This window comes from Dactylosporangium sp. NPDC000244 (genome assembly GCF_040300725.1).
Taxonomy (GTDB): Bacteria; Actinomycetota; Actinomycetes; order Mycobacteriales; family Micromonosporaceae; genus Dactylosporangium.
Window position 1 is genome coordinate 1 of the sequence record NZ_JBEPEH010000026.1, and the last position, 115343, is coordinate 115343.

Genomic DNA, 115343 nt, shown 5'->3' on the forward strand with positions numbered 1-115343 from the left:
CCACCACCCCCCCCCCCAACACAACACCGGGGGGCCCGGCCCGGCGGGCCGCACCACCGTTTAACACCAGTCACCTAGGCCGTATTTCGGTGGTATAGCGGTCCAGCAAACGTGGAGCGGGCGACGCCGCCCGGTGGCCGAAAGATCCGCGTGGTCAGCGCGGTCGCGAGGGTGGGCGTGAGCATCGTCGCGACGCTCACGAACACGAAGACCCGGTCGGTCGTGCCGACCCCGCCGACCCGCAGCGGCAGCGCGGCGAGCCAGGCGCCGCCGAACGCCAGCAGCAGGAAAACATCCCACCGAGGACCACGGCACCTGGTCCGGCCGCTCGTACATCTGTGTCATGGCCCCGAACGCTAGGCGCCCCGCACGGTCCGGTCCGGCCTGTGGACTGGCCGGAATATGGTGGCGCAGGCACCACAATCCGGCCCGCGACCGTGACGTTTCCGCACCGGCCTGGTATTCCGGCCAGGGTGAACCTGTTCTCCGCCACCGCCCTGCGCCGCGGGGTCACCGCCATCGGCGCGGCCGTCCTGCGCTACGTCGGCCACCACACCGGCTGACCGTTTCGAGCCCCGCTCGCGGCTTGCTCAGGCGGGTGCGTCGAACGAGGCGGAAAGCTCGGCGATCCGGCCCGCCGACCAGCGCACCCGCAGCGTTCCGGCGCCGCCCGCGGACCAGGCGACCCGGGCCACGTCCTCGTCGCCGGCGGAGTCGACCGAGGTCACGTTCAGGGTGTCGTCGGGCGGGGCGGCGGAGTAGGCGGCCGCGATCGCGTCGCGGCCCACGTACGGGCTTCCCGGGTCGCCCTCGATGCGCAGGGTCGCGGTGTCGCCGAAGCGGTCCAGGTAGCCGGCCCAGTCGCCGGTGCGGACGCCCTCGTTGAACAGCCGGCACTGGGTCAGCACGCGCTCTGTCATGCCGAAGATGTACCACTGTTGTCGATCTCTGTCACTAGCGCTCACGCGATCGCGGCGCCTGGCGGGGAATCACCCGTCATTCGCCGGTCAGCCCCGCGTCGCGGGCGAGCACGATCGCTTGAGCCCGATCCGCGACCTGCAGCTTCGTGAAGATGTTCGACACGTGGTTGCGCACGGTCTTCTGGCTCACGCCCAGCCGCTCGGCGATCTGCGGGTTGGTCAGATGCCGGGCGATGTGGGCCAGGATCTGCCGCTCGCGCTGCGTCAGCTCCGGGAACGGGTCGGGCGCAGTACGGTCCAGGCCCGCGAAGAACCCCATGAGCCGGGTCGCGATCGCCGGCCCGAAGATCGCCTCGCCGTCGGCGACCACCCGGATCGAGCGGATGATCTCCGTGCGCCGGGCGCCCTTGAGCACGTAGCCGCGGGCGCCCGCGCGCACGGCGGCGAAGACCGAGTCGTCGTCGTCGGCCATGCTCAGCACCAGTACCCGCACGTGCGGCATGGCGGCCGTGATGCGCTCGGTCGCGGCGATCCCGCCCATGCCGGGCATCACCAGGTCGAGCAGCACCACGTCGGGCTGCAGCCGGGGCAACGCGGTCAGGGCCTCCTCGCCGCTGGCGGCCTCACCGCACACCTCGACCTCGGCGCTGGTGGCCAGCAACGCCCGCAGCCCGGCCCGGAACTGCTCGTGATCGTCGACCACAAGGACGCGTACCGTGCCGGTCATCGGGGCAGCCTCGCCGTGACACTTGTGCCGCCCACGCCCGACTCGACGACCAGCTCGCCGCCGAGCTCCGCGGCCCGCTCCCGCATCGAGTGCATGCCCACCCCGCCCTCTCGCGCCACCGTGGTCCCGTGCCCGTCGTCGCTCACCACCACGCTGAGCCGATCCTCGTCCAGAACAAGCCGCAGTTGTACCGTCTTCGCGCCGGCGTGCCGCCGCGCGTTCGCGAGGGCCTCGACCGCGATCCGGTACGCCGCCACCTCGGTCGCCGCCGGCAGCCCGTCCAGCCCCGCCGGCGCGTCCAGGCGCACTCGCGGGCTGCCCGCCGGCTGCTGCCCAAGGTGCGCCCGCAGCGCCCCGGCCAGCCCGAGCGTGTCCAGCGCGGGCGGTCGCAGCCCGTCCACGAGCCGCCGCACGTCGGCGACCGCGGTCTGCGCGTCGGTCACGATCTCCTCCAGCAGCCTGCGCGCCTGCTCGGGCCCGACCTCCTGGGCCGCCTCCGCGCGCATGGTCAGCCCGGCCAGCGTCGGCCCGAGCCCGTCGTGCAGGTCCCGGCGCAGCCGCCGGCGCTCCTCCTCGCGGGCGATGACGAGCTGCTCGCGGGAGCGCTGCAGCGCCGCGGAGTACCGCACCGCCTGCACCGCGACCCCGATGTGCCGGGCCAGGTCGGCCAGCAGCCGCAGGTCCCGCGGTCCGAGCGCCGCCTCACCCGGCCGCGGCCCGAGCCGCAGCGCCCCGACGGGCTCCCCGCCGGCCACGAGGGGCAGCGTCACCGGGTCGGCCGGGCGGGCCCCGAGCTCGTAGAGCGGGCCGGCGTCGACCTCGATCCCGACGTACGACAGCTGCAGCGCCTCCCGCACCGTCGACGTGCTGGTGGCCAGGATCGCGCCCGGGTCCGGCACCGCGGCCAGCCGCTCGCCGAGGCGCGCGAGGACGGTGTACGGGTCGTCGCGCTCGCCGTACACCAGCAGATTGACCCGGCGCTGCACCCACTGGCGCAGGGCGCCGAAGACCAGCGCCCCGGCCACGGCCGCGAGCACCGACGAGGCCCCGAGCGCCCCGACGACCAGCACATAGGCGCCGGCGACGGCCGCGGACAGCATGACGAACGCCGCGGTACGGCTGATGAGGAAATCGATGTCGAAGAGCCGGTGGCGCAGGATCGCCACGCCGATGCCCGCCGGCACGAGTGCGATCGAGAGCCCCCCGACGACGTCCCAGGCCATGCCCTCGACCGGCCACACCCGATCCGGCCGCGCGTCGCTCAGCCCGGTCACGAGCCGCACCAGGACGACGATGGCCACGATTCCGCAGGTGTACCCCAGCCAGCGCGCCTGCTGCCGCCCCGGGCCTTCGCCGGACTCCCGCATGCGCAAGGCCACGGCCGCCGCCCCGGCAACGAACGCCAGCGCGATGGCCACCGTGAACGCCATCTCGGCGACGGACGCCACGCCGCTCACCCCGCCGACCCCGAGTGGGTTGGCCGGCGCGCGCGGCCGCACCTGGTCGTTGCCCCCCGGCCGCAGCGCGGCGGTCACCGCGGCCAGCCCCGCCAGGCCGGCCACGACGCCGACCGCCCAGCGCGGCGGCCGCCGGTCCGGGAAGTACGCCGGCACGAGCGCGAGCCCGAGATTGGCCGGCACCCACAGCCACGTCTGCGGCCAGGCCAGCGCCGCGCTGCCGGTCGTCACGGCCAGTTGCCCGCAGCACTCCAGCAGCGCGAACGACCCACCGCTGAGCAGCAGCAGCGGCCCGACCGGGTTCCCGGCCCGCCGCGCCACGATCAGGGCCCCGACGACCGCGCAGGCGACGACCGCCGGCAGGTACGTGACCTCGCCGGCCGGCGCACCGTTGCGTACGGCGAGCCATCCTCCCACCACGGCCAGGACGAGGCTCACCCCGCCTAGCGGCCAAGCCGCCGCCCTCACCGCCCGCACACTAGCCGACCGGCGCGTTTGCGCGGCTGGTTGTCATGAATCCGATCCCGGCCACGAGCACCCAGGCCGCGCCGGGGAACAGCGCGCCGTACTGCGCCGGGAACGCCTGAGTGGCGAGCACGAGCACGGCCGCGAGCGCGCTGATCGCCGCGAGCCACCGGGAGGCCGACCCGTGCCGGAACCCGCCGACCGCCACCGCCGCGGCCGCGATGCCCGCACCCGACCACAACCACGGCAGGGTGTTGTAGACCTCGACGAGCGCGGCGATGGTGTCGGGGTCCCAGCGCCCGGGATCGCCGAGGGCCCAGTACAGCTCGGTGCAGATGCCGCCGCCGACGAGCAGCAGCACGGCCACGATCCCGACCCCGGCCGCCGCGACGCCCGGCACGAGGCTCCCGGCCGGCTCCTGCGCCCCGAGATGCCGCCGCAGCCCGGCCGCGAAGACGACCAGCAGCGCCGCGGCGACGAAGCAGACGACCTGCGTGGACCACACGTATGTGCGCTGCCCGGAGATGGCCTCGACGACGAGCGCGTTGTCCCTGATCCCGTCACCGACGTTCGCGGTGAGGTTGCTGCCGGCGAAGAGCCCGGCGAACCCGACGAGCCCGCCCAGGGCCCCGGCCGCGGCCCAGCCGCGATGGTTCGATGTAGTCATGCCGGGGATGCTGCCGCCGGCGCGACCCGCCCCGGACCCCCGCCGAGTCCCGGCCGACCGGGAACATTGTCCCGGCTGCGGCGACGGGCCCGTGCCTCGTCCTGCGGCAGCGCCACACCGTCCAGCCGCGCGGCGAACCCGGCACCGAGCTGCGCGGGCTCCCGCTCGTCCCGAACGACCGGTCGGCCCTGGAATGGGCAGGCCCGGGTGGTGTCACGCGGGTGGTGGCTGGGTCGGGTCGATGCCCTGCAGGAAGTCGCTGGTCGTCTGGGCGATTCGGGCAGCGCCGATGGCCTCGGCCCAGCGGTGTACCTCCGTGGCCAATGCGACCGCGCCGGGCTCGTCGCCTGTGTCGCGGGCCAGTACCGCGAGCAGAACCTGCTGGGACAGGGTGCCCGCGACCAGCCCGGCGCGGGCGCCCAGGGCCGTCGCCTCATGCCAGCGCTCCCGGGCCTCGGCGTGGTTGCCGGCCTCGTGCGCGTGGTCGCCGAGGTGCCGCTGAGCCTCCCGGCGCAACAGGTCGTCGCCCGCGGCGTTGGCCAGGGCGCGCTCGTAGTGCGCGGGCGCGGCCGCGCGGTCCTCGAGGACGTTGTCGTAGATGAGCCCGAGGTAGTGATGCGCCCACCCGAGGCGGAGCCCGTCCGGCGCCGTGGCGATGAACCGCTCGGCCCGGTCGCGCAGGGCCGGATCGGGCTTGCGCATTTTGCCACGGTACTCGTACCGCAACCGCGCAAACCCCAAGTCCCACCGCCCGTTGTCGTCCAGCGCGTTCTCGTCCACCGTGGACAGTCGATCGGCGCCGTCTCCGTTGCCGTTGTACCAGGCCGAGTCCACGGCGATCTCCGCCGCCGCCAACGCCAGCACGGCGCGGGTGGGGGAGTGTGATAGCCCGGCGGCCGCGGCGTCGAGCAGCCCCGTGGCCTGCTCCCACCGCCCGGCGAGCGCGAGTCCCCGGGCGGCCGCGAGCAGCTCGTCGAGGGCGATCGTTGCGGTCGTTGTCATGCCGGCGACGGTAGTAACCGAAAAAACTATCCACAAGAAAACTACTTTGCCGCGCACGACGCCGGACAGCCGCACATGAGCGAACGCGCAATGATCGAACGCGCACCGCGTGAGTGTGCGGCGCCCAGGTTCGGCGCCGCGCGGGTGTGCAGTGGGTGGGTGGGGCGGTGAGCCGTGGGTAGCCCGGTGATAGGTGGTCGAGGCGGCACTACTGCATGGGCTGGCGTACGTGCCGGCGTTCCCGCGGGTCGCCGGGGACCTGGCCGCGACCGCGACCCAGGTTCAGCTGACCCTGACCACGTTCTTCGTCGGCATGGCCCTCGGCCAGCTGACGGGCGGGCCGGTGTCTGACCAACGCGGTCGTCGCCGCCCGCTGATCGTGGCAATCCTGGTGTTCGTCGTCGCGTCGGTTGCCTGCGCGCTCGCGCCGAGTGTGGGTGTCATGATGGTCGCCCGGTTCGTGCAGGGTTTCGCCGGCGGCTGGGCCATGGTCATCGGCCGCGCCGTCATCGTCGATCTCGCCACCGGCGCCGAGCTCGTCCGTGTGCTCAATGTCATCGCCGGTGTCGGCGGTGTCGCGCCGATCGTCGGGCCGCTGCTCGGCGCGGTTATTCTGCAGCTGTCGCATTGGCGGATCTCGTTCTGGACCGTCGCCGGCCTCGGGATCGCCATGCTGCTGGCCGTCCTCGTCGCAGTGCCGGAGACGCTGCCGTCCGAACGCCGTCACGCAGGTGGCCTGCGCGCCATGGCTCGCGCCGGCCGGTACGTCCTGGCCCAGCGCCGCTACGTCGGTTACCGCCGCCGGCATGACCGTCGCCGCCCCGACCGCCGCCCGCCTCGCCGGACGCATCGCCACCCGCGCCGTCATCCTCACCGGCCAGATCGCCGCCCTCACCGCCGGCACCGCGATGCTCATCGGCGCCGTCTGGTTCGACACCCCGCTGCGCCTCGCCATCGCATGCTTTCTGGTGCTGATGACCGCCCAGGGATGCATCGGCGCGAACAGCGGAGCGCTCGCCTCCGCCGAGGTTTCCGCCCACGCCGGAACCGGCTCCGCGCTGCTCGGGTTCGCCCAGTGGGTCATGGCCGGCACCGTCGCCCCGATCGCCGACCTCGGCGGCCAGGACACCGCCGTACCGATGGCCCTCATCATGATCGGCGGCGCCGTCGTGTCCATGATCGGACTCCTCATCGTCGCCCGCCCGCCCCGGCAACCGCAGTGACGGGCTGGGGTTGCTGTCACAGCCGGGAACGGCAACCAACACCGGGTGCGGCGATCCGCGAATGTGCGGTGCGCGGGGATCGGCGCGCTGGCGGCTACGGTGGACGGCGTGGAGGACGCCGCCGATCGGCATGTGGATGCCTGGGCCCGGGAGTTCGAGAACTTCGACCTCGTCGCCGAGGCGATCTTTGCGCGGCTTGCCATCCTCGCGCGGCATCAGACGCAGCTGCGGCGCGATGTGCTTGCCGAGGGTGGGCTGCAGCACTGGCAGTTCAAAGTCCTGCTGATGCTGCGAAGAAACGGGCCGCCCTACACCGCCAGTCCATCGCAGCTCGCCGACCTCCTCGGGCTGACTCGCGGGGCGTTGTCGGCTCGGCTCGCGGCCATCGAGGACGCGGGCTGGATCGTGCGGGAAGCCGACGCGCGGGACCGGCGGCGGGTGCACGTCAGGCTCACCGATGCCGGCAATGACACGCTCATGCGGCACATCGGCGGGGAAGGGCGCGGTGAGCGGATACTGCTGGCGGGAATGACCGAGCGAGAGCGGAAGACCCTCGCGAATCTGTTGCGCAAGATGGTGCTCGCGGCCGAGGGGGAGGCCTGAACGTCGGCGCGGTGAGCGAGTGGCCGGTTGCGCCTGTCCGAACTTGCGCGGATCGCGGCCGGCGGCCGGCGGCCGGCGGCTGGCGGCGAAGAAGAGGTCTGGACGCCCACTGTGGACGGCGTGCCGGGGGAGAGAGCCCCGACCGCCGTCCACAGTGGACGAGATCACTACTTCCAGGTTGCGTTGACCGTCTGCGCCGCCGTGCCCGTGTTCAGGGTGCGGTTCGCGCCGCTCTCCCACGTGATCGCGCCGTCCGTGTTCTTCTTGATGAACTTGTACTCGACCGCGGTGTTCGCCGGCATGGTCACCGTCGCCGACCAGATCGGGTAGTTCGCCGACGACAGGGCGATCGCGCTCGCGGTGTTCCACGAGCCGAGCGCCGGGATCGAGCCGACGACGAACACGTTCTGGCCGAACGTCGTGGTCACGTTGGCGTTGAACGTCACCGCCGGGCTGGTCGTCGAGGAGCCGTTCCAACTGGTGCTGACGGTGCCGGCGCCGGTGGCGGGCACCGTGTAGGTGTGGTTGTTGCCCGGCTCCCAGGTGACCGTGCCCGAGCTGGTCTTGGTGATGAATTTGTACTCGATCGCCGTCCCGGCCGGCAGCGTCACCGTCGTCGTCCAGTTGGCGCCGCTGGCCGTCATCGGGATCGCGTTCGCGGTGTTCCAGGAGCCGAGCTGGGCGATCGAGCCGATGAGGTACACCGGGGTGCCGGTCGGCGCGCCGGAGACCGTGAACGACACGCCGTTGGCCGCGGGGCTGGTCGAGACCGACGGGCTGGGCGAGGCCGTCGAGCCGCCGGTGACCCGCGCGTCGGCGTGGATCGCGACCGCGTCCTTGGCCGCGACGCCGACGGTGGCCTGGCCGCTGCCGTTCACCGTGACCGTCGGGCCCGAGCAGGTCGACGCCGACGTGTTGTAGTCACCGTGGATCACGTCGCAGTAGACGCCGGCCGGCAGCCCGGTGCTGAAGGTGCGCGACCCCACCGCGCCGCTGCCGTTGTTGATGGCGACCCAGCCATTGCTACCGCGGGAGAACGCGATCGCGTTCGACCCGTCCGACCACCAGTTGCCCACCGTCGTGTCGGCCCGCGTCGCGTTGTGGAAGCCCACCATGTTCTTGATCGCGCGCTGCCGGTGCTGGCACTCCCAGCCGCTGCCGCACGTGACCGGCGTGACGTACCCGTTGCCGTCGGCCGGGGGCGAGGCGTCGTTGTTCGAGAACGTGAACGAGCTCATCACGTTCGGGGTGCCGAAGTTCCACGCGAGCATGAACACGTTCGCGAGGGTGTCGGTGGCGCCCGCCTTGTAGTTCAGCGTCGAGCCGTTGCGCTCGGTGTCGTGGTTGGACACGAAGACGGTCGACTTGGCGCTCGGCTCCAGGCCCCAGCTCGGGCCGAAGGTCTGCAGGTTGGCGATGCTGCCGTTGAACTGGTTCTTGAGGCTGGTGGCGTAGGTGAACTCGAGCACGCCGCCGATGCCCTCGTACGCGGACGGCGCCAGGTTGCCGGGTCCGCCGGGCATGACCTCCTGCGACCAGTACACATTCTGGTTCGTCAGCTTGCCCTTGATGGCCGACAGGTCGGCCTGCGCCATGTGCTTGGCCGCGTCCACGCGGAAGCCGTCGACGCCGACCGAGATGAGGTCGTTGAGGTAGCCCGCGATCTTCGTGCGCACGTAGTCGGTGCCGGTCTTGAGGTCCGACAGGCCGACGAGCTGGCAGTTCCAGACCTCGGTCTGGTTGTTGTAGTCGTGGATCTGGTTGTCCGACTGCGGGCAGTCGGCCGGGTAGAAGTGGAAGTCCGACGAGCTGTAGCCGGCGCTGGGGTAGCTGTAGTTGTTCGTGAAGCTCGCGCCGCCGTAGGCCGTCGTGCTGGACTGGTTCGCGCCGGTCATGTGGTTGATGACGGCGTCGACGTATACCTTGACGCCGGCGGTGTGGCAGGCGTTCACCATGCTCTGGAACTGCGCCCGGGTGCCCATGCGGCCGTTGAGGTCGTAGGCGGCGGGCTGGTAGATGTCCCACCACGGGTGGCCGGCGACGCTGATCGAGTCCTCGGGCGGGGCGACCTGCACCGCGCCGTACCCGGCCGGACCGAGCACGTTCGTGCACTCGGTCGCGATCGAGGTCCACGGCCACAGCCACAGGTTCGCGATCACGTCGTTGTTGCCGACGGCGGCCTCGGCCTTGCGGTCGCCGGTGAGCAGCGGCACCGTCAGGGCCGCGCAGAGCATCAGGCCGCCGATCGCGGCCAGGGTTCGTTTGAGGCGGGGTGTGCGCACGGGGGTCCTCCGGATTGGCGGAAAGCGGAGTGCGACCCGGTGGCGGCCGGATCGATTGACGCTGAGCTTCGGTCCCGCTGAAACCTCCTGTCAAGGACCTTGCAGAAATTGCCCGCAAGCAGTTCTCGCAAGGTCCTTGAACTGGAGAAACCTTCAGGAAGATCTGGTACTTCTTGCAAAGATCCACACGGTCGAGTCGGCTGGAATCGCACGTCCGTCGATGGCTCGGCTGGCGAGCGTGACCTCGGAGCCGGCCGGCAGCGCGACCGGCTCCGGCGAGAGGTTCACGATGCACCGGAAGTCGTCGCGGGCGAAGTCCAGCACCCCGTCCGGGCTCTCGTGCCAGCGCAGCGGGCCGGTGAGCCGGCGGCGCAGCGCGAGCGCGGCCCGGTACAGCTCCACAGTGGACGCGCGGTCCCGGGCCAGCCCCGCCCACGCCGGCGGCTGCGGAAGCCAGGACGCGCCGGTGGCCGAGAACCCGTACGCGGGCGCCTGCGACTCCCACGGCAACGGCACGCGGCAGCCGTCGCGGCCGGGATCCGTGCCGCCGGAGCGGAGCCACACCGGGTCCTGGCGGGCGTCCGCGGGCAGGTCGAGCACCTCGGGCAGGCCGAGCTCGTCGCCCTGGTACAGGTACGCCGAACCCGGCAACGCCAGCATGAGCAGCGCGGCGGCGTTGGCCCGCTCGAGGGAGCCGAGCCGGGTCGCGTGCCGGCGCACGTCGTGGTTGGACAGCACCCACGTCGTCGGCGCGCCCACGGACCCGGCGGCGTGCAGGCACGAGTCGATGCTCGCCCGCACTGCCGCCGGATCGCCCCAGTCGGCCTGCAGGAACTCGAAGTTGAACGCCTGGTGCAGCTCGTCGGGGGCCGTGTACCGGGCGAGGCGCTGCGGACTCGACGCCCACGCCTCGGCGACGGCCATGCGCTGCCCCGGGTACGAGTCCAGGATCTTGCGCCAGGCCTTGTGGATCTCGTGCACGCCGTCCTGGTCGAAGTACGGCAGCACCCGCCGCCCGAGCAGCCCGATCTGGCCGGTGAGCCCCGCCGCGGGGTACCCGGCGGCCTTCACCATCCCGTGCGCCACGTCGATGCGGAAGCCGTCGACGCCGCGGTCGAGCCAGAAGCGCAGCACACCCTCGAACTCGACCCGCACGTCGGGGTTGTCCCAGTTCAGGTCCGGCTGGGCCGGGTCGAACAGGTGCAGGTACCACTCGCCGTCGGCCGTCCGCGTCCACGCCGGGCCGCCGAATACGGACTCCCAGTCGTTCGGGGGCTCACCGTCCGTGGTCGCGGGGCGGAAGTGGTATCGCGCACGGGCCGGTCCGCCTGGAAGTTCTTGCAAGGCTTGCGTGAACCAAGCGTGTTCGCTGGAGGTGTGGTTGGGGACGACGTCGATGATCACCCGCAGGTCCAGGTCGTGCGCGGCGGCGAGCATGGCGTCGAAGTCGGCGAGGGTGCCGAAGCTCGGGTCGACGTCGCGGTAGTCGGACACGTCGTAGCCGCCGTCGACCATGGGGGAGCGGAAGAACGGGGTCAGCCAGATCGCGTCGACGCCGAGGTCGCGCAGGTGGGGCAGGCGCTCGCGCAGGCCGATGAGGTCGCCGTCGCCGTCGCCGTTGCCGTCGGCGAAGCTGCGGACGTAGACCTCGTAGATGACGGCGGTGCGCCACCACTCTTGCGGCGGCATATCCGAAATGTCGGACATCTGGTCCCTTCCTGGGGCGTGGTGCGGCCACGCGCGGCCAATGGGGGAGGCCGGCGAGGGCGCGAAGACTCCGCGCGGGACATTCGGCAGGCCACGCGCGGCAAAGCGCACCGCAACGGCCGAAGAGGCCGAGCGGCGAGGTGCGCCGCACGGCCGGAGGGCCGGGCGGCGAGGTGTGCCGCGCGGCTGAAAACCGAGCGGCGAGGTGCGCCGCACGGCCGGAGAGACGCGCGGCGAAGCCCGCCGCACGGTTGGAAAGCCGAGCGGCGAGGTGCGCCGCGCGATCAGAAGACCGCGCGGCGAATCAACAGTGCTCAGGAGCGCGGCGCGGGCCCGCCAGCCTGTGCCGGTACAACTGGAAAGGAACGGGAAAAGGGGAACGGAACGCTCAGCGAGGGGCGATTCCCGTCGAGTTGCGCACGACCAGCTCCGGCGCGAACAGGAACTCCGAGTGCGGCGACGGCTGCCCGTTGATCGCGTCGATCAGCGACTGCGCCGCCGCGTTCGACATCGCGAGCACGGGCTGGCGCAGCGTGGTCAGCGGCGGGTCGGTGAACGCGATCAGCGGCGAGTCGTCGTAGCCGACCACCGACACGTCCCCGGGCACCGACAGCCCCCGCGAGCGCGCCGCCCGCACGGCGCCGAGCGCCATGAGGTCGGAGCCGCACACGAGCGCGGTCACGCCGCGGTCGAGCAGCCTCCCGGCCGCCGCCGCGCCGCCCTCGACGCCGAAGAGCGAGAGCTCGATCTCGTCGGGGAGGCCGTGGCGGCGCATCGCCTCGCGGTACCCGAGGATCTTGCGCTGCACCGGGGTGAAGCGCTCGGGGCCGGAGATGAAGCCGATGCGGGTGTGGCCGAGCGAGGCCAGGTGATCGACCGCCAGCTCGCTGGCGCGGGCGTCGTCGCACGAGATGCACGGCGCATCGAGCCCCGGGACGTGCCCGGTGATCATGACGATGGGCAGCGGGCGGTCGATGAGCTTGCGGTACCGGTCGTGGTCCGCCGTCGTGTCCGCGTGCAGCCCGGAGACGAAGATGATGCCGGCGACCGCGCGGTCGAGCAGCATCTCGATGTACTCGTCCTCGGTCACGCCACCGGGCGTCTGCGTGCACAGGACGGGCGTGAACCCGTGCCGGGACAGCGCCGACTCGATGACCTGCGCGAACAGCGGGAAGATCGGGTTCTCGAGCTCCGGCGTCACGAGGCCGACGAGGCCGGCGCTGCGCTTGCGGAGTCGTTCGGGTCGCTCGTAACCGAGCACGTCGAGCGCGGTGAGCACGGCGTGCCGGGTGTCGGCGCTGACCCCGGGCCGGTCGTTGAGCACCCGCGAGACGGTGGCCTCGCTGACCTCCGCCTGCTTGGCGATGTCGGCGAGACGAGCTCGTGGAGCGTCCATGGCCATGCGACGAGAGTAAGCGGCTCCACGCCGAAATTGAAAGTCGCTTGGAAGGGCTTTCATTCGATGCAAGTCCTTGCTACGGTCTGCGCCACCGGCAATCGATCGACACCCCTGTACCGATGCCGTTCACCATTTCCTGGCTACACGCATGCCTTCAGCCGGCCTGCGTGTGCTCCACCCTGAACAGGAGCATCCATGCGCATCCCCCTGCGCGCCGTCGGCGTGCTCGCCCTCGCGGCGTTGACCCTCACCGCCTGCTCGTCGTCGAAGACCCCCCAGAGCTCCTCCACCGCGCCCACCGCCACGCTCACCATCTGGGCCGACGACCAGCGCGCCGCCGCCCTGAAGCCGTTCGCGGAGCAGTTCGGGCAGGCCAACCACGTGGACGTGCAGGTCCAGGCGGTCTCCAAGGACCTGCAGACCAACTTCGTCACCGCCGCGCAGTCGGGCAAGGGTCCGGACATCGTCGTGGGCGCCCATGACTGGATCGGCAACCTGGTGCAGAACGGCACCATCGACCCGATCCAGCTGTCGGACTCGCAGAAGTCCGGCTTCGCCGACGTGGCGATGAAGGCCGTGACCTTCAACGGGCAGGTCTACGGCGTGCCGTACGCCATCGAGAACCTCGCCCTCATCCGCAACACGGACCTGGTCCCCACCGCGCCGGCCAGCATCGAGGACCTCGTCGCGGCCGGGAAGGCGCTCAAGGACTCGGGCAAGGTCAGCAACATCCTGTCGCTGCAGGTGGGGCAGAACGGCGACGCGTACCACGTCTACCCGCTCTTCACCTCGGCCGGCGGCTACCTCTTCGGCACCAAGTCCAACGGCGACTACGACCCGGCGGACCTCGGCGTCGACAAGCCCGCGTCGGTGGAGGCGTTCAAGAAGATCGCCGCGCTCGGCGAGAAGGGCTCCGGCGCGCTGACCCGCTCGGTCAACAGCGACAACGCGATCCCCACGTTCACCGGCGGCAAGGCCCCGTTCCTGATCTCGGGCCCGTGGGCGGTCGCCGACATCAAGAAGGCCGGCATCAAGTACGACATCACCCCGGTGCCCGGGTTCGCCGGCGGCAAGGCCGCGCAGCCGTTCGTCGGCGTGCAGGCGTTCTATGTGGCCAGCAAGGGTCGTAGCAAGGCGCTGGCCAACGAGTTCATCACGAACTACCTGACCAAGCCGGAGCTGCAGGTCGCGCTGTACCAGGCCAACCCCCGCCCGCCGGCCCTGAACGCCGCGATGGACCAGGTCAAGGGCAGCGACCCCGACATCGAGAAGTGGCTCGCCGCGGGCAAGGGCGGCGCCGTGCTGCCCGCCATCCCGGCCATGGCCGCGGTGTGGGACCCGTTCGGCAAGGCGGAGTCGGCGATCGTCGGTGGCGCGGATGTACCGTCCACACTGGCCGGTGCCGCCAAGACCATCTCCGATGCGATCAGCAAGTAACGTGAAGATTCCAGTCCTCGGGCTCGCGCTGGCGCTGGCGGTGTATGCCGCCTTCCCGCTGGCCGAGGCCCGTGCGTGGGGATGGCTCGCGGTTCTCGTCGTCGTGACCGGCATGATCTTCGCGATCTACCTGTCGCCGCGGGCCATCCCGGCGAAGTACCTCGTTCCTGGCGTGCTGTTCCTGCTGGCGTTCCAGGTCGTCCCGGTGCTCTACACCGTCGCCACCGCGTTCACCAACTACGGCGACGGGCACCGGGGCAGCAAGCAGGAGGCGGTCACCGCGATCCAGAGCGCCTCCGTGCGGCAGGTGCCGGGGTCGGTCGAGTACACGCTGTCGGTCGCGCTCGACGACGGCGGCCTCAAGTTCCTGCTGCTGTCGGCGGACGGAAAGGCGTACGTGGGCGACGCCTCCGGCCTGAGGGCGTTGGAGAACGCGACGATCTCGGCCGGGCGGATCACCGGCGTGGACGGCTACCAGCTGCTCGACCTCGGGCAGGCCACCCAGCGCAACGACGAGATCCTCGCGTTCACCGTGCCCACGGACGGCGGGGCGATCCGGGCCTCCGGGCTCACCCGCGCCTACACGGGCCAGGCCACCCGCTACTACGAGGCCGGCTGCGACTGCATCACCGACCGCGGCACCGGCAAGCGGTGGAAGGCCGACGAGGACACCGGCTCGTTCGTCGCCGACGACGGCGAGCACCTCGCCCAGGGCTGGAAGGTCAACGTCGGGCTGGCCAACTTCGGCCGGGTCATCGCCGACTCGCGGATCGCGGGCCCGTTCCTGAAGACCCTCGTGTGGAACCTGGGGTTCGCGCTCGGGTCCGTGCTGGCGACGTTCGCGCTCGGGCTCGCCTGCGCGCTCGCGCTCAATGCGAAAATGCGGGGGCGCACCTGGTACCGCGTGCTGCTCGTGCTGCCCTACGCGATGCCCTCGTTCGCGATGCTGCTGGTCTGGCGGGACCTGTTCAACCAGGATTTCGGGCTCATCAACCGGCTCACCGGCCTGCACGTGGACTGGTTCGGCACCCCGTGGACCGCGCGGCTGGCCGTGATCCTGGTGCAGCTGTGGCTCGGCTACCCATACATGTTCCTCGTCGCCACCGGCGCGCTGCAGGCGATCCCGCGGGAGATGTCGGAGGCGGCCTCGATCGACGGGGCCACCCCGATGCAGCGCTTCCGCCGGGTCACCCTGCCGCTGCTGCTCGTCGCGCTCACCCCGCTGCTCATCTCGTCGTTCGCGTTCAACTTCAACAACTTCAACGCGATCTACCTGACCACCGAGGGCGCGCCGTTCGAGGCCGGCAACTCCAGCATCGGCGCGACCGACCTGCTCATCACCTACACGTACCGGCTCGCGTTCGGCGGCTCCGGCGCGCAGCTCGGCTTCGCGGCGGCGATCTCGGTGTACATCTTCGCCATCGTGGCCGTCATCTCGGTCGTCGGCTTCCGTCGCAGCCGCAAGCAGGAGGAGGTCTACTCGTGATCGCCTGGGTCCGCACGACCGGCTGGCGGCACGCGGCCGGGCTCCTCGCCGTCGCCTTCTCGCTGTTCCCGATCGTCTTCGTCGTCTCCGCCGCCCTCAACCCGCTGGGCTCGCTGAGCTCGACGCAGCTCATCCCGAGCGCCGCGGGGCTGGGCAACTTCGGGGACCTGTTCTCGAAGACCGCGTTCCCGCACTGGTACCTCAACTCGATCCTCATCGCCGGGATCGCCGCCGCGGTGGGCGTGTTCCTGTCCATCCTGGCCGCATACGCGTTCTCCCGGATGCGGTTCAAGGGGCGCCGGGTCGGGCTCGTCTCCCTGCTGCTGATCCAGATGTTCCCGCAGTTTCTCTCGGTCGTGACCATCTACCTCATCTTCGCCGCGCTCGGCGACTACTACCCGGCGATCGGGCTCGACCGGCCGTGGGGGCTGATGCTGCTGTACCTCGGCGGCGCCCTCGGCGTGAACACCTGGCTCATGAAGGGCTTCCTGGACACCGTGCCCAAGGAGCTCGACGAGTCCGCGGTCGTCGACGGCGCCAGCCACGCCCAGATCTTCTTCCGGGTCACGCTGCCGCTGGTCGCGCCGATCCTCGCGGTCACCGGGCTGCTCGGGTTCATCGGCACCATCAACGAGGTGCTGCTGGCCAACGTGTTCCTGCACTCCGACGACGCCAAGACGCTCGCCGTCGGGCTCTACGGCCTCGTGGCCGAGCAGCGCAACGCCAACTTCGGGATGTTCTGCGCCGGCTCGCTGCTCACCGCGGTGCCCACGGTCGTCGTCTTTCAGGTGCTGCAGCGGTACATCGTGTCGGGCCTCACCACCGGGGCGGTGAAGGGATGAGCGTCCATCACGACGGGTCCGCGTTATACGTGCCGGACCAGAACCCGCGGCTCGGCTCCAACGTGGACGTGCTGCTGCGGACGTCCCTCGGCGTCCGCTCGGTACACGTGCGGTCCATCGAGGACGGTGAGCCGCGGTTCGCCAAGGCCTCCGCCGAACGGCGCGGCGACGAGCTGTGGTGGCGGGCGAACGTCCTGGTGCGCAACCCCGTCACGCGGTACCGGTTCCTCGTCGACGGGGACTGGTACACCGTCCTCGGCCGCTTCGGCCACGACGTGCCCGACGACACCGACTTCCGGCTCGTCGCGCACCCGGGCCCGGCGCCGTGGGCGCGTGAGGCGATCGTGTACCAGATCTTCCCCGACCGCTTCGCCCGCTCGGCCACGGCCCCGGCCACCCCCGGCTGGGCGGAGCGCTGCGAGTGGGACGAGCCGGTTCGCGGGCACTCGAGGGAGTGGTACGGCGGCGACCTCGACGGCATCGCCCGGCGCCTGGACCACATCCAGGACCTCGGCGCCGACACCGTCTATCTCACGCCGTTCTTCCCGGCCCGCTCGAACCACCGCTACGACGCCGTCGCCTTCGACCGCGTCGACCCGCTGCTGGGCGGGGACCGGGCCCTGCGCCGCCTCGCCGACGCCCTGCACACGCGGGGGATGCGGCTCGTCGGCGACCTCACGACGAACCACACCGGGGTCGAGCACCCGTGGTTCGACCAGCCCGATCTGTACTACATGAGCGCCGACGGCGGCTACGAGTCCTGGCTCGGGGTGGCGTCGCTGCCGAAGCTCAACTGGCACTCGGCCCGGCTCCGCGAGCGGTTCGTGACCGATCCGGACTCGATCGTGCGGCGGTGGCTGCGGTACCTCGACGGCTGGCGCGTCGACGTGGCCAACATGACCGGCCGGCGCGCCGCGGACGACCTGACGCTCGAGGTCTCCCGGCTCATCGCGGACGCGGTCCGGGGCGCCCGTCAGGACGCCCTGCTGGTCGCCGAGCACGCCCACGGCGCCGGCGGCGACCTCGACGCCGGCGGCTGGCAGGGCACGATGAACTACGCCGGGTTCACTCGTCCACTGTGGACCTGGCTGCGCGCTTCGTCGCTGGACCTGCCTGACTTCCTCGGCGTTCCCGGTCCCGTGCCCACCCGCGACGGCCGGGCGTTCGTCGCGACGATGCGGGCCATGATGGCGACGATGTCCTGGCGTTCGTGGACCCACTCGTGGAACATGCTCGGCAGCCACGACACGGCCCGCATCCGCACGGTCGTGGACTCCGCCGACCTGCACGAGGTCGCGACCGGCCTGCTCGCCACCCTGCCCGGCGTGCCGATGATCTTCGCGGGCGACGAGTTCGGCCTGACCGGCACCAACGGCGAGCGGTCGCGCACCCCGATGCCGTGGCGCTCCGGCGCTTCGGTGCTGCCCTGGTACGGCCGGCTGCTCGCCCTGCGCCGCAAGCACCCGGCCCTGCGAGGGGGCGGCCTGCGCTTCGCCCACGTGGACGCGGACGCGATCGCCTTCTGGCGCGAGACCCACGACGAGCGCCTGCTGGTCCTCGCCCGCCGCGCCTCGGGGCCTCCGGTCGCCCTGGATGTCGCCGAGGCGGTGAACCTCTACGGCGGGGCGGCGTGGAACGGCACCCTGCCCGGCGACGGGCCGACCCTGCAGATCTGGTCGGTCCCCGCGTAGCCGGTTTTTGTGTCGTATCCCCGCTGCCGTGGCCCCCGTCAGCACGGCCGGCGGCCCCCTGCGAGTGGTGCAGGAGACCGCCGCGCTGGACTCGCGGCTGATGCCTACCCGGCCACCGGGGTGAGCTCGGGCTCTTCGGCCTCGAAGTGGTCGCGCTGCTCGCTCGCCGGCGGCTCGTGGCGCTGGCGGGGGATGAGCAGGGCCACGGCGACGGAGAGGGCCGCGGCCACGGCGAGGGCGACGAACGCCGCGGTGTAGGCGGACTCGGTCGGCAGGCCGTCGGCGCGCAGGTCGGCGGTGACGATGGAGCTCACCAACGCGGTGCCGATCGAGGCGCCGATGGTGCGGATGTTGGCGTTCATGCCGCTGGCCGCGCCCGTCTGGGCGATCGGGACGCTGTGCACGATGAGGGAGGTCATGGAGGCGTAGGCGAGACCGACGCCGATGCCGAAGACCGCGCCGGCGGTGGCCACCTCCCACGGGTGGGCGTGGGCGAAGGCGAACGCGGCGCTGGCCGCGGCGGCCAGCAGCGAGCCGGCGATGACCTGCGCCCGGCTGCCGAACCAGGCGGCCATGGGGCCGCTGAGCATGCCCGCGACCGCCATCGTGGCCAGCATCGGCACCATGAGCAGGCCCGCCTGGCCGACCGTGGAGCCGAAGCCGTAGCCGGTCGAGGACGGGATCTGCATGAACTGGGGCAGGAACGCGTAGACGCCGAACATGCCGGCGCCGAACAGCAGCGCCACGATGTTCGTGGTCCACACGGCGGGCAGGCGCATCATGCGCATGTCGATGAGCGGGTTGCCCGAGCGCATCTCGACCGCGACCCACCCGGCGGCCAGCAGCGCGGCCGCCGCGAGCAGGCCGATGGTCAGCGGCGACGCCCAGCCCCACGCGTTGCCCTTGCTCAGCGGCAGCAGCAGCGCCACCAGCCAGCCCGACAGCAGCACCGCGGCGAGCCAGTTCACGCGCCCGCTGGAGCGCGACGGCGACGGCGGCACGAACCGCCAGGCCAGCAGGCCGGTGACCACGACGACGCCGAGCGGGATCCAGAACAGCCAGCGCCAGTTCAGCGCGGCCACGACCGGCCCGGCGAGCACGATGCCGAGGCCGCCGCCGAGCGCGATCACCGCCGACATCGCGCCGACCGCGGACACGACCCGGGCCGGCGGGAACTCGTCGCGGATGATGCCGAACGACAAGGGGAAGAGCGCCCCGCCGAGCCCCTGGATCACCCGCGCCTCGATGAGGATGCCGATGCTGGGCGCGAGGGCGGCGAGCAGGCACCCGAGCGCGATGGCGGCGAGCGCGACCAGCAGGGTGCGCTCCTTGCCGATCATGTCGCCGATGCGGCCCATGAGCGGCGTGGCCACGGACGCGGCGAGCAGCCAGGCGGTCAGCACCCACGTCACGGTGCCCGCCGACGTGTGCAGGTCGCGCTGCATGACCGGCAGCACGGGGCTGACCAGCGACTGCAACATCGAGAAGGCTGCCGTGGACGCGGCGAGGACGCCGAACGTCAGCCGGTACGAGGACCGGGAAACTTGAGGCATGCCTCCACAATACCGGAGGCCAGCCTCCGGACAACGGCTTTTCCCCGTGACGGGGATCGCATGACCTACTCCGCAGGGAAACTGTGTAGGCTTCCTACGTAGTTTTCCGATGGAGTCTTCGTGAGGGGGAGTTCCGTGGCGGAGCGATCGACCGGGGCGGCCATGGCCGCCCGCGATCTGGTCGAGCTGTTCCGGCGGCTGCGGGCCCGGCTGCGCCAGGTGCCGTCTGGCGGCCTGACCCCGTCGCAGGCGGCGGTGGTGCTGCGCCTGCACCGCGACGGCGCCTCCTCGACCACCGTCCTGGCCCTGGCCGAGGGCGTCCGCTCGCAGTCGATGACCGCGACCCTCAACGCCCTCGACGACCTCGGCCTCATCGGGCGCTCGCCCGACCCCGAGGACGGCCGGCGGCACGTCATCACGCTCAGCGAGGCGGGCCGGGCCCGGGCCCTGGCCGACAAGCAGGACCGCAACGCGTGGCTGGCGCGCGAGATGGACCGCCGCTTCACCGAGCCCGAGCTGGCCACCATCAACGAGGCCCTGACCCTGCTGGCCCGCCTCGGCGAGCCCACCGGCTGACCGCTGTTTCGCAAGACCGTTTGCAGAGAGGCAACCCGCATGTCCGAGACCCGTCCAGTCCTGCTCGCCATGGACTTCCAGCAGGGCATCATCGACCGCGCCGGCGGCGGCGCCGCCCTCGAGGCCGTGGGCCGCGCGATCGAGGCCGCCCGCGGCGCCGGCATCCCCGTCATGTACGTCCGCGTCGCCTTCCGCCCCGGCTACCCGGAGGCGGCGGCGGCGAACCGGACCTTCGGCGCCATCAGCCAGGCCGGCGACATGATGACCCAGGACCACCCCGCGACCCAGCTGCACGCCGACCTGCCGGTCCGGCCGGACGAGCCGGTGATCGTCAAGCGCCGGGTGAGCGCCTTCAGCGGCAGCGACCTGGACGTCCTGCTGCGCGGGGCCGGGGCGAACGCCCTGGTGCTGGCCGGCATCTCGACCAGCGGCGTGGTCCTGTCGACCCTGCGCCAGGCCGCGGACCTGGACTGCGGCCTGACCGTCCTGTCCGACGCCTGCGTCGACCCCGACGAAGAGCTCCACCGCGTGCTGACCGAGAAGATCTTCCCCCGCCAGGCCACGGTCACCACGACCGGCGAGTGGATCAAGTCCCTCTGACCCGGACGGGCGTCGGCCTGGCATGCCGTTGTGGATGACCGCGGTCCGGCTGTGGTGGCCGCGGGAGCCGTGACGGTGGCGGCGGCGTCGGAGTGCGCGTGACGAGACGCATGCGTGCGGTGGTGGCGGTCGCGTGGCCCGGCTGTGGTGGCCGCGTCGCAATGCGAGTGACGAGACGCATGCGTGCGGTGATGACGGTCGCGTGGCCCGGCCGTGGTGACCACGGGAACCGTGATGGTGGTGGCCGCGTCGGAGCGTGCGTGACGAGACGCATGCGCGCGGTCGTGGTGGCCGCGCTGCTCCTGACCCTGACCGGATGCGCACGCTCCGCAGCCGATCCCGCGGCCCAGCCGCCCGACGCAGCCACCCCCGCGGCTCAGCCACCGTCCGCGGCCGGCGACTGGCCCGCGGGTGTCAAGGAGGCCGAGGTCTACACGGCCGTCCTGCACCGATACCTCGCCACGCGCTCCGAGAACTCCATCTCGGAGAACGGCTTCGCGACGACCTACGTCCTCGACCACGACGCCGACGGCGCCGCGATCGCGGACAACACCCAGCACCAGGTCACGGAGGCCCTGTCCGACGTGACGACCGTGCACTTCATCGCCGACCGCGAGTCGGTGCTGACCCACAGCAACGGCTGCGCCGAGGTCAAGGACGGCGGCATCCTCATCACGCTCGGTCGACCGGACGGCGACGACAACGAGGTCAGGGTCCTGGTCCACGGCTTCGTGGCCTGCCTGGGCGCGACGAGGCTGACGTACGTCGTGGAGAACTCCCCGGGCCCGGGCTGGACCGTGACCCGCACGACCGGCTCGTTCGAGGTGGCCTGAGCCGGCCGCCGGACGCGGTGTGCGAACCGCCCGAGTTTGGTTGCGGTGCGTGGGCTGTCCGAGCGTGGTCGCGCGTGCGGAGCGTTCGAGCGTGGTCGCGGTGTGCGAACCGCCCGGGCCGCGGTCGCGGAGTCGGCGGTGCCGGCGGCGTGGTACGTGTCGCCGAGGCGCCGCGCGACATCAACCCGGCGGAGCGGCCCCGCGGCACCCTCGGCGACGACAGGCACCCGCCGCACCCGGACGGTCGGCTGCGGATGTAGCCGGCGGGGGCCGCCTTCGTGGTGGTGGTGGGGACGTCCCGGCGTGGGTTTGTCGCACCCGGCGGCGCCGGCGACCACAACCGCCAAGCGGGAGCTGCGCCTGGTGGTCGCGGGCCAACGGTCGATGCCGACGCGGCCGAGCGGGTGTGCGGGCGGGCCGGCGCCTCCAGGGTCGCCGGCCCGCCCGTGCTCACGAGAACAGGTTGAGCTCCGCGATCGACCACCAGCTCGTCGACGTGCCCGTCTGTACGATCCGCACGTACCGTGCGTTCTGCGCCGCGAACGTGGCCGTCACCAGCGCGCCCGTCCCGGTGCCGGTCGCGATCGGTGCGCCCCAGGTGACCCCGTCCGCGGAGACCTGGATCTGGTAGCCGCGGGCATAGTCCGCCGCGCTCCCGCCCGAGTCCATGCGCAGCTCCTTGAACGTCCGCGCCGCGCCCAGGTCCAGTTGCAGCCACTGGCCGTTCGCCATCGGCGTGCCCGTCGACCAGCGCGTCCCGGTGTCGCCGTCCAGGACCCGGGCCGGCACGTCGGTGCCGCCCGTCGCCGAGGCCGTGGCCGTCCAGCCGGTCCGGGGCAGGACTCCGGTCGCCGGGGGAACGGTGCCGGACGTGTCCAGGTTCAGCTCCGCGATCGACCACCAGCTCGTCGACGTGCCCGTCTGCACGATCCGCACGTAGCGGGCCGTCACCGCGTTGAAGCCGACGGTCACCTGGGCCGCGGTGCCGGTGCCGGTGGCGATCGGGGCGCTCCACGTGACCCCGTCCGCGGAGGTCTGGATCTGGTAGCCGCGGGCGTAGTCGTTCGTGCTGCCGGCCGAGTCCATGCGCAGGCGGTCGAAGGTCTGCGCGGAGCCGAGGTCGGCCTGGAGCCACTGGCCGTTCGCCATCGGGGTGCCGGTCGACCAGCGCGTCCCGGTGTCGCCGTCCACAACCCGGGCCGGCACGTCAGCGCCTGCGGTGGAGGACGCGGTCACCGTCCACGCGGTCCTCGGAAGCGGGTTGTACACACCACTGGTGCCGCCGATGGACACCTGGCCGGTGAGGCGGATGTCCCGGGACGAGGCGCCCACGTAGACCTGGTGCGTGCCGGCGGCCGTGGTCCACGCGGTGCCCCAGGTCTGGAAGCTGCGCGCGTCCAGGGTCACCGTCACACGCTGGGTCTGGCCCGCGGCCAGCGAGACCTTCGCGAAGCCGCGCAGGTTCTTCGGGGGCTCGCCGGTGCTCGCGGGCTGCCCGACGTACACCTGCGGCACCTCGGACCCGGCGCGCGTGCCGCTGTTGGTGACGTCGAACGCGACCGCCACGCGGCCGGTCGCGTCCGGGGCGGCGACGGTCAGGTTGCTGTAGGTGAAGGTGGTGTACGACAGGCCGTGACCGAACGGGAAGAGCGGGGTCACGTTCTGGGCGTCGTACCAGCGGTAGCCGACCTTGAGCCCTTCGGAGTACTGCACCTGCCCGCCCTGCCCCGGCCACTGCGCCGCGGTGTTCGCGGGCACGTCGGCCAGCCGCGCCGGGAACGTGACCGGCAGACGGCCGGTGAAGTTCGCGTCGCCGTAGAGCAGGGCCGCGAGCGCGTTGCCGTCCTCCTGGCCCGGGTACCACGCCTCGACGACGGCCTTCACGCTGTTCACCCAGGGCATGGCGACCGCCGAGCCGCTGTTGACGACGACCACGGTGTTCGGGTTGACCGCGGCCACGTCGGCGACGAGCTGGTTCTGGGCCGCGGAGAGGTCGATGCCGGCCAGGTCGGAGCCCTCGGACTCGAAGTTGTCGACGAAGACGAGGGCGGTGCCGGCGCCGCGGGCGGCCGCGATCGCCTGGTCGTGCACGGACTGGCCCGGTGCCGACCAGCCCAGGGTCAGGTTGCTCGCGCCGCCGCCCTGGAAGTAGTCGACCTCGACGCTCACGTTCTGCCCGGCGCTCAGCGTGACCGAGCCGGTGCGGGTGGTGCTGCCCTGGTTGAACCAGTTGTTGATGACCTGCTGGCCGTTCACGATGAGCCGGCTGCCGTCGTCGCTGGTCAGGGAGAACTGGTACGTGCCGCTCACGGTCGGGTGGAGGGTGGCGGTGTACCGCGCCGACCAGTTCGTCGCGTTGACCCCCGGCGCCGGGGAGGCGCCGCCCCACACCTTGTCGATCGCGCTCTCGGCCCGGGTGAGCACGGCGGTGCCGGAGAGGTCGGTGCTGTTGTAGTACGCCGCCGTGAGCCCGGTGAACGCGCCGGCCGGCACCGGGGGCAGCGCGCCGTCGGCGGCCGGGATGCCGGGCGCGTAGACGGCGGAGGCGCTGCGGGCGTGGATGGCGTCGTAGGGCGTGACCACGTAGGGCGCGTTGACCGCGGCGCTGCCGCCGCCCTGGACCATCGCGCGGGTGCCGCCGCCCGGGCCGATCACCGCGACCGTCGCGCCGCCGGCCAGGGGCAGCGCGTTGCCGGCGTTCTTCAGCAGGACCGCACCGTCGCGCGCGACCTGACGCGCGACGTCGGCGTGGGCGGAGGTGGTCACGACCGCGGCCGTGTCGACCGTCTGCGTCTTGTCGAACAGGCCGCGGCGGAACATCGACAGCAGGATGCGCCGCACGTGGTCGTCGATGGTCGCCTGGGACACCTGGCCGTTCTGCACCGCCGTGGTGAGCGCGGCGCCGAAGTACTGGCTGCCGGGCATCTCCATGTCGAGCCCGTTGTTCGCCGAGGCGACGGTCGAGTGGGTGGCGCCCCAGTCCGAGGTGATGAAGCCGGTGAAGCCGAGGTCCCGCTTGAGCACGTCGTTCTGCAGCGGCCCGTTCTCGCAGGCGAAGGCCCCGTTGACGGCGGAGTAGGAGCACATCGCCGAGTCGGCCTGGCCCTGCTGGACGGCGGTCTCGAAGGCGGGCAGGTAGATCTCGCGCTGGGTGCGCGCGGCCACGATCGCGTTGTCGGACAGCGTGTTGCGGTTGGTCTCCTGGTTGTACGCCGCGTAGTGCTTGACCTGGGCCATCGGGCCCTGGCTCTGGATGCCCTGGATGTCGGCGGCGCCGATCTGCCCGGCCAGGTACGGGTCCTCGCCGAACGACTCGAACGCCCGGCCCCAGCGCGGGTCGCGCACGATGTTGATGGTCGGGGCGAGCACCACGTTCGTGCCCTTGCCCCACTGCTCGGCGCCGAGGACCTCGCCGTAGCGGCGGGCCAGGGCGGTGTCCCAGGTCGCGGCGGAGGCGACCGGGGCCGGCAGCTGGGTGACGCCGGTGAACCCGTCGCCGGCGCCGACCGGGCCGTCCTGGAGCCGGATCTGCGGGATGCCGAGCCGCGTGTTGGCATCGACGCACCCGGCGAAGCCGCAGCCGGCCCCGCCGTGCAGCATGGTGAGCTTCTCGGCCTGGGTCATGGCGGCGAGCAGTTCGTCGGCGCGCTGCGCGGGGGTCTGGGTGGCGTCGCGCCAGGGCTGGTCGGCGGCCTCGGCGGCGCGGACCCCGGCGACGAGCCCGCCGGTCAGCGCGGCGGCGAGGGCCGCGGCGAGCAGGGCACGGCGAAGTGACGGCATGATGCTCCGATCGTGGTCATGGCGGTGACCGCAAGGCGCCTTGGGAGAGCGCTCTCCGAGCCTTGCGCGCGGTGCCGGGACTGTCAAGGGTCTCGATTTCCGAACCGCCTGTGACCAGCGTCGATCCGTCGTACTTGCACGTGCGTCATCGCAGTATGATCACATCGGGCAACCTAGCGTCACCGGGGCATCGGCTGGCAGGTCAGATGGCGATTGGCCGAGCGTCTGAAACCTGTGACGAAACGTGCACCGGGTGATCGTCTTGTGTCAGGCTCGGGCGCGTTCTACTTGCTTGAACAGTCGGAGGCAGGCTTGACCAGCAACCTTGACGTCGCGCTCAAGGGCGCGATGAACATCGACGGCGCCATCGCCGTCGCGCTCGTGGACTACACCAGTGGCATGACCCTCGGCACGCTCGGCGGGGGCCCCGACTTCGACATCACCGTGGCTGCGGCCGGCAACACGGACGTCGTGCGGGCCAAGCTGCGCACCATCGACATGCTCGGGCTGCCGGACAAGGTCGAGGACATCCTCATCACGCTCGACACCCAGTACCACATCATCCGTCCCCTGGGCTCGCTCGGCGGCCGCGGGCTCTTCCTCTACCTGGCGCTGGTCAAGACCCGCGCCAACCTCGCGCTGGCCCGTCACCAGCTGCGCCAGATCGAAGAGGGCCTCGAGCTGTGACCTATTTCGGGACTGCGACGCCACCCGACGCGGACGGGTTGCCGCGCCGCGCCCCGGTGGAGCAGACCTGGGGTGGCACGGCGGGAACGTTCGGCACCAGGATCGACCCGATGGCCGCCGCGCTCGCGGCGGTCCGCTCGGAACTGGCGGACCTGCGCCTGCGCGTGCCGGGCGTGCGGGGCTCGGCCGTCGGCGGGGTCGACGGCCTGCTCATCACGCACGACCTGCCGCCGGGTCTCGAGCCGGCCGACCTGGCGGCGCTGGCCGCGACCACCTTCGGGCTGGGGCGGCAGACCGCGCTGGTGCTCGGGCAGAACCCGTTCCGCGACGCCACGCTGCGCAGCGAGGGCGGGTACTTCACCGTCTACGCCATCAACCCGACCAGCCTGCTGGCGGTCCTCGGCGACGACGGCATCAACGTGGCGCGCCTGCACCTCGAGGCCCGCCCCGCGGTCGCCCGGGTCGCCGCACTGCTGCCGCAATAAGCAACCAGCACCAACAGCAGAACCAGAAGCAGAACCAGAACCACCCGCGCCGAATTGGCTCCGGCGGATGACACCCGCGCCGGGCCATGATGACGCGGTGCCCGACTTCACGGATCTCACCACCCCGCTCGTCGCCGACGCCTGTGTGCGCGCCGGCATCGCCCCGCGGATCGCGCCCGCCGGCATCAGGCCCGTCATTCCCGGGACGCGCCTGGCCGGACGGGTGCTCCCCGCCCGCCACCACGGCAGCGTCGACGTCTTTCTCGAGGCGTTCGGCGCGGCCGAGCCGGGCGACGTGCTCGTCGTGGACAACGGCGGACGCACCGACGAGGCCTGCGTCGGCGACCTGACCGTGCTCGAGGCCGCCGCGGCCGGAGTCGCCGGCCTGGTCGTCTGGGGCCTGCACCGCGACACCACCGAACTGCTCGAGATCGGCCGGCCGGTGTTCAGCTACGGCGCTCTCCCGCTGGGCCCGCTGGGCGTCCGCGAGTCCGAGAGCCTCCCGTCCGCCCGCTTCGGGCCCCACGTCGTCACCGCGGCCGACCTGGTGCTGGCCGACGACGACGGGGTCGTCTTCCTCGCGGCCGACCGGGCCGACGACATCCTGGGCAAGGCCCGGGACATCCGCGACACCGAGCGTGAGCAGGCCGCGCGGATCCGGGCGGGGGAGACGCTGCGGCGCCAGACCGCGTTCGACGACTACCTCGCGCGCCGGGCGGCCGATCCCGGGTACACCTTCCGCCGGCACCTGCGCCGAGTCGGTGGGGCCATCGAGGAGTAGAGGCAGGGCCAGGCATAGGGTCCACCGTCGTTGACGGGGAAGTTCGTCAATGTGAGGGTGCGAATCACATTGACGGGCGGCTACGCGTAGCCCACGAACGCCGCGCGTACCCCGACGAAGGGATCCCCCATGCGCAAGAGACGGACACTCGCAGTCGGCGCGGCCATCCTCGCCGTCGCCGCGAGCGTCGTCGCCGGCCCGGCGCCTGCTCAGGCGCTCGCGGTCACCGGCCTGGGCTCGACGATCGCGCTGAACAACTGCTCGGGCTCGCTGGTGCGGTGGCCGCAGTCGGTCGACTCCGACCGGGCCATGCTGCTCACCAACGGGCACTGCTACGAGAACGGGTTCATCCCTGCGGGCCAGGTCTACACGAACCGCGCCAGCACGCGCTCCGGGACGCTGCTGAGCGACAGCGGCGCGGCGCTGGGAACGGTGAAGGCCGACAAGCTCATCTACGGCACCATGACCGGCACGGACGTGTCGCTGTACCAGCTCACCGACACGTTCGCGCAGATCAAGTCGAAGTACAGCAACACCACCGCGCTCACCGTGGCCGCCACCCGTCCGGCCGACGGCACCGCGATGACCATCCCGTCGAGCTACTGGAAGCAGGTCTGGACCTGCAACATCAACGGGTTCGTGCCCACCCTGCGTGAGGACACGTGGACGTGGCACGACTCGATCCGGTACAACACCGGCTGCCAGACCACCCACGGCACCTCGGGCTCGCCGATCGTGCGCACGTCGGACCGGGCCATCATCGGCATCAACAACACCGGCAACGACGACGGGCAGAGCTGCACGCTCAACAACCCGTGCGAGGTCGACGCGAACGGCAACGTGACCGTCCACCAGGGACAGTCCTACGGCGAGCAGACGTACTGGTTCACCACCTGCCTGAACGCCTCGCGCGCCATCGACCTCACGGTCTCGGGCTGCCTGCTCACCGGGGCGAGCACGCCGGGCAACACGGTCACCGTGTCCAACCCGGGCGCGCAGACCGCGACGGTCGGCACCGCGAAGTCGCTGCAGATCACCGCGACGGACTCGGCGTCGGGCCAGACGCTGACCTACTCGGCGACCGGGCTGCCCGCGGGCCTGAGCATCAACGCGAGCACCGGGCTCATCTCCGGCACCCCGACGACCGCCCAGACCACCACGAGCACCGTGACCGCCCGCGACACCACCGGCGCCACGGGTAGCGCGAGCTTCACGTGGACGGTCAGCGGCGGGGGCGGCGGGTCCTGCAGCGGCCAGAAGCTCACGAACCCGGGCTTCGAGTCGGGCGCGACGGGCTGGACGGGCACGACGGGCGCGATCGGGCAGTGGGCCTCGCAGGGCCAGGCCGCGCACGGCGGGACCTACAGCGCGTGGCTGCTCGGGTACGGCTCCACGCACACCGAGAGCATCTCGCAGTCGATCACCGTCCCGGCCGGCTGCTCGGCGACGCTGACGTTCTGGGTGCACATCGACTCCGCGGAGACCACGACCACGACGGCCTACGACAAGCTGACCGTCTCCGCGGGCTCCACGACCCTGGCCACGCTGTCGAACCTGAACAAGGCGACGGGGTACGTGCAGAAGTCGTACAGCCTCAGCGCGTTCGCAGGCCAGACCGTCACGCTCAAGTGGAGCGGCAGCGAGGACTCCTCGCTGCAGACGTCCTTCGTCATCGACGACGCGGCCGTCACCGTCGGCTGATGAGACCGGGTGGGACCGGCCCCGGACCGGTCCCACCCACCGCCGTCAGTCCTGCGCCTTGCCCGTGGTGAGCCGGGCGAGCACCAGCGCGACGAGGATGATCAGGCCGTACACCGCCTGAATCCACTGCGCCGAGACCCCGGCCAGGGTCAGGATGTTGCTGATGAGGCCGAGCATGAGCACGCCGCACAGCGCGCCGAGCAGGGTGCCCTTGCCGCCGTTCATGCTCACCCCGCCGATGACCGCCGCGGCGAACACCTGGAAGATCATGCCGGAGCCCTGGGCGGCCGCGACGGAGCCGAGGCGGCCGGTCATGAGCAGCCCGGCGAGCGCGGCGAGCACCCCGGCGACCATGAACACGATCCACATCACGCGGTCGGCGCGGATGCCGGCCGCCCGGGCCGCGTCGGCGTTGCCGCCGATCGCGTAGACCGCCCGGCCGTGGCGGAACCAGCCGAGCACGGCGATGCCGGCCGCGAAGATCGCCGCGCACAGCCAGATCGACAGGGGCAGCCCGAGCCAGGTGGCGTTGCCGAGGTACAGCACCGACGGGGGCAGCTCGAACAGGTTCTGCCCGCCGGTGACGCCGATCTGCAGCCCGCGCAGCTGGATGAGCATGCCGAGCGTGACGATGAACGCCGACAGCCCGAAGCGCAGGATCAGCAGCCCGTTGAGCGCCCCGACGGCCAGCCCGACCAGCAGGCAGATCGGCACGGCGAGGGCGTCGGACCACTCGGTGCCGATGCCGTTGCTGGCCGCCGGGATGACCAGGGCCACGCCGAGCGCCGGGGCGAGGCCGACGGTCGACTCCAGCGACAGGTCGAACCGGCCGCCGATGAGGATGAGCGTCTCGGCCAGCACCAGCAGGGCCAGCTCGGTCTGCTGCTGCAGGACGTTGACGAGGTTGGCCCGGGACAGGAAGACCGGGTCGATCAGCGCGCCGACGACCAGCAGCACGACGATGGCGGGCAGCAGCGCGAGGTCGCGCATCCGCGCGGCGGACAACGTGCTCACGTGGCGACTCCTTCGACGGCGGCGACCACGTCGGTGTCGCCCCACCCGGCCGGCAGCTCGGCGGTGACCCGCCCGTGGAACATGACGAGGACCCGGTCGCAGTGGCGCAGGTCGTCGAGCTCGTCGGAGACCATGAGCACGCCCGTGCCCGCGTCGGCGGCGGCACGGACCGCCCCGAGCAGCGACTCCTTCGAGCGCACGTCGACGCCTGCGGTCGGGTTGATGAGCACGAGCACCCGCGGGCCGCTCGACAGCGCCCGGGCCAGGACGACCTTCTGCGCGTTGCCGCCGGACAGGCTCGCGACCGGGGCGGCGGCGCTCTCGGTGCGGATGTCGTACCGGGCGATGAGCTCCTCCGCCACGGCCCGCCGCCGCGCGGGCACGACGACCCCGGCCGGGCCGAGGCGCCCGGCGATCGGCAGGGTGGCGTTCTCGGCCACGGACAGCAGTGGCACGAGACCCTCGCGGTGCCGGTCCTGGGGCACCAGGCCGATCCCGGCGGCGAGGGCGGCGGGAACGCCGGGGCGCACCGCGGTACCGCCGACGAACACCGAACCCGAGGACGCCTTGCGCAGCCCGCCCACCGTCTCGGCCAGGGCTACCTTGCCGCTGCTCCCCGAACCCGTCAGGCCCACGATCTCGCCGGCCCGCACGTCCAGCGTCGCCGGTTCGAACGCGTCGTGCAGCGCAAGGCCCTCGAGGCGCAGCACCGTCGACGTCCCGGCGCGGGACCGGGGAGCGACCGCGGTCAGGCCGGTGGCCTCGCCCGTCATCGCCGCCACGAGCGCGTCGTGGGAGACGGCGGCGACGGGCTCGGTGAGCACCCAGCGGGCGTCGCGCAGGACGGTGACGGTGTGGCAGACGTCGTACACCTCCCGCAGATGATGCGAGATGAACAGCATCGTGACGCCGGACTCGCTCAGGGACCGCAGGCGCGCGAACAGGCGGTCGATGGCGGGCGCGTCGAGGCGGGCGGTCGGCTCGTCGAGGATGATGAACCGGGCGCCCTGGGACAGGGCCCGCGCGATCTCGACGAGCTGGCGCTGCTCGACGCCGAGGTCCCCGGCCGGGACGCCGGGGTCGACGTCGACGGCGTACTCGGCCAGCAGCTGCGCCGCCCGCCGGCGCAGCGCGGGCCAGCGGATGAGGGTGCCCTGGCGGTTGAGGAACAGGTTCTCGGCCACGGTCAGGGCCGGGATGATGGTGGAGCGCTGGTAGACGCAGGCGACCCGGGCCCGCCAGGCGCCGCGGTCGGCGATCGGCGGGGCGGGCCCGTCGCCGAAGCGGATCTCGCCGCCGTCCGGGGCGCTGAGCCCGGTCAGCAGCGAGACCAGCGTCGACTTGCCGGCGCCGTTGCGCCCGACGAGCGCGTGGGTCTCGCCGGGCGCGATGCGCATCGAGACCTCGCACAGCGCCGTGGTGGCCCCGAAGCGCCGGGTGACGCTCACGGCCTCCACGGCAGGGGTGTCGGCGGACATCATGACCCGATCTGGTTGCCCCACAGGGCCTTGTCCTCGACGTTGTCCTTGGTGACCAGCGGGGCGGGCAGCTGGTCCTCGAGCACGCCGTCGCGGACCTGGACGATGGTGCTGCCGTGGTCGGTCGGGCCGGGCTGGAACGTCTTGCCCTCGACCGCGGCCTTGGCGTAGAAGAGCGCGTACTTCGCGTAGAGGTCGGCCGGCTGGGAGACGGTCGCGTCGATCTCGCCCTTGCGGATCGCGTCGAACTCCTGCGGGATGCCGTCGTTGGAGATGATGGCGATGTGCCTGGGGTCGGCCGGCGGCACCAGCAGGTTCTTGGAGCGCAGCAGTTGCAGCGTGGGGGCCAGGAACACGCCGCCGGCCTGCATGTAGATGCCGTTGATGTCGGGGTGCTGGGCGAGGCGGGTCTGCAGCGCGGCCGAGGCCTTGGCGCCCTCCCAGTCGGTGGGCTCGGCGAAGACGGTGATGCCGGGGAACTTGCCGCGCATGCACTCGGCGAACGCGTCGGACCGGTCGCGCCCGTTGACCGAGCTCAGCGCCCCCTGGAACTCGACGACCTTGCCCTTGCCCCCGAGCTTCTGTCCCAGGAACTCACAGGCTTTCTGGCCGTACGCCCGGTTGTCGGCCCGCACCACCATGAACACCTTGCCCTTGTCGGGCCGCGTGTCGACGGTGACCACGGGGATCTTCTTCTGCTCCAGCGTGGTGAGCGTGGTGGCGATGGCGCCGGTGTCCTGCGGTGCCATCACGATGGCCTTGGCGCCCTGGCTCGTCAGGGCCTGGGTGTTGGCGACGAGCTTGGCGATGTCGTTCTGCGAGTTGGTCGGCGTCATCAGGTTGATGCCGCTCTCCTTGGCGTACTGCGGGATGTACTTGGCGTAGGAGTTCCAGAAGTCGGAGTCGGCGCGGGGCAGGTCCACGGCGATTTGGGCACTGCCGGGGTTCGCTGGAGCCTCACCCCCGGCGTCACCGCAGGCGGCGAGGGAGACGAGCAGGGCGGCGGCGACGAGCGGCGGGAGCGTTCTCATGACGGGGCCTCGTTCCAGATCGGACCGTCGGGAAAGGCGTAGCGGGCGCGGCTCTCGGGCCGCATGGTGGAGCTGAACCCGGGCGCGGTCGGCGCCAGATAGCGGCCGGCGCGGAGGCGGACCGGGTCCGTGAAGTGCTCGTGGAGATGGTCGACGTACTCGATGACGCGGTTGTGCGTGCTGCGCGAGACGGCCACGAAGTCGAACATCGACAGGTGCTGCACCAGCTCGCACAGCCCCACCCCGCCCGCGTGCGGGCAGACCGGGACGCCGAACTTGGCCGCCAGCAGCAGGATCGCCACGTTCTCGTTCACCCCGGCGACGCGGGCGGCGTCGAGCTGGACGAACGAGAGCGCCCGCAGCTGCAGCAGCTGCTTGAACACGACCCGGTTCGGCACGTGCTCGCCGGTCGCGACCGGGATCGGCGCGATGCGGCGGGCGATCTCGGCGTGCCCGACGACGTCGTCGGGCGAGGTGGGCTCCTCGACCCACCACGGGTGGAACGGCGCGAGGGCCCGGACCCACTCGACGGCGGTGTCCACGTCCCAGCGCTGGTTGGCGTCGACGGCGATGCGCACGCGCGGGCCGCAGACCTCCCGGGCGATGCGCAGCCGGCGGATGTCGTCGCCGAGATCGGCGCCGACCTTGAGCTTGATCTGGGTGAAGCCGGCCGCGACGGCCTCGCGGCACAGGCGGGTGAGCTTGGCGTCGTCGTAGCCGAGCCAGCCGGGCGAGGTCGCGTAGGCCGGGTAGCCGTCGGCGAGCAGCGCCGCGACGCGCTCCTCGCGCCCCTCCGCGCCGGGCTTGAGGATCTCGAGGGCCTCGGCGGGGGTGAGGGCGTCGGTGAGGTACCGGAAGTCGACCAGCTCCACGAGCTCCTCCGGCGGCATCGAGGAGAGCAGCCGCCACAGCGGCAGCCCGGCCCGCTTGGCCTTGAGGTCCCACAGGGCGTTGACCACGGCGGAGATCGCCATGTGCATGACGCCCTTCTCGGGGCCGAGCCAGCGCAGCTGGGAGTCGTGCACCAGCTCGCGCCACAGGCCGCCCAGGTCGCCGAGCACGTCGGCGGCCAGGCGTCCGACGAGGTACGGCCGCAGCGCCCGGATCGCGGCGGTCTGCACCTCGTTGCCGCGGCCGATCGTGAAGGCGAACCCGTGCCCCTCGTGGCCGTCGGCGGCGTCGGTGCGCAGGACCACGTAGGCCGCCGAGTAGTCGGGGTCCGGGTTCATCGCGTCGGAGCCGTCGAGCCTGCGGGAGGTCGGGAACCGCACGTCGGAGGTGTCCAGCGAAACGAACCGGTCGCTCATACATCGGATGTTTAGCAGGCCTCCGGTGACGAAGGCAAGGCTTTCGATGCGTAGAGCAGAAGTTTGTCGATGGGTTGACGCCGGGATACCTCGGATGTTCACTGTCGAGTCGAGGGTTGCCCATGGTTCGGTACGCGGAGCCACCGCTACGACACCGGGCGACGCCCGTGGTGCCGCGACGCCGACGCGACACGACGGGGCAGATGCCGGCCGCGGGGCGCCCCGCGGCCGGCATCCTCGTCACGCGGCGATCAGGTCGAACTTCTCCCACGGCCCGATCGCGTCGCGGTTGGCGATGAGCGGGGCCGCGCCCGCGCTCTCCGCCGTCACGTACCGCCCGTTGACCGTCGCCTGGAGGCTCACGGAATTGTCGGCGTTGCGGATGAGCCGGAACGTCTCCCACGACCCGGCCTGCGCCCGGTTGGCGACGAGCGGGTTGGCCCCGGCGTTCTCGGCGCACACGAACTGGCCGTTGACCCGGGCCTTCAGCGCGATCAGGCCGCCGCCCAGGTCGACGACGTCGAACTGCTCGGCCGTCCCGACGGCGGTCTTCGTGGCGATGAGGGGACTCGTGCCGCCCGCGTCGGCGGTGACGTAGCGCGTGTTCACCCGCGCCCGCAGCGCCGACCCGGCCGGCGGCGGGGTCGTGCCCGTGGTGACCCGCAGCGCGTCGACCATCCCGACCGACGTGGACGTGTTGACGATCCGGATCGTGTGCGCCCCGTTGGCCAGGCCGGACTTCGTGTAGACGGCCTGCTGGACCTGCCGGGCGCCCGGCGCGTTGAGGTTCACGGTGGCCTGCAGGACGTTGTCGACGTACACGTCCACGGTGCCCATGTCGCCGAAGCGCTCGGACAGCAGCTGCACGCCGGTGCCCGTGAACGTGTAGCTCGCGGTCGCGCCCACGGTGGTGCTGTGGTGCGTGTCGTCGTTGTAGTCCCCGTAGCCGCGGTTCGTGGTCTGGTACCAGTTCGCGTCGTAGGTCAGCGCCGTGTCGTTGACGAGCCCAGGCTGCCCGGCGCCGGCCGTGCCGAGCGTGGAGGCGGTGCCGGCGAGCGTCTTGACGCCGGTGTTGGCGGTGCCGGTCAGCCGCGTCTGGGTGTAGGACGTCAGCGGCCGGGCGGTCCGCTCTACGATGTAGACCGTGTTCGCGGCGGTGGCGAAGGTGACCTCGCCGGCCGTGCTCGTGGTCAGCACCGCGTTGTCGGAGGCGCGGCGGACCCGGATCTCCTGGGTGCCCCACGGGTTCACCACCCGGGCCGGCTTGCCGTACAGGCTCTTCAGCCCGACGTACTTCGTCTCGTTGCCCTCGCGCTCCGAGCTCACGAGGAACCCGTCCTTGGCCAGCAGCGTGAACTTCCCGCTGAAGCCCGCGTCGCCGGGGGCGGCCGGGAACACGCGGATCCGGTCGTCGTAGGACTGCAGGAGCGACTCGTTCGTCGCGGCCAGGTGCACGCCGAGGTACTCGAAGACGCCGTTGGTGTTGTTCGTCATGCCGTTGGGGTAGTTCTGGTACCGCTGCAGCATCAGCTTCATCCCCGCCAGCGCCTGATCGCCCAGGCCCAGCCGCGCGGCCTGCACGGCGTCGTTCGCCCACACGTTGCTGTAGGGGTTCGGCCGGGCGTTCCAGCTGGCGAGCGCCGTGGCGTAGTCGCTCGCCCCGATGCCGGTGAGGTCGTACGGCCAGATGAGCTCCGCGGTCACGTTCTCGCCGTTGCGCTGCTGCACCGACGGCGGGTCGTGCGGCAGCCAGGCGCCGTTGCTCACCTTGTACGGCTCGAGGTTGTTCAGCACGTCCTGCCAGCCGGCGCGCAGGCCGGCGTCGAGCCCGAGCTGGGTGCTCACCGCGATGGCGATCGGGAAGATGCGCCGGACGGCGGCCAGGTCGGTGATCGCGTTCCTGACGTCCCAGTAGGTCTCGTGCGCGTTCGAGGACGCCATGCCGTAGCGGCCGGTCGCGGGGTCCCGCGACAGCTTCGCCTGGTAGAACTTCACGACCTCGCGGATGAACGGGTACGCGGTGTCGCGCAGGTAACTCGTGTCGTCGGTGTAGCGGTACTGCAGGTACATGTTGTACGCGGCCTCGGTGCCCGTCGAGTAGATGTCGTTGACGTAGTCCGAGCCGACGGTGCCGCGCGCGTTGCCGTCCCAGCCCATCGTCTCCGGCGTCCACAGCCCGTCGATCGCGTAGCGGGTCTGGGTGTAGGCCTTCAGCGCCGAAGCGTTGCGGCTGTAGAGCCGGTTCTCGGTGGCGAAGAGGTCGACGTGGTTGGAGGCGAGCAGCGAGTTGTAGACGTCGCGCTGGTTCCAGTACCAGTAACCGTTGCTCCACTTCGTGGTGTCCTGCGTCGCCCGGAAGACGCCGTTGATGAAGTGGAACGGGTAGGTGCCGTGGCCGCCCGCGGCGATCATGTAGGTCGCCAGGTAGTAGACGTTCTCGAGGTAGTCCCCGGTGCCGGCCGCGCCGCCGTACTGCACGAACGACTTCGCCCAGAACGCGTGCCAGAAGCTGCGGTAGTTGTTCAGCGTGGTCAGGTAGCCGGCGCTGCGGGCCGCGGCGAGCTGGCTGCGGGCCTGCGCGACCGAGTCCCGGTTCGGGGCGTTGACCCGGCTCGCGGCCGTGAACCAGATCGTGTAGCTCGCGGTCGGCGTGATGGTCAGGCGCACCTGGCGGCCGCCGGTCACCTGGGTGGTGTAGGCCGCGCCCTCCACCGTGGCCGCGAGGGTGTAGCCGAAGCCGCCGGGGTCGCTCTGGCCCCGGCTGAACCCGGCGGCGCTCGCGTCGGCGAAGGTGCTGATCTGCTTCCAGGTGTCCAGGTTGGGTACGTCCGCGCTGTTGGTCACCGTCGCCGGGTCCCACATGCTCAGGTCGAGCGTCGTGGTGCCCAGGCCGGTGCGCGAGTCCTCGACGTGGATGCCCATCGCCTCGGACCCGGGCACGCCGAGCACGGTGACCGTGCGGTTGCTGTCGTACTTGGTGGTGAGCGTGCCGTCGTAGAGCGACAGCCGCTGCTGGAACGTCGTGTAGCCGGTGTCGAGGCCCGGGTTCGTGTTGAGGTTCACGAGGCCGGCCGCGTAGGCGGACTGCTCGGAGGCGTCCACGTTGGACACCTGCATGGTGAGGCCGTTGCCGTTCCACACCATCGCGCCCGTCCGGCCGTTGCCGACGGTCAGGCCGTAGAGGGGGTTGGTCTGCGGGCTGTTGTAGACGACGTCGTGCTTGGACAGGTAGCCGGCGTAGTCCACGTCGAGCATGCCGGTGCCGGGGTTGAACGCCTGGTCGGTGGTCGAGGCGGCGGCGGGGGCGCCGTGCGGGACGGCGGCGAGGGGGCCCATGAGCGCGGTGACGGCCGCGAACAGGGCGAGTCGGCGGGTCTTGCCCACGTTGCTGCTCCTTCGGCAGAGATCGTGCGAGGTCCGGCCGCGACTCGCGCCCGCCGATGGGGAGCCGCGTCCGTGCTAGCAGTCAACATGGGAGGTCTGACGGTCGTCAATGGCCGAGCTGGGCCATTTGCCGGTCTTCAGTGTCGCAGAGATTGGATGACTGCGGGCGCGCCTCAAGAACATCCGCGGGCTGCCGATGAGCCCGGTGTCGTTGTAGTGCTGCAACCGTCGGGGGTGACGCATGCGCCGCTGGCGGATCACCACGCGCATTCTGCTGCTCGCCGTCATCGGCGTGCTCGTCTCGGGCGTCCTGCTCGGCACCGCCGCCCTCGGCTTCGGCCAGCAGCGCTCGGCCAGCGCCGAGGCCAGCGTGCTCATGCGGGTGTCCCGGCTGGCCATGGAGGCGAAGTTCCGCGCCGCCGACATCTCCGGCTGGCAGACCGGCTACGCGTTCGACTTCCTGCGCGGCGTGCCCGGCGCGCTGGACGACACCAACGGGCAGCGCAAGGAGTTCCTCGACGCCGCCGCCGCCCTGCGCGACGACTTCGGCTCGCTGCGGGACGCCGCGCTCACCGCCGGCGAGCGCACCCTGCTGGGGCGCGCGGCGGCCGCCTTCGACACCTTCATGGCCATCGACGTCCGCATGATCGGGTTGTACCGCCAGGGCTCCGCCGAGTCCAGGGCGACCGCCGACGACCTGGCCTCCGGCGACTCCGTCGATGCCTTCGACGTCATGGCCGAGGCGACCAACCAGCTGGCCGCCGACGTCACCGGCCGGGGTCTCGCGGTCGCCGCCGGGGCCCAGCGCACCGCCGAGAACGGCCGCCGCACCGTGTGGATCGTCGGCGTCGCCGGGCTGCTCGTCGCGACCGCCGTCGCGCTGGTGGTCGTCGCGAGCATCGCCCGGCCGCTGCGGGCCCTGGACGCGCGGCTCACCGACATCGCCGACGGCGACGGCGACCTGACCGCCCGGCTCGAGGAGCGCGGCCGCGACGAGCTCGCCACCGTCGCCGCGTCGTTCAACCGCTTCGTGGCCGGGCTCGCGGCCGCGATGCGCTCCGTCGACGACGGAGCCCAGGTGGTCGCCACCCACTCCGGCGAGCTGTCGGGCGTCTCGGCCCAGCTCGCGGTCAGCGCCGAGTCCTCGGCGCAGCGCGCCGCCGCGGCCACCGCCGCGACCGGGGACATCTCCCGCAGTGTGCAGACCTTCGCGGCCGGCACGCAGCAGATGGGGCAGTCGATCTCGGCCATCTCGGCCAGCGCCCAGGAGGCGGCCGCGGTCGCCGTCACCGCCCATGGCCTCGCCGCGACGGTCACGCGGACGATGGACCAGCTCGGGGCGTCCAGCCGGCAGATCGGGCAGATGGCCGCCGTGATCGGCGGCATCGCCCGCCAGACGAACCTCCTCGCGCTCAACGCGAGCATCGAGGCGGCCCGGGCGGGCGAGGCCGGCCGCGGGTTCGCCGTCGTCGCCGGGGAGGTCAAGGACCTGGCGGCGGAGACGGCCCGGGCCACCGAGGACATCTCCGCCCGCATCACGGCGATTCAGGACGACACCGCCGGCGCGACCGCGTCGATCGAGCGGATCGCCGAGGTCATCGGGCGGATCAACGACCTGCAGGTGACCATCGCCTCGGCCATCGAGGAGCAGAGCACGACCACGTCCGACCTGACCCGCACCATCGGCGGGGTCGCGGCCAGCACCGCCGACGCCTCGCGCTCGGTCGCCGCGGTCGCCGACGCCACCCGGGCCACGACGGTCACCGTGGCCGGCGTCGGCTCCGCGGCCGGAAGCCTGGCCCGGGTGTCGCAGGACCTCCAGGGCCTGGTGGGCCGGTTCCGCTACTGATCGGCGAGGGCCTTGCCGGTCTCGAGCAGCGACTTGAGGTCGCTGAGCACCCAGGCCCAGCCGCCGCCGGCGCCCATCTCCTCGAACTCGCCGGCCATGAGGCGGCCCATGTTCGGCGCGTCGCCGAGCTCGTGGGTCACGGTCAGCGCGGTGACGCCGTCCTTGCTCTCCTTGAGCTCGTACGTCAGCCGCGTGAACCCCTCCGCCGCGATGCCCGGGTCCATGAGCATGCGGAAGGTCTGCACCAGCCGGTTCGGCGGGTCGACCTCGACGACCTCGCCGTCGACGCCGATCTCGGGCGCGCCCATGGCGAGCATGCCCGGGTTGGACCGGCCGACGACCGCGCCGCCGGGGCGCAGGTCCATCTCGATGGGGCCGCGGTAGCCGTAGCGCGCGTTCCACTCGGGGGAGGTGATCGCCTCCCACACCCTGTTCGCCTCGGCCTTGATGTAGACCTTGTAAACCTGGGTGCCGCTCATGGCTCGTCGTCCTCCAGATGCCGTTTCAGGTCGAGCAGGGCCCGGGCGTGATCGCTGGTGTACTTGTCGATCCAGCGGTCGTGGATCTGCCGGATGGGCACCGCGTTGAGGAAGTGCAGCTTCTCCCGGCCATGTCGCCGGGTCACCACGAGGTTCGCCTCTTCCAGGACCTTCAGGTGTTTCATCACCCCGAAGCGGGTCATCTCCAGCTCGGACTCGAGCTCCGTGAGCGTGCGGCCGTCACGCGCGAAGAGCAGGTCGAGCAGGAAGCGCCGGGTAGGATCGGCGAGGGCCTTGAAGACGCGATCGTCGTCGTCCACGCCTCGAAGTTATGTGACCGATTGGTCACGTGTCAAGCGATCTCACCTGGCGCGCCGCGATCGCGGCCTGCATCCGGCTCTGCAGCCCCAGCTTGGCCAGGATGCGCGAGACGTGCGTCTTCGTGGTGGCCTCGGCGATCCCGAGCCGCGCGGCGATGGTCGCGTTGGACAGGCCCGCGCCGAGGCACTCGAGCACCTCGCGCTCGCGGCCGGTGAGCAGGCCCAGCGGCACGGGGGCGGGGACCGTCCCGGCGCGGGCGCCCGGGCCCGCGAACGCGGCGAGCACGCGCCGGGTGACCGCCGGGGCCACGACGCCCTCGCCGCGCGCGACGGTCCGCACGGCCTCGACCAGCTCGTCCGCGGAGGCGTCCTTGAGCAGGAACCCGGCCGCGCCCGCGCGCAGGGCGCCGAAGAGGTACTCGTCCAGGTCGAACGTGGTGAGCGCGAGGATGCCCCGGACCCCGCCGGCGACCAGCTCCCGGGTGGCGGCGACCCCGTCGAGGCGGGGCATGCGCAGGTCCATGAGCACCACGTCGGGGCGCAGCCGCAGCCCGATCTCGACCGCCGCGGCGCCGTCGGGGGCCTCGGCGACGACCTCGATGCCGGGCCGCGACCGGAGGATCAGCACGAGCCCGGCGCGTACGGCCGGCTGATCGTCGGCGACGAGCACCCGCACGGCGGTCACGCCGCCTCCCAGGGCAGGCGGGCGCTGACCACCCAGCGGTCGCCGTCCGGCCCCGCGGTGAGCGTGCCCCCGAGCAGCGCGGCGCGCTCGCGCATCCCGATGAGCCCGGCGCCCTCGCCGGTCGTCCGGTCCTCGGGCAGGCCGGAGGTGACCCGGATGCCGACCGCGCGCGGTTCCCGGGTCACGTGCGCCGTGACCGGGCTGTCGTCGCCGTGCTTGAGCGCGTTGGTCAGGGACTCCTGGACGATGCGGTACGCGGCCAGGTCGACGCTCACCGGCACGTCCTCGGTTGCGCCGCGCACCTCGAGGCGGACCGGCAGCCCGGCGCGCGCGACGAGGTCGTCCAGGGTGGCGAGCCCGCCGGGCGCGTTGTCCGGCAGGGCCTGCGCGTCGCGCAGGAAGCCGACCATCCGGCGCATCTCGGCCAGGCCCTGCACGCTGTTCTCCCGGATGACGGTGAGCGCCTCGCGGGTGCCGGCCGGCCCGAGGTCCGTGGAGAGCGCGGCGGTGGCGTGGATGGCCACGGCGCTGAGATGGTTGGCGATCACGTCGTGCAGCTCGCGGGCCATCCCGGCCCGCTCGGCCGCGACCGCGTTGGCCCGGTCGGCCTCGGCCAGCCGCGCGACCTGCTCGGCCGACCGGCGCGCGACGGCGGCCTGGTCGCGGTGGCGGCGCACGTGGATGCCGGTGAGGATGGGCACGACGGTGACAAGCGCGAGGAGCACGGCCAGCCCGACCGAGCGGACGTCGCGGACGACGACGAGGCACGCGACAGCGGTCACCACCGAGCCGACGACGCTGGTGGCCAGCAGCAGCCGGGCCAGGCGGGCGCTGCCGTGCAGGCAGGCGTCGTACAACACCTGCGTGTAGACCAGCGGCGTCGCGAGCGACGGGCCGATCGCGATGTCGGCGGCCACGGCCGCGGTGCCGACGGCCACGGACGCGACCGGCGCGGTGCGGCGCAGCAGCAGGGCGCCGCAGCACACGGCGAGCGGGGCGAAGAGCCAGCGGGCGTCGACGTGGGCCTGGTACTGGCCGGTGACATACATGAGCGACCCGGCCGCGAATCCGCTGCCGGCCAGGATCCAGTCGACCGTGCGCCCCTTCATCCTACCGATTGCACCATCACCGGGCCCCGGCGGAAATGCGACAAAGGATGTACGGGCTACGCCGCCGCGAACTCGTAGAAGTCGCGGTGCTCCGGCTTGCGCAGCACGAGCACCAGCCGCAGCGCGATGACGCCGAGGGCGACGACCGCGACGGCGTGCCCGCCGGTGAACCAGAGCGGAAACAGCCGGTCGAACGCGGCCGCGGCCTCGGCGTGCTTGGCCGCCGACTCGCCGTTGCTGTTCTGCCCGACGTTGCCGGGGCTGTAGACGACGGTGAACAGGTCGAGGACGAAGCAGGCGGGCAGCGAGTAGACGACCGCGAGCCGCGCCCCAGGCCGAGCCCGGTTCACCAGGAACACCGCGCCGACGCCGACGACCGCGGCCAGCACGGCGACCGCGACGCAGAACACGAACCGCTGCCTGATCCCGTCGAACGGCGGGTCGTCGACGACGGCCCACCCGTACTGCGCCGCGTTGGCGAGGAACGTCTGCCGCCCGAGGACCGTGATGACGGCGTCGGCCACGGCCACGAGCGCCGCGAGCCCGGCGAGCCGGTTGACTTGCTTGCCGGCCATGTCTGCTACCCCCGTGTGATCGCCGAAGCTGGACGGCGAGAAGCGTAGGACCACATCAGCGTCCGTGCATTCCTCCGTTCGTACACGGCACCGGGTAAGCGGAGTGCGACCAAGGATGTAGGCGAACCCTCAGCGGTGCCGACGCGGCCGGCGAATTCGGGCGGAAGGCTCGAAGGCATGCTGATCGCTTGGATCGTCGGGTGTGAGATCGCGTTCTGGGTGTTGCTCGCGGCCGGGCTCGCGTGCCGCTATCTGGTGCGGCTGCCGCGGACCGGGGCCGGGTTGCTCGCCGCGACCGCCGTGGCCGACCTCGTGCTCCTCGTCGTGGCGGCCGTCGATCTGCGCGGCGGGGGTACGGCCGGGCGGGCGCACGCGATCGCCGCGGTGTTCCTCGGGTTCTCCGTGGCGTTCGGGCCGTCGATGGTGCGCTGGGCCGACGTGCGGTTCGCGCACCGGTTCGCCGGTGGCCCCGCGCCGCACGTGGTGCCCAAGCGCGGGCCCGAACGGGTCAGGTACGAGTGGCGCGAGTTCGGCAAGGCGCTCGTCGCCGGGGTCGTCGCCGTGGTGCTGCTGCAGGTGGCGCGCTGGTGGATCGGGGACCCGCGGCGGACGGAGGCGCTGCAGGGCATGACGCAGTTCGTGGCGTTCGCGCTGGTGGTGTGGCTGCTGGGCTGGCCGGTGTGGGTTTCTGTGGTTCAACTCTTGACTGCCCACATAAACGGGCGTAAACAAAACACAAGCAAATCGAAACGGCGGTGAAACCACATCATGTACGCCGAGGAGCGGCAGCAGGCCATCGTGCGCATCGCCCGCGAGCAGGGGCGGGTCGAGGTGGCCGGGCTGGCCGACGAGCTCAACGTCACGTCGGAGACCATCCGCCGCGATCTCACCACGCTCGAACGGGCCGGGGTCCTGCGCCGGGTGCACGGCGGGGCCATCCCCGTCGAGCGCATCGGCTTCGAGCCGGCCCTCGCCACCCGGGACGCCGTGCTCGTGGAGGAGAAGGAGCGCATCGCGAAGCTCGCGCTCGCCGAGGTCCCCGAGGAGGGGGCCATCATCCTCGACGCCGGCACCACGACCGTCAAGCTCGCCAACCTGCTGCCCACCGACCGGGAGCTGACCGTCGTGGTCAACTCGCCGGTCATCGCCACGGCGCTGGGCACCCGCACCAACCTCAACGTGCTGCTGCTCGGCGGCCGGCTGCGCGGCAAGACCCTCGCCACCGTCGACGACTGGTCGCTGCGGCCCCTCGCGGACCTCTACGTCGACGTGGCGTTCCTCGGCACCAACGGCGTGTCGGTCGAGCGCGGGCTGACCACGCCCGACCCGGCCGAGGCCGCGGTCAAGCGGGCGATGATCCGGGCCGCCCGCCGCACCGTGCTGCTGGCCGACCACACCAAGCTCGGCAACGACTACCTCGCGCGGTTCGGCGAGCTCGCGGACGTCGACCTGTTCATCACCGACAGCCGCGCCGACGCCGACCTCGTGGGCGACATCGAGGCCACGGGCGTGCGGGTGGTACGGGCATGATCGTCACGGTCACGCTCAACCCCAGCCTCGACCGGGCCATGGACGTGGGCCGGCTCGCTCGGGGCGAGGTCATCCGGGCCACCGCGGCCCACCTCGACCCGGGCGGCAAGGGCGTCAACGTGTCGCGGGCGCTGCTGGCCAACGGGGTGCCGTCGGTCGCGGTGCTCCCGTGCGGCGGCGACGAGGGCGGCCAGCTCGTCCGGCTGCTCAAGGCCGAGGGCGTGGAGGTCCTCGCGGTGCCGATCGCGGGACGCACGCGCTCCAACATCACGCTCGCCGAGCCCGACGGCACCGTCACGAAGGTCAACGAGCCCGGCCCGGAGCTCGTCCGGGCCGAGTTCGACGAGATCACCGACCGCGTGCTGGCCCGGGCCGGCACCGCGGACTGGGCCGTGCTGTGCGGCAGCGTGCCGCCCGGGCTGCCCGCCGACGCCTACGCCCAGCTGTGCCGGCGCCTGCACGGGGCCGGCATCCGGGTCGCCGTGGACACCAGCGGCCCGGCCCTGCGCGAGGCGGCTGCGGCCGGGGCCACGCTGCTCAAGCCGAACCGGGACGAGCTCGCCGAGGTCGTGGGCGCCCCCCTGACCGACCTCGGGGACGTCGTCGCCGCGGCCCAGCAGCTGCGCGACTGGGGCGCGCAGACCGTGCTGGCCAGCCTCGGCGCCGACGGGGCCGTCCTCGTCGACGCCGACGGGGTCATCTGCGGCACCTGCCCGGTCGCCCGGCCGCGCAGCACCGTCGGCGCCGGCGACGCCCTGCTGGCCGGGTTCCTCGCCGGCGGCGCCCGCGGGGCCGCCGCCCTCGCCGAGGGCCTCGCCTGGGGCGCGGCCGCGGTCAGCCTGCCCGGCAGCAGGATGCCCGGCCCCGCCGATCTGATCCGCCACAACGTCACCATCCACCCCCGGCCGGACGAGCTCCGCCCATTGCTCTCCGGTCCGTCCTCCTGAAGGAGTCACCCCGTGTCGAGCTACACACCTGAGGTCACCGGCTCGGGATTCCGAGCCTCCGTGCAACGCGTCGGCGGCTACCTCGCCGCGATGGTCATGCCGAACATCGGCGCCTTCATCGCCTGGGGTCTCATCACCGCGCTGTTCATCCCCACCGGCTGGATCCCCAACGCGCACATCGCGCAGCTGGTCGGCCCGATGATCACGATCCTGCTGCCGCTGCTCATCGGCTACACCGGCGGCCGGCTGGTGCACGGCCAGCGCGGTGCCGTCGTGGGTGCCGTCGCCACCATGGGCATCGTGATCGGCGCCGACGTGCCGATGTTCCTCGGCGCGATGATGATCGGCCCGCTCGCCGCCTACGTGCTGAAGCTCTGGGACGGGCTGGTCGAGAACCGCATCCGGCCCGGCTTCGAGATGCTCGTCGACAACTTCAGCGCCGGCATCATCGGCGGCGCGATGGCCATCGGCGGCCTCTACGGCATCGGCCCGGTCGTCGAGTGGCTGACCAAGCAGGCCGGCAAGGGCGCCGACTGGCTCGTCGGGCACGACCTGCTGCCGCTGACGTCGGTCGTGGTCGAGCCGGCCAAGGTGCTCTTCCTCAACAACGCCATCAACCACGGCGTGTTCGGTCCGCTGGGCGTCGCCGAGGCGGCCGACAAGGGCAAGTCGATCCTGTTCATGATCGAGTCGAACCCCGGCCCGGGCCTTGGCCTGCTGCTCGCGTTCTTCCTGTTCGGCCCGCGCAACCTGCGCCCCAGCGTGCCGGCCGCGATCATCGTGCAGTTCCTCGGCGGCATCCACGAGATCTACTTCCCGTACGTGCTCATGAAGCCGAAGCTGATCCTCGCCATGATCTGCGGTGGCGCCGCGGGCGTCGGCACCTTCATGCTCACGGGCGCCGGGCTGGTCGCGACCCCGTCGCCGGGCAGCATCTTCGCCTACATGGCGGTGACCCCCAAGGGCGGCTACTTCGTCGTGCTCCTCGGCATCCTCATCGCCGCCGCCGTCACCTTCGCGGTCGCGTCGCTGCTGCTGGGCTTCGGCCGCAACGAACCGGCGCAGGACGCGGCCATCGGGCCGGACGAGGAGACCGTCGTCAACCCGGACGAGGCCGAGCACGCCGCGGCCAAGCTGTCCCGCCAGGAGGCCTGAGGCATGCCGAGCATCAACGGAAGCGACATCAAGAAGGTCGTCGTCGCGTGCGACGCGGGCATGGGCAGCAGCGTGATGCTCGCCAGCACGCTCAAGCGCCAGCTCGCCAAGAACCAGGTGACCGTCGAGCACACCCCGGTCAACTCGATCCCGGCCGACGCCGACGTCGTGCTGTGCCACAAGGGCCTCGCGGCCCGGGCCCGGGTGAGCGCCCCCGACAAGGTCATCATCGCGTTCCAGGTGTTCATCGGCGACCCCGCCGTCACGAAGGTCGTGCAGGTGGTGCAGCGCGGCGGTGAACTCAGTGGGTGACCTGCTCGCCCGTGACGCGATCCGGCTCGGCGAACGGGCCGGATCGCGGGACGAGGCCATCCGCCGCTGCGGCGCCGTGCTGATCGAGATCGGGGCGGTCGGCCCGGCGTACGTCGAGGCGATGCTCGAGCGCGAGCAGAGCGTCTCCACGTACATCGGCGAGGGCGTCGCGATCCCGCACGGCACCCTCAACAGCAAGGAGACCGTCGTGCGCGACGCCCTCGCGGTGCTCGCGTTCCCCGACGGCGTCGACTGGGGCGGCGAGGACGTGCGTGTGTGCGTCGCGATCGCCGCCGCCGGCGACGGTCACGTGGACATCCTCGCCGCGCTCGCCGAGATCCTGATGGACCCCGACCAGGCGGCCCGGCTGCGCGCCGCGACCAGTGCCGACGAAGTGCTCGACCTGCTTGTTTTGGAGCGATCGTGAGAGTTGTACGGTTCCATGCCCCCGGCGACGTCCGCATCGAGGACGCACCCGAGCCGTCGCCCGGCCCCGGCGACGTGAAGATCCGGGTGCGGGCGTGCTCGACGTGCGGTACCGACGTCAAGATCTTGAACTTCGGCCATCACCACATCGTGCCGCCGCGGGTCATGGGCCACGAGATCGCCGGCGAGGTCGTCGAGGCCGGCGCGGACGTGCAGGGATGGGCGCCCGGCGACCGGGTGCAGGTCATCGCCGCGATCCCGTGCGGGCAGTGCGCCGAGTGCCGCCGGGGCCGGATGACGGTCTGCCCCAACCAGGTGTCGATGGGCTACCACTTCGACGGCGGGTTCGCGGAGTACATGATCGTGCCGCCGAACGTGCTCGCCGTCGACGGACTCAACCGCATCCCCGACGGGCTGAGCTTCGCCGAGGCCTCCGTCGCCGAGCCCCTCGCCTGCGTGCTCAACGGGCAGAACCTGGCCGGCGTCGGCGAGGGCGACGACGTGGTCGTCATGGGCTCCGGCCCGATCGGCTGCCTGCACGTGCGGCTGGCCCGGGCCCGCGGCGCCGCCCGCGTGTTCCTCGTCGACCTCAACCGCGAGCGGCTCGACCTCGCCGCGAACCTCGTGCACCCCGACGCCGCCATCTGCGGCTCGGAGACGGATGTCGTGGACGCGGTGCTGAAGCTGACCGAGGGCCGGGGGGCCGACGTCGTCATCACCGCCGCCGCGGCGGGCGCGGCCCAGGAGCAGGCGGTGCAGATGGCCGCGCGGCAGGGCCGGATCAGCTTCTTCGGCGGGCTGCCCAAGGACAAGCCGGTCATCGCGCTCGACTCCAACCTCGTGCACTACCGCGAGCTGACCATCGTCGGCGCGAACGGCTCCAGCCCCCAGCACAACAAGGAGGCGCTGCGGCTCATCGCCGAGGGCGCCGTCCCCGTCGCCGACCTCATCACCCACCGGCTGCCGCTGCAGGACGCGCTCGACGCCTTCGGGATCGTCGCCCGCGGCGAGGCGATCAAGGTGACCGTCGAACCTTAGGAGGCAAGTCGTGCCCACCAGGACCGTCGTCGTCGGCTCGGCCAGCGGCCTGCACGCCCGCCCCGCCGCCCTGTTCGTCGCCGCCGCGGCGAAGCAGGCCGTGCCGGTGACCATCAGCACCAACGGGGCCAAGAAGCCGGTCCCGGCCCGTAGCATGCTGGGGGTGCTGTCCCTCGGCGCCAAGCAGGGCACGGAAGTGACCCTCGAGGCCAACGGCGACGGGGCCGAGGCCGCCCTGGACGCGCTGGCCGAGCTGCTCGCCCGCGACCTGGACGCCCCCGATGCCTGACCTGTCCGGGATCGGGGTGAGCCCGGGCCACGCGGCCGGCCCGGTGCTGCACCTGGCGCCCCCGCCCGCGCTGCCCGCGCCCTCGCCCGTCGCCGACGCCGGGGCGGAGAAGGCGCGGGTGCGCGCCGCGGTCGAGGCGGTCGCGGCGGAGCTGAACCGCCGCGCCGACGCCGCGGCCGAGGACACCGTCGCCGAGGTGCTACGGGCCCAGGTGCTCATGGCCACCGACGAGATGCTGACCGACGCGGCCGACGCGGCGATCGACGCCGGCTCGGCCGCCCCGCACGCCCTCGCCGCGGCCCTGGCCGAGCACCGGGCGGCGTTCGAGGCGGCCGGCGGATACCTCGCCGAGCGCATCAGCGACCTCGACGACCTGCGCGACCGGCTCGTCGCCGCCTGCCTCGGGCTGCCGATGCCGGGCATCCCGTCGCCGGGGCACCCGTTCATCCTCGTCGCGCGGGACCTGGCCCCGGCCGACACCGCGGGCCTGGACCCGGCGGTGGTGCTCGGCCTGGTCACCGCCGAGGGCGGCCCGACCAGCCACACCGCGATCCTGGCCCGCACCCTGGGCATCCCGGCCGCGGTGCGCTGCACGGGCATCGCCGGCGTGGCCGACCTGACGCTCGTCGCGCTCGACGGCACGTCCGGCACCGTGTCGGTGGGCGTGACGGAGGCGGAGGCGGCGGCCGTCAACGCCGCGGCCGCCGAGCTGCGCAGCCGCCGCGCCGCCTCGCAGGGCCCGGGCCGCACCGCCGACGGGCACGCGGTCGCGCTGCTGGGCAACGTCGGCTCGGCCCGCGACCTGACGAGCGACGCCGAGGGCGTCGGGCTGTTCCGCACGGAGCTGCTGTACCTCGACCGCACCGACGCCCCCTCGGAGCAGGAGCAGGTGGCGGCGTACTCCGCGGTGTTCGCGGCCCTGCCCGGCAAGAAGGTCGTGGTGCGCACCCTGGACGCCGGCGCCGACAAGCCCCTGCCGTTCCTGCGCATGGCCGACGAGCCGAACCCGGCCCTGGGCGTGCGCGGCCTGCGGGTCGCCCGCCGCTCGCCGGAGGTGCTCGCCACCCAGCTCGCCGCGATCGCCACCGCCGCGGCCGCGAACAGCGCCGAGGTGTGGGTGATGGCGCCGATGGTCGCGACCGCCGCCGAGGCCGCCGCGTTCGCCGACGCGTGCCGCGCGCACGGCCTGCCCACGGCCGGCGTGATGATCGAGGTGCCGGCGGCCGCGCTGCGGGCCCCGTCGATCCTGCGCGACGTGGACTTCCTGAGCCTCGGGACGAACGATCTGAGTCAGTACACCTTCGCCGCCGACCGGATGGCCGGTGACCTCGCGGAGCTGCTCGACCCGTGGCAGCCGGCGCTGATCGCGCTCATCGCCGCCTGCGCCGCGGCGGGCCTCGAGGCCGGCAAGCCGGTCGGCGTGTGCGGGGAGTCCGCGGCCGACCCGGACTTCGCGCTGGTCCTCACCGGGCTGGGCATCTCCAGCTTGTCGATGGCCCCGCGCAGCATCCCGGCCGTGCGCGAGTCCCTGGCCGCGCACACGCTCGAGGAGTGCCGGCAGATCGCCAAGGCCGCGCTGGCCGCCGACACGCCCGAGGCGGCCCGCGCCGCCGTCCGCCGCGCCTCCAGCTGAACCCGGGGCACCAGGGGCGCCCGGCCCCACCTTCTCAGGGCTGGGCGCCCAGCAGGACGAACTGCAGCCCGCGGGCCTGGAGCGCCGGGATCACGGTGCGCAGCGCGGCGCACGTCTGGGAGCGGTCGCCGCCGCCGTCGTGGCACAGCAGGATGTCGCCCGCGGTCGCCGCGAGCAGCTTGTTCGTGATCGCGGACGTGCCCGGCTTGGTCCAGTCGCGGGGGTCACGGTCCCAGTTGACCGGGATCATCCCGCCCTTCGCGGCGGCGCCGAAGACGGCCGGGGAGCAGGTGCCGCCGGGCGCGCGGAAGATAGTGGGCGTGTGTCCCGTGGAGTCGTGGATCTTCTCCTGGGCGCGGTCGAGCTCCTGCTGGACGCGGTCGGGCGCCATGGTGGACAGCTGGCCCGGGTGGCTCCACGTGTGGTTGGCGACGTGGTGGCCGGCCGCGACGACGCTGCGGGCGACCGCCTCGTGGCCGAGGATCTGGTTGCCGATCAGGCAGAACGTGGCCTGCACGTGGTAGCGCTCGAGCAGCCGCAGCACCTCGGGGGTCCAGGCCGGGTGGGGCCCGTCGTCGATGGTGAGGGCCACGGCGTTGGGCGGGAAGTCCGGGCCGGGGACGACCTGGCGGAACTCCTTGAGCGTGTACACCGGACGGCTCAGCGGCGCCAGGGTCGGCGACGGGCTGGGGGAGGGCGACGGCTTCGCCGGTGGCGGGCGCAGGGCCGGCGGCGGCGACATCGCCATGTTCGCGGGCGTCCGCTGCAGGGCGATGGCATCGCTCGCGAGGAGGCCGGTCGCCACCGTGGCCAGGCCGGCGCCGATCAGGCGGCGGCGGGACATGCTCGTCAAGGCTCCTCCGTCGGGGTTGGTGCACCGTGCACTGAACCAGACGTTTCGTGACGATTATCCGTTGCTCCGCAGCCCCGCGAGGCGCCGAGTCAGAAATGCGCGCTCGACATCATTCAGGGTGAGTGCGATCGCCTCCTCGTAGGCCAGGGCCGCGTCGGCGGTGCGGCCGAGCCGGCGCAGGAAGTCCGCGCGGGCGGCGGCGAGGTAGCCGTACCCGGCGAGGGCGGGCTCGGCGAGCAGCGGCTCCAGCGCGGCGAGCCCGGCCGCGGGCCCGTCGCGGAAGCCGAGCGCGACGGCCCGGTTGAGCCGCACGACGGGCGAGGGCCACAGCGAGAGCAGCACGTCGTACAGCCCGCAGATCTCGGACCAGTCGGTCGCCTCCCAGCTCGGGGACTCCGCGTGGACCGCGGCGATCGCGGCCTGCACGGCCCACCGGGTCGGCGGCCGGCGCAGGGCCTCGCCGAGCAGCGCGGTGCCCTCGGCGATGCGGCCGGCGTCCCACCGCGTGCGGTCCTGCTCGGCCAGCAGCAGCATGCGCCCGTCGGCGGCGGTGCGGGCGTCCCGGCGGGCGTCGAGGAGCAGCAGGAGCGCGAGCAGGCCGGCCACCTCGGCGTCGCGGGGCAGCAGCAGGCGCAGCATCCGCGCGATCGCCAGCGCCCCGTCGGCCAGGTCGGTGCGCTGCAGCCCGGGGCCGCCGGGGGCGGTGTGTCCGGTCGTGTAGACGAGGTGGACGACCTCGCACGCGGCCGCGACCCGGTCCGGCAGCTCCCCGGGCCCGGGGACGCGCATCGGGATCCGGGCCGCGGCGATCTTGCGCTTGGCGCGCGTGATCCGGGCGGCCATGGCCGGCTCCGGTACCAGGTACGCCCGCGCGACCTCGGCCGTGGACAACCCGCCGACCAGCCGCAGCGTGAGCGCGACCTGGGCGTCGCGGGACAGGGCCGGGTGGCAGCACATGAGCACGAGGCCGAGCCGGTCGTCGGCGGGCGGGGCGACCTCGTCGGTGACGAGCAGCGGCAGCATCCGGCGCAGGTGCGACTCGCGGCGCAGCCGGTCCAGCGCCCGGTTGCGGGCGACCGTGGTCAGCCAGGCGCCGGGCCGCTCGGGCACGCCGGCCTCGGGCCAGGTGTCCAGCGCCCGGGCGTACGCGTCCTGGACGCACTCCTCGGCGAGGTCGAGGTCGCGGGTGAACCGGGCGGTCGCGGCCAGGACGCGGGCCCACTCCTCACGGTGGGCCCGCTCCACGGCCTCGGCGACCGTCACCCGTGATCCACGATCGGGCGGATCTCCACCCCGCCGTGCCCGGACGTCAGCTCCGGCAGCCGTGACGCGAGGCTCAGCGCCGCGTCGAGGTCGGGGGCCTCGATGACGTAGAAGCCGCCGATGGCCTCCTTCGTCTCCAGGAACGGCCCGTCCGTCGGCGTGGGCCGCTCGCCGGTGGACGAGCGCAGCGTCGTCGCGGTCGCGGTCGTCTCGAGCTCGTGGCCGCTGACCAGGCCCGGGCCGGCCGCGGCGGCGAACGCGCGGTGCCCGGCGTCCTTCGCCGCGCGCTCCGCGGCGGTCTCGGCGTCCCAGCGCTGCTCGTCGCCGTAGATCAGCAGGAGGTACTTCGCCATGTTCTGCATCCCATCCTCGAACGGTTGCGGTCACGGAGACGACGAACGGGGCGGCGCGGATTCGACGCGCGGGCGGCCGTACGATCGCCCGATGAACCGCCGCACCTTCCTGCGGGCCGCGACCGCCGGGGCCGGAGCGCTCGCGGTCGGGGGTGCCGTGGCGTGGTACGGCTTCCGCGACGACCACGGCCCGGCCGTGCCCGGGGCCGTGTCGACCGGGCGGCGCTGGCGGGTGCCGCTGCCCGACGAGCCCGACGCGCTGCTGCTCACCGGCGACACGCTGCTCGCCCTGGGCCGGACGCTGACCGCCTACGGGACCGGCGACGGCAAGGTGCGGTGGCAGCAGGACCTTGGCCGCAACACGGTGCAGACCAGCCGGGCCGGGGACGCGCCGGTCCGGATCGCCGGGGACGGGTTCGTGCTGCGCACCCAGGAGGGCGGCGCCGGCCAGGTCCGCGTGGCGGCCCTCGGCGACGGCACGGAACGCTGGCGGCGGGCGTTCGCGGGGTACGTCGGCGATCTGGTCCTCACCGAGCAGGGCACGGTCGTGACGGTCGCCGACGGTCCTGGTGGCACTGACGGCTCGGGCGGCCGCGGCCTGCTCGGCTTCTCCGGCCCGGCGGACGCGTGGCGGCAGCCGGTCCAGGCCGGCGACGGCCCGTTCGACCTGCTCGCCGCGGGCGGCACGATCTTCGCCGCCGCGCGCGAGCTCGCCGCCCACGACGCGGCGACCGGGGCGCGCAAGTGGGGCGTGGCGGCGCCGGAGGGGCACGTGTTCGGGCGCCCGGTGGTGCTCGGGCCGCTCGTGGTGGCGCTCGGGATGCGCTACGTCGACGACGACTACCTGTACCGCAACGAGTCCGTGCACGCCTTCGACGCCGCGTCGGGGCAGGCGCGCTGGCAGTACGACGCCCCGGGCGGCTTCCTGGCCGACGGCGCGCCGCTGCTGACCGGGCGCGGGATCGTCGCGGTGCACGAGGACGGCACGCTGACCGGCCTCGACCCGGCCGACGGATCCGAGCGGTGGAACTTCGACTGGGACTTCGCCGACATCATCGCCGCCGGCGACCGGGTGTTCGTGGCGACGACGGACGGGGTGGCGGTCGTCGACCCGGTCACCGGGCAGCGCGACACGCAGCTCGACGAGCCGAACGCGTTCAGGCTCGCCGGGTCGGGCTCGCGGCTGTGCGTGGCCGCCGGGAACACGCTCACCGCCTACGACCTCTGAGCCCCCGGCGCTCACGGCGCTCACAGAGCGGGGCGGTCCTTCTTCGGCAGCTTCGACACGACCCAGCGGTAGGACTCGTCGACGACCTCGAAGATCTCCTCGTCGGGAATGGCACCGCCGAGGCGCAGCGTGTTCCAGCCGGAGCGGCCGATGTACGCCATGACGGAGGCGTCGTCGGGGTACCGGTGCAGCCACTCGTCGGCCGCCTCACGGCTCGGCGCGCACTTGACCCCGACGGACTCCGAGCCGACGAACGCGAAGATCTTGGGCCCGACCTTCGCCACCACGTCGCCCTCCCACGGCTGGTCCTCCCAGGCGCCGGGCTTGGCCAGGCAGTGCGCGAGCAGCTCGTCACGGGTCACGCCGGTCAGCCTAGCGCCGCGCACGGGTGGGCGCCCCGCCTCGCGACGGGGCGCCCCTTGCGTCAGCTGCCGATCAGCAGGCCGTAGTCGGCCATCGCCATGGCGATGTCGGACTGGGCCCAGAACCGGTGGAACGTGAACGTCGGGGCCGAGCCGCCGTTGAGGTACGACTGCACGGCCGGCCAGTTCGGGTCGTTCTTGTAGAAGGAGCGGATGTCCAGGAAGGACTTGCCGGGGGCGATCACGTCACCGTTGGGCATGACGCCGCTGTAGCCCGACGGGATGTACAGGCCCTGCTGGTTGGACGAGGACCACACGTCGTCGAAGCGGTTGTAGTCGGTCCGGGTCTCCGGGATGCCGACACCCTGCGAGTCGGTGTGCAGCCAGATGCCGTCCAGCAGCTTCTTGGCCGTCGTCTTCGCCGAGGTGTTGTTCGCCTTGGCGCCGTAGTAGGTCAGCAGCCGCGCGTACGCGGCGGCCACGCCGACGTCGGTGCCCTTGCTCACGACCGAGACGTGCAGGTTGGTGTTCGCGGCCGGGCTGGACGGGTTCCAGGTGGCCGGGGCGCCGGTCCAGGACAGGGTGTCCGGGATCTGGAAGTCGCCGTTCGAGGAGAACGTCGTGTTCGCGATCGCCCAGCTGACCCACTTGTCGAGCATCGTCTTGGCCTTGGCGTCGCCGGTGGCGTAGTAGTACTCCGCCACGCGCTCGATCGACCAGGCCTGGAAGCCGAACCACTGGTTCGACGGCGGGTCGTGGTACACCGGCTGCACGTCGTAGGCCATGCCGTAGAACGTCGGCGTGCCGGCCGGCGGGGCCGAGTAGTTGCCGCCCCAGCTGTTCGTCGCGCCGCCGGCGAAGGCGCCCTCGGACGACTGCAGCCACTGGTAGAACTCGAGCTGGCGGCCGAGGCTGGTCTGCCAGTCGGCCTTCGCGGTCGGGGACTTCGGGGTCAGCGCCGAGACGTTGGACAGCGCCCACGCCGCGAGCGGGTTCTGGTAGCCCTGGTGGTTGTGGCTGGAACCGATGCGCCACGCCCACTGGCCGCCCGCGTCGCCGCCCCAGGCGTAGTACCACGACATCAGGTAGGCCGCGGAGTCCTTGCCGGTGCCGGCCGCGCAGCTGACCGAGGTGCAGCCCGGCTTCTTGAAGTACTTGTCGTACATCGCGTAGCGCAGGTAGTCACCCATCTTCGCCGCCTTGGCGACGGTCGCCGCCACGTCGGCCTGCTTGTTCTGGGCCGTGGCCCACTGCAGCGCCCAGTAGGCCGCCTCGACCGCGCGGGCGTCGGCGTCGGGGGCGTTGGTGTAGCGCCACTGCTTCGCCGGGGTGCCGTCGATGAACAGCGGCAGGTAGCCGCCGTTCTGCTTGGCGCCGTAGGCGAACGTCTCGCAGGACGGGTGGGCGACGGTCTCCCACACCGACTCCTGCGGGCCGCGCTGGTAGGTGTTGATGAACGACACCTTCGAGCCGGCCACCGGCGTGCAGGAGCTGTAGCCGTAGACGTTGTCGACGTCCTCGATCCAGTGCATGCCGTACACGTCGGAGTTGCCGTACGTCGAGACGAGCTCGTTGTACAGCGGGTCGACGCCGACCTTGATGGACGAGTCGAGGTGGCCGCCCTGCTGCGGGTACAGGCTGGGCTGGTCGGCCTCCGGCGCGTAGTCGGCCGGGTCGTTCGGGTTGTAGCCGCCGGTCGTCTGGTTGGCGTGGGTCGGGATGATGTACTTCTCCATCGTGTCCCAGGCCTTGTTGAACGGGGCCCAGTCACCCTTCACGCGGCCGTACTGCGCCTCCATCCAGATCCAGAAGCTGAACGCCTCCGAGGTCGTCTCGTGGCCCCAGTCGGGCGCCTCGACGACGAGCGTCTCGATCGCGTGGTAGGGCACGCCCTCCGAGGAGAAGTACCCGTTGCCGTGGATCTTGTTGTACTGCTCCAGGAAGCGCTGCACGTAGACGCCGCCGGCCACGTCGTCGTCGCTCTCGATCGCGCTGACGGTGGCCGAGGTCCAGCCGCTGGCGCTGAGGGTGAGCGTCGCCGTGCCGTTGGTCGAGTCCGCGTCCTGCGCCGCCGAGACCGTCACCGTCTGCGCGGTGTTCCAGTTCGCGGTGGTGAAGGTCAGCGACGCGGGCGCGACGGTGATGTCGGTGTCCCCGGTGCGGGCGACCGCCACCGTCACGTTCGACGTGGGCGCCTGGTTGAGCTTGACCGACAGCGGGGTGGAACCGCCCTCGGGCACCGTCAGCGTGGTGGGCGTCGCGACGATCGACGGCCCGGTGACCGGGTCGACGAAGACCGGCACCGCGGTGGAGGTGCCCACCGCGCCCTTGCTGTCGTAGGCCTTCGCCTGCAGGCTGTACGCCGCCGTCTGGGCCGGCACGCCGGTCCAGTTGTAGGTGAACGGCGCGGTGGTGTCGGTGCCCAGCAGCAGGCCGTCGTGGTAGAACTCGACCTTCGCGATCGAGTCGCCCGTGTCCGGGTCGGTGGCCGACGCCGTCATCGCGATCGAGGCCGGCGCCGAGTAGCGCGTGTTGGCCGCCGGGGCGGTCAGCGACACCGTCGGGGCCGTGTTCGGGCCGGTGCACGGGGTGCCGTTGAGCGAGAAGCTCGTCGGGTTCGTGTTCGTGCCGCTGTAGTTGGCGTTGAATCCGGGGTTGACCGTCCCGCCCGAGGGCAGGCTTCCGTTCCAGGCGGCGTTTTTGATCGTCACGTTCTTGCCGGACTGGGTGAAGTCGCCGTTCCAGCTCTGCGTGACGGTCTGGTTACCCGCGTAGGTCCAGGTGACGTTCCAGCTCGTCAGGGCGTCACCCAGGTTGGTGACGACCAGGTCGCCGGTGAAGCCGGTCGGCCACTGGCTGCGCACGGTGTACACCACCGAGCAGCCGGTCGCGGCATGGGCGGTGCCGGCCGGCAGGGCAATAAAGCTGCCGGCGATCAGCGCGCCGACGGCCAAAGCGCGGAGCCGGCGTTTCGGCCCGCGTTGGGGTGTGGACATCTCGCTCCTCGTGAAAGTTACGAACCGGGGGGCGGGCACTACGAAGCGCAATGGCGTTGGGTGGCAACGGCATTGCTGGCAGTGCCCCGGCGGCTCCCATCCGCGAGGTGACGAGGATTCTGGCATGGGAGCGCTCCCGGGACAAGCGGCGCTAGGGTCACCGCACCCATCGACCCCCATGGAGGTGATGCCGAACCCCCACTCGCGGCTCCCACGCGAAACCAGCCGGACGCGGCGGAGCAGGGCGTCTGCAGCGCCGCCCCGCCGCGTCCGGTCCGCTGATAGTTCGGCCGCCCCGCGGTGTTAGTTCCACAGGTTTCGGGTTAGTCCTCCCTCATCCGACCGGAAGGGGGTCGTCATGGTCCGACCCATCGCAGACCTCGAGGGGCATCCGGACATCGCCGAGTTGCGCGCCCACTACGACCAGGTGTCGGAGACACCCGCCGCGCGCGTGACCGACGGTGCCCTGGTGCTCGCGGGGCTCTACCTCACGGTGTCCCCGTGGGTGGTGGGGTTCTCGCCCTTCGAGGCGAACCTGTCCGTCAACAACTTCATCTGCGGCATCGCGATCGCTGTCCTCGCGTTCAGTTTCGCCGTCGCCTATGGCCGTTCGCACGGCCTGGCGTGGGTGCCGGTGGTGCTCGGCGTGTGGACGATCGTCGCACCGTGGGTCATCCAGCGCGGTTACGCCACGGGCGGCACGATCGCGAGCAACGTCGTGATCGGCGTGATCACGGTCTGCCTCGGGCTGGCCGCGATGCGGCCGGGGATGGTGACCCGCCGGAAAGGATGACGGACGACGGTCAGGCTGGGCCCGCCCGCCGCGGGCCCAGTCGGCCTCGGGCACGGCCCTGCTCGGGCCGGGCCCTGCCCGAGCAGGGCCGTGCCCGGGTCTCGCACGGCTCTGCCCGGGCGGTGCCCGGCCCGAGCAGCCCTGCCCACGCCCGGACGCGCCCGGCCCTCCCCGGGCAGTGGCCGGTCTCGCGCAGTCCTGCCCACGCCCGGCCCTCCCCGGGCGGTGCCCGGTCTCGTTCAGCCGGTCTCGCCGTCGATGCGCTGGCGCAGCAGATCCGCGTGGCCGTTGTGGCGCGCGTACTCCTGGATGAGGTGCAGGTACACCGCCCGCAGTGACATCGGCCCGCGCAGGTCGTCCTCGAACGCGTCGTCCAGCCGGCTGCCGGCCACCGAGGCCCGCGAGGAGCGCCACTCGTCGATCAGCCTGGTGTAGTCCCGCTCGGCGTGGGCCGGATCGGCCCCGTCGAACGCGGCGTCCTTCGAGTCGGGGCGGCGATAGGTGTACTGGACCGGGCGCCCGTGGAAGCGGCCGTGGAACCATTCCCGCTCGACGTCGGTGAGGTGGCGCACGAGGCCGAGCAGGGACATCGTCGAGGGCGGCACGGACGGCTCGGCGAGCTCGGCGCCGGTCAGGCCCGTGCACTTGCCGACGAGCACGGCGCGCTGCCAGTCGAGCCAGCCCTCGAGGAGCGTGCGCTCGTCGGCGACGAGCGAGCCGCCGAACGGCGGTGGTGGCGGTGCGACCCAGGTCATGAGCTGATCCTATGACCGCGGTCGTCCCGCCTCGCTGCTTTGTGGGCGGTGGCGCGGGCGTCCGTTGTGTGCGCCGGGCCTTTGTGGGCGGTGGCGCGAGGGCGTCCGTTGTGCGCGCCGGGCCTTTGTGGGCGGTGGCGGGGACGTCCGTTGTGTGCCCCGGGTCTTTGTGGGCGTCGGCGGGGGCGTCCGTTGTGTGCGCCGGGGCGCCACGTGGCAACGTATTGCCCATGTCCGTCCATCCCCGCGCAGGGCAGCCGGCGCAGCGCTCCGACCTCGTCGACGTGCCGCGGCTCATCACCAGCTACTACGCCGTCCACCCCGACCCGGCCGACCCCGCCCAGCAGGTCGCGTTCGGCACCTCCGGTCACCGCGGTTCGAGCCTGCGCGGCTCGTTCAACGAGGACCACATCGTCGCCACCAGCCAGGCGATCTGCGACTATCGGGCTTCCCAGGGGTACAGTGGCCCGCTCTTCCTGGGTCGCGACACCCACGCGCTGTCGGAGCCCGCGACCGTGAGTGCGCTCGAGGTGTTCGCGGCCAACGGGGTGACGGTGCTGATCGACAGCCGGGACGGGTTCACGCCCACGCCGGCGGTGTCGCACGCGATCCTCACGAACCGGCACCGGGGCGCCGACGGCGTCGTGGTCACCCCGTCGCACAACCCGCCCGAGGACGGCGGCTTCAAGTACAACCCGCCCAACGGAGGGCCGGCCGACACCGACGTCACCAAGTGGATCCAGGACCGCGCGAACGAGCTGCTGCGCGGCGGCCTGGCCGGGGTCGAGCGGGTCACCTATGCGCGGGCGCTGGAGGCGGAGACGACGCAGCGGTACGACTTCCTGGCGTCCTACGCCGATGACCTCGGCTCCGTCATCGACCTCGACGCGATCGCCGCGTCGGGGGTGCGCATCGGCGCCGATCCGCTCGGCGGGGCGAGCGTCGCCTACTGGGCGTACATCGGGGAGCGCTACAAGCTCGACCTGACCGTCGTCAACCCCGTGGTCGACCCGGCGTTCGGGTTCATGACGCTCGACTGGGACGGCAAGATCCGGATGGACTGCTCGTCACCGAACGCGATGGCCTCGCTCATCGGGCGGCGCTCCGAGTATCAGGTCGCCACCGGCAACGACGCGGACGCGGACCGTCACGGGATCGTCACGCCCGACGCGGGGCTCATGAATCCCAACCACTTCCTCGCGGTCGCGATCGATTATCTGTACCGCAACCGCTCGGGCTGGCCGTCGAGCGCGGCGATCGGCAAGACCCTGGTGTCGTCCTCGATGATCGACCGGGTGGCCGCGGATCTCGGGCGGACCCTGATCGAGGTGCCCGTCGGCTTCAAGTGGTTCGTGCCCGGGCTGCTGGACGGGTCGGTCGCGTTCGGCGGCGAGGAGAGCGCGGGGGCGTCGTTCCTGCGGCGCGACGGGTCGGTGTGGACCACCGACAAGGACGGCATCCTGCTGTGCCTGCTCGCGTCGGAGATCCTGGCGCGCACGTCGCGGACGCCGTCGGAGCACTACCGGGACCTGGTGGGGCGGCACGGGGAGCCGGCGTACGCGCGGCTCGACGTCGCGTCCTCGCGGGAGGAGAAGGCGGTGCTCGGGAAGCTGTCGCCCTCGCAGGTCTCGGCCACGTCGCTCGCCGGCGAGCCGATCACCGCGAAACTGACGGCGGCCCCGGGGAACGGGGCCGCCATCGGTGGGCTGAAGGTCGTCACGGAGTCCGGATGGTTCGCTGCCCGCCCGTCCGGCACCGAGGACGTCTACAAGGTGTACGCGGAGTCCTTCAAGGGCCCCGAGCATCTCGCCGAGATCCAGTCCGAGGCGCAGGGCGTGGTGTCCGCGGCCCTGGCCTCGTAGGACGCCTGCGGTCAGGCCACCGCTTTGTCGGCGGTGGCCTGGTTCTTGTGCGCGGTGCCGCTGGTGTGCGTGTTCGGGCGCTTCAGGGCGCGCTGGAGCTGCACGACGATCGACCAGGTCACCTCGGACACCGGACGCGCGCCGTTGACCTGGATGAGCAGTTCGCGGGAGGAGTAGTACTCCAGCAGCGGGCGGGTCTTCTCCTCGTAGACCTTGATCCGGTGCCGGATCACGTCCTCGGTGTCGTCGGCGCCGCGGGCCCGCTCCAGCATGCGGCGGATGAGCTCCTCCTCGGGCACGTCGAGGTGCACGGCGATCTGGACGCCGACGCCGAGGGAGCCGGCGGTACGGTACGCGGCCTCGGCCTGCTCGACCGTGCGCGGGAACCCGTCGAGCACGTAGCCGCCGGTCTCGCTCGCGGCCATCACCGGCTTGCGCAGCATGTCCATGATGACGGCGTCCGGGACCAGCTCGCCCTTGTTGACGATGTCCTCGACGGTCTTGCCGATGGTCGTGCCGTCCGCGATGTGTTTGCGCAGCAGATCACCGCTCGCGATGTGCGTGATCCCGAACTGCTTCGCGATCGCGTTGGCCTGGGTGCCTTTTCCGGCGCCCGGTGCTCCCACCATGAGGATCCGCTTCGACCGCGGTGCCGCCGACTGCATCGTCATCTGCACACCCCTTCGTATGCCCCGCTCATCGGCCCGCCGCCGATGGTCCAGCATCGCATCTCGATCTGCGGTGTGTGCTGTGGGACGGCTGTGAATTTCCGCATGCCCGGCTGTGGGAATTTTGTCCCGCCAGCCGGGAATGCGGTCGCTGGTGCTCGCGTTGGCCGCCTGGCGTTCTCGCGGTTCGCGTGTTGTGGGCCGATCGACGGGATTTCGTCCGTGGTTGTCGTTCGGCCGGTGTTGTGCGGTTTCGGCGGGCTTTTCGCGCTGCCTCCGGCGGTTGTTGCCCTTCCGGTGGCTTTGCGTTCGCCTTGATTCGGCGCCTTCGGCTCGCTTGCCTGGCTGCTTCGCCTTTTTGCTTCGCTCGGTTCGGTCGCCCGGCTCATTCGCCTGGTTTGTTGGCTTTGGCGCCTTTGCCTTTGTGCGGTGACCTCGCTTGGGCTCGTCGGCCTGGCGGCTTCGGCCTAGCTCACCTGGTGCCGAGCAGGTCCACGACGAACACCAGCGTCTCGCCGGGCTTGATCACGCCGGCCGCGCCGCGGTCGCCGTAGCCCAGGTGCGGCGGGATGACGAGCTTGCGACGCCCGCCGACGCGCATGCCGGCCACGCCACGGTCCCAGCCGGTGATGACCTGACCGCGACCGAGGCCGAACTCGAAGGCACCCCCGCGGTTCCAGGAGGCGTCGAACTCCTTGCCGGTCGACAGCGACACGCCGACATAGTGGACACTCACCTGCTGACCGGCTACGGCCTCCGGCCCATCACCCACAGTGATGTCCTCGATGACCAGATCGGCGGGCGGCGGACCGTCGGGCAGCGTCACTTCAGGCTTGCTCAGGGTCATGCGCTTGACTCCTTCGTTACGAAACGTCGACTCCATCCTGCCCTATCCCGTCGTACCGTCGGCGTGTGCATCCCGTGCGGGTGGCTTTCCGACTGGTGACGGCGTGCGCCGCGCTGGAGCTCGGCCAGGCCGCCGCGGCGGGGTTCCTGCTGGTGAGATACGGCGGCCTGGTCGAGGCGCTAGGCCCGTGGACGCGCATCGAGGCCATGGTCATCGAGGCCGTCTACGTGCACCTGACCGGCGCGACGATCCTGGCCACCGGGTTGGGAACGCTGCTGTCGGGCACGCGATGGCGGTACCGAGGCGGACTCCGTACACCCCCATGATCGTGCGCTGGACATTGCTGCTCGTGACCGTCTCTTTGCTGCTCGGAGTCGTCTACAGCCCCGACGCGGTGCTGCTGCCGGACAATCAGCAACAGTTGGATCATCTCCAGTCGTTGCTCCCCTTGTGGTACTCGGCGCAGCAGGGCATCACGGTGACGGCGGTGATCGCGTGTGCTGTTGGGGCGGTGGTCCGCTTGGGGAGCGAGGCCGCGGGCGAGTACTACCGGCGCCATGACCCAACCGCCACCTGGCACGGCTTCACGTCGTGGCTGGACGTGCGCTTCCAGGATTGACAATGATGGTGGACGGGGCGTTTCCCGCCTGGGGGCGCTCTCTGTTCCCGGCTCGTAGGCCGCTTTGGTTACGCAGAGCGACGACCCTCGAATTAGCGGATTACCAATAACCGGTAATTCAATAATCGATAATCCGGTCGGCGGCGATGGCGACGGCGATGGCGATGGCGACGGCGGCGGCGGCGGCGATGGCGACGGCGATGGCGGCGGCGGCGATGGCGACGGCGATGGCGATGGCGACGGTCGTGATCTGCGGGCGCTTCGACGGCAGGGCGGCGGTGCTCCGGCATGGTGATGCTTTAAGCCGGCGCGGCGGTGCTTCGGCGGAGCATGATGGTGGCGCGACCGCGGCATGGTGGGCCGCAGTGCCACTCCGACAGCAGCGTGCATTGCTCCGCCGGCAGGGTGCATTGCTTCCGCAGGGCGACGTCTTGGCGGTGGCGCGACGGCGGCATGGCGTGCCACGGTGGCGCAACGGCGACGTGGTGGGTCACGGTGGCACTCCGACGGCAGGCTTGTGCTGAGCGGTGCGGTGGCGGCAACTCTTCGCGTCACGGTGGGTCACGGTGGCACTCCGACGGCAGGCTTGTGCTGAGCGGCGCGGTGGCGACAACTCTTCGCGTCACGGTGGGTCACGGTGGCACTCCGACCGCAGACTGGTGCTAAGCGGCGCGGTGGCGACAACTCTTCGCGGCACGGTGGCGGTGCTTCGGCCGCTCAAGCCCCGCGCAGACCGGTGACAGCGGCAGCGGATATCGGGAATTTCGGCGGCCGTGTCGAATCCCGCGATGCGCCTCCGACCGATTGGCATGATGAAGCGCTCGCCCTGGCTGGGCCTCGCCGTGCTGGCCCTGCCCGCCCTCCTGGTCTCGATCGACGTGTTCGTGCTGCTCCTCGCGATGCCCCGCATCGGCGCCGACCTGCACGCGAGTAGTACCGAGCAGCTGTGGATCCTCGACGTCTACGGATTCCTCCTGTCCGGCTTCATGATCACCATGGGGACGCTCGGCGATCGGATCGGGCGGCGGCGGTTGCTGTTGCTCGGCGCGGCGGCGTTCGGGGCGGCGTCGATCGTGGCCGCGTACAGCACAGGGCCGCTCATGCTCATCGCCGCCCGAGCCGGCCTCGGCATCGCCGGTGCGACCCTTGCGCCATCGGCGTTGGCGCTGATCAGCGGGCTCTTTCCGGACCCTCGGCGCCGCGGGCTGGCCATCGGGGTGTGGATGGTCTGCTTCATGAGCGGCGCGATCATCGGGCCGGTCGTCGGTGGATTGCTGTTGCAACACTTCTGGTGGGGGTCGGCGTTCCTGCTCGGGGTACCGCCGATGCTTCTGCTGCTGATCCTCGGGCCGCTGCTGCTGCCCGAGCAGCGTCACCCGGGTGCGGGCCGGTTCGATCTGCCGAGCGTCGGGCTGTCGCTGGCGGCGATTCTGCCGTTCGTCTACGGCGTCAAGGAGCTCGCGCGCGGCGGCTTGCGGCCGCTGCCGGTCGTGGCCCTGATCGCCGGGATCGCCCTGGCCGTGGTGTTCGTCCGCCGGCAGATCGCCCTCGGGGCCAGCAGCGACCGGTCCCACGCCGCCGCCTCGAGCGCCGTCGCCGGCCGGGGCCCGGCTCGCGATGGCGTCGCTGGCCCGGCTCGCGATGGCGTCGCCGGCCGGGGCCCGGCTCGCGATGGCGTCGCCGGCCGGGGCCCGGCTCGCGATGGCGTCGCCGGCCGGGGCCCGGCTCGCGATGGCGTCGCCGGCCGGGGCCTGACTCGCGATGGCGTCGCCGGGGTCCGAGGCCGAGTCGCCGGGGGCCGAGGCCGAGCGGTTCGCAGCGCGCGGCGGGAGCCGTTGCTCGATCTGCGGCTGTTCCGGGACCGGGCATTCGCCACCGCGCTCGGCGGCATGTTCATCGGCACGATGCTCACCGGCGCCATGATGGTCTTCATCACCCAGCACCTACAGGTCGTCGACGGGCTGTCACCGCGGAACGCCGGCCTGTGGATCCTCCCCGCCGCGATCGCCACCGCGGCGAGTTTCCAGGTCTCGCCGCTGCTCGCACGGCGGGTGCGGCAGGGGCGGCTCATCGCGGGCGGGCTGCTGCTGTCGGCGGTGGGCGTGGCGCTCGTCGTGTTCATTCCCGCCGATGCCGGGCCGTTGCCGATCATCTGCGCGTTCATTGTCACCAATCTCGGGATGGGGCCGATGGTCACGCTCGCCACCGGGATCGTGCTCGGGTCGGCTCCGCCGGAGCGGGCGGGCTCGGCGGGGGCGTTGAACGAGGTGAGCGGTGAGTTCGGGTACGCGCTCGGGATTGCGCTGCTCGGGAGCCTCGGCACCGCGGTCTACCGGGCGCTCGTCCAGGTGCCCGCGGGGGTGCCGGGGGGTGTTGCGGCCGGAGTCCGGGACAACGTGACGGCGGCGTCGGCCGCGGCCGGGAGTCTGCCCGGTGCGCTGGGGGAGCGGGTGCTGGTCGCGGCTCGAGACGCGTCCACCTCGGGGCTGCACGTGGTGGCCGGGGTCTGTGCGGTGGTGCTGGTCGTGCTGGCCGTGGTGTCGTTGCGGATGCTGCGGCACCTGCCGCCGTTGACGTCGGCGCCGTCCGCGGATCCGGATGCCGAGCCGGCGAGCCGGGACGTCACGATGAGGACTTGATCGCCGGCGCGGGGGAGGCGCTCGCGCCAGTGGAATAAACCAGGCCGTGAATCAGGATGCGAACCACGGCGCCGCGTCGCGAGGCAGAACGCAACGACCGCGCTCGTGGCGGCGGCCGGCCCGAACCGGGACAGCCTCGCGCGGCGCGGCTGGTGGCGGCGGCCGGCCCGAACCGGGACAGCCTCGCGCGGCGCGGCTGGTGGCGGCGGCCGGCCCGAACCGGCCGCGGGTAACCGGCGGCGCCCGGCCGGAGGGGGCACCAGCCCGGGGTAACCGGCCGGGCCGCGCCGCTGGGGCAAGGGCGGGCACGCGCCAGATGGCGGGACGCCGCACAAACGCGGTACGGCGCGCTAGGGTTCGGTGATGTGACAGTGACGCCAGACCAGCCCCTGGACCTTCCCCGCACGGCAGGCGAGCTCCGGGCGAGCGGCCACCGCTTCCGCACCGTGAAGGAGGAGCTCCGCGAGAACCTCCTCGAGCGGCTGCGCTCCGGCGAGCCGCGCTTCCCCGGCATCGTCGGCTACGACGACACCGTCCTGCCCGAGCTCGAGCGCGCCATCCTGGCCGGCCACGACCTCGTGCTTCTCGGCGAGCGCGGCCAGGGCAAGACCCGGGTCATCCGCGGCCTGATCTCCCTGCTCGACGAGTGGACGCCGGTCATCGCCGGCTCGGAGCTCAACGAGCACCCCTTCGAGCCCATCACGCCCGCCTCGCGCCGGCTTGCCGCGGAGGCCGGTGACGAGCTGCCGGTCGACTGGATTCACCGTTCGGTGCGGTACGGCGAGAAGCTCGCCACCCCCGACACGAGCGTCGGCGACCTGATCGGCGACGTCGACCCGATCCGGGTCGCGCAGGGCCGGACCCTCGGCGACCCCGAGACCATCCACTTCGGACTCGTGCCGCGCACGAACCGGGGCATCTTCGCCGTCAACGAGCTGCCGGACCTGGCCGAGCGCATCCAGGTGTCGCTGCTCAACGTGCTCGAGGAGCGCGACATCCAGGTGCGCGGCTACCAGCTGCGGCTGCCGCTGGACATCATGCTCGTGGCGAGCGCGAACCCCGAGGACTACACCAACCGCGGGCGCATCATCACGCCGCTCAAGGACCGGTTCGGGGCCGAGATCCGCACGCACTACCCGCTGGACCTCGAGCTGGAGATGGATCTCGTACGCCAGGAGGCCCAGCTCGTCGCCCAGGTCCCCGACCACATCATCGAGGTCCTGGCGCGCTTCACCCGGGCCGTGCGCGAGTCCCCGTCGGTCGACGCCCGCTCCGGCGTCTCCGCCCGCTTCGCCATCGCCGCCGCCGAGACCGTCTCCGCGTCGGCGCTGCGCCGGGCCGGGCTGCTGCGCGAGGACGTGCCGGTCGCGCGCATCGGCGACACCGAGTCGGTGACGTCGACCCTGCGCGGCAAGGTCGAGTTCGACAGCGGCGAGGAGGGCCGGGAGATCGAGATCCTCGCGCACCTGCTGCGCACGGCGACCGCGGAGACCTTCCGCGGCCGGCTCGCGGGCCTCGACCTGTCCGCCTTCACCGACCTCGTCGCCGAGGGCGCGGTCATCGAGACCGGCGACCTCGCCGGCGCCGACGACATCCTGCGGCAGGTCGGCACCGTGCCGGGGCTGGCCAAGGTGCTCGACCGGCTCGGGCTCGGCGACGCGCCCAGCCGCGGTGAGGCCGCCGCCGGCGTCGAGTTCACGCTGGAGGGGCTGCACCTGACCCGGCGGCTGTCGAAGGACCTCACCGACGACGGCCGCACCGTCTACGGAGGCTGATCTTGCGCCACAACAGGTTCCGCTACGGGGCGTGGCGCGGCGGGCCGGACCCGCTCGCCCCGCCCTACGACGTGCGGGCCGCCGTCGACCAGGTCGGCCAGGAGGTGCTGGAGGGCGGGAGCCTGCGCGACGCCCTGCGCAACCTCCTGCGCCGCGGTCCCCAGGGCGGGCGGGGCCTCGACGACCTGCTCGCCCGGGCCCGGCGGATGCGCCGCGAGGCCATGCGCCGGGGCCAGCTCGACGGGGCCGTGACCCGGGCCCAGCAGCTGCTCGACCAGGCCCTCGCGGAGGAGCGCGACGCCCTCGCGCGGCTCGACACCGACGACGCCAGATTCGCGGAGGCGCAGCTCGACGCGCTGCCGCGCTCCACGGCCAGAGCGGTGTCCGAGCTGAGCGAGTACACCTGGACGTCCCCAGAGGCCCGGCAGCTCTACGACCAGATCCTCGACCAGCTCCGCCAGGAGGTCGTCGAGCAGCGCTTCCAGGGCATGCAGCAGGCGCTGCGCGACCCGGAGGCGCAGGCCGCGATGCGCGAGATGCTCCAGGACCTCAACGCGCTGCTGGCCAAGCACGCCCGCGGCGAGAACACCGACGACGCGTTCGCCGAGTTCATGAACCGCCACGGCGACTTCTTCCCGGAGAAGCCGGCCAACGTCGACGAGCTGATCGACGCCCTGGCCCGGCGGGCGGCGGCGGGGGAGCGGCTGATGCGCTCGCTGAGCCCGCAGCAGCGCGCCGAGCTGCAGGACCTCATGTCCCAGTCGCTCGGCGACATGGCCGGGGCGTTCGCCGAGCTCACCGACAACCTGCGGGCGCTGCGGCCCAACCTCAACTGGGGCCGCGGCGAGCGCGTCCGCGGCGAGAACGACCTCGGCTACGGCGACGCCGCCGGGGCCCTGGAGGAGATCGGCGACCTCGACGACCTGCTCGACCAGCTCGGTCAGGAGCACCCCGGCGCGACGCTGGACGACGTGGACGTCGAGGCGGTCGAGCGTCAGCTCGGCCGGGCCGCCGCCGACGACGTGCGGCGGCTGCGGGAGCTGGAGCAGCAGCTGCGCCGGCAGGGCTGGGTGACCCGGGGCGCCGACGGGCTGACCCTGAGCCCGAAGGCGCTGCGGCGGCTGGGCGGCACCGCGCTGCGGACCGTCTTCGGACAGCTGCACGCCGGGCGCCAGGGCCAGCACGACCTGCGCGACGCCGGCGCCGCCGGAGAGCTCACCGGGGCCTCCCGGCGGTGGCAGTACGGCGACGAGCAGGCCCTGGACGTCGTGCGCACGATCGGCAACGCCGTGCGCCGGCAGGCCTCGGGCGGCGCCGCGACCCTGCCGATCGGCCTGGACGTCGAGGACTTCGAGATCGCCGAGACCGAGCGGCGGGTGTCGGCCGCCGTGGCGCTCTGCGTCGACCTGTCGTTCTCGATGATGGCCGACGGCCGGTGGGGCCCGATGAAGCAGGCCGCCCTGGCCCTGTCGCACCTGGTGGCGACCCGGTTCCCGCAGGACGCGCTGCAGATCATCGGCTTCGGGCGGTACGCCTCGACGCTCTCCCAGGAGCAGCTGGCCGCCGTCGAGCCCGACATGGTGCAGGGCACCAACCTGCAGCACGCGCTCAAGCTGGCCGCCCGGCACCTGCGCCGCCATCCGGCCTCGGACCCGGTCGTCCTCGTCGTGACCGACGGCGAGCCGACCGCGCACCTGCTCGAGGACGGCAGCTCGTACTTCATGTGGCCCTCGACCCGCGACACGGTCCGCGCGACCGTGCACGAGGTCGACCTGCTCACGAGGTACGGGGCGGTGCTGAACTTCTTCATGCTCGGCGAGGACCCGGGCCTGCGCCGCTTCGTCGACGCCGTGGCCCGGCGCAACGGCGGGCGGGTCTTCACGCCCGACGCCGACGACCTCGGGCGGTATGTCGTATCCGACTACATTCGCGCCCGCCGAGGGCGCCGCGGGTGATTCGTGTTTGGCGACCGGGGTGGTGGGGGTACTCAAATCAACGTAGATCGGTACCCCCACTCCTCCCGGGAGCTGACAAAATGATCGTCCTAGGTCTCATCCTGTTCCTCGTCGGCCTGTTCCTGCACGTCGGCATCATCGAGACGATCGGGATCGTGCTGCTCATCGTCGGCGCGGTGCTGTGGATTCTCGGCGCGGTGGGTCGTCCGATCGCCGGCCGCCGACACTATTGGTAATGCGTGTTCGTGACGAGAAGAGGGCCGGCGCTGAGCCGGCCCTCTTCGTCGTTCATCGGCGGCCGAACCAGCGCCGTTTCTTCGCCGGCGGTGGCGGCGGCGCGACCGGTGTGTCGTCGCTGAGCAGGTCGCGGGCCAGGGCCGACAGCTCCGGCACCATGTCAGGCGTGGCCAGCACGAGCGCGGCGAGGGACTCGCGGATCGTCACGACCCTCGTCCGGGACTGCTGCATCGCGGCGAGAAAGCGGCGGCCGACCGTGTCGCGGACCTCCGGGCGGCAGGCCGGATCCAGCCACGCGGCCACGACGAGCGCGAAGAGCGCCGACTCGGTGGTCCAGTCCTCGAGGCCGTAGGCGATCGCGGTCAGCAGCTCCCGCGGCCGGGCGGTGTCGCCGGGCTCGGCGCCGGCCCGCAGCTCCTCGCAGTGCAGCAGGCCGAGGCAGCAGTACGCCTGCGCCGCCCGCTCCCACACCCCGTCCGGCAGCTGCTGGTCGGTCGCGGCCGGCGGGTGCACGAGCATGGCGACGAGCTCGCCGGCGGGCAGCTGGCCCAGCGGCAGCGCGTGGTCGTAGGCGGCCACCGGGTTGGGCCAGAACGGCCAGACGACACCCTGCAGCAGCTCGAGCGAGCGGGGTTGCGGCGGCGGTACGGCGGGCGACGCGACCAGCCCCGCGTAGTCCCACAGCACCCGCCCTCCGGGCCGCTGCGGCGCCACCATGTCCGGCGGCGCCTGGCCCTCGATCGTGAGCCGCAGCCCGGGCAGCTCCCGGTGCACGACCCGCAGCGCGCTGGGCACCTCCAGGGCCGAGAGGGTCGCGGTGCCCGCCATCGCCCGGTCGTCCCGCGGGATCTGGTGCAGCAGGTTGATGACGGACTCGGCGGGACCGTCGACCATCCCCAGCCAGGACCGGCCGTGGCAGGCGCCGTCGAGGTCGCTGTGCTCGTGGCTGGTGACGGGGTGCTCGCGCATGAAGTCGACCAGGCCCACGAGGTGGCGCACGTCGGCGTCGCGCTGGAAGCGCAGCCGGGCCGCGGTGTGCACCGCGCAGTCGTAGTCCGGGGCGTGGCGGATCGCGGCGTCGAGCAGCGCCAGGGCCTCGTCGAGGCGCCCGGCCTCGGCGAGCCAGTTCGCCATGTCCGCGCACAGGTCGACCTCGTCCGGCTGCGCCTGCCACGCCTGCCGCATCACCTGCAGGGCCGCCTCGAGGCGCCCGTCGGCCTTGAGGGCGTAGGCGTACCACACCGCGGTGAGCTTGTCGGGCCGGAGCCGGTGCCCGTGGGCTCCCCACCGCACCGCCTCGGCCAGCGCGCCCGGCACCAGCGCGGTGAACCGGCGGGCCAGCCCGGCCCCGGCGCCGTGCAGCAGCGCGCTGACCGGGTGCGCGGCGCAGGCGCGGCGGGCCAGGTCGAGATACACCTCGTTGGCCCGGGCCACCTCCGCCGCGGCCGGGTCGCCGAGGCCGGGCATCACCGCGACGAAGAGCCGGGCGAGGTCCTCGGGGTCGAGCCGGCGCGGCTCCAGGGCCCGCACCCAGGTCACGTCCGCCCACGGCTGCGCGGGCTCGAACCGGGTGGCCTGGGCGAGCATCCGCAGCCCGCCCATCGGGTCGTGCCGGCCCTGCAGATGCGCGCGGGCGACGACGGCGCCGATGAACGCGGGCTGCTCGACCGGGAACAGCGCGATCGCGCCCTCGTCGCCGGCCCGGGCGGCGATGGCGGCGAGCAGCTCGTGGACCTCGGGCAGCCCGGGGGCCCAGGCGATCGCCCCGGCGACGTGACCGGCCGCGTGCTCGAGGTCGCCGTCGGCGAGCGCGATGCGGGCCAGGGACAGCTCGCCGTGGGCCTGCGCGGTGGGGTCGTCGCGCTGCTCGTCGGTCACGCCTGGAGCGTATTGGGTTCCGCCCGGTTTCGGTTACCCGCCCTGTCCGCCCGATTTCGCTCGTCCACGTTCGCCGTCAGGGGCCGCGAGCAGGGCCGGCAGCCCCGCGGCGGCATCGCGGGGCAGCCCGGCGACGGTCTCGTCGGCGAGGGTGCACCAAAGGGCCTTCACGCGACCGGTCAAGGCCCGGCCGCTGTCGGTGAGGGCCACGACGGTCGCCGCCGGTCTCGGGGCGGCCCACGCCGTGAGCAGCGCGCTGCTGCCCCGGCGCGCCGCGTGAGCAATCAGCGACCGGCCCCGATGCGCGGTATCTTCCCCGGCATGAGCGATGTCACCGCGCCGCCCCCGGTCCGGCCGTTACGGGAACTGCTGCCGCACCTCATCTGGGAGGCCGTCCTGCTGCTGGTCGCGATCGGCGTGGCCGTCACGCTGTACAGCGGCAAGGGCGAGCGCCTCTTCACCAGCGGCGGCATCTGGCTGCCGATCGCCTCCCTCGGCTTCGCCACCACCGGCCTGGCGCTGTCGCTGCGCACCGGCACCCCCAACCTCGCCGTGGGCCCGCTGGCGTCGCTGGCCGCGTTCCTCTACGCCGACCAGGGCATGGGCGTCGCGATCCTCGCCGTCGCCGGCCTCGGCCTCCTGCTCGCGCTGCTCGTCGGGCTCACCGGCATGCCCGCCTGGGCCGTCACGCTGATCGGCGGCCTGGCCGTGTCCGCGACCGTGATCGGCGCCACCGACGGCAAGGTCACACCGCTGCGCGACGTCCCCGACGGCCCCCGCTGGATCTGGGGCATCGCCTTCATCGTCCTGTCCATCGTCGGCGGCGTCGTCTTCGCGATCCCCGCCGTGCGCCGGTACCTCGCCGCGAACCGCCCCGCCGGCGGCGAGACCGGCGCGTTCAGCCTGGCCAAGCTCGTGGGCGCGCTGGTCGGCGTGTTCGGCTCCAGCGTCCTCGCGGCCGTCGCCGGCGTGGTGCTGACCATCCAGCAGGTCTCGGCCGGCGTGATCGACCCCGGCTTCACGCTCGCCGGCCTCGTCTGCGCCCTGCTCGCCGGCGTGAGCCCCTTCGGCCGCCGCGCCGGCATCCTGGGCGTGGTCCTCGCCGTCGTCATCTACGTGTGCACGCGCTACCTGCTGACCCTCGAGAACCTCGATATCTGGATCACGATGCTGATCGAGGCGCTCATCGGCCTGTTCGGCGTGCTCGTGGTGTGGCTGCTGGAGCTCATCGGCCGCCGCGCGTCCCCGTACGTCGCCGCCGCATCCCGCCCGGCCCCGGTGATCGCGCCGGGCTTCCCGCCGCCGCCCTACGCCCCCGCGCCCGTCGGCGCCTACGGCGCTGCGCCCTTCGCGCCGCCCGGCCCGGTGAACCCCGCGCCGCCGCTGGCCCCGCCGCCTTCTTCGGCCCCGCCGGCCGCCGGTCCGCCGCCCGGGCCGAGCTGGCCGCCGGCGGTCGCCCCGCCCATGTCCGCGCCGCCAGCCCCGCCGTCCTCGGCCCCGCCGTCCTCGGCCCCGCCGGCGTCGGGGCCTCCGGCCGCCGGTCCGCCGCCCGGGCCGAGCTGGCCGCCGGCTCAGTAGGGGGCTTCACACGGCGTTGCGGGGTGCGATCGCGGGATGCGACGAGCCCGGGGCGAGGAACCAGGCCCCGGGCTCGTCCCGCAGCGTCTGCTCGATCCGCAGCCGCGCGAACGCCTCCATCGGCGGCAGTGCGTCCGGCCGGAACCACCGCATGTCCAGCGACTCGTCGTCGTTGACCCGAGCCTCCCCGGACACATGCCGGCAGCGGAACCACACGTTGAGGTAGTCGCACTGGTCCCCGTTGGGATACGTCACCCAGTGCATCGCCACGCCCACGACGCGCTCGACCGCGACCTCGATCCCGGCCTCCTCGCGCACCTCGCGCACGATCGCGTCGGCCGGCTGCTCGCCGGGGTCGACCATCCCGGCCAGCAGCGACCACGTCCCGGTGTCGCTGCGCCGCCCGAGCAGCAGCTCCCCGGCATCGTTGAACACGACCGCCGACACGCCGGGCAGGAGCACGAGATCGTGCCCGACGAGCTTGCGCAGACCGCGCAGATATTCAGACATCCCCATGAGCGGGGACCCTAGCGGAGCCGGTCCGGACGGTAGGTGCCCAGGACCCGCGTGACGGTGACCATGATCACGACGCGCTCCGGGTTCTCGCGCGGCTGCTTGTACCGGCGCGCGTACCGCTGCTCGGCGTCGAGCACGTCCTGCGGGCTGCGGCTGATCACCGCCTCGCCCTCGAGCGTGCTCCAGCGGCGACCGTCGACCTGGCAGATCGAGATCTGGGCGCTGTGTCCGACGTTTCGTACCTTCTGCGACGTGCCGGACGTGATGATGCGCGCGATGCCCGTCTCCGGGTCGTAGGTCGCCCCGACCGGCACGGTGTGCAGCGTGCCGTCGCGGCGGACCGTCGTGACGGTGCACAGATGGCGTTCGGTCCAGAACGTGGCCAGCTCGCTCACGAGGCCGTCACCTTGCCGTCCTCGACGCGGATGTGCCGGTTCGTGTGTACCGCCTCCAGCATCTGCCGGTCGTGCGTGACCAGCAGCAGCGTGCCCGGGTAGTTGTCCAGCGCCGACTCCAGCTGCTCGATCGCGGGCAGGTCCAGATGGTTGGACGGCTCGTCGAGGACCAGCAGGTTCACGCCCCGCCCCTGCAACAGCGCGAGCGCGGCCCGGGTCCGCTCGCCGGGGGAGAGGCTGGCGGCCGGGCGCAGCACGTGGTCGGCCCGCAGGCCGAACTTGGCCAGCAGGGTCCGCACATCCGCGGGATTCTGCTCCGGTACGGCCTGACGAAACGCATCCAGCAGCGAGTCCTCGCCCTCGAACATCCGCCGCGCCTGATCCACCTCGCCGACGACGACCCCGGGGCCGAGGTGCGCCCGGCCCTCCTCCAGCGGGATCCGGCCCAGCAGCGCGCCGAGCAGCGTGGTCTTCCCGGAGCCGTTGGCCCCGGTGATCGCGACCCGGTCCGCCCAGTCGATCTGCAGGTCAACGGGGCCGAGGGTGAAGGCTCCCCGCCGTACGACGGCATGGGAAAGCGTCGCGACCACCGCTCCGGCCCGCGGCGCCGCGGCGATCTCCATCCGCAGCTGCCACTCCTTGCGCGGCTCCTCGACGACCTCCAGGCGCTCGATGAGCTTCTCGGTCTGCCGCGCCTTGGCCGCCTGCTTCTCCGTCGACTCGATCCGCTTCGACTTGCCGATCTTGTCGTTGTCGGGCTGCTTGCGCCGGGCGTTCTTGACGCCCTTCTCCATCCAGGCGCGCTGCATGCGGGCGCGCGCCTCGAGGTCGGACTTCTGGTCGGCGTAGTCCTCGTACTTCTCCCGCGCGTGCCGCCGCGCGATCTCGCGCTCCTCGAGGTAGGCCCCGTACCCGCCGCCGTAGAAGCGCACCTGCTGCTGGTGCAGGTCGAGCTCGAGGATCGCGGTGGCGGTGCGGGTCAGGAACTCCCGGTCGTGGCTGACGACCATGACGCTCTTGTTCTTCTGCGACCCCATGAACGTCTCGAGGCGCTGGAGCCCGTCCAGGTCCAGGTCGTTCGTCGGCTCGTCGCACAGCAGGACGTCATAGCGGGACAGCAGCAGGCTGGCGAGGTTCGCCCGGGCCGCCTGGCCGCCGGACAGCGCCGTCATCTCCAGGTCGAGGTCCACGTCGAGCCCCAGGTCGGCCGCGATCGCCCCGGCCCGCTCGTCCAGGTCCGCGCCGCCCAGCGCCAGCCATCGCTCCAGGGCGATGCTGTACTCCTCGGCCGCCCGCTCGTCGCCGCCGAGCGCCTCGGCCGCGGCGTCCATGCGGGCCTGCGCCTCGGCGACGCCGGTGCGGCGGGCCAGGAACGCCCGCAGCGACTCACCCGGGTGACGATCGGGCTCCTGCGGGAGGTACCCGATGGTGGCCGTCGGCGGGCTGAGCTGGACGCTGCCGTGCTCGAGCGGGAGCAGGCCGGCCACCGTGCGCAGCAGCGTCGACTTGCCGGCCCCGTTGACGCCGACCAGGCCGATCACGTCGCCGGGGGCGACGACCAGGTCCAGGCCGCTGAACAGCGCTTTGTCGCCGTGCCCGGCCGCGAGTTCCTTGACCACCAGCGTTGCTGCCACGCTCGCTCGTCCTCCTGTGTCGTACTTGCCGGCGTACCAGTCTTGCCGGCGTATCAGTGTCCCTTGCGCATTCGGGGAGGTCGCCGCGCCCCTGCAGCAATCGAGGAGTAGCGTGAATTCTGAAACGCGCACGGATCGAAACGGCTTGCTCTAACAGGAGAGACGCCTTGAGCACAACAGCACCAGCGGCCGCGGGGGAAGACACCGCCCTGACCCATCGCCAGATCGTCACGATTCTGGTCGGTCTCATGATGGCGATGTTCCTGGCCGCGCTGGACCAGACCATCGTGTCGACCGCCATGCGGACGATCGCCGACGACCTGGGCGGCTTCTCGCTGCAGGCCTGGGCCACGACGGCGTTCCTCATCACCTCGACGATCTCCACGCCGCTGTACGGGAAGCTGTCCGACATCTACGGCCGCAAGCCGTTCATTCTCTTCGCCATCGGCATCTTCATCGTCGGCTCGGTGCTGTGCGGCATCGCGACGTCGATTTACGAACTCGCCGCATTCCGGGCCGTGCAGGGTATCGGCGCCGGCGGTCTGTTCTCGCTCGCCTTCGCCATCATCGGCGACGTGGTGCCGCCCCGCGAGCGGGCGAAGTACCAGGGCTATTTTCTCGCCGTCTTCGGCACCTCCAGCGTCCTCGGCCCGGTGCTCGGCGGCTTCTTCGCCGGCGCCGACAGCATCATCGGCATCACGGGCTGGCGCTGGATCTTCTACATCAACGTGCCGATCGCCCTGGCCGCGTTCATCGTCGTCATGCGGGTGCTGCACATCCCGCACCGCCGCCAGGACCACCGCATCGACTGGCCCGGCGCCGTCGCCCTGATCATCGGCCTGGTGCCGCTGCTGACCGTCGCCGAGCAGGGCCGCGAGTGGGGCTGGGACTCTGGCCGCTCGCTGCTGTGCTACGGCGTGGGCTTCGTCGGCCTGGTGCTGTTCATCGTCGCCGAGACCTTCTACAAGGAGGAGGCGCTGCTGCCGCTGCGCCTGTTCCGGGGCCGCACGTTCTCGGTCGCCTCGACCGCGAGCTTCATCCTCGGCATGGCGATGTTCGGCGGTCTGCTCACGCTGCCGCTGTACCTGCAGATCGTGAAGGGCGCCACCCCGACCGAGGCCGGCCTGATGCTGCTGCCGCTCGTGCTCGGCATCATGACCGGCTCGATCGTCTCCGGCCAGACCATCGCCCGCACCGGCCGCTACCGCATCTTCCCGATCGTCGGCTCGGTCCTCATGCTCGCCGCGCTGGCGCTGTTCTCGCGCATCGGCGCGGACACGCCGCTGTGGCGCACGATGCTCATCATGGCCCTGATGGGCCTAGGCCTGGGCGGCAACATGCAGCCGGTCATCACCGCCGTGCAGAACGCGGCCAACCCGCGCGAGATCGGCGTCGCCACGTCGACGGTGACGTTCTTCCGCTCGATGGGCGGCACCCTGGGCGCCGCGGTCTTCCTGTCGGTGCTCTTCAGCCTCCTGCCGGACAAGATCAAGGGCGCCTTCACCGACGCCCAGTCGACCGAGGCCTTCCAGCAGGCGGTCCGCGCCCATCCGCAGCAGATGCAGGAGATCCAGAAGACCGCGACGTCGGGCTCGGCGAGCAGCTTCAACGACACGTCGTTCCTGGACAAGCTCGACGCCGCCCTCTCGCACCCGTTCAAGGTCGGCTTCTCGGACTCGATGAGCGTCGTGTTCGTGGTCGCCGCGGGCATCATGGTCGCGGGCCTGATCGTCATCCTGTTCCTGCCGGAGATCCCGCTGCGCAACATGTCGGCCGCCCAGCAGCGCGCCGCCGAGGACGCCGCCGCCTCCGGCAATGGCTCCCCCTCCTCTTCCGCCCCCACCGCGGCCTTCAGAACTTCAGGCGCCGCCCCGTCTGCGTCGCCCAACGGCGGCATGGCCTCGGCGGTACTGGGCGCGGAGTCCCCGAACGGCGGCGGCGCCCATGGGTCCCCGAACGGCGGGGGTGCGCACGAGTCCGGGTCCATCGCGGCTTCGGGGGAGCACACCCCGGCGCACGCCGCGGAGGGCGGCGCCCACGAGGCGGAGGGCGAGGCGTCCCCGTCGGACGGCCCACCGCGTCACGCACGCTGACCAACACCTTCAACTGCGCGGCGGCCTCCCACCAGGGAAGCCGCCGCGCAGTTGTATTCCCTTCGTCTCCGCCCCCTTGGTCACGACCTAGTATCCTAGGATGTCTTGGAAGGTGTGGCCTCGCCCATCCGTCGCGCCTGGTCCACTTCGCCGACGACGCCGGAGCCTCGCTGCCGTCTTCGGCGGCGGTGTTGGCCGGTCAGCGCGCCCGTCCGGCCGCCAGCCAGTCGAGATAGTCGGGCACCGCCCGGTCGAGGGGCCACGAGGGCGCCCAGCCCTCGGCGGCGAGCCGAGCGGTGTCGAGCCAGGGGGCCGGCCCGGGACCGGAGGCACCGTCGGCGAGCGGCAGCGCGACTTCCGGGTGCACGGCCGTGATCGCCGCGACCACCTCAGCGTTGGTAGTGGCCCGCCCGCTCCCGACGTTGTAGAGGCGGTGCCGCAGCCCGTCCGCGGTCGCCAGCAACGCGAGCGCGGCGCCGCAGTCCCGCGCGTACAGGATGTCGGCCCCGTCCTCGGCGTACACGTCACCGCCGCTCGTCGCCGTACTCCCGGCGGAGCTGGCTGGCTCGCCCGCGGCCTTGTTGATTGTGCCTGCGCGGATCTGGGCCGCCGCACGGTGGATCAGCGCCGGCGCGGCAATGAACGGGCTGGCCGGACGTCCTTGCGGACCCCAGATTCCACCAATGCGGGCAACGACGACGTCGAGCCCGCTGGCCATGGCAACGATCTCCGCGACCTTCTTCGACGCCGGAATCGGATGCGGCGAGGCGAGGGGGAGTGGCGCGTCCTCCCGCCACGGCACCTCGCCGACTCCTGCGTAGATTCCGATCGTGCTCGCCACCACCACGCGATGGACATTCCACTCGGCCGCCGCGCGCATGATCGCGAACACGGAGGCGGTGTTCTGCTCCAGATCGTCAAGTGCCGTGCCCCCGCTGAGTGCCGTGCCCCCGCTGAGTGCCGCCGGCGTGCCCCCGCCGAGTGCCGTGCGCCCGCCGAGTGCCGTGCGCCCGCCGAGTGCCGTGCGCCCGCCGAGCGGCGTGCGCCCGCCGAGCGGCGCGGCCGCGAGGTGCACGATCGCCGTGATGCGGTGTCGCCGCCCGAGCGCGGAGAGTGACTGCGGATCGGTGCAGTCAACGGCCGCGACCTCGATCGCGGCCGGTATGACATCGGATGACCGTGGGTGACGAGACGCGGGCAGCGCCGGCGCACCAAGGTCGTGCAGCGCGCGGGCGGTGTGGCTGCCGATGAAGCCAAGCCCGCCGGTGACCAGGATCAAGACGCACGTCTCCCCAGGTAGCAGCGATCGATAGCGTGCTAGCGAAATGTAGCCCGCAAACTCGTTAGCATGCAACCGTGTCTGACGTGATCCGCCTGCTGACCCGCGCCCAGAAGCTGCTGCGAGCGGCGGCCGACGAGGCGATGAGCGAGCACGGCGTACGGATTGGCCAGAACCTCGTCCTCGAGGTGCTGTGGGCCGCCGACGGACTGTCACCGGGCGAACTGGCCACCCGCTTGGGCGTGACCACCCCGACAATCGTGAACACCGCGACACGCATGGTGAACGACGGCCTGATCGAGCGCCGCCCCGACCCGACCGACCGTCGCCTGGTCCGCCTGTACCTGACGGACAAGGCCCGCGCCGCCCAAACCCCCATCGCCGAGGCGCGCCGACGCCTGGCCGACCACGCCTTGGCCACGCTGACCGAGGAGGAGCGCAGGGTCATGGAGGTCGCCCTACAGAAGATCATCGACCGGATGCAGTCCCCGCCGCTGCCCTGACCCGGCGGGCACCTCGGGCGAGGACGGCCCTTCGGGCTCGCCGCCGGCAGTCACCGGCTCATGTTGTGCGGGCGCGGCGCTGCTCTTCGGAGCCCGCGGCCCTTCAGCCGCGGACCCCATGACCCCGTCGCGGCTGAGGACAGTGCCGGTCTGCGAGTCCCGGCTTTTCCGGCCTCCACGGGCCCTCGGCGGGTGGGTGACCGCCTTCGAGGGACTTCGCCCGCTTCAGCTGCGCGCCTGTGCGACGCGCAGCCTCATGGATGCGGGGTCAGTTCGCGGCGCGCCAGTTCTGCCGGGTGATGAGCACGCGGGCCTCGTCGGCGACCTCGGCCTCGACCGTCACCGCGTACTGCCCGGCCTGCAGGGAACTACGCGACGTGAAGTCCCGCCGCCCGCCGGTGAGCGCATGGGCGATGGCGCCGAACACGCCACCCCACAGCGCCCCGACCAGGATCGTCGTGAGGAGAACGCCAACCCAGCTCGAGTTGCTGAACAGCGTGAACAGGATGCCGACGAAGAGCCCGAACCAGGCCCCGCTGGCGACGCCGGCCAGCGCGGCACGACCGACGGTGAGCCGGCCGAGCACGTTCTCGACGAGACGCAGGTCGGTCCCGATGATCGTGGTCCGCTCGACCGGGAACCCGTTGTCGGACAGGTAGTCGACGGCCTGCTGCGCACCGGCATAGTCCGCGTACCGGGCGACGGTCACGGTGCTGCGCTCAAGCTCGATGAGCTCGCCGATGTTCGGATCGGGCTCGGGGGAGGGAGCGGGGGGCTCTTCCAACGGAGGGGTCGTCATGCGGGTCAGGGTAGAGATGTCCGGGACGTCCCGCCCGGTACGCAACAACGAATTGCGTACCTCGTCATCCGCCCGGCATCGATCATGTCCCTCCGTCAACACGTGATCACCGAGCGCGTCCGTTCGGGTCAGTCCCGCCGCTCGCTGATGCCGACCCGCATCCGACCGTGGCATCGTCGGGGTGACGACTCAGGGGTACCTCCGGGCGTCACCCGAGGTCGTCGGGGCCCTTCGCCGGGCAACCTTGCAGACATGACCGACATCAAGCGGCTTCGCCGATCGCGATCCGACCGGACCGTCGCCGGGGTGCTGGGCGGCATCGCCGAGTACCTGGGCACCGACCCGACCATGGTTCGCGCCGTGTTCCTCTTGTCCATCCTGCTGACCGGCGGCGTGGCCGTCCTGGCGTACCCAATCCTGTGGCTCATCATGCCCGAGGCCCCGCCGTCGCCCGTGAGCCCAGCACCGAACGATCACCTGCCGTTCGGTGCGTGACCTACCCGTGTGCTCAGCACTTACCCGTGTGCTCAGCGTCGAACGATCACCGGCCCCGCGGCGCATGACGTGCCCGTGAGCTCGGCGCCGTGCGTCCGCCCGCCTTGCGGTGCGTACGTTGCCCCTGAGCCGTGCGCCAAATGATCACTTACCCTGCGGTGCGGTGCGGCGCGTTGCGGTGCCCTGCGTTGCGGTGCGTGAGTTGCCCGTGAGCCCTGCGCCGAGCGATCACCTGTCCTATGGTGCGTGAGTGGCCCGTGACTCGCGCGTGACGATCCAGTCGCGGATCGTGGCGCCATCGGCGCGTCCGGTGAGCGGCATGGTGCTGCTGGCGCACGACGGCCCGGAGTTCGAGCGAGTCGCCGCTCTCACCACCCGGTTCCCCCGCGAACACGTCGCGCTGCTGTCACCGGGCAGTCGCAACGAGTGGTACTCGGCGAATCCCGCCTACGCCGCCGCCCTCGCCCACGATGTGTTGCCGAATCTGCCGCCCGGCCCCGTCGTCGCTCTCGGCGCAAGCCTGGGCGCGCTGGCCCTGCTGCACACCGAGACGCGCTATCCGGGCAGCTTCGCCGGGCTGTTCCTGCAGTCCGGGAGCTACTTCACCGCCGAACTCGACCCGCAGGAGTCGGCTTTTCCCTGGTACCGCCGCATCCTCGCCTTCGTCCAGCGCGCCCGCCCCGTCGGGTCCCGCGTCGTCTTGACCTGCGGTCGGGACGAGGAGAACCTGCTCAACAACCGGGCGATGGCCACCCGCCTCGGTGTGCCACTACTCGAAGTGCCAGGCGGCCACTCGATGACCACCTGGCGTGACGCGCTCGATCCCCACCTGCACCGCCTCTTGCAGGAGGTCAACGATGACCACTCCGGAACCCACCATGACCATCTCGGCATTGCCACGCCTGGCGGAAGCGGCACAGCCACCGGCAGCGGCTGACCCACCGGCGTCGCCAATGTCGTCGGTTGACCCGCTCGCGCCATCGTTGCGAGCGGCGCCGACCGGCCCGGTAGAGGCTGACCCGCTGGTGGCCCTGTTGCCAGCGGCACCAGCCAGCCCGGCACCGGCGAACCCACCAGCGGCATCGTTGCGATCGGAGGCGGCCGACCCGGCACCATCGGCGGCTGACCCGCTGCCGGCACCATCGGCGGCGGCCGAGCTGGCATCGTCACCAGCGATCGATGACGTGACCAACCCTTCGTCATGGCGCCAGCCGACGGCGGTGGAGTCATCCGTGTCGCTGCAGCTCGACGCCACACTGTCTCCGTCGGTGACTTCCGCGCTCGATGGCATGCCGGCCGGGGCTGAGGCGGCGGCGAGTGCGGACGTAGTTACCCCGGCCGAGGGTGAGGCGCGGGCCGGCGTGCGGTTGGGTGGCGGCGTTCCACGACAGCGCGGGGTCGAGGCGGTGGCGGCGGGGGAGAGCGGCGGGGCGGGAGTGCGGGAGCACCTCGTCGGGCTGCTGCTCGGGACGGAGCAGGACTGGCCGCGGGCGTACGAGACGCTCGCCGGGCGACTCGGGACGATCACGGCGGGTGATGGGAGTCGGCATCGGCTGCGGACCGAGCGGGTGACCATCGAACCGTTCAATCTTCGTGACCGTCCGGCGCATCAGCTGGTCATCGACCGGCTCGCGTACTGGTACTACCACCCGCGCGAGTGGCTCAAGAAGATCGCGCTCATGGACGACGTGTACCTGCTCAACAGCCCGTTCACGTTCCAGTCCATGGAGAAGCACGCCGCCTACTGCGCCATGATGCGGCTTGGGCTGCATGTGCCCGAGACGGTGCTCGTGCCCTACAAGAACCCGGTCGACCATGCGAAGTGGGCGTACACCGCGGAGCGCTACAACCGCCCGTTCGACCTCGACGCCGTGGCCGAGCGGCTGGGGTACCCGCTGTTCATGAAGCCGTACGACGGCGGCGCCTGGGTCGGGGTGTCCCGCGTCGCCGACAGCGAACAGTTGCATGCCGCCTACGACCAGTCGGGCGAGCGGCTCATGCACCTGCAGCAGTCGGTCGAGGACTACGACGTGTTCACGCGATCGCTGTCCGTCGGCCCCGAGACGATGGTCATGAAGTTCCGGCCTTCGCTGCCGATGCACGAGCGGTACGAGGTCGCGCACGGGTTCCTCACCGACGAGGTGGGAGACGAGGTCGTGACGATCTCGCGGCTCGTGAACGCGTTCTTCCGCTGGGAGTTCAACTCCTGTGAGTGCCTGGTCCGCGACGGTGTGGTGTATCCGATCGACTACGCCAACGCCTGCCCGGACGTCGCGTTGACGAGCCTGCACTACTACTTTCCGTGGGCGATGACGGCGCTGCTGCGCTGGTCCGCGTTCTGCGTGGTGACCGGCCGGCGCCCGCGCCTGGACATGGACTCGGCGCGCTACTTCGAGATCGGCGACAACACGCCAGACTACCGCGAGAAGCTGCGCGGCTACCGGGCGCTCGCCGACGAGTACTTCGACGTCGACCGTTACCGCGAGTTCTGCGACACCACCCTGCGGCACGTCCCCGAACTCGTCGCGGAATGGGTCGCCTCCGCGGAGTTCGACGATCTCCTGGTGAGCACCGTCCGCGCGACCTATCCGGGGCACGAGCACGAGCGCTTCATCGCTCACTTCCGTGGCCTCGTCGGACAGTGGCGTCACGAGAACGGGCGGAATTGACGGCTCGTCGAGACGGGCTGGCCGGCGCAGAAAGGCGCAGAAACACGGGCGGCTTCGCCGCTGCGCTGGTGGCTTCGTTGGGCTGTGACGCCAAGAAAGCCGGCGACGGTAGCGGCTGCCGCGTGAAGCCGAAAGGTGCGTGACACGGTTCACGAGGATCCTTCGCCCGAACCGGTGACACTGCGGTCGTGCGCGTCACAATCCGTAGTTCGCGCTGGTGGGCGTGCATAGCGTCGGTGGTGTCAATCGTTCCCGATCGCGGTGGAGGAAGTCCTGCATGGGTCCGTACGAGCACCCGGCCTGGTGCGCCAGGGGTCACCGCTGCAACCTCGGCGAGCACCGGGCCCATCCGGTCGTGATGCAGGTTGACGGCGTCGGCAAGGTGCTGATCACCCGGGTGCTGGGGAGCAACGGGCGGGAGCGGATGGAGGTGACGGGGTCCGCGTACCTCACCACCACCGGGCAGGCTGCGACCCGTCAGGTCGATCGGACGCTGCGTGGTTTCGCGCACGTGATGGCTACGGCCGCTGCGCCTTGACCGCTCCGTGGAGTGATCGACACGATTCACCGTTGCGGAGCGGAATTGCCGGTCTACGGGGCTGGCCGCGTAGCCAAGTGGGTCAGGATCGCGAGGCGGTGCGGCAGTGCCGGTGGCGGTGCGCGGGTGAGGTGGGTGCAGTGGCGGCGGCCAGGGGGCCTGTCGCGAAGCTAGGTGGCGGAGAGTGGCGAGCCGCGTGCGGCACCGCCGGTCAGCGGGGCCAGTCGCGTAGCCGATGGCGCAGGGCGGCGATGCGCTGCTCGTCCAGGCCGTAGAAGGCGAACCGCCCGTCGTCGAGGCGGTCCAGGTAGCGGCCCGCGGCCACCACGTCGTCGAACTCCAGGGCCGGGTCCTGGCGGCGGGCCATTTCGAGCAGCGTGCCGACCGAGTATCGCTCCATCGCCGCCGCGACGTCGATGTAGTCGCGTACCTCGCGGCGGTTGATCAGCGCCGCGACCTTCGTGGCGATGAGGTCGTCCAGGTGCATCACGGGGCCGACGTCCATCATCACGGGGCTGTGCTGGCGGTCGAGGCGGGAGAGCGTCAGCCGTACCGTCTGCGTTCCGTCACCCACCGTGAACTCCCGCTGGTCGAAGCCGGCGAACAGTTCGAGCAGGTCGTCGGCTTCCTCTTCGTGGACGGTGTAGCCGGCCTCGCGCAGAGCCGCGCAGACCGCGTCGGCGGCCGCCCCTGCCGCGCCGTCGGTGTCGGTGAAGAGGTCGACGTCCTCGGTCGGGCGTTCGACCAGGCCGTTCATGAGCCAGGCGAAGCCGCCGCCTAGGACGAAGCCGTGCCGCTCGGCTACGGCCAGGGCGACCCGGGCCACGTCGGTGTAGAAGGGGATCACGTGGCGTCACCCGATGCGAACAGTGTCGGTCGATCCTCCGCGCGTGGCGGGGCGGTCGTCGGGCGCGCGTTCGCGGCTAGGTCACCAGCTGTGCGCTGCGGTGCGGTCACCGGGTGCGCAGCGCCGGGTGGCGGGCCTCCCACGCGCGGCGCACGCCCTGGGGCAGGTTCAGCTCCGGCCAGACGCGCACCAGGATCTTCTTGTTGAGGAAGCGGCGCAGCTCGTCGTGGCGGATCGCCTCGCGCAGGACGTTCTCGTACATCCACAGCAGCAGGTCGTGGTTGTCGAGGTCGAACGCGCGCTGCGGGTTCCACATCAGCCGCTGCGGCAGCTCGACGATGCCGCGCACGGGTCCGCGCAGCTCGTCGAGGGTGCGGGCGACGAGTGCAGGGCGGTGCGGGCGGGCCAGATAGGCCAGGGGTCCGCGGGCCGGCTCGTCGTGCATGGCCGAAGTGTACCTGTATTCCGATTTCTCAGAACATCAGCGCTGGTTCTGCCGCGGAATGACGACCTCGCGGAAGATGAGCTGAATCGCGGCGACCACGGGAATGGCGATGAGCGCGCCGACCACGCCCATGAGGGCCACGCCGACGAGGACCGAAATGATGGCGGCGAGGTCGGAGACCTTCACGGCGCGGCGCATCACCGTGGGATAGATGAGGTAATTCTCGACCTGCTGGTAGACGACGAAGAAGATGACGCACGCGATGCCGGCCTGCAGCGAGGTCGCGAACCCGACAATGGAGACCACGACCGCGCCGAGCGTCGCGCCGATCTGCGGGATGAGGTCGGTGATGGCGACGAGGACGGCGAGGGCGTACGGATAGGCGATCCCGAGAATGAGCAGGAAAACGAACGACGAGATGCCCGCGACCACCGCGATCGCCAGCGCGCCGCCCAGGTAGGCGCCCACCTTGGCCAGGATCTCGTCGCCGAGCAGCCGCACGCGATCGCGGCGGGTCGCGGGGACGAGCTTGTAGCCGCCCTCCTTCAGGCGATCGAAGGCGGCCATGAAGTACAGCGTGAGAATGATGACCGTCAAGATGTTGAAGACGGCCGAGAACGCGACCTGGACCCCGCCCCAGACCCCGCCCAGCGCCTTCGTGACGTTGCCGGCGGTGGCGACGCTCTTGAGCTGATCGAGCAGCTGGTAGTCGTTGTTGAGCTTGTTCAGCTGGTCGTTGCGCTGCAGATTGTCGATGTAGTGCGGCAGGTTCTCGACGAGGTCGTTGCTCTGCTGCACCAGCGGCGGAATGAGCGCCACGATGCCGCCGCACAGCACCAGCATCGCGCCGATGCCGACCGCGGCGACCGCGAGCCCGCGGGGGACGCCCCACTTCACCAGCCGTACGACTGCGGGGTTCAAACCGATGGCCAGGAACATCGCGATGAAGATGAGGATGAGGATCGAGCGGACGTTCTGCACCGCGAGATAGGCGCTGTAGGCCAGCAGCAGGCCCAGCCCCGCGGTGAACCCGATGATCAGTGGCGAGCGGCGCATCGGCGGCCCTGGCTTGCCGAAGCGCGACGACTCTTCGACGACCACGACCTGCACCTCGACGTCGGGCGCGTCTTTCTTCGCGCGGTCGTCGGTTCGCTCTGCGGGCGCGGCGGGCTCCAGCACCTCGTCCTGCACTGTGAACTCCCTGGGAAGTCAGATGGTCTTGAGGCAGGGTACCGGGTGTGCGCACAGAATGACCGCTAGCGTTAGTGCATGGCTGATGTGGTGTACCCCCCGGTGATCGGGTTCGCCCGGACGATGTTCCGCGCGCTCAACATGAAGATCACGATCGAGGGCGAGGAGCACGTGCCCGCGACCGGGGGCGCCGTGATCGCCTGCAACCACATCTCGTACCTCGACTTCATCTTCTGCGGCCTGGGCGCCCGCAAGACCAAGCGCCTGGTGCGGTTCATGGCCAAGGACTCGATCTTCCGGCACCCCATCGGCGGCCCGCTCATGCGCGGCATGCACCACATCCCGGTCGACCGCGACGCCGGCATGGCCTCCTACAAGGCGGCCCTCACCGCGCTCAAGTCCGGCGAGGTCGTCGGCGTGTTCCCCGAGGCGACGATCAGCCAGTCGTTCATGATCAAGGACCTGAAGAGCGGCGCCGCCCGGCTCGCCGCGTCCACCGGCACCCCGCTCGTGCCGATGGTGCTCTGGGGCACCCAGCGCTTCTGGACCAAGGGGCAGCCCCGTAACCTCACGAAGCGTGGCGTCGCGATCAGCATCATCATGGGTGAGCCCCTTCGCCCCGAACGGCGCGACAATCAAGACTCCGTGACCGCTGAACTACGGTCGCGGATGACGTCGATGCTGGATAAGGCGCAGCGGTCGTACCCGCAGCAGCCCGACGGCCCCGATGACACCTGGTGGCTTCCCGCGCATCTGGGCGGGACCGCACCCCTTCCTGCAGTTTACGAATCGGAGGCCCAGTGAGCCCGGCCGAACCCACCGACCTGCTCGTGCTGCTGCGCGAGCTCGAACCCGTCGTCGAGGCGAACCTCAACCGCCACCTGGCCACGGCCAAGGAGTGGTTCCCGCACGAATACGTGCCGTGGAGCGAGGGCAGCAACTTCGACGGTGTACTCGGCGGAGAGGCATGGGAGCCGGGCCAGTCGAAGCTGTCCGAGGTCGCCCGGATCTCCCTCGTCGTCAACCTGCTGACCGAGGACAACCTGCCCAGCTACCACCACGAGATCGCCACGGTGTTCGGCCGTGACGGAGCGTGGGGGACCTGGGTGCACCGGTGGACCGCCGAGGAGGGCCGGCATGGCATCGCGATTCGTGACTACCTGCTTGCTACGCGTGCGGTCGACCCGATCGCGCTGGAGCGGGCGCGGATGACGCATATGGAGGGCGGCTTCCACAACTCGTACGACGGGCTGATCGAGTCCGTCGCCTACGTGTCGTTCCAGGAGCTCGCGACCCGCGTGTCGCACCGCAACACCGGCACCGCCTCCGGCGACCCGGTGTGCGAGCAGCTCCTCGCGCGCGTCGCCGCCGACGAGAACCTGCACATGATCTTCTACCGCAACCTGCTCCAGGCGGCGTTCGACCTCGCGCCGAACACCACGATGCGGGCGCTGACCAAGGTGGCGACCTCGTTCCAGATGCCCGGCCACACGATCGAGAACTTCGGGCGCAAGTCCGTGCAGATCGCCAAGGCCGGCATCTACGATCTCCGGCTGCACCACGACGACGTGCTCACGCCGGTGCTGCGGCAGGTGCGCACGTTCGACCGGGACCTGTCCGGGGACGGTGCCGCGGCTCGGGACGAGCTCGCGAAGTTCATGAGTGACCTGGACACGCAGGCTGCGCGGTTCGTCGAGCGGCGCGAGGCCCAGCGGGCGCGGGCCGCCGCCGCCGTCTGATCGATCGGTCGTCGCCGGGCTCGCCCTCCGCGCTTGGGTGCGGAGGGCGAGCCCTTTTGCGTGCGGCCGTCCTTCGGCTCGGTCGATGCTGCACGCAGTGGTCTCCTCTTGCCGCGTTGTGTGCTCTCCCGCGCGCTTCTCTCGTGCGCGGCTTCTCTCGTGCGCGACTTCTCGCGCGCGGGGCTTGGCCGCTGTCGCCCGTCGCCGATTTGCCGGCGCGATGGGATCTTTTGTCGCGTCCGCCGCGGCATGGAGCCGGGGCGCCGGGGAGTGCGGCCTGTCGAACCGCTTGCGTGTAGCCCGGCTGGTGTTCTTTGTCGGCGGCATTGCTCTGCCGGCTGTCACGCTGCGTGGGTCGCCGTGACCGCTCACCCGTAGCGGTGTCGTCACCCTCGGTTGCCGTTTCTGGATGGCCCCGTCGATGTGGGGACCGTCACGTTGCGTCGAACGGATTGGTGCTCGCCGTGGTCGCGCGGCTCGTCAGGTGGGGTGCGGGCATCGAGGGCGCCGGTTGCCTTCCGTGAGCGTTGCAGTAGGCTGCGACGACCGTTCCGTGCCTCTCACTGCCCGTCTGACCGATTTCACCGGCTCTGACGGTGCGGTGCGGGCTGCGGAATTTCACTCCCCGTATTCTTCTCGGAGGGCAGCAACGCCATGGCCAGACGCGTGATACATGAGCTGATCGACGACCTCGACGGCGGCCTCGCCGACGAGAGCCTCAGCTTCGGCCTCGACGGCGTGCAGTACACCATCGATCTGTCGGCGAAGAACGCCGCCGATCTGCGCGACGTCCTCGCGCCCTTTGTCACGGCCGCGACGAAGCTCGGCCGTGCGCCGGCGGCTCCCGTGCCGGTGCGCGGGCGCAGCGGCCGGCCGGTTCTGTCGGCCCGCGCGGAGCGGGAGCAGAACCGGGCGATCCGCGAGTGGGCGCAGAGCAAAGGGCTCGAGGTCTCCGATCGCGGCCGGATCCGCGCCGACATCGTCGAGCGGTTCCACGCCGAAGCGGGAAGCTGAACAGGGGGCGCCCAACACGGGCGCCCCCTTTGTCCGCTCACGTCGCCGTCGCACCTCGCATGCCCGCCCGCCCGCTCGCGTCGCCGTCGTGCCCGCACGTTCACTCCGCCGCCGTCGTGCCCGCACGTTCGTGTTCACTCCGCCGTCGCCGTCGCCGTCGCCGTCGCCGTCGCCGTCGCCGTCGCCGTCGTGCCGGCTCGTTCTCGCCGCCGTCGTGCGGCATGTGCCCGCCCGTTCACGCCCAGTCCTCGTCGGCGTGCCCTCCCGCGCCCCGGAGAATGGCCACCGAGCGCCACCGCCCCGCCACGCAGGGCACGCCTACCGCGCACCGGCCCCCGGTCGCCCAGTTCTGCACAAGAGCGCTGTGGCCGCGTGGAGCTGTTTGCGGCCGCAGCGCCCAGAACGACGTGCGCGGTGTGGTCCCGTCCGGCTTACGCGGTCCTGCTCGTCCCGCCCCCGTGCGGCTTGCGCGGTTCTACTCGTCCCGCCCTGTTCGCACGTTTTTCCCGTCTCGTTGGGGCTTATGCGGTCCTGTCCGTGCCGCCCGCCGGGGCGTCGACCGCGAACCGCAGCCGCGACAGGGTCACGAACGCGAGGCCGGCCAGCAGCAGGCACATGCCGAACATCGCGATGCTGGCGATCGGACCGCCCGTCACGGCGAGGCTTCCGGTGGTGTCGCTCGCGCTTGCGTAACCGTCCGTCGTCCCGCCGTGACCGGCCGGCTCGGTGGGGTGGGCCGGCACGCCGCCCGCGTGCTCGGTGATGTCGACACCCAGCGTGAGGTACCGCGGGGTGCCCGTGCTGTCCACGCCCGAGGCGACCAGCGTGTGTGAACCCGTGTACCCGGCTGGGACCGTCACCGAGACGCTGAACGCGCCGCTGCCGTCGGTCGTCGTCGTGGCCAGCGTCTGCGGCGCCGAGTAGATGGCCACCGTGATCGTCGTGTGCGGCGCGTACCCGGTGCCGCTCAGCGTGATCGCCTCGCCCGGGGCCACGTCGGTGCCGCTGGAGCTGTCCACGTGCCCGGCGCTCGGCGGCACGTCGGCCGGCAGCGTCAGGGCCGCCGGGGTCGCGGCCGTCGCCGGCGCCCACTGGGAGTCGCGGCCGTACTGGCCGAGGGCCTGGACGGTGACGCTGTACTCGGTGCCGGCCGTCAGCCCGGTGATGAGGCAGCCGGTCGCGGTCGCCGCGGCCTCGCAGGTCTTCGTGTCACCGTGCGCGGTGGCCGTCGCCCGGAACTTCGCGACGCCCGAACCCGGGTCGCCCGCAGTCCAGCCCACCCAGATCGACTCCGCCTTCGCCGTCGCGGTCACATGGCCCGGGACGTCCGGGGCCTTGCTGGGGGTCGCCACCGCGGCCGACGCCCAGTCCGAGTTGCCGGTGTTGCCGCTGCCTACCGCCGCGACCTGCGCCGTGTACGGCGTGCCGTTGGCCAGGCCCGTGATCGTGCACTGATGCTGGGTGGCGTCGACCGGCCCGCATGTGAGCGTGTGGTCCTCGGCCGTCGACACCGTGTAACCGTCGATGCCCGGGCCCTGGTTCAGCGGCGCCGTCCACTGCACCAGCAGCGAGGCGTCACCCGGCGTCACCGTCACGCCCGTCGGCGCGTCCGGGGGCCCGGCCACCACGGTCGCCGGGGAGGCCGTCGACCAGGCGGAGTCGCCGCTGGAGCTGATGCCCTTGGCCTGGACGCGGAAGGTGTACCCGTTGCCGCCCGGCGTCAGGTTGCCGATGTCGCAGTAGGTGCTGCCGCCGTCGTGGGTGTCGCAGGTCACGCCCGCGTCCTCGACCGCCACCGCCACGTACTTCGAGATGCCGGCCCGCGTCTGCGCCGGCGCTGTCCAGCTGACCCGCAGCGTGTTCGCCCCGTTCTGGACGGCCATCACGTTCGTCGGCGCGTCGGGAGCGCCCGGCGTGACCGGGTCCGAGGACGCGCTCGGGTCCGAGTCGCCGCTCTGGTCCGACCCGACCGCCGTCACCTTGAAGCTGTAGGCCGTGTCGGCGCTGAGCGTGTCGACCAGGCAGTGCAGCGTGCTCGAGTTGGTGGTGCTGCAGCCCCTCGAAGCGTCCTGGTCCGACACCACTACGTAGTGGTCGATCGCGCTGCTCGCCGAGGACGACGCCGTCCACGACACGACCAGTGACGTCGGCGATGCGCCCATGGCGTGGACCCCGGTCGGCGCCGCGGGCGGCCCGACGGTGACCGTGCTGCCCGAGGTGACCTCGCTGGACGGCTCGCTCGCGTCCGCCGAGCCGTACGCGAGGACACCCGCCGTGTACGAGCCGCCCGACTGGATGCCGTTGACGATGTCACAGGTCGTCACGCCCGGATCGTTGCTGGTGCAGTTGCCGACGGCGTTGCCGTTCGAGTCGTATGCGGTCGCCAGGTAGTGATTGACGTTCTCGCCCGAGTGCGTCCACGTGACCCGGATGCCGGAGCCGAGCGGCTCCACGTGCACGCCGGACGGTGCCGCGGGGATGGCCTCGATCCGGGCTCCGAACCCGGGCGCGGAGACGCCGGGTACGTACACGCCGGTGCCCGGCGCGGCCGGCGCGCCGCCGCCGTCGGTGGTCCCAGCCTCGTCACTGGTCGCGAGCCGGTCGCTGTCGCGGCCGGCACCGCCGCCGCGCCCGAGCGCGTCGAGGGTCTCGCTCGCGGCGCCGTCACCGCCGGTTGCCGCGAGCAGACCTGCGATGACACTGGGTATCGCCCGGAGCGCGTCGCCGTCCCGCCCGGCGCCGCGCTTGTCGGTGCCGAGAGCGTCACTGTTCGTGTCGGCGTACGGCCGTCCGTTCGCGGCGGCCTGCGCCCGCGCCTGTGCCCACGCGCGCGCCTGGGCCTGAGCGCGGGCCTGAGCTTGGGCCTGCGCCGCGGCGGCCGCCTGGTCGCCCCGGCCGCCGGCCGACCCGGCAGTCCCAGCAGCGCCGTTGACACCTCCAGCGACGCCGGTCCCGAGAACTCCATCGACGCCGGCGGCCGCACCGGTCCCATTCGCACCGAGTGCGCCATTCGCCGCGCCGGAGCCGTTGATGCCGACCGCCGCGCCGGTCCCATTGGCGCCGCGAGCGCCGTTCGTCCCGGTGGTGCCAGTAGTGCCGTTGGCACCCGAAGCACCCGTGGACCCGTTGGGCACGTAGTCCATGTACGCACCGTTACCCGCGCCGGAAGTGCCCGCGCTGCCGGCGGGCTGGTTGCCGTTCGGTGCTGACGTGCCGGTGGTGCCGCGGCCAGAGGTGCCGTTCGCGTTCGATCCCGCACCGGCCGCATTCGCGCCGTTACCCGCTGCGTGGGCGCCATTGCCCGCCGTTGTGCCCGCGGCGGACGAACCACCAGCGTTCGCCCCGTTACCGGCCGTGGTCGCACCCGCGCCGCCGTTTCTCGCGGCGCCGCTTCCCGAGCCGGCGTTGCCGGACGCGGTGTCGGCGGCCCCGGCGTTGCGTGAGGTGGTGCCGGCGGCCCCACCATCGCCGGACGCGGTGCCAGCCGCCCCCGGATTGCCCGCCCCCGCATTGCCCGAGGCGGCATTGCCAGAAGCGGCATTGCCAGAAGCGGCATTGCCAGAAGCGGCATTGCCAGAAGCGGTAGTGCCAGAAGCGGCGTTGCCCGAAGTGGCGTTGCCGGTGCGTGCGTTGCTCGAGGTCGATTCGCCCTGCCGGCCCCAGCCGCCGTTCGTGTCCTTGTCGCCCTGCTGTCCCCAGCCGCCCGACTTGCTGTCCGTGGTGGCGTTCGCGCACTCGGTACTCGTCCGGGCCGTCCGGCCTGCGGCGTTCTGCTCCTTGCGCTGCGTGTCATCGACCTTGCAGCGGGTGGCGTCGCTCGAGGCGGTGCGTGCGGAGGAGGTGCGCTTACCGGCGGTGGAGCCGCCCTCGCTCGAGGCGATGGAGCGGGCGTCGTCGGCGACGTAGTCGGGCCGCTCGACCGGGGCGCCGTTGGAGCCGGCTGCGCCGCTCGAGCCGGACGGGCCGCTCGAGCCGGACGGGCCTGAGGAACGGGTCGTGCCCGAGGGGCCTGCCGCGCCCGAAGAGGACGTGCCGGTTGCCCGGCGCGTTCCGGCTGACTTGCCGGTCGAGGACTTGGCGGTGGTCGAGGGCTTACCCGCTGTCGATGTACCGCGGTGGGCGGCGGAGCCGGGGGAGTTGGCGCCGGGGGTCGCCGAAGCGTCACTCACTGTGCCGGAGCCGGTCGCGTTGAGGCCGTTTCCGTTGGCCATCGCCGCGAACGCAGGACCCGCCGTGCTGCCGAACACGACGACGCCGGCCGTCAATGCGGCTAGGCCCGCCTTCATCGACCGGCGTGTGACCCGCGGCCGGCGTTTGGGCCTCGGCTTCAACCTGGACTGCGCAGCCATCCCGTACTCCGTTTCAGAGCGACCGCGCCCAAAACCGAACGCGACCAACGAACGCGAACACGTCTCGCAATCTAGCCATCACGCAAAGTGAAGATCCTCGGAATGCTGATTCCGCGCCCGGAGAACCAGTTGGGCGGGGATGTGCCGTGATGGGCCGACGGTGGCTGAAAGCCCCGAACCGGGTCAGGAGGTCGGCAATGGGGCGGCAGGACAGGGGCGGTTGACGCGCAGGCCGGATGGGAACTGCGGCGGGAGGCGCCGGGGGCGTCGGGGGAGTGCGGGCGCGGCGTCTGGTTGCAGGGGCGGCCACCGGAGGGTCGAAGAGGGACCGCTGACGCTAGGCCGGGCTGCGGAACTCTGACACGAGGCGGCCAGGGCGAGGCCGGAGGAAAGGGCCGGCGTCCACCGAAAAGAGCGAGAGAAGGAGAAGCGCGGGAGAAGCGAGAAGAGCGCGAGAAGGGAGAAGTGCGGGAGAAGTGAGAAGCGCGCGAGAAGGGAGAAGCGAGAAGAGCGCGAGAAGGGAGACACGCGAGAGGAGGGAGAAGAGCGAGAGGGAGGCACAAGGGGCAGGCCGACAACGGGCGGTGCGCGTCCTAAGGGGGGAGGGGACGGGTGCGGGACGGTTGCCTGCCGGGTACGCCGCTCAGTTCCCCCAGCTCGGACCCGATCAGTGCGGCACGCGACGCGACGCAGGTGCACAGGATCGGGGGGCGCACGATGGCGAGCTGGCCGAACAGCCTGCTCCGGGCCGCCGCGCCCACGCGCGGGTACGCCTTGCTGTGCGGTACCGCGGCCGCAGTCACCGCCGTGTTGTTCGTCGTCTTCGTCACGGGGGCCGGCGGGAGCCTCGTGGGGCAGAACGTCTCCAACATCGCGCTCTTCCTCGCCGCCCTGGCCGCGGGGGCCGCCTGCCTCGTGCGCGCCTGGCGGGAGGCCCGCGGGCACGGGAGCCGTCGCGTGCGGTGGGCCTGGGCGCTCACCGGGGCCGGGTCGGTGTCGTGGGGGGTCGGGCAGGCGTTCTGCATCTGGTACGAGACCGTCCTCGGCACGGACGTCCCGTTCCCGTCGCTCGCCGATGCCGGGTACTTCTGGATGATGCCGTTCACCGCGGCCGGCCTCCTGCTGCTCCCGGTGAGCCGCCAGAGCCTCGCCCAGCAGGTGCGCAGCATTCTCGACGGGCTCATGATCGCCGTGTCGCTGCTGCTCATCACCTGGGTTCTCATTCTGGGACCGCTGGTGCGGCAGGGGGCGGACAGCCGGCTCGGGCTGCTGGTCACGCTGTGGTACCCGGGCGGCGACGTCGTCGTGCTCACCATCGTGCTGTTCATGGTCGCGCGGCTGCGGCGGGGCGGGCGGCGGCCGTTGTCGCTGCCGCTGGTCGGGGCCGGGCTGGCCGCGTTCACCGTCTCGGACTCGGGGTACGCGTACCTGACGCTGCTGGACTCGTACGGCAGCGGCAACGTCCTCGACCTGGGCTGGTTCAGCGGCTTCGCCCTGATCTTCCTCGCGGCTCGGCGGCCCGAACCCGCGTACACCGAGCAGGACGAGCATGCGCTGACCCAGCCGCTCGGCGTGATGCTGCCGTACCTGGCCGTGGTCGGCGCCCTGCTCACGAGCACGTTCGAGGTGCTGCGCCACGGCGCGCACGACATGTTCGTGTCGTGGAGCCGTTCGGCGATCATCCTGCTCATCGTGGGCCGGCAGCTGCTCACGCTGCTCGAGAACCGCTCCCTGACCCGCGGGCTCGAGGCGCGCGTCGAGGCGCGCACCGCCGAGCTGCGCGCGAGCGAGCAGCGGTTCGAGGCGCTGGTGCAGCACAGCTCCGACGTCGTGACCGTCATCGACGCCGAGGGCGTGGTGACGTACCAGAGCGAGTCCATCAGCCGCGTGTTCGGCTACGACCCGTCGTACTTCTCCGGGATCACGCTGAGCGAGCGCATGCTCTCGGAGGCGGCGCCGGTGCTGGTAGCGGCGATCGAGGCCATCTCCGGCACCGCGTACGCCACGCGGGTCGTCGAGGTGCCGATGCTGCACGCCGACGGCCACCGCTGCCTCGCCGAGGTGACCCTGACGAACCTGCTCGAGGACCCGAGCGTGCGCGGCATCGTGCTGAACTCGCGTGACATCAGCGAGCGCAAGGAGCTCGAGGACCAGCTCGTGCACGAGGCCTTCCACGACGGCCTGACGAAGCTCGCGAACCGGGCCCTGTTCAAGGACCGCCTCGAGGTCGCCCTGCGCCGCCGCGAGGACGTCGCCATCCTCTTCCTGGACCTCGACGGCTTCAAGGAGGTCAACGACAGCCTCGGCCACGCCGCCGGCGACGTGCTGCTCATGCAGGTCGCGATGCGCCTCGGCGAGGCGGTGCGCGACGGCGACACCGTGGCCCGCTTCGGCGGCGACGAGTTCGCCGTGCTCATCGACGCCGTGGCCGTGCCCGAGGACGCCGACGAGCTCGCGACCCGGATCATCGCCGCGCTCGACGAGCCGTTCGGCATCGAGAACCAGGAGATCCACGTCCAGGGCAGCATCGGCATCGCGCTGACCGGCCCGGACGCCCGCGACGCCGACCAGCTCATGCGCAACGCCGACCTCGCGATGTACCGTGCGAAATCCGCGGGCTCGGGCCAGTTCGCGCGCTACGACCCGCAGATGCACACCGGCCTGGTCGAGCGCCTGCAGCTCGCCGCCGACCTGCGGCGCGCCCTGGAGAACGGCGACGAGCTCGAGCTGCACTACCAGCCCACGATCGAGCTGCGCACCGGCACCATCGTCGGCTTCGAGGCCCTCGTGCGCTGGCGGCACCCGCTGCGCGGCATGATCAGCCCGATCGACTTCATCCCGCTCGCCGAGTCCACCGGCCTCATCCGCCCGCTCGGGCAGTGGGTCCTGGCCGAGGCGAGCCGCCAGGCGGTCGCGTGGGGCGCGGCCGACCCGGCGCGCGAGCTGACGATGGCCGTGAACGTCTCCGGCGTCCAGTTCGACCAGCCCGACCTGCCCGAGATCGTCGCGCAGGTCCTGGCCACGACGGGCCTGCCGGCCGAACGCCTGTGCCTGGAGATGACCGAGAGCGTGCTGATGACCGACACCGAGGAGAACCTCGCGGTCCTGCTGAGCCTCAAGGACATCGGCGTACGCCTGGCCATCGACGACTTCGGCACCGGCTACTCCTCGCTGGCCTACCTGCGCCGCTTCCCCGTCGACACGCTCAAGATCGACCGCTCGTTCGTCGAGCGCCTCAGCGGCACCACTCCCGACGCGGCCCTGGCCCGCACGATCGTCCAGCTCGGCCAGAGCCTGGGCATGTCGACGGTGGCCGAGGGGATCGAGGAGTACGCGCAGTTCCTCGCGCTGCGCCGGATGGGCTGCGACCTGGCCCAGGGCTACTACTTCTCGCGCCCCCTGCCCGCCACCGAGGCCGGCCTGCTCCTGAAGGACAAAGCAGCACTGGCTGCCTGAAAAGCCACAAGCCCATGGCTCGGGCCGCGTCACCGGCGGACCGTCGCTCCCGCCAGGCACCGTTCGGCCGTGGCCGGCCTCTCTGTCAGGTCCGCGGTGCCAAGAACAGCCGCTCGACTCCAGCCAGCACCGAACAGCGCGACCGGATATGTCGGGCGCTCCGCGCCACGACATATCCGACATTTCGTATATGCGCGGATCGAGGAGCGGTGGGCTGAAGCAGCGGGCCGGAGCGGCGAGTCGAGGCGCCGGATCGATGGCGAGGCGAAGGGCCGGGTCGAGGGCGGAGCCGGGGCGGCGGATCGGTGGCGAGCCGGAGCGGCCGGTCGAGAGCGGGCCGAAGCGACGGGCCGGCAGCGAGGCGAAGCGGCGGGGCTGAGGTCGGAGCCGAAGCGGCGGATCGAGGACGTCGCCCCCGCCCGCCCCGCCGACGGCGAGCCGTAGCGACCGTCCGGCAACCGGCGGCGAACCCCGAGCGCTCCGCCCGGCCCCGACCCTGGTTGCTGCACCCGACGACCGACCGCGTAAGGAGCCCGCTTCGATGACGGCCGCCCTCGCCGACCAGGCCCGCCTCGACCTGCCCGCGCACTGGCCCGCCGCGCTCGGCCCGCAGGCCCTCGCCGCGATCGACGCGCCGACCCCGCTGCTGGCGGTGGACCTGTCGACGGTCGCCGCCCGCTACACCGCGTTCACCGCGGCCATCCCGGGCGTGAGCACCTTCTACGCGATGAAGTGCAACTCCGCCGAGGACGTGCTGGGCACCCTGGCCGCGCTCGGCTCCAGCTTCGAGGTCGCCTCCGTCGGCGAGCTGCGCATGCTCCAGGAGATCGGCATCGACCCCGCCGAGGTGCTCTACAGCAACCCGATCAAGCCCCCGCACGCGATCGCCGAGGCCCGCCGCGCCGGGCTGTGGCGGTTCAGTTTCGACTCCGAGGGCGAGCTGCACAAGCTCGCCCAGCACGCGCCCGGCGCCGCCGTGTACATCCGGCTGCGCGTCGACGACTCGACCAGCCTCTTCCCGCTCTCGCGTAAGTTCGGCGCCGAGGCCCACGAGGCCCGCGCGCTCATGCTGCTGGCCCGGGAGCTGGGTCTGCGGCCGTACGGCATCACCTTCCACGTCGGCTCCCAGTGCGGCACCACGAGCGCGTGGCGCCAGGCGATCGCCGCCGCCGGGCGCCTCATGGCCGCGCTGGAGCAGGACGGCGTCCACCTGGAGATGCTCGATCTCGGCGGCGGCTTCCCGTCCCGCTACGTCGAGCGCGTCCCGCCCCTGGACCAGATCGCCGGCACGATCAACGCGGCGCTCGGGGAGCTGCTGCCCTACCGCCCGGCCCTGCTCGCCGCCGAGCCCGGCCGGCACCTGGTCGCCGAGAGCGCCGTCATGGTCACCACGGTCCTGGGCCACGAGGTGCGGGCGGGGGAGAACTGGCTGTACGTCGACGTCGGCGCCTACAACGGCATGATGGAGACCCAGCAGACCGTGCAGCAGTGGCGCTTCCCGCTGTGGACGTCGCGCGCCGACCACGCGCTGGTGCCGCACCTGCCCTTCACGGTGACCGGCCCGTCGTGCGACAGCTCCGACACCATGTTCCACGGCGTGAACCTCCCCTCGACGATCGAGGTCGGCGACCGCCTGTACATCGGCTCCGCGGGCGCCTACACGCTGAGCTACGCGAGCCACTTCAACGGCTTCGCCCCGCCGGAGCCCGTCTTCGTCGGCGGCCCGGCCGCGACGAACGAGCCGGTCCAGCGCACCCCGCACCCGGCCCAGCCCGCGCACCCGGCCCAGCCCGCGCACCCGGCCCAGCCCGCGCACCCGGCCCAGCCCGCGCACCCGGCCCAGCCCGCGCACCCGGGCCTCGCGCAGATCGGCCGCGCCCGCACCACCGCCGCCACCGAGGCCCCGGCGGGCCCGAACTGATGGCCGCGACCGATGCGGCCGCCCCGCACCGGTCGCGCCATCGCGCCGAGCTGACGGGCGGCCGGCGCCGCGCCGGGCGGCTGCGCGAGCTGCTCGTCTCCGGCGTGGTCGACTCGTTCGGCCTGTCGCTGGGCTGGACCCTGTTCAACCTCATCGCGACCGAGCGCGGCGGCCTCGCCATGGCCGCCCTGTTCAACTCGGCGATGCTGCTCGGCGTCGTGCTGTCGGCCCCGATCACCGGCTGGCTGGCCCGGCACCTGCACGGCCGCACGCTGCTGCTGCTCGCCGGCTGCACCGAGGCCGTCCTGCGCATCGGCCTGCTCGCCGCGCTGCTCAAGGGCGCGAACCCGGCGCTCGTCGCGGTGGGCGTGACGGTGATGCACGTAGCCGCGTTCGCGGGCTTCGCCGCGATGCGCGCCGAGGTCGCGGCCGTCGACGCGCGGCCCCGGGCGATGACCCGCTACGCCCTGTCGATCGCCGCGGTCGAGGCGGCCGGGGCGGGTGTCGCCGCGCTGCTGCCGATGCACCGGTGGTCGCTGGCCGCGGTCTTCGTGGTGTACGGCCTCAGCCTCCTGCCGACGATGCTCACCGCCCGCCGCGCGCGCACCGCCCGGCTGGTCCGCCCGCCGGCCCCGGCCGCCTACGCGACCCGGGTCGAGCGGCGCCGCGCCGAGACCGAGGCCCGCGGCGTGCGCATCCCGCTGCCGGTCCTCGCGGCCGGCGGCGGCGTCATGCTGCTGTCCGCGGGCCCGACCCTGCTGTCGGTGGCCCTGGCGACCGAGCTGCACGGCCAGCACGCGGTCGCCGGCGCCGCGGCCGCGTTCAGCGCCGGCTGCCTGCTGTCGTCGTGGGCCGTGGACCGCGTCGGCCGCCTGCGCCTGCCCGCGGCCGTGGTCTGGCCCTTGTGGGGCGTCGGGATGCTGATCGGCTGGCTGCTCGCCCCGGCCCACCTGACCGGCCTGTTCCTGGCCCAGTTCCTGTCCGGCCTGAGCATGACCGCGTTCGAGGGCGGCATGGACGCGCGCCTGGCCCAGGCCGCCCGCCCCGGCACGGTGACGACGGTCCTGGCCTGGAGCGCCTCGACACGGGCCCTGGGCAGCGCGATCGCGGTGCGGACCCTGCCGGCCCTGATCGCGGCCCCGGCCGTGGGGACGGTCGCCGGCGCGGCGGCAGCGGTGCTGTCCCTGGTCTCCCTCGGCGCGCTGGCCCGCTCACGCGCCCGGGCGCGGGTCGCGGCGGCCCGGGGGTAGGCGGAGTCGAGCTCGGGAGCGGCTCGCGGCGGCAGGGGGCTAGGCGGAGTCGAGGGGGTCGGCGAAGAGGGGCTCGAAGGCCAGCTCGGCCGCGCCGATCAGGGCCGCGTCCTGGCCCAGCTGCGGCGTGCGCAGGCGGACGTGCTCCCGGCACGCCGGCAGGCCGTTGCGGTTCAGGCGCGAGCGCACCTGCGCGGCCGAGGCCAGGTACACCTCGCGCAGGGTGCCGCCGAAGATGACCATCTCCGGGTTGAAGATGTTCACCAGGTTCGCCACGCCGAAGCCCAGCCAGTCGCCGACCTGGCGCATGGCCGCCTGCGCGGTGTTGTCGCCGCGTGAGGCCGCGTCGACCACTGCCAGGATTCCCTCGCGCCCCGCCGTCGCGCTGCGCCCGGCCGCCGAGAGCAGGGCGTGCTCGCCGATCTCGGTCTCCCAGCAGCCGCGGGAGCCGCAGCTGCACGCCTTGCCGTTGGGGTTCACGACCATGTGGCCGACCTCGCCGCCGTAGCCGCCGTGGCCGGTCACCGGGCGCCCGGCCGCGATGATGCCGCCGCCGATGCCCGCGTCGCCGTAGAGGTACACGAGGTTGTCGCAGCCCGCCGCCGCGCCGCGGGTGTGCTCGGCCAGGGCGGCCAGGTCGGCGTTGTTGCGCACGGCGACCGCGCGGCCGTCGCCGACCAGGTCGCGCAGGGCCTCGCCGAGGGGCTGGTCGGCCCAGCCGAGCTGCGGGCCGAGCCGGACGAAACCGTCGTCGCGGCGCACCATGGCCGAGACCGCCGCGCCGCTGCCGATGAGCCGGGCGCCGGCCGGGGCGGTGAGCCGCATCTTGCGCACGAAGTCGGCGATGGGGGCGACGGCCGTGGCGGCGTCGTGCTCGCCGCGCGGGCGGGCGGCCTCGAAGCGGTCCAGGACGGAGCCGCCGAGGCCGACGCGGGCGGCGACGATGCGGTCGACCTCGACGGCGAAGGCGAAGACGTACACCTTCTCGGACTCCGGCCGCACCACGAGCGACGGGCGGCCGGCCCGGCCGCGCTGCTCCCGCGGTACCCCTTCACTGACGAGACCCGCGGCCGCGAGGTCCGCGGTCAGTGCGCCGATCGTGCTGCGGTTGAGGCCCAGGCTCGCCGTGAGGTCGGCGCGGGACATCGCGCCGTGGAGGTGCACGGAGCGCAGGAGCGCTCCGAGGTTGCTCCGCCGGATCTCCTCCTGGCTGGGGCCAACGCGCATGCTCGGCTTTCTTCGGTCGGGGTCGCGATATGCAGACTAGTGGCCGATTGACGGCGCCCGGTCAGCGCAGTCCCGCCGCGGCCGCACGCCGGCGGGTGACCGCGTCGATGCCGGCGGCGAGCAGCAGCACGACACCGGTGACGACGTACTTCGTGCCGGGGCTGAACTCCATGAGGCCCATCCCGTTCTCGATGACCGCCACGACCGCCCCGCCGAGCACCGCGTTGAGCACCCGCCCCTTGCCGCCGAAGAGGCTCGTGCCGCCGATGACCGCGGCGCCGACGGCGTAGAGCAGCACGTTGCTGCCGCCGGTGTTCGGGTTGACCGAGGCGTCGCGGGACGCGGCCACGATCCCGCCGACGGCGGCCATCGTCGAGCAGATCACGAACACGGCGATGCGGATCGCGTCGACGTGGATGCCGGCCCGCCGCGACGCCTCCCGGTTGCCGCCGACGGCGTACACGTGCCGGCCGAACGCGGTGCGGTTCAGCACGAACGTGCACAGCCACAGCAGCAGCCCCAGGATCGCCACCACCATCGGCACGCCCCGCTGGGAGATGGCGTCGTTCTTCGAGCGCTCCAGGTTCAGCGTCCACACCGCGGCGCCGAGCAGGACGGCCACGGTCATGACCCGCAGCGCGATCACCGAGCGGGGGTCGGCGGCGAGCCCGTGACGGACGCGGCTGTACCGCCGCCAGAGGTGCAGCGCGAGCGTCCCCGCGATGGTGACGCCGTAGAGCACCCAGCCCTGCAGCGGCGTGAACCGCCCGTCGAAGTTGATCTTCTTGATCGTCGGGTCGTCGACGGCGACGATCGTGCCGCCCTTCATGAGCAGCAGCACGGCGCCCTGGAAGGCCAGGAACGCGGCCAGGGTCACCACGAACGACGGGATGCCCAGCTTGGCCACGAGCAGCCCGATCACCAGCCCGATCGCCGCGCCGGTCGCGATCGCGCCGAGCACCGCGACGTACCACGGCAGCCCGAAGTTCGTGAGCAGCACCGCGAGCACCGAGGCGCACACCCCGGAGGCGAACCCGGCGGACAGGTCGATCTCGCCCAGCAGGAGCACGAAGACGAGCCCCATCGCGATGACGGTGACCGCGGCGCCCTGGTGCAGCAGGTTCGCGAGGTTCCCGGCGGTCACGAACTCGGGCCGGGCCACGGAGAAGGCCACGACGAGCGTCAGCAGCCCGAGCACCGCCGGCAGCGCACCCATGTTCCCGCCCCGCACCCGCGCGAGGTAGTCGCGGGTGTAGGCGCCGAGCCCGGACGACGGGTGCTCGCCGGAGCGCTCCTGGGCGTCGAGCATCGACACGCTCATACCGTCGCTCCTTGCCCGCGCAGGCCCAGCTCGCCGCTGCGGCCGGTGGTGATGAGCTCGACGACCTGGGAGTGGGTGACGTCGGTGGCCCGGACCTGGGCCGCCATCTGCCCCAGGTAGAGCGCCGCGATCCGGTCGGCGACCGCGAACACGTCGTTCATGTTGTGCGAGATGAGCACGACCGCGAGGCCGTTGTCGGCCAGCCGGCGCACGAGCTCGAGGACCTGGGCGGTCTGCGCCACGCCGAGGGCCGCGTTGGGCTCGTCGAGGATGACGATCCGGTTGTTCCACAGCACGGCCTTGGCGATGGCGACCGTCTGGCGCTGCCCGCCGGAGAGGCTGGACACCGGCTGGCGGACCGACGCCACCGTGCGCACCGACAGGCTCGCGAGCGTCTCGGCGGCCCGCTGCTCCATGGTGATGTCGTCCAGCACGAGGCCGCGGCGGATCTCCCGGCCGAGGAACATGTTCTGCACGATGTCGAGGTTGTCGCACAGGGCCAGGTCCTGGTACACGATCTCGACCCCGAGCGCGGCGGCGTCACGGGGGCCGTGCACCGAGACCGGGCGGCCCTCGTACAGGTACTCCCCGGCGTCGATCGAGTAGATCCCGCCGACGCACTTGACCAGCGTCGACTTGCCGGCGCCGTTGTCACCGACGAGGGCGGTGACCTGCCCGGCGTACACCTGGAAATCCACGTCACGCAGCACCTGGACGGGTCCGAAGCTCTTGCTGAGCCCCCGGATCTCCAGCAGGGGTGTTTCGGCCACAGTGCTCCCTAAAACGGTGCTCCCCAGGTGAGACCGGTACCTTACTTGATACCCGCTGCCGCGCATTTCGCGGCGAAGTCCGGCGTACACACGTCCGCCGCCGGCACGTAGCCGTCGTCGATCACGTCCCGGACGTTGTCCCTGGTGATCGCCTTGGGCTCGAGCAGGATCGCGTCGACGTCACGCTTGCCGACCCGGTCGTACACCTTCGTCGTGGTGACACCCGTCTCACCCTTGGCCAGCGCGATCGCCAGCTTCGCGGCCGCCGCCGCCTCCCGGCGCACGTCCTTGTAGACCGTCATGCACTGGTCGCCGTTGAGGATGTTCTGCAGCCCCTGCGCGGTGGCGTCCTGCCCGGTGACCGGGATGTGGCCGTTGAGGCCCTGCTTCTTGAGCACGTTGATGGCGGCGTTGGCCACGCCGTCGTTGGCCGCGATGACCCCGCCGATGTTCGGCTGGGCGGTCATCATCTGCTCGAACGTGGTCCCGGCGCGGGTGTTGTCCCACTCCTCGATCCACTGGTCGGGGCCCTTGAGGTATTCGCCCGAGGCAAACTTCGGCGCGAGGACGGCGTCGTAGCCGTCCTTGAACAGCGTCGAGTTGTTGTCGGTCTGGGAGCCGTTGAGCTCGGCGATGACCGGGCGGGTGGCCTTGGCCTCCTCGAGGCAGCGGACGAGCCCCTGGCCCTGCAGGGTGCCGACGGCGGTGTTGTCGAACGACACGTAGTACCGCGCCGACCCGCCCAGCGTCATCCGGTCGTAGTCGATCGTGGCCACGCCAGCGTTGCGAGCCTTGTCCAGCACGGCCTTGCCGGTGCCGGAGTCCAGGTTCACGATCATGAGCACGTCGACGCCCTGGGTCATCATCTGCTCGGCCAGGGTGGTGAAGGCGCTCTTGTCGTTCTGCGCGTTCTGGATCTCGTAGTCGACGCCGGCGGCCTTGAACGCGGCGGCCAGGTACTTGCGGTCGGCGGTCTCCCACCGAGCCGAGGACTTGCTGTCGGGCAGGATGACCCCGATGCGCGGCCTGTCGGCCTTCCCGCCGCTGCCGGACACGTTGGCGGTGCAGGCGGCCGTCCCGCTCACGGCCAGGGCGCCGGCGGCCAGCAGGGACAGGATCCCTCTGCGCATTGCTCGGGTCCTTTCGGCTGATTGGTGTGTCGGGCAACGTATGGCGTGCCGTTCACCGTGACCAGTCGCGGCCCGTAACAATTGCGCAATACATTGTGCGCTACCCGGCCGCCAGGGCGTGCACCGCTCCCGCCCGGGTGCCGAAATACAGTGAACCCTTCCAGACCGCGGGCGTCGACTCGATACACCCGCCGATCTTGGACTCCCACAGGGGCTTGGGCTCCGCGTGCGTGCCGGACACGTCGTAGGCGTGCATGACGCCGGTGCAGTCGCCGATGAACAGCGTATCGTCCACGACCACGGGCGACTGCCAGGTCTCCCCGCCGGGCAGGTGGATCCGCCACCGCACCGCGCCGGTGGCCCGGTCCAGGCCGAGCACGTCGCCGCCGGCCGTGTCGTAGATCGCGATGTCGCGGTAGAGCGCGGGCGTGCCCCAGATGCCGCCGGGGCGCTTCTCGGTGTCCTTGACCGCCCAGACGACCGGGTCGGCGGGCTTGCCCGGGTCGAGCTTGAGCATCTGCCCGATCTCCTTGCTGCGGGCATTGCCCTTCTCGTACTCCGAGCCGACGTAGAGGAACCCGTCGGCGTCCACGACGATCGACGCGTCGGTGTCGTCGCCGGTCCAGAAGCGGAAGGTGCGGGTCGGCTCCCGGCCCGTCTTCAGCCCGGACAGGTCCCAGCCCTGCACGAGGCCGCCGGAGTTGGCGAAGTACACCGTGTCGCGGTAGACGGCCACGGAGTTCTCGATGGACACGTTGTTGTCGCCGGCGTCCTTGAGCTCCTGCTCGTCCCAGCCGGGCGTGTGCCACACGAGCTGCGGCGCGACGGTCACCTTGCCGTCGGGGCCGTACCCGCGGTTGAGCTTCACGACGTGGAACTGGCTGTTCTCCCCGCCCTCGAGCAGGTAGTCGTCGATGATGAGCCCGGCGCCGTCCCAGTCGTCGTTCCACAGCGTCGGCTTCACCGCGTCGGCGGCGAGCTTCCACAGCTCGGTCGGCGTGCCGCGGTCGGTGGCGATGACCCGGTAGAAGCCGTCGCGGGAGCCGGAGTAGACCAGCGGGTAGCCGTCGGGGTCGACGGTGACGCTGCCCTTGATGATGTCGCCGGTCTTGAAGTCGGGCAGGATGCGCTCGCCGGTGGCCGCGTCGAGGAAGTGGATGCTGCGGTCGTAGGCGCCGAACACCACCCAGGTCCGGCCGTCGCGCTCGAACACGGCGGGCTGGCCGGTCCAGCCGGTGCCGCACCACTCGCGGGTCTCGCCCTTGTCCGACGACATCGCGCACAGGCCGCCGCTCTTGGGGAACTGCCAGCGCTGGGCCGGGGTCGTGCGGGGCACCGGCCCCTGGCCGTAGTAGGTGCGGGTCGGGTTGCCGCGGAAGGTCAGCAGGCCCGGGACCTTGGTGCCCTGCGGCAGGCCGACCAGTGCCGGGTCGGACCAGCCGGTGAACGGCGGCGGGGCGGGCGAGGCGGACGGCGACGGCGGGGCGGACGCGCCCGCGGTGGTCTCGGTGCCGGGCTCGGGGCGCGTCTCGGCCCGGCGCAGCGCCCACGCGGTGGTCGCGACGCCGCCGACGATCAGCACCAGCATGCCGGCGATCAACAGCCGGAACACGCCCATCCGCTGTTCCATGCCGACAGTATGGTGCGGGTGATCAGCGCGCGCCGCAATGTGACGTGAAACGGATTTGCGGCGCGGCTCAGGCCTTCTCGAAGTGCTGGTAGTCGGTGCCGGAGCGCCAGGCGCCGCCCCAGGCGAACCCCTCGGCCCGGAACGCCTGCACGGTCGCGTCCCCGGCCACGATCATGCCCGGCCGCACGTTGCCCCGGTCCAGGAACGCCTTCCCGGCGGGCGGCATGATCTTGCCCTTCGGCAGGTACGGGTTCTCGACGGTGTTGACGTCGATCGCGCGGCCGTAGGCGTGGTTGGACCAGTGGCTGGTGCCGGGCACGTTGCGGCAGTTGAAGCCCGAGGTGTTGTCGGCCGCCATGGACTCGTCGTCGGATCCGCCGTACCGGTCGATGAGGTTCATGCTGCGGATCGGGAACCCGTTGGCCCGCAGCCGCTGGAACACGCGCAGGGCCGCGTCGGCGACGGCCTTGTGCACGACGATCTGCCCGGCCTGCGGATGCCCGTCGAAGTCCACATAGGACACATGTACGAGCCGCAGGTCGTCGAGGCCGACGGGGCACCCGGGCCGCCAGGAGACCCCGGTCATCGCCTGGCGCAGCGCGGCCGGAAGCGGTTCGACGAAGTCCTCCGGTGCCGCGGATTTCGCGGGTGTACCGCCCGTGCTGGGCGACACCGCGACCGTCGCGCTCGGCGCCGCGGCGGAGGCCGGGGCGGCGTCGGGCGGGGCGGAGCATCCGGCGGCGACGGCCACGAGGCAGGCCGCAGCCAGCCATCGCCCGCCGCGGCGTGTCGCCGGATTTGTCCGGAACCTTGCGCCCATGCGGTAGATACTATGGTCGTGCCGGTTCGCCAGCTCCGACGCCGCGCGCGGGTCATCCTCGCGATGTGCCTGCCGCTGCTGCTGACGGCGGGCTGTGGCACCGCCGCGGGCGAGGTCGCCGCGCCCGCGTCCGGCCTGGCCACCCCGCAGCCCGGCCGCCCCGCGTCCGCCGGTGCGGCCCCCGCCGTCGCGGAGTCGGCGGCCCCGCCGACCGCCGTGCCGCCGCCCGCCGGTGCCCCGGGCACGACGGGCGCCCCGGCACCCACCACGGCCGCGGCGCACCCGACCACCGCCGGCCCCGCCCGCACCCGCGGCCGCGAGGACGACCCGGCCAACGACGCCGCGCGGCTGCGGACGCTGCCCGCGAACACCACCCAGGTCGTCATCGTGCAGTCGCAGAGCCCGTCGGCCACGACGGCGACCCTGCAGGCGTACACGAAGTCCGGCGGCGCCTGGCGCTCCACGTTCGGCCCGGTCCCGGCCCGCCTCGGCGGCAAGGGGTTCAGCGACGGCAAGCGCGAGGGCGACCGCACGACCCCGGCGGGCGTCTTCGCCGTCGACGCGACCATGTACGGCATCGCCGCGAACCCCGGCGTGCGGTACGCCTACCACCAGCTCGTCGCCGACGACTGGTGGAACGAGAACAGCGACTCGCCCGGCTACAACACGTTCAGCCACGGCCCGAACCCGGGCGGGCCGAGCGAGGCGCTGTGGCAGACGAGCCCGCAGTACACGTACTTCGCGGTGATCCGGTACAACATGCCGGCGACCCCGGGGCGCGGCAGCGGCATCTTCCTGCACCAGTCCAACGGCAACAGCACGCTCGGCTGCGTGAGCCTGCCCCAGGGCGACCTGCTGGCGGTGCTGCGCTGGCTCGACCCCGCGGCGAACCCGCGCATCGTGATGGCCCCGACCGCCTGGCTCGGCCGCTACTGACCCGGCACCGCCTCATCCTAGCGTCCTAGGATGCCATGGCGAGCGTGGCTGAAGCCACGCCATTTCTTGGCCGCTACGCGGCAGGGTCCACCGCTGCCGCCAGGTCTCTGGTCAGCTGCGGCCGCCCGAGGACGTCGGTGCAGTCGACGTACTGGTCGATCGCGCCGATCCGCGGGCCGGCGAGGGCCTCGGCGAACCGGTCGGCGGCGATGACGGGGTACGGGCGGTCGTAGTAGAGGCGGCGGGTCGCCTCGACCTCGGGCGCCAGGGCGAGGCGGTTCTGCCAGGCGCCGGCGAGCTCGTAGGCGTCGCAGAGGGCGTCCTGCCGCGGCCCGGCCTCCCGCGCGTCGACGGCCCGGGCCAGGGCGGCGGCGATGGGGGCGATGCCGTCGAGGGCGTGGAAGGCGGTGCCGAGCCATTTGCTGTACGGCGGGTAGCGGCGGGCCAGCAGCAGACACAGGCGCATGACGTCACGAGCCAGGCGGGCGGCGACGATCCGGCTGCCGAGGTCGTCGCCCTGCTCGGCGGTGCGCCCGACGAAGGCCTCCTCCTGGGCGATGCGGGTCCACTGGGCGGCCAGGAGGCGCCTCCACAGGTGCTCGGGGTACCAGGCGAGGTTGGCGCGCAGGGCGGTGAGCTGGCCGGTGTCGTCGTGGTAGACGGCGCCGGCGGTCGCCTCGGCGAGCAGTTGGGTGGGGGTGGCGAGCCAGCCGGCGTCGGTGAGGGGGTGGCGGGCGTCGGCGCCGAGGTGCTGGCGGGACCAGGTGGCGACGTCGGTGATGTCGACGCGGTGGTGGACGGGTCCGGTGGTGGGGGTCATGACGCGGACCCGTTCGCCGGGCGGTTCGAAGCTGGTGGGCCAGCCGTGGATGTCCTTGGGGAGCCGGGCGCTGAGGGTGGTGGCGAGGTCGGCGGCGTCGACGCGTCCGAGGTCGACGAAGAGCTGGAGTCGCGGGCCCCAGTCGTGGTCGGTGGAGCGCTCGGTGTCGAGGCCGAGGACCTCGGAGCCGGGGCCGATGCGGGCGGCGGCGTGCGGGATGCCGCCGAGGAGTGGGCGGACGCCGTGCTCGTAGAAGGCGCGGCACAGCTGGAGGCCGGGGATGAAGGCGGGCGGCACGAGGGGCCACGGTATGGGGATTCGGCTGCCCGTTCAACGCAAAAACGCAGGGCCGCCCCGGTGCCGGGACGGCCCTGCGTTCGCGTCGGTCAGCGTTTGAGGCCGTGCTCGATGGCCTCGATGATGCGGGGGCGCAGCTCCGCGGCGCTGATGATGGCGTCGACCGAGCCGACCTCGACGGCCCGCTGGATGCTGTGGACGCGGTCGAACTCGGCGGCGACGGCGCCGAGGTGTTCGGCGCGGACGGTGGCCTGGACCTCGGCGAGGCGGGCGTTGAGCGCGGCGCGTTCGGCGCCGGTGGCCGCGGCGACCTGGGCCTGCAGGCCGGTGACGCGGGGGTCGTTGCTGGTGCGGTTGGAGACGTCGCCGGCGAAGACGACGGCGGCGGCGGGGGCGCCGCCGAGGACGGAGGCGAAGGAGCCCTCGAGGGCGAGGACGGTCATGTTGGGGTTGAGGGCCTTGGAGAAGACGACGAAGGCGCCGCCGTGGTAGCGGGAGATGACGCAGAAGACGATCGGGCCGTCGAAGTTGACGATGGCGCGGCCGATTTCGGCGCCGTACTCGAGCTGGAGCTTCCGCATCGACTCGGGTGACCCGTCGAAGCCGGACAGGTTCGCGAGGACGACCAGGGGCCGGTTGCCGGAGGCGGCGTTGATCGCGCGGGCGACCTTCTTCGACGAGCGGGGGAAGAGGGTGCCGGCGGTGTAGGTGTCGGGGCCGTCGGTGGGCGGGAAGCCGGTGCGGGGCACGGAGCGGGACTCGATGCCGACGAGGCAGACGGGCCAGCCGCCGAGGCGGGCGTCCTGGACGACGGCGGTGTCGGCGTCGGCCATGCCGGCCCAGCGCTCCAGGGCCGGGTGGTCCTGGTCGGTGACGGCCCGCATGACGGTGCGGATGTCGAAGGCCTTCTTGCGGTCGGGGTTGTGGGCGGCGGAGAAGATCTGCCCGACGGTGGTGAAGTCGCTGCCGGCGACGGCGTGCGGGAACGGGGAGACGTCCCGGTCGGCGGGGTCGGAGGTGGGGGCGCGGCGCGGGCCGGGCTCGCCGGGGACGATGTAGGTGTGGTCGTAGTGGGCCATGAGGACGTCGCGGGCGCCGGCGAGGGTCGGGGCCCAGTACTGGGCCTGGCCGTTGGGGCCCATGATGCGGTCGTAGCCGCCGATGCCGTAGTTGTCCTCGGCGGAGACGCCGCCGGAGAAGTCCAGGGCCTGCTTGCCGGTGAGGACCATGGCCGAGTCGGGGGTCATGACGAGGATGCCCTTGGTGTGCATGAGCATGGTCGCCTCGGCGTTCCAGTAGGGCTGGGCGCCGACGTTGATGCCGGTGACGACGATGTTGATCTCGCCGCCGGCCTGGGTGAAGGTGACGATCCGCTTGAGCGCGGCGGCGACCCAGTCCATGTTCTCGGTGCCGGAGGACATGGAGATGCGGGCGCCGGCGGACAGGGCGAACCACTCGAGCGGGGCCTGGAGGCGTTCGGCGAGGTCGAGGGCGGCGATGACGCGGCTGCACTCGGGTTCGGAGAGGGCGCCGAGGGCCTTGGTGGGGTCGCCGAGCAGGACGACGCGGGTGACGCCTTCGGGGTGGCGGGGGGTCGGGGTGGTGACGACGCCGGCGATGATGGCGGCGCTGTTGCGGCCCTTGGGGCGCTGGACGGGGACGAGGACGCCGGCGGTGTCGAGGTCGTGCTCGGTGAACGTGCCGCCGGGGCCGGCGAGGAGGCCGGTGAGCTCGTAGGGGTACACGTTGCCGCGGCGGGCGGCGCGGAGGACCTTCTGCCGGTAGTCGTCGAGGGGCTGGAGCGGTTCCGTGGACGGTTTGTCGACGGAGAGGCTGGCGCCGTGGCCGGGGTCGAGGGTGATGCGGACGGCGACCTCGGACAGTTCGCCGGCGGCGTTGCGCTGGCGGGCGAGGAACTGGACCTCTTCGAGTCCGGCTCCGGCGGTGGTGGGCAGGAGCCGCTGGACGAGGGTTTCGATCTCGTCCTGGGTGAGCTCGGTGGCGGGCCAGACGTACATCATGATCCGGTTGGTGTCGAACCGCTTGTTCTGGGGCCGCTGGGCCTGGATGTTGCGGATCGCGTCGAGGCAGCCGGTGGTGATGTCCTCCAGCGCGGGGAGGGCGACGAGGCGGCCGTCGGCTTCGCGCAGCGGGGTGAGGTCGCGGACCTGGCCCATGGCGATGAGGCGCTCGTCGGCGGGGTTGGTCTTGGCGACGGCTTTGAACAGGTAGATCTCCTCGTCGGCGGAGGGCAGCCGGGTGAGGTCGAACTCGCGGAGCCGGTAGAGCTGGAGGCGGTTGGCGATCTGGGGGTGCAGGCCGCGGATGAGGCGGTCCTCGGCGAAGGTGCCGCCGTCGGGGCGGAACGTGAAGTGGTGGTGCATGACGGCGCCGGTGGTGCCGGCGACGGTGATGGTGATGCGCCGTACGCCGTGTGGCTGGGGGTGCTGGGTGAGCAGTCCGGCGAGGTTGTCGCCGATGGTGGTGGCGTCGGGCTGGTCCTCCCAGGCGACGTAGAGGTCGGCGACGAGGCCGGGGGCGTCGCCGGCGAGGGCGGCGACGGTGTCGAGGGCGGCGGGGAGGGTGCCGATGTCGACGGCGGTGGTGACGACGCGGGTGTGGGTGCCGGTGCGGCCGGTGTGCTCGGCGGTGACGAACCGGCCGCCGGTGGTGTCGAGGCTGGTGACGTTCGACAGGCCGCGGTTGCCGTAGTAGCGGCGGGTGAGGACCTCGAGGAGGGGGGCGTGGTCGCGGCCGGGGCGGCCGATGCGCTGGCCGATGAGCCGGACGAGGGGTTCGGCGGAGGCGACCATGCTCTGGATGCGCTCGGCGCGGTCGGGGGCGTCGGGGTTGCGGTCGAGGTAGCGCAGGTCGGAGCGGACGTTGACGTAGACCTCGGCGCGGTTGCGGCGCAGGAGGGGCTGGGCGAACCAGCGGAAGACGATGCCGCGGGCGAGGTCGGAGACGGCCGGGAAGCGGACCTGGGTGGCCTCGATGAGGTGTTCGAGGGTGAGGCCGGCGCGCTCGGCGAGGGCTTCGGCGGGCTGGGGGCCGGCGAGCCACTGGCGGAGCAGTTCGGAGACGACGGCGACGTCGGTGGCGGTGCGCTGCTGGGCGAGGAAGATGCGGAAGACGGCGGCCTCGAGCTCGGCAGTGCGGTCGAGGGTGTCGACGCCGTAGTGGGCGAGGACCTTGGTGAGGCGGGCCTGGAACGCGGCGGGGACGCCGGCGCGGTCGACGTCGAGGCTGCCGAGGTAGCGGTGGAAGTACTCGCGGGGGGAGTGCACGGCGCTGTTGGGTTCGCCGCCGAGTTCGCCGCCGGGGGTGTTGCGGGTGAGTTCGGCGAGGTCGGCGAAGACGGTGATGAGCTCGACCTCGCCGGGCAGGGGCCGGTCGCCGGCTTCGGCGCGGGCGGTGAGGTAGTGGGTGAGGGTGCGGCCGCGGTCGTGGGGGTCGGTGTCGAAGCCGAGCAGGAGGGCGCGGAGGTCCTGCAGGCCGCGTTCGACGCGTTCGGCGGCGGTGGTGGCGGTGTCCTCGGGGGGCAGGTCGATGTCGACGGCTTCGGCGGCGGGGCTGTCGGTGGCCGTGTCGTCGGCGTCGTCGGCGAGGGGTTCGAGGCGCATGAGGGGGGCGCCGGTCTCGACCTGGCTGCCGACGGTGACGGGCAGTTCGCGGACGCGGGCGCGGAAGGGGGCGCGCAGGGCGGTCTCCATCTTCATGCTCTCGAGCACGAGGATGGGGGCGCCGGCTTCGACCTCGTCGCCGACGGCGAGGGGGGTGGCGACGACGAGGGCGGGTGCGGGTGAGCGCACGACGCCGCCTTCGTCGCGGCTGATGCGGTGGGTGACGCCGTCGACCTCGACGAGGTGGATGGGGCCGTGGGTGGCGGAGACGAGGCGGAAGCGGCGGCCGTTGACGGTGATCTGGCCGCGGTGGGTGTCGAAGCGTTCGATTTCGACGTCGGCGGGGTGGGGGTCGCCGCCGGCGGCGATGCCGACGCGGTAGCGGGTGGGGCCGACGCGGGCGACGGCGACGCGGTAGCCGACGCCGCGGAGTTTGAGGTCGAGGGGGCGGCCGGATTCGTGCTGGACCTGGGGGCGGCCGCCGTGGGCGGTGGTGAGGAGCCGGCCGCGGGAGATCCGCTCCTCGTCCTGGTAGGCCTCGATGGCGGCGGCGGCCAGGGCGATGGCGGAGTGGCGGTGGTTGACGAGGCGGCCTTCGGCGCGGACGCGGTCGATCCAGCCGGTGTCGGCGGTGGCGTCGATGACTTCGGGCTGGTTGAGCAGGTCGATGACGAAGCTCTTGTTGGTGGCGCCGCCGTCGATGATGACGGTGGTCTCGGCCATGGCGCGGCGGAGGCGGCCGAGGGCTTCGTCGCGGTCCCGGCCGTAGGCGATGATCTTGGCGATCATGGAGTCGAAGTCCGACGGGATGCTGTCGCCCTCGCCGACGCCGCTGTCGACGCGGATGCCGGGGCCGGCGGGCAGGACGAGGCGGGAGATGCGGCCGGGGGCGGGGGCGAAGTCGCGGTCGGGGTCCTCGGCGTTGAGGCGGGCCTCGACGGCGTGGCCGAGCTCGGCGGGGCGCTCGCCGTCGAGCTTGCCGCCGGAGGCGACGTGGATCTGCAGTTTGACGAGGTCGGTGCCGGTGGTGATCTCGGTGATCGGGTGTTCGACCTGCAGGCGGGTGTTGACCTCGAGGAACGCGAAGATCTTGTCGACGGGGTGGTAGAGGAACTCGACGGTGCCGGCGCCGCGGTAGCCGACGGCGAGGGCGAGGCGTTCGGCGGCGCCCTTGAGCTCGGCGGTCTGTTCGGGGCCGAGGACCGGCGACGCGGACTCCTCGATGATCTTCTGGTTGCGGCGCTGGACGGAGCAGTCGCGCACGCCGAGGGCCCAGGCGGTGCCCTGGCCGTCGGCGATGACCTGGACTTCGACGTGGCGGGCGCCGGTGACGAGGCGTTCGAGGAAGACGACGCCGGAGCCGAACGCGCGCAGGGCCTCGGCGCTGGTGCGCTCGTAGGCGTCGGCGAGCTCGTCGCCGCTTTCGACCTTGCGGATGCCGCGGCCGCCGCCGCCGGCGGTGGCCTTGAGCATGAGGGGGTAGCCGATCTGCTCGCCGGCGCGCAGGGCGTCGTCGAGGGTGGCGACCTCGCCGCGGCTCCAGGGGGCGACGGGGACGCCGACCTCTTCGGCGATGAGCTTGGCGCCGATCTTGTCGCCGAGTTTGCGCATGGCGTCGGCGCTGGGGCCGATGAAGGTGACGCCGATGCGGTCGCAGAGCTCGGCGAAGGCGGGGTCTTCGGCGACGAAGCCCCAGCCGACCCAGGCGGCGTCGGCTTCGGTGTCGCGCAGGGCGCGTTCGAGCAGGGCGTGGTTGAGGTAGGGGCGGGCGGCGGCGGGGCCGAGGGGGTAGGCGAGGTCGGCCTCGCGGACGAAGGTCGCGGTGCGGTCGACGTCGGTGTAGAGGGCGACCGTCTCGATCCGTGTGCCCGTTTCCGCGGACAGGTCACGCACGGCGTGGATGAGCCGCATGGCGGCCTCTCCGCGGTTGACGATGGCGATACGACTGAACACCGGTTGAGCCTCCTGATTTCCCCGCTATGTCCCGCGACGATCTACACCCTGCTTGATTACTGCCGAGTACACCAATGCGGCTGTCTCGCATCCTAGGCCTCTGTCGTTGTGGGGTTCCTACAACGTTTATTGCCGGGTAGGCCTGGATTATTCCTAGCATCCTAGGACGCCTTAGCCAGCGTGCCTGACGGCACGCAAGAACCTGAAAGGATCGGCGCTACGCGCCGACCTGCTTGCAGAAGATCAGGCGGTCTCGCGCAGGGGGAGCACGACGGTGAAGTGGGTGTCGCCCGCCTCGGAGGTGACCCGGATGTCGCCGTGGTGCTTCTTGACCACGATGCGGTAGGAGATGTCGAGGCCGAGGCCGGTGCCCTCGCCGACGGGCTTCGTGGTGAAGAACGGCTCGAAGATGCGGGGGCGGACCTCGGGCGGGATGCCGGTGCCGGTGTCGGCGATGTCGACGTTGAGGCAGTCCCCGGTCGGGTCGAGGCTCGTGGTGATGGTCAGCGTCCCGGAGCCGTCCATCGCGGAGACGCCGTTGTCGATCAGGTTCGTCCAGACCTGGTTGAGCTCGGCGGCGTACGCGGGGATGTGCGGCAGGGTCCGGTCGTAGTTCGTCACGACGCGGATGCCGGCCGGGATCTTGGCGTTGAGCATGATGAGGGTGGCGTCGAGCAGGTCGTGGACGTCGACGACCTGGAAGGGGCCGCGGTCGAGCTGGGAGTACTGCTTGGCGGCGGAGACGAGGCCGGAGATGCGGCCGACGGCGTCGTCGATCTCGCCCATGAGCAGTTCGGTCTCGATGGTGTAGGCGAGCCAGCGCACGGCGGGTTCGAGGTCGATGTCGCCGATGCAGGAGGCGACGTCGTCGAGCCAGGGCACGTCGACGCCGCCGGCGACGAGGGTGGGGGCGAGGTCCCAGGCGCCGGGGACGTGGTGGTCGTCGAGCCAGTCGCCGATGGCGTCCTCGGCGTCGGAGATCTCCAGGGCGGAGCGCTTGGGGGTGTTCTGGGCCTTCTTGACGGCGGTTTCCTGGAGTTCGACGAGGCCGTGGAGGCGTTCGCCGTCGAGGCGGCCGTCGGCGATCATGGCGAGCTTGTGGCGCATGCCGGCGACTTTGTCGCGCAGGACGGCGGTGGCGCGTACGGCGGCGGCGGCGGGGTTGTTGAGCTCGTGGGTGAGGCCGGCGGACAGGGAGCCGAGGGCGAGGAGGCGTTCGCGTTCGGCGACGGCGTTGTTGCTGTTGCGCATGCCGAAGAAGAGGCCTTCGAGCAGGTGCATGGCCATGGGGAACCAGTGGCGGACGACGGGGCCGAATTCGGCGGCGGGCAGTTCGTAGACCTCGGCGTCGGCGATGGCGTGCATGGTGTTGTTGTAGAGCTGGGGGACCTGGTCGCCGAGGTAGGCCTGGGTGGCGCCGCCGTAGACGCCGATGTGGTCGGTGCGGGAGAGCTCGACGTCGTCGCCGCGGATGTTGCGGCTGAGGGAGACGGTGCCGGAGAGCAGGACGACGAAGCAGGTGGCGGGTTCGCCTTCGCGGTAGATGGTGGCGCCGGT

General features: G+C 72.1%; 97 protein-coding genes and 1 pseudogene (1 of these 98 running past the window's edge). 51 read left to right on the forward strand and 47 right to left on the reverse strand.

What is annotated here, in order from left to right; genetic code table 11:
• Positions 1 to 590: 590 nt before the first annotated feature.
• The 5 genes from ABT369_RS33340 to ABT369_RS33360 all read right to left on the reverse strand — a co-directional run bounded on the left by ABT369_RS33340 (position 591) and on the right by ABT369_RS33360 (position 5238).
• Entirely contained in the window at positions 591 to 920 is a 330-nt protein-coding gene (locus ABT369_RS33340) for a nuclear transport factor 2 family protein (protein WP_350617912.1), read from the reverse strand.
• Positions 921 to 996: 76 nt separating this feature from the next.
• A complete protein-coding gene (locus ABT369_RS33345) occupies positions 997 to 1647 on the reverse strand; it encodes a response regulator (RefSeq protein WP_350617914.1) in 651 nt (216 codons plus the stop codon).
• The gene (locus ABT369_RS33350; protein WP_350617916.1) at positions 1644 to 3572 is read right to left on the reverse strand and encodes a sensor histidine kinase; all 1929 of its coding nucleotides are present in this window, start codon (positions 3570 to 3572) and stop codon (positions 1644 to 1646) included. Before ABT369_RS33350 ends, ABT369_RS33345 begins: the two co-directional genes overlap by 4 nt.
• Positions 3573 to 3582: 10 nt before the next feature.
• Entirely contained in the window at positions 3583 to 4236 is a 654-nt protein-coding gene (locus ABT369_RS33355; RefSeq protein WP_350617918.1) for a hypothetical protein, read from the reverse strand.
• Between the two features lie 213 nt (positions 4237 to 4449).
• Positions 4450 to 5238 (reverse strand): tetratricopeptide repeat protein, encoded by a 789-nt coding sequence (locus ABT369_RS33360; protein ID WP_350617920.1) that lies wholly within the window; start codon positions 5236 to 5238, stop codon positions 4450 to 4452.
• 229 nt (positions 5239 to 5467) lie between these two features.
• Here ABT369_RS33360 and ABT369_RS33365 point away from each other — a divergent pair.
• From ABT369_RS33365 to ABT369_RS33375, 3 genes and pseudogenes are all read left to right on the forward strand, one after another.
• Positions 5468 to 5914, forward strand: a pseudogene (locus ABT369_RS33365) (MFS transporter); the annotation flags it as partial.
• 130 nt (positions 5915 to 6044) lie between these two features.
• Complete coding sequence (locus ABT369_RS33370; RefSeq protein WP_350617922.1) at positions 6045 to 6461, forward strand: MFS transporter; 417 nt, start codon at positions 6045 to 6047, stop codon at positions 6459 to 6461.
• Positions 6462 to 6569: 108 nt separating this feature from the next.
• A complete protein-coding gene (locus tag ABT369_RS33375; protein ID WP_350617924.1) occupies positions 6570 to 7064 on the forward strand; it encodes a MarR family winged helix-turn-helix transcriptional regulator in 495 nt (164 codons plus the stop codon).
• 167 nt (positions 7065 to 7231) lie between these two features.
• Here ABT369_RS33375 and ABT369_RS33380 read toward each other — a convergent pair whose 3' ends face one another.
• The 3 genes from ABT369_RS33380 to ABT369_RS33390 all read right to left on the reverse strand — a co-directional run bounded on the left by ABT369_RS33380 (position 7232) and on the right by ABT369_RS33390 (position 12449).
• A complete protein-coding gene (locus ABT369_RS33380) occupies positions 7232 to 9346 on the reverse strand; it encodes a carbohydrate-binding module family 20 domain-containing protein (protein WP_350617926.1) in 2115 nt (704 codons plus the stop codon).
• Positions 9347 to 9499: 153 nt separating this feature from the next.
• On the reverse strand, positions 9500 to 11053 hold the full coding sequence (locus tag ABT369_RS33385) for a glycoside hydrolase family 13 protein (RefSeq protein ID WP_502891849.1): 1554 nt from the start codon (positions 11051 to 11053) through the stop codon (positions 9500 to 9502).
• A gap of 388 nt (positions 11054 to 11441) precedes the next feature.
• Positions 11442 to 12449, reverse strand: coding sequence for a LacI family DNA-binding transcriptional regulator (locus ABT369_RS33390; protein ID WP_350618194.1), 1008 nt, complete (start codon positions 12447 to 12449; stop codon positions 11442 to 11444).
• Between the two features lie 204 nt (positions 12450 to 12653).
• On the opposite strand from ABT369_RS33390, the gene ABT369_RS33395 reads away from it, so the two are divergent.
• From ABT369_RS33395 to ABT369_RS33410, 4 genes are read left to right on the forward strand one after another with little or no spacing between them, the layout of a single operon-like run.
• Positions 12654 to 13889 (forward strand): sugar ABC transporter substrate-binding protein, encoded by a 1236-nt coding sequence (locus ABT369_RS33395; protein WP_502891851.1) that lies wholly within the window; start codon positions 12654 to 12656, stop codon positions 13887 to 13889.
• A gap of 1 nt (position 13890) precedes the next feature.
• The gene (locus ABT369_RS33400; RefSeq protein WP_350617932.1) at positions 13891 to 15375 is read left to right on the forward strand and encodes an ABC transporter permease subunit; all 1485 of its coding nucleotides are present in this window, start codon (positions 13891 to 13893) and stop codon (positions 15373 to 15375) included.
• Positions 15372 to 16217, forward strand: a complete 846-nt coding sequence (locus ABT369_RS33405) for a sugar ABC transporter permease (RefSeq protein ID WP_350617934.1) — start codon at positions 15372 to 15374, stop codon at positions 16215 to 16217. The genes ABT369_RS33400 and ABT369_RS33405 overlap by 4 nt, the downstream gene beginning before the upstream one ends.
• The gene (locus tag ABT369_RS33410; RefSeq protein ID WP_350617936.1) at positions 16214 to 17908 is read left to right on the forward strand and encodes a glycoside hydrolase family 13 protein; all 1695 of its coding nucleotides are present in this window, start codon (positions 16214 to 16216) and stop codon (positions 17906 to 17908) included. Before ABT369_RS33405 ends, ABT369_RS33410 begins: the two co-directional genes overlap by 4 nt.
• Positions 17909 to 18012: 104 nt before the next feature.
• On the opposite strand, the gene ABT369_RS33415 is transcribed toward ABT369_RS33410, so the two are convergent.
• Positions 18013 to 19461 carry an MFS transporter gene (locus ABT369_RS33415; protein WP_350617938.1) on the reverse strand — a complete coding sequence of 483 codons (1449 nt, stop codon included), beginning with the start codon at positions 19459 to 19461 and terminating at the stop codon, positions 18013 to 18015.
• 135 nt (positions 19462 to 19596) lie between these two features.
• On the opposite strand from ABT369_RS33415, the gene ABT369_RS33420 reads away from it, so the two are divergent.
• The 3 genes from ABT369_RS33420 (at position 19597) to ABT369_RS33430 (ending at position 21470) form a co-directional block, all read left to right on the forward strand.
• Entirely contained in the window at positions 19597 to 20037 is a 441-nt protein-coding gene (locus ABT369_RS33420; RefSeq protein ID WP_350617940.1) for a MarR family winged helix-turn-helix transcriptional regulator, read from the forward strand.
• A gap of 39 nt (positions 20038 to 20076) precedes the next feature.
• Positions 20077 to 20637: a cysteine hydrolase family protein gene (locus tag ABT369_RS33425; protein ID WP_350617942.1), complete on the forward strand. Its 561-nt coding sequence runs from the start codon at positions 20077 to 20079 to the stop codon at positions 20635 to 20637.
• A 260-nt stretch (positions 20638 to 20897) separates the two neighbouring features.
• Positions 20898 to 21470: an LptM family lipoprotein gene (locus ABT369_RS33430; RefSeq protein ID WP_350617944.1), complete on the forward strand. Its 573-nt coding sequence runs from the start codon at positions 20898 to 20900 to the stop codon at positions 21468 to 21470.
• 450 nt (positions 21471 to 21920) lie between these two features.
• Here ABT369_RS33430 and ABT369_RS33435 read toward each other — a convergent pair whose 3' ends face one another.
• Positions 21921 to 25250 carry a glycoside hydrolase family 3 C-terminal domain-containing protein gene (locus ABT369_RS33435; RefSeq protein ID WP_350617946.1) on the reverse strand — a complete coding sequence of 1110 codons (3330 nt, stop codon included), beginning with the start codon at positions 25248 to 25250 and terminating at the stop codon, positions 21921 to 21923.
• Positions 25251 to 25598: 348 nt separating this feature from the next.
• Here ABT369_RS33435 and ABT369_RS33440 point away from each other — a divergent pair, with 348 nt between their 5' ends.
• The 4 genes from ABT369_RS33440 to ABT369_RS33455 all read left to right on the forward strand — a co-directional run bounded on the left by ABT369_RS33440 (position 25599) and on the right by ABT369_RS33455 (position 28904).
• Complete coding sequence (locus ABT369_RS33440; protein WP_350618196.1) at positions 25599 to 25937, forward strand: hypothetical protein; 339 nt, start codon at positions 25599 to 25601, stop codon at positions 25935 to 25937.
• Positions 25934 to 26422, forward strand: a complete 489-nt coding sequence (locus ABT369_RS33445) for a roadblock/LC7 domain-containing protein (RefSeq protein WP_350617948.1) — start codon at positions 25934 to 25936, stop codon at positions 26420 to 26422. Before ABT369_RS33440 ends, ABT369_RS33445 begins: the two co-directional genes overlap by 4 nt.
• Before the next feature lie 97 nt (positions 26423 to 26519).
• Positions 26520 to 27203, forward strand: coding sequence for an RraA family protein (locus ABT369_RS33450; RefSeq protein ID WP_350617950.1), 684 nt, complete (start codon positions 26520 to 26522; stop codon positions 27201 to 27203).
• A 129-nt stretch (positions 27204 to 27332) separates the two neighbouring features.
• Complete coding sequence (locus tag ABT369_RS33455; protein ID WP_350617952.1) at positions 27333 to 28904, forward strand: putative Ig domain-containing protein; 1572 nt, start codon at positions 27333 to 27335, stop codon at positions 28902 to 28904.
• A gap of 45 nt (positions 28905 to 28949) precedes the next feature.
• Here ABT369_RS33455 and ABT369_RS33460 read toward each other — a convergent pair whose 3' ends face one another.
• From ABT369_RS33460 to ABT369_RS33480, 5 genes are all read right to left on the reverse strand, one after another.
• On the reverse strand, positions 28950 to 29918 hold the full coding sequence (locus ABT369_RS33460; RefSeq protein WP_350617954.1) for an ABC transporter permease: 969 nt from the start codon (positions 29916 to 29918) through the stop codon (positions 28950 to 28952).
• Positions 29915 to 31399, reverse strand: coding sequence for a sugar ABC transporter ATP-binding protein (locus ABT369_RS33465; protein WP_350617956.1), 1485 nt, complete (start codon positions 31397 to 31399; stop codon positions 29915 to 29917). The genes ABT369_RS33460 and ABT369_RS33465 overlap by 4 nt, the downstream gene beginning before the upstream one ends.
• Complete coding sequence (locus tag ABT369_RS33470; protein WP_350617958.1) at positions 31396 to 32427, reverse strand: sugar ABC transporter substrate-binding protein; 1032 nt, start codon at positions 32425 to 32427, stop codon at positions 31396 to 31398. Before ABT369_RS33470 ends, ABT369_RS33465 begins: the two co-directional genes overlap by 4 nt.
• Positions 32424 to 33734: an enolase C-terminal domain-like protein gene (locus ABT369_RS33475; protein WP_350617960.1), complete on the reverse strand. Its 1311-nt coding sequence runs from the start codon at positions 33732 to 33734 to the stop codon at positions 32424 to 32426. The genes ABT369_RS33470 and ABT369_RS33475 overlap by 4 nt, the downstream gene beginning before the upstream one ends.
• A gap of 240 nt (positions 33735 to 33974) precedes the next feature.
• Entirely contained in the window at positions 33975 to 37118 is a 3144-nt protein-coding gene (locus ABT369_RS33480; protein ID WP_350617962.1) for a glycosyl hydrolase family 95 catalytic domain-containing protein, read from the reverse strand.
• A 241-nt stretch (positions 37119 to 37359) separates the two neighbouring features.
• Here ABT369_RS33480 and ABT369_RS33485 point away from each other — a divergent pair, with 241 nt between their 5' ends.
• A complete protein-coding gene (locus ABT369_RS33485) occupies positions 37360 to 38967 on the forward strand; it encodes a methyl-accepting chemotaxis protein (protein WP_350617964.1) in 1608 nt (535 codons plus the stop codon).
• On the opposite strand, the gene ABT369_RS33490 is transcribed toward ABT369_RS33485, so the two are convergent.
• Genes ABT369_RS33490 through ABT369_RS33510 form a run of 5 tightly spaced genes read right to left on the reverse strand, consistent with a single transcriptional unit; the run spans position 38961 to position 42135 of the window.
• A complete protein-coding gene (locus tag ABT369_RS33490; protein WP_350617966.1) occupies positions 38961 to 39446 on the reverse strand; it encodes an SRPBCC domain-containing protein in 486 nt (161 codons plus the stop codon). The two genes, ABT369_RS33485 and ABT369_RS33490, sit on opposite strands and share 7 nt — an antisense overlap.
• Positions 39443 to 39766 carry an ArsR/SmtB family transcription factor gene (locus ABT369_RS33495; protein WP_350617968.1) on the reverse strand — a complete coding sequence of 108 codons (324 nt, stop codon included), beginning with the start codon at positions 39764 to 39766 and terminating at the stop codon, positions 39443 to 39445. The genes ABT369_RS33490 and ABT369_RS33495 overlap by 4 nt, the downstream gene beginning before the upstream one ends.
• 25 nt (positions 39767 to 39791) lie before the next feature.
• Entirely contained in the window at positions 39792 to 40451 is a 660-nt protein-coding gene (locus ABT369_RS33500) for a response regulator (RefSeq protein ID WP_350617970.1), read from the reverse strand.
• Positions 40448 to 41560 carry a sensor histidine kinase gene (locus ABT369_RS33505; RefSeq protein WP_350617972.1) on the reverse strand — a complete coding sequence of 371 codons (1113 nt, stop codon included), beginning with the start codon at positions 41558 to 41560 and terminating at the stop codon, positions 40448 to 40450. Before ABT369_RS33505 ends, ABT369_RS33500 begins: the two co-directional genes overlap by 4 nt.
• 56 nt (positions 41561 to 41616) lie before the next feature.
• Entirely contained in the window at positions 41617 to 42135 is a 519-nt protein-coding gene (locus tag ABT369_RS33510) for a hypothetical protein (RefSeq protein WP_350617974.1), read from the reverse strand.
• 177 nt (positions 42136 to 42312) lie between these two features.
• Here ABT369_RS33510 and ABT369_RS33515 point away from each other — a divergent pair, with 177 nt between their 5' ends.
• Genes ABT369_RS33515 through ptsP form a run of 9 tightly spaced genes read left to right on the forward strand, consistent with a single transcriptional unit; the run spans position 42313 to position 49465 of the window.
• Entirely contained in the window at positions 42313 to 42894 is a 582-nt protein-coding gene (locus ABT369_RS33515) for a hypothetical protein (protein WP_350618198.1), read from the forward strand.
• Positions 42895 to 42903: 9 nt separating this feature from the next.
• Positions 42904 to 43665 carry a DeoR/GlpR family DNA-binding transcription regulator gene (locus tag ABT369_RS33520; protein ID WP_350617976.1) on the forward strand — a complete coding sequence of 254 codons (762 nt, stop codon included), beginning with the start codon at positions 42904 to 42906 and terminating at the stop codon, positions 43663 to 43665.
• The gene (gene pfkB, locus ABT369_RS33525) at positions 43662 to 44612 is read left to right on the forward strand and encodes a 1-phosphofructokinase (protein WP_350617978.1); all 951 of its coding nucleotides are present in this window, start codon (positions 43662 to 43664) and stop codon (positions 44610 to 44612) included. The genes ABT369_RS33520 and pfkB overlap by 4 nt, the downstream gene beginning before the upstream one ends.
• A gap of 12 nt (positions 44613 to 44624) precedes the next feature.
• Positions 44625 to 45767: a mannitol-specific PTS transporter subunit IIC gene (gene mtlA / locus ABT369_RS33530; protein WP_350617980.1), complete on the forward strand. Its 1143-nt coding sequence runs from the start codon at positions 44625 to 44627 to the stop codon at positions 45765 to 45767.
• Positions 45768 to 45770: 3 nt separating this feature from the next.
• Positions 45771 to 46079, forward strand: coding sequence for a PTS sugar transporter subunit IIBC family protein (locus tag ABT369_RS33535; protein WP_350617982.1), 309 nt, complete (start codon positions 45771 to 45773; stop codon positions 46077 to 46079).
• A complete protein-coding gene (locus tag ABT369_RS33540; protein WP_350617984.1) occupies positions 46072 to 46506 on the forward strand; it encodes a PTS mannitol transporter subunit IIA in 435 nt (144 codons plus the stop codon). The genes ABT369_RS33535 and ABT369_RS33540 overlap by 8 nt, the downstream gene beginning before the upstream one ends.
• A complete protein-coding gene (locus ABT369_RS33545; RefSeq protein WP_350617986.1) occupies positions 46503 to 47543 on the forward strand; it encodes a zinc-dependent dehydrogenase in 1041 nt (346 codons plus the stop codon). The genes ABT369_RS33540 and ABT369_RS33545 overlap by 4 nt, the downstream gene beginning before the upstream one ends.
• A gap of 10 nt (positions 47544 to 47553) precedes the next feature.
• A complete protein-coding gene (locus ABT369_RS33550; protein ID WP_350617988.1) occupies positions 47554 to 47832 on the forward strand; it encodes an HPr family phosphocarrier protein in 279 nt (92 codons plus the stop codon).
• Positions 47825 to 49465, forward strand: a complete 1641-nt coding sequence (gene ptsP / locus ABT369_RS33555; RefSeq protein ID WP_350617990.1) for a phosphoenolpyruvate--protein phosphotransferase — start codon at positions 47825 to 47827, stop codon at positions 49463 to 49465. The genes ABT369_RS33550 and ptsP overlap by 8 nt, the downstream gene beginning before the upstream one ends.
• Before the next feature lie 34 nt (positions 49466 to 49499).
• Here ptsP and ABT369_RS33560 read toward each other — a convergent pair whose 3' ends face one another.
• The 3 genes from ABT369_RS33560 to ABT369_RS33570 all read right to left on the reverse strand — a co-directional run bounded on the left by ABT369_RS33560 (position 49500) and on the right by ABT369_RS33570 (position 51934).
• Entirely contained in the window at positions 49500 to 50309 is an 810-nt protein-coding gene (locus tag ABT369_RS33560) for a polysaccharide deacetylase family protein (RefSeq protein ID WP_350618200.1), read from the reverse strand.
• Between the two features lie 63 nt (positions 50310 to 50372).
• Positions 50373 to 51581 carry an RNA polymerase sigma factor gene (locus tag ABT369_RS33565; RefSeq protein ID WP_350617992.1) on the reverse strand — a complete coding sequence of 403 codons (1209 nt, stop codon included), beginning with the start codon at positions 51579 to 51581 and terminating at the stop codon, positions 50373 to 50375.
• Positions 51578 to 51934 (reverse strand): YciI family protein, encoded by a 357-nt coding sequence (locus ABT369_RS33570; protein ID WP_350617994.1) that lies wholly within the window; start codon positions 51932 to 51934, stop codon positions 51578 to 51580. Before ABT369_RS33570 ends, ABT369_RS33565 begins: the two co-directional genes overlap by 4 nt.
• Positions 51935 to 52025: 91 nt before the next feature.
• Between ABT369_RS33570 and ABT369_RS33575 the strand changes: the two genes are divergently transcribed.
• Positions 52026 to 53162 carry an outer membrane protein assembly factor BamB family protein gene (locus tag ABT369_RS33575; RefSeq protein WP_350617996.1) on the forward strand — a complete coding sequence of 379 codons (1137 nt, stop codon included), beginning with the start codon at positions 52026 to 52028 and terminating at the stop codon, positions 53160 to 53162.
• Between the two features lie 20 nt (positions 53163 to 53182).
• On the opposite strand, the gene ABT369_RS33580 is transcribed toward ABT369_RS33575, so the two are convergent.
• On the reverse strand, positions 53183 to 53524 hold the full coding sequence (locus tag ABT369_RS33580) for an MmcQ/YjbR family DNA-binding protein (protein WP_350617998.1): 342 nt from the start codon (positions 53522 to 53524) through the stop codon (positions 53183 to 53185).
• Between the two features lie 62 nt (positions 53525 to 53586).
• Entirely contained in the window at positions 53587 to 56520 is a 2934-nt protein-coding gene (locus ABT369_RS33585) for a glycoside hydrolase family 48 protein (protein ID WP_350618000.1), read from the reverse strand.
• 358 nt (positions 56521 to 56878) lie between these two features.
• On the opposite strand from ABT369_RS33585, the gene ABT369_RS33590 reads away from it, so the two are divergent.
• Complete coding sequence (locus tag ABT369_RS33590; RefSeq protein WP_350618002.1) at positions 56879 to 57313, forward strand: SPW repeat protein; 435 nt, start codon at positions 56879 to 56881, stop codon at positions 57311 to 57313.
• 239 nt (positions 57314 to 57552) lie between these two features.
• On the opposite strand, the gene ABT369_RS33595 is transcribed toward ABT369_RS33590, so the two are convergent.
• Positions 57553 to 58068 carry a DinB family protein gene (locus ABT369_RS33595; protein WP_350618004.1) on the reverse strand — a complete coding sequence of 172 codons (516 nt, stop codon included), beginning with the start codon at positions 58066 to 58068 and terminating at the stop codon, positions 57553 to 57555.
• A 230-nt stretch (positions 58069 to 58298) separates the two neighbouring features.
• On the opposite strand from ABT369_RS33595, the gene pgm reads away from it, so the two are divergent.
• Positions 58299 to 59930 (forward strand): phosphoglucomutase (alpha-D-glucose-1,6-bisphosphate-dependent), encoded by a 1632-nt coding sequence (pgm, locus tag ABT369_RS33600; RefSeq protein ID WP_350618006.1) that lies wholly within the window; start codon positions 58299 to 58301, stop codon positions 59928 to 59930.
• An 11-nt stretch (positions 59931 to 59941) separates the two neighbouring features.
• Here pgm and ABT369_RS33605 read toward each other — a convergent pair whose 3' ends face one another.
• Both ABT369_RS33605 and ABT369_RS33610 read right to left on the reverse strand, forming a co-directional pair.
• Positions 59942 to 60601 (reverse strand): adenylate kinase, encoded by a 660-nt coding sequence (locus ABT369_RS33605; protein WP_350618008.1) that lies wholly within the window; start codon positions 60599 to 60601, stop codon positions 59942 to 59944.
• A 469-nt stretch (positions 60602 to 61070) separates the two neighbouring features.
• The gene (locus ABT369_RS33610) at positions 61071 to 61445 is read right to left on the reverse strand and encodes an FKBP-type peptidyl-prolyl cis-trans isomerase (RefSeq protein ID WP_350618010.1); all 375 of its coding nucleotides are present in this window, start codon (positions 61443 to 61445) and stop codon (positions 61071 to 61073) included.
• 80 nt (positions 61446 to 61525) lie between these two features.
• Here ABT369_RS33610 and ABT369_RS33615 point away from each other — a divergent pair, with 80 nt between their 5' ends.
• From ABT369_RS33615 to ABT369_RS33645, 7 genes are all read left to right on the forward strand, one after another.
• Complete coding sequence (locus tag ABT369_RS33615; protein WP_350618012.1) at positions 61526 to 61771, forward strand: hypothetical protein; 246 nt, start codon at positions 61526 to 61528, stop codon at positions 61769 to 61771.
• Positions 61768 to 62064: a hypothetical protein gene (locus ABT369_RS33620; protein ID WP_350618014.1), complete on the forward strand. Its 297-nt coding sequence runs from the start codon at positions 61768 to 61770 to the stop codon at positions 62062 to 62064. Before ABT369_RS33615 ends, ABT369_RS33620 begins: the two co-directional genes overlap by 4 nt.
• Before the next feature lie 146 nt (positions 62065 to 62210).
• Positions 62211 to 62588, forward strand: coding sequence for a hypothetical protein (locus ABT369_RS33625; RefSeq protein ID WP_350618016.1), 378 nt, complete (start codon positions 62211 to 62213; stop codon positions 62586 to 62588).
• Positions 62589 to 62876: 288 nt separating this feature from the next.
• Positions 62877 to 64703, forward strand: a complete 1827-nt coding sequence (locus ABT369_RS33630) for an MFS transporter (RefSeq protein ID WP_502891850.1) — start codon at positions 62877 to 62879, stop codon at positions 64701 to 64703.
• Positions 64704 to 65068: 365 nt separating this feature from the next.
• Positions 65069 to 66478: a sigma 54-interacting transcriptional regulator gene (locus ABT369_RS33635; protein WP_350618018.1), complete on the forward strand. Its 1410-nt coding sequence runs from the start codon at positions 65069 to 65071 to the stop codon at positions 66476 to 66478.
• A 2-nt stretch (positions 66479 to 66480) separates the two neighbouring features.
• Positions 66481 to 68433 carry a vWA domain-containing protein gene (locus tag ABT369_RS33640; protein WP_350618020.1) on the forward strand — a complete coding sequence of 651 codons (1953 nt, stop codon included), beginning with the start codon at positions 66481 to 66483 and terminating at the stop codon, positions 68431 to 68433.
• Between the two features lie 80 nt (positions 68434 to 68513).
• Entirely contained in the window at positions 68514 to 68669 is a 156-nt protein-coding gene (locus ABT369_RS33645; RefSeq protein ID WP_223092164.1) for a DUF6131 family protein, read from the forward strand.
• 52 nt (positions 68670 to 68721) lie between these two features.
• Here ABT369_RS33645 and ABT369_RS33650 read toward each other — a convergent pair whose 3' ends face one another.
• The gene (locus tag ABT369_RS33650) at positions 68722 to 70548 is read right to left on the reverse strand and encodes a tetratricopeptide repeat protein (RefSeq protein ID WP_350618022.1); all 1827 of its coding nucleotides are present in this window, start codon (positions 70546 to 70548) and stop codon (positions 68722 to 68724) included.
• 151 nt (positions 70549 to 70699) lie between these two features.
• Between ABT369_RS33650 and ABT369_RS33655 the strand changes: the two genes are divergently transcribed.
• Together ABT369_RS33655 and ABT369_RS33660 are read left to right on the forward strand one after the other, a co-directional pair.
• The gene (locus tag ABT369_RS33655; protein ID WP_350618024.1) at positions 70700 to 70828 is read left to right on the forward strand and encodes a hypothetical protein; all 129 of its coding nucleotides are present in this window, start codon (positions 70700 to 70702) and stop codon (positions 70826 to 70828) included.
• A 41-nt stretch (positions 70829 to 70869) separates the two neighbouring features.
• The gene (locus ABT369_RS33660) at positions 70870 to 72126 is read left to right on the forward strand and encodes a hypothetical protein (RefSeq protein WP_350618026.1); all 1257 of its coding nucleotides are present in this window, start codon (positions 70870 to 70872) and stop codon (positions 72124 to 72126) included.
• A 6-nt stretch (positions 72127 to 72132) separates the two neighbouring features.
• On the opposite strand, the gene ABT369_RS33665 is transcribed toward ABT369_RS33660, so the two are convergent.
• Genes ABT369_RS33665 through ABT369_RS33675 form a run of 3 tightly spaced genes read right to left on the reverse strand, consistent with a single transcriptional unit; the run spans position 72133 to position 74671 of the window.
• On the reverse strand, positions 72133 to 72642 hold the full coding sequence (locus tag ABT369_RS33665; protein WP_350618028.1) for an NUDIX hydrolase: 510 nt from the start codon (positions 72640 to 72642) through the stop codon (positions 72133 to 72135).
• Between the two features lie 11 nt (positions 72643 to 72653).
• Positions 72654 to 73037 carry a pyridoxamine 5'-phosphate oxidase family protein gene (locus ABT369_RS33670; RefSeq protein WP_350618030.1) on the reverse strand — a complete coding sequence of 128 codons (384 nt, stop codon included), beginning with the start codon at positions 73035 to 73037 and terminating at the stop codon, positions 72654 to 72656.
• A complete protein-coding gene (locus ABT369_RS33675; RefSeq protein ID WP_350618032.1) occupies positions 73034 to 74671 on the reverse strand; it encodes an ABC-F family ATP-binding cassette domain-containing protein in 1638 nt (545 codons plus the stop codon). The genes ABT369_RS33670 and ABT369_RS33675 overlap by 4 nt, the downstream gene beginning before the upstream one ends.
• 167 nt (positions 74672 to 74838) lie before the next feature.
• Between ABT369_RS33675 and ABT369_RS33680 the strand changes: the two genes are divergently transcribed.
• The gene (locus ABT369_RS33680) at positions 74839 to 76764 is read left to right on the forward strand and encodes a DHA2 family efflux MFS transporter permease subunit (RefSeq protein ID WP_350618034.1); all 1926 of its coding nucleotides are present in this window, start codon (positions 74839 to 74841) and stop codon (positions 76762 to 76764) included.
• 199 nt (positions 76765 to 76963) lie between these two features.
• Here ABT369_RS33680 and ABT369_RS33685 read toward each other — a convergent pair whose 3' ends face one another.
• Complete coding sequence (locus ABT369_RS33685) at positions 76964 to 78043, reverse strand: NAD-dependent epimerase/dehydratase family protein (protein WP_350618036.1); 1080 nt, start codon at positions 78041 to 78043, stop codon at positions 76964 to 76966.
• 86 nt (positions 78044 to 78129) lie between these two features.
• Here ABT369_RS33685 and ABT369_RS33690 point away from each other — a divergent pair, with 86 nt between their 5' ends.
• Complete coding sequence (locus tag ABT369_RS33690) at positions 78130 to 78546, forward strand: MarR family winged helix-turn-helix transcriptional regulator (RefSeq protein WP_350618038.1); 417 nt, start codon at positions 78130 to 78132, stop codon at positions 78544 to 78546.
• Positions 78547 to 78814: 268 nt separating this feature from the next.
• Here the strand turns inward: ABT369_RS33690 and ABT369_RS33695 are convergent, their stop codons facing one another.
• Positions 78815 to 79345, reverse strand: coding sequence for a general stress protein (locus ABT369_RS33695; RefSeq protein WP_350618040.1), 531 nt, complete (start codon positions 79343 to 79345; stop codon positions 78815 to 78817).
• Between the two features lie 252 nt (positions 79346 to 79597).
• Between ABT369_RS33695 and ABT369_RS33700 the strand changes: the two genes are divergently transcribed.
• The 4 genes from ABT369_RS33700 (at position 79598) to ABT369_RS33715 (ending at position 83047) form a co-directional block, all read left to right on the forward strand.
• Entirely contained in the window at positions 79598 to 79840 is a 243-nt protein-coding gene (locus ABT369_RS33700; RefSeq protein WP_350618042.1) for a PspC domain-containing protein, read from the forward strand.
• A 250-nt stretch (positions 79841 to 80090) separates the two neighbouring features.
• Positions 80091 to 80777, forward strand: a complete 687-nt coding sequence (locus ABT369_RS33705) for an alpha/beta hydrolase-fold protein (RefSeq protein ID WP_350618044.1) — start codon at positions 80091 to 80093, stop codon at positions 80775 to 80777.
• Positions 80778 to 81108: 331 nt separating this feature from the next.
• Positions 81109 to 82509 carry an ATP-grasp domain-containing protein gene (locus ABT369_RS33710; RefSeq protein ID WP_350618046.1) on the forward strand — a complete coding sequence of 467 codons (1401 nt, stop codon included), beginning with the start codon at positions 81109 to 81111 and terminating at the stop codon, positions 82507 to 82509.
• A gap of 277 nt (positions 82510 to 82786) precedes the next feature.
• A complete protein-coding gene (locus tag ABT369_RS33715) occupies positions 82787 to 83047 on the forward strand; it encodes a hypothetical protein (protein ID WP_350618047.1) in 261 nt (86 codons plus the stop codon).
• A gap of 211 nt (positions 83048 to 83258) precedes the next feature.
• On the opposite strand, the gene ABT369_RS33720 is transcribed toward ABT369_RS33715, so the two are convergent.
• The 3 genes from ABT369_RS33720 to ABT369_RS33730 all read right to left on the reverse strand — a co-directional run bounded on the left by ABT369_RS33720 (position 83259) and on the right by ABT369_RS33730 (position 85449).
• Positions 83259 to 83894 carry a nucleotidyl transferase AbiEii/AbiGii toxin family protein gene (locus ABT369_RS33720; RefSeq protein WP_350618049.1) on the reverse strand — a complete coding sequence of 212 codons (636 nt, stop codon included), beginning with the start codon at positions 83892 to 83894 and terminating at the stop codon, positions 83259 to 83261.
• 106 nt (positions 83895 to 84000) lie between these two features.
• Positions 84001 to 84339: a hypothetical protein gene (locus tag ABT369_RS33725; RefSeq protein ID WP_350618051.1), complete on the reverse strand. Its 339-nt coding sequence runs from the start codon at positions 84337 to 84339 to the stop codon at positions 84001 to 84003.
• Between the two features lie 36 nt (positions 84340 to 84375).
• Positions 84376 to 85449, reverse strand: a complete 1074-nt coding sequence (locus ABT369_RS33730) for an AI-2E family transporter (protein WP_350618202.1) — start codon at positions 85447 to 85449, stop codon at positions 84376 to 84378.
• Between the two features lie 159 nt (positions 85450 to 85608).
• Between ABT369_RS33730 and ABT369_RS33735 the strand changes: the two genes are divergently transcribed.
• The 3 genes from ABT369_RS33735 (at position 85609) to ABT369_RS33745 (ending at position 88283) form a co-directional block, all read left to right on the forward strand.
• Positions 85609 to 86334, forward strand: coding sequence for a lysophospholipid acyltransferase family protein (locus ABT369_RS33735; protein WP_350618053.1), 726 nt, complete (start codon positions 85609 to 85611; stop codon positions 86332 to 86334).
• The gene (locus tag ABT369_RS33740; protein WP_350618055.1) at positions 86331 to 87269 is read left to right on the forward strand and encodes an acyl-ACP desaturase; all 939 of its coding nucleotides are present in this window, start codon (positions 86331 to 86333) and stop codon (positions 87267 to 87269) included. Before ABT369_RS33735 ends, ABT369_RS33740 begins: the two co-directional genes overlap by 4 nt.
• A 654-nt stretch (positions 87270 to 87923) precedes the next feature.
• Positions 87924 to 88283: a histone-like nucleoid-structuring protein Lsr2 gene (locus ABT369_RS33745; protein WP_350618057.1), complete on the forward strand. Its 360-nt coding sequence runs from the start codon at positions 87924 to 87926 to the stop codon at positions 88281 to 88283.
• 521 nt (positions 88284 to 88804) lie between these two features.
• Here ABT369_RS33745 and ABT369_RS33750 read toward each other — a convergent pair.
• Positions 88805 to 91426: a fibronectin type III domain-containing protein gene (locus ABT369_RS33750; RefSeq protein ID WP_350618059.1), complete on the reverse strand. Its 2622-nt coding sequence runs from the start codon at positions 91424 to 91426 to the stop codon at positions 88805 to 88807.
• Between ABT369_RS33750 and ABT369_RS33755 the strand changes: the two genes are divergently transcribed.
• The 5 genes from ABT369_RS33755 to ABT369_RS33775 all read left to right on the forward strand — a co-directional run bounded on the left by ABT369_RS33755 (position 91425) and on the right by ABT369_RS33775 (position 99259).
• Entirely contained in the window at positions 91425 to 92189 is a 765-nt protein-coding gene (locus ABT369_RS33755) for a hypothetical protein (protein WP_350618061.1), read from the forward strand. The genes ABT369_RS33750 and ABT369_RS33755 overlap by 2 nt on opposite strands.
• 90 nt (positions 92190 to 92279) lie before the next feature.
• Entirely contained in the window at positions 92280 to 92723 is a 444-nt protein-coding gene (locus ABT369_RS33760) for a hypothetical protein (RefSeq protein ID WP_350618063.1), read from the forward strand.
• 626 nt (positions 92724 to 93349) lie between these two features.
• Positions 93350 to 96088, forward strand: coding sequence for a putative bifunctional diguanylate cyclase/phosphodiesterase (locus tag ABT369_RS33765; RefSeq protein ID WP_350618065.1), 2739 nt, complete (start codon positions 93350 to 93352; stop codon positions 96086 to 96088).
• Positions 96089 to 96629: 541 nt separating this feature from the next.
• Complete coding sequence (locus tag ABT369_RS33770) at positions 96630 to 98009, forward strand: type III PLP-dependent enzyme (protein WP_350618067.1); 1380 nt, start codon at positions 96630 to 96632, stop codon at positions 98007 to 98009.
• Positions 98009 to 99259 (forward strand): MFS transporter, encoded by a 1251-nt coding sequence (locus tag ABT369_RS33775; protein WP_350618069.1) that lies wholly within the window; start codon positions 98009 to 98011, stop codon positions 99257 to 99259. Before ABT369_RS33770 ends, ABT369_RS33775 begins: the two co-directional genes overlap by 1 nt.
• A gap of 39 nt (positions 99260 to 99298) precedes the next feature.
• On the opposite strand, the gene ABT369_RS33780 is transcribed toward ABT369_RS33775, so the two are convergent.
• The 6 genes from ABT369_RS33780 to ABT369_RS33805 form a co-directional block, all read right to left on the reverse strand.
• Positions 99299 to 100486 carry an ROK family protein gene (locus tag ABT369_RS33780; RefSeq protein ID WP_350618071.1) on the reverse strand — a complete coding sequence of 396 codons (1188 nt, stop codon included), beginning with the start codon at positions 100484 to 100486 and terminating at the stop codon, positions 99299 to 99301.
• Positions 100487 to 100547: 61 nt separating this feature from the next.
• On the reverse strand, positions 100548 to 101807 hold the full coding sequence (locus ABT369_RS33785; RefSeq protein WP_350618073.1) for a sugar ABC transporter permease: 1260 nt from the start codon (positions 101805 to 101807) through the stop codon (positions 100548 to 100550).
• Positions 101804 to 102577, reverse strand: a complete 774-nt coding sequence (locus ABT369_RS33790; RefSeq protein WP_350618074.1) for an ATP-binding cassette domain-containing protein — start codon at positions 102575 to 102577, stop codon at positions 101804 to 101806. The genes ABT369_RS33785 and ABT369_RS33790 overlap by 4 nt, the downstream gene beginning before the upstream one ends.
• 41 nt (positions 102578 to 102618) lie before the next feature.
• The gene (locus ABT369_RS33795) at positions 102619 to 103707 is read right to left on the reverse strand and encodes a sugar ABC transporter substrate-binding protein (protein WP_350618076.1); all 1089 of its coding nucleotides are present in this window, start codon (positions 103705 to 103707) and stop codon (positions 102619 to 102621) included.
• 100 nt (positions 103708 to 103807) lie between these two features.
• On the reverse strand, positions 103808 to 105337 hold the full coding sequence (locus ABT369_RS33800; RefSeq protein ID WP_350618078.1) for an outer membrane protein assembly factor BamB family protein: 1530 nt from the start codon (positions 105335 to 105337) through the stop codon (positions 103808 to 103810).
• 67 nt (positions 105338 to 105404) lie between these two features.
• Positions 105405 to 106157 (reverse strand): M15 family metallopeptidase, encoded by a 753-nt coding sequence (locus ABT369_RS33805; protein WP_350618080.1) that lies wholly within the window; start codon positions 106155 to 106157, stop codon positions 105405 to 105407.
• An 18-nt stretch (positions 106158 to 106175) separates the two neighbouring features.
• Here ABT369_RS33805 and ABT369_RS33810 point away from each other — a divergent pair, with 18 nt between their 5' ends.
• Positions 106176 to 107093 (forward strand): L,D-transpeptidase family protein, encoded by a 918-nt coding sequence (locus ABT369_RS33810; RefSeq protein ID WP_350618082.1) that lies wholly within the window; start codon positions 106176 to 106178, stop codon positions 107091 to 107093.
• A 73-nt stretch (positions 107094 to 107166) separates the two neighbouring features.
• Here the strand turns inward: ABT369_RS33810 and ABT369_RS33815 are convergent, their stop codons facing one another.
• The 3 genes from ABT369_RS33815 to ABT369_RS33825 all read right to left on the reverse strand — a co-directional run.
• Positions 107167 to 108210, reverse strand: a complete 1044-nt coding sequence (locus ABT369_RS33815; protein ID WP_350618084.1) for a DUF4037 domain-containing protein — start codon at positions 108208 to 108210, stop codon at positions 107167 to 107169.
• An 89-nt stretch (positions 108211 to 108299) separates the two neighbouring features.
• On the reverse strand, positions 108300 to 113786 hold the full coding sequence (locus tag ABT369_RS33820; RefSeq protein WP_350618086.1) for an ATP-binding protein: 5487 nt from the start codon (positions 113784 to 113786) through the stop codon (positions 108300 to 108302).
• A gap of 243 nt (positions 113787 to 114029) precedes the next feature.
• Positions 114030 to 115343: the 3' portion of an ATP-binding protein gene (locus tag ABT369_RS33825; protein ID WP_350618088.1), read on the reverse strand. Its footprint extends 120 nt past the window's final position; 1314 of the gene's 1434 nt are visible here — the last part of the coding sequence; its start codon lies off the right edge, out of view; it ends in the stop codon at positions 114030 to 114032.

Coding starts and splice junctions, on each gene's coding strand:
- ABT369_RS33340 (WP_350617912.1), bottom strand. CDS start 920: ATGACAGAGCGCGTGCTGACCCAGTGCCGGCTGTTCAACGAGGGCGTC.
- ABT369_RS33345 (WP_350617914.1), bottom strand. CDS start 1,647: ATGACCGGCACGGTACGCGTCCTTGTGGTCGACGATCACGAGCAGTTC.
- ABT369_RS33355 (WP_350617918.1), bottom strand. CDS start 4,236: ATGACTACATCGAACCATCGCGGCTGGGCCGCGGCCGGGGCCCTGGGC.
- ABT369_RS33360 (WP_350617920.1), bottom strand. CDS start 5,238: ATGACAACGACCGCAACGATCGCCCTCGACGAGCTGCTCGCGGCCGCC.
- ABT369_RS33370 (WP_350617922.1), top strand. CDS start 6,045: ATGACCGTCGCCGCCCCGACCGCCGCCCGCCTCGCCGGACGCATCGCC.
- ABT369_RS33385 (WP_502891849.1), bottom strand. CDS start 11,053: ATGTCCGACATTTCGGATATGCCGCCGCAAGAGTGGTGGCGCACCGCC.
- ABT369_RS33390 (WP_350618194.1), bottom strand. CDS start 12,449: ATGGACGCTCCACGAGCTCGTCTCGCCGACATCGCCAAGCAGGCGGAG.
- ABT369_RS33410 (WP_350617936.1), top strand. CDS start 16,214: ATGAGCGTCCATCACGACGGGTCCGCGTTATACGTGCCGGACCAGAAC.
- ABT369_RS33415 (WP_350617938.1), bottom strand. CDS start 19,461: ATGCCTCAAGTTTCCCGGTCCTCGTACCGGCTGACGTTCGGCGTCCTC.
- ABT369_RS33425 (WP_350617942.1), top strand. CDS start 20,077: ATGTCCGAGACCCGTCCAGTCCTGCTCGCCATGGACTTCCAGCAGGGC.
- ABT369_RS33435 (WP_350617946.1), bottom strand. CDS start 25,250: ATGCCGTCACTTCGCCGTGCCCTGCTCGCCGCGGCCCTCGCCGCCGCG.
- ABT369_RS33440 (WP_350618196.1), top strand. CDS start 25,599: ATGAACATCGACGGCGCCATCGCCGTCGCGCTCGTGGACTACACCAGT.
- ABT369_RS33455 (WP_350617952.1), top strand. CDS start 27,333: ATGCGCAAGAGACGGACACTCGCAGTCGGCGCGGCCATCCTCGCCGTC.
- ABT369_RS33465 (WP_350617956.1), bottom strand. CDS start 31,399: ATGATGTCCGCCGACACCCCTGCCGTGGAGGCCGTGAGCGTCACCCGG.
- ABT369_RS33470 (WP_350617958.1), bottom strand. CDS start 32,427: ATGAGAACGCTCCCGCCGCTCGTCGCCGCCGCCCTGCTCGTCTCCCTC.
- ABT369_RS33475 (WP_350617960.1), bottom strand. CDS start 33,734: ATGAGCGACCGGTTCGTTTCGCTGGACACCTCCGACGTGCGGTTCCCG.
- ABT369_RS33485 (WP_350617964.1), top strand. CDS start 37,360: ATGCGCCGCTGGCGGATCACCACGCGCATTCTGCTGCTCGCCGTCATC.
- ABT369_RS33490 (WP_350617966.1), bottom strand. CDS start 39,446: ATGAGCGGCACCCAGGTTTACAAGGTCTACATCAAGGCCGAGGCGAAC.
- ABT369_RS33505 (WP_350617972.1), bottom strand. CDS start 41,560: ATGAAGGGGCGCACGGTCGACTGGATCCTGGCCGGCAGCGGATTCGCG.
- ABT369_RS33510 (WP_350617974.1), bottom strand. CDS start 42,135: ATGGCCGGCAAGCAAGTCAACCGGCTCGCCGGGCTCGCGGCGCTCGTG.
- ABT369_RS33515 (WP_350618198.1), top strand. CDS start 42,313: ATGCTGATCGCTTGGATCGTCGGGTGTGAGATCGCGTTCTGGGTGTTG.
- ABT369_RS33520 (WP_350617976.1), top strand. CDS start 42,904: ATGTACGCCGAGGAGCGGCAGCAGGCCATCGTGCGCATCGCCCGCGAG.
- pfkB (WP_350617978.1), top strand. CDS start 43,662: ATGATCGTCACGGTCACGCTCAACCCCAGCCTCGACCGGGCCATGGAC.
- ABT369_RS33535 (WP_350617982.1), top strand. CDS start 45,771: ATGCCGAGCATCAACGGAAGCGACATCAAGAAGGTCGTCGTCGCGTGC.
- ptsP (WP_350617990.1), top strand. CDS start 47,825: ATGCCTGACCTGTCCGGGATCGGGGTGAGCCCGGGCCACGCGGCCGGC.
- ABT369_RS33560 (WP_350618200.1), bottom strand. CDS start 50,309: ATGTCCCGCCGCCGCCTGATCGGCGCCGGCCTGGCCACGGTGGCGACC.
- ABT369_RS33570 (WP_350617994.1), bottom strand. CDS start 51,934: ATGGCGAAGTACCTCCTGCTGATCTACGGCGACGAGCAGCGCTGGGAC.
- ABT369_RS33575 (WP_350617996.1), top strand. CDS start 52,026: ATGAACCGCCGCACCTTCCTGCGGGCCGCGACCGCCGGGGCCGGAGCG.
- ABT369_RS33585 (WP_350618000.1), bottom strand. CDS start 56,520: ATGTCCACACCCCAACGCGGGCCGAAACGCCGGCTCCGCGCTTTGGCC.
- ABT369_RS33590 (WP_350618002.1), top strand. CDS start 56,879: ATGGTCCGACCCATCGCAGACCTCGAGGGGCATCCGGACATCGCCGAG.
- ABT369_RS33595 (WP_350618004.1), bottom strand. CDS start 58,068: ATGACCTGGGTCGCACCGCCACCACCGCCGTTCGGCGGCTCGCTCGTC.
- pgm (WP_350618006.1), top strand. CDS start 58,299: ATGTCCGTCCATCCCCGCGCAGGGCAGCCGGCGCAGCGCTCCGACCTC.
- ABT369_RS33605 (WP_350618008.1), bottom strand. CDS start 60,601: ATGACGATGCAGTCGGCGGCACCGCGGTCGAAGCGGATCCTCATGGTG.
- ABT369_RS33610 (WP_350618010.1), bottom strand. CDS start 61,445: ATGACCCTGAGCAAGCCTGAAGTGACGCTGCCCGACGGTCCGCCGCCC.
- ABT369_RS33620 (WP_350618014.1), top strand. CDS start 61,768: ATGATCGTGCGCTGGACATTGCTGCTCGTGACCGTCTCTTTGCTGCTC.
- ABT369_RS33625 (WP_350618016.1), top strand. CDS start 62,211: ATGGCGACGGCGATGGCGATGGCGACGGCGGCGGCGGCGGCGATGGCG.
- ABT369_RS33630 (WP_502891850.1), top strand. CDS start 62,877: ATGAAGCGCTCGCCCTGGCTGGGCCTCGCCGTGCTGGCCCTGCCCGCC.
- ABT369_RS33645 (WP_223092164.1), top strand. CDS start 68,514: ATGATCGTCCTAGGTCTCATCCTGTTCCTCGTCGGCCTGTTCCTGCAC.
- ABT369_RS33660 (WP_350618026.1), top strand. CDS start 70,870: ATGAGCGATGTCACCGCGCCGCCCCCGGTCCGGCCGTTACGGGAACTG.
- ABT369_RS33665 (WP_350618028.1), bottom strand. CDS start 72,642: ATGGGGATGTCTGAATATCTGCGCGGTCTGCGCAAGCTCGTCGGGCAC.
- ABT369_RS33695 (WP_350618040.1), bottom strand. CDS start 79,345: ATGACGACCCCTCCGTTGGAAGAGCCCCCCGCTCCCTCCCCCGAGCCC.
- ABT369_RS33700 (WP_350618042.1), top strand. CDS start 79,598: ATGACCGACATCAAGCGGCTTCGCCGATCGCGATCCGACCGGACCGTC.
- ABT369_RS33715 (WP_350618047.1), top strand. CDS start 82,787: ATGGGTCCGTACGAGCACCCGGCCTGGTGCGCCAGGGGTCACCGCTGC.
- ABT369_RS33725 (WP_350618051.1), bottom strand. CDS start 84,339: ATGCACGACGAGCCGGCCCGCGGACCCCTGGCCTATCTGGCCCGCCCG.
- ABT369_RS33735 (WP_350618053.1), top strand. CDS start 85,609: ATGGCTGATGTGGTGTACCCCCCGGTGATCGGGTTCGCCCGGACGATG.
- ABT369_RS33745 (WP_350618057.1), top strand. CDS start 87,924: ATGGCCAGACGCGTGATACATGAGCTGATCGACGACCTCGACGGCGGC.
- ABT369_RS33755 (WP_350618061.1), top strand. CDS start 91,425: ATGTACGCACCGTTACCCGCGCCGGAAGTGCCCGCGCTGCCGGCGGGC.
- ABT369_RS33750 (WP_350618059.1), bottom strand. CDS start 91,426: ATGGACTACGTGCCCAACGGGTCCACGGGTGCTTCGGGTGCCAACGGC.
- ABT369_RS33765 (WP_350618065.1), top strand. CDS start 93,350: ATGGCGAGCTGGCCGAACAGCCTGCTCCGGGCCGCCGCGCCCACGCGC.
- ABT369_RS33770 (WP_350618067.1), top strand. CDS start 96,630: ATGACGGCCGCCCTCGCCGACCAGGCCCGCCTCGACCTGCCCGCGCAC.
- ABT369_RS33775 (WP_350618069.1), top strand. CDS start 98,009: ATGGCCGCGACCGATGCGGCCGCCCCGCACCGGTCGCGCCATCGCGCC.
- ABT369_RS33780 (WP_350618071.1), bottom strand. CDS start 100,486: ATGCGCGTTGGCCCCAGCCAGGAGGAGATCCGGCGGAGCAACCTCGGA.
- ABT369_RS33785 (WP_350618073.1), bottom strand. CDS start 101,807: ATGAGCGTGTCGATGCTCGACGCCCAGGAGCGCTCCGGCGAGCACCCG.
- ABT369_RS33795 (WP_350618076.1), bottom strand. CDS start 103,707: ATGCGCAGAGGGATCCTGTCCCTGCTGGCCGCCGGCGCCCTGGCCGTG.
- ABT369_RS33800 (WP_350618078.1), bottom strand. CDS start 105,337: ATGGAACAGCGGATGGGCGTGTTCCGGCTGTTGATCGCCGGCATGCTG.
- ABT369_RS33805 (WP_350618080.1), bottom strand. CDS start 106,157: ATGGGCGCAAGGTTCCGGACAAATCCGGCGACACGCCGCGGCGGGCGA.